This is a genomic window from Dyella sp. EPa41, from assembly GCF_016586165.1.
Taxonomy (GTDB): Bacteria; Pseudomonadota; Gammaproteobacteria; order Xanthomonadales; family Rhodanobacteraceae; genus Dyella.
In genome coordinates this window covers 1-96,561 of sequence record NZ_BCPR01000007.1, presented here as the reverse complement: position 1 = coordinate 96,561, position 96,561 = coordinate 1, and the positions used below count along the sequence as shown (strand labels likewise).

Annotated in this window: 89 protein-coding genes and 1 pseudogene; 37 read left to right on the top strand and 53 right to left on the bottom strand. The window is 66.3% G+C overall.

What is annotated here, in order from left to right; genetic code table 11:
• The 4 genes and pseudogenes from JMF82_RS04300 to JMF82_RS04285 all read left to right on the top strand — a co-directional run.
• Window positions 1-513: pseudogene (locus JMF82_RS04300) on the top strand (hypothetical protein); the annotation flags it as partial.
• 94 nt (window positions 514-607) lie between these two features.
• Window positions 608-1,699, top strand: a complete 1,092-nt coding sequence (locus JMF82_RS04295; protein WP_236585288.1) for a histidine kinase — start codon at window positions 608-610, stop codon at window positions 1,697-1,699.
• Window positions 1,696-2,454, top strand: coding sequence for a response regulator (locus JMF82_RS04290; protein WP_201313302.1), 759 nt, complete (start codon window positions 1,696-1,698; stop codon window positions 2,452-2,454). Before JMF82_RS04295 ends, JMF82_RS04290 begins: the two co-directional genes overlap by 4 nt.
• 126 nt (window positions 2,455-2,580) lie before the next feature.
• The gene (locus JMF82_RS04285; RefSeq protein ID WP_201313301.1) at window positions 2,581-3,561 is read left to right on the top strand and encodes a PD40 domain-containing protein; all 981 of its coding nucleotides are present in this window, start codon (window positions 2,581-2,583) and stop codon (window positions 3,559-3,561) included.
• Between the two features lie 11 nt (window positions 3,562-3,572).
• Here JMF82_RS04285 and JMF82_RS04280 read toward each other — a convergent pair whose 3' ends face one another.
• The 13 genes from JMF82_RS04280 to JMF82_RS04220 all read right to left on the bottom strand — a co-directional run bounded on the left by JMF82_RS04280 (window position 3,573) and on the right by JMF82_RS04220 (window position 12,465).
• A complete protein-coding gene (locus JMF82_RS04280) occupies window positions 3,573-4,520 on the bottom strand; it encodes a prolyl oligopeptidase family serine peptidase (RefSeq protein WP_201313300.1) in 948 nt (315 codons plus the stop codon).
• 32 nt (window positions 4,521-4,552) lie between these two features.
• Window positions 4,553-5,011, bottom strand: coding sequence for a GNAT family N-acetyltransferase (locus JMF82_RS04275; RefSeq protein ID WP_201313299.1), 459 nt, complete (start codon window positions 5,009-5,011; stop codon window positions 4,553-4,555).
• Window positions 5,011-6,105, bottom strand: a complete 1,095-nt coding sequence (locus JMF82_RS04270) for an AI-2E family transporter (RefSeq protein ID WP_236585289.1) — start codon at window positions 6,103-6,105, stop codon at window positions 5,011-5,013. The genes JMF82_RS04275 and JMF82_RS04270 overlap by 1 nt, the downstream gene beginning before the upstream one ends.
• 68 nt (window positions 6,106-6,173) lie before the next feature.
• Window positions 6,174-6,464, bottom strand: coding sequence for a hypothetical protein (locus tag JMF82_RS04265; RefSeq protein WP_201313297.1), 291 nt, complete (start codon window positions 6,462-6,464; stop codon window positions 6,174-6,176).
• Entirely contained in the window at window positions 6,461-6,928 is a 468-nt protein-coding gene (locus JMF82_RS04260; RefSeq protein ID WP_201313296.1) for an ABC transporter ATP-binding protein, read from the bottom strand. The genes JMF82_RS04265 and JMF82_RS04260 overlap by 4 nt, the downstream gene beginning before the upstream one ends.
• 17 nt (window positions 6,929-6,945) lie before the next feature.
• Window positions 6,946-7,317, bottom strand: coding sequence for a DUF883 family protein (locus JMF82_RS04255; RefSeq protein WP_201313295.1), 372 nt, complete (start codon window positions 7,315-7,317; stop codon window positions 6,946-6,948).
• Window positions 7,318-7,399: 82 nt separating this feature from the next.
• Window positions 7,400-7,555 carry a DUF1328 domain-containing protein gene (locus tag JMF82_RS04250; protein WP_114240942.1) on the bottom strand — a complete coding sequence of 52 codons (156 nt, stop codon included), beginning with the start codon at window positions 7,553-7,555 and terminating at the stop codon, window positions 7,400-7,402.
• A 116-nt stretch (window positions 7,556-7,671) separates the two neighbouring features.
• Window positions 7,672-8,292: a YbhB/YbcL family Raf kinase inhibitor-like protein gene (locus JMF82_RS04245; protein WP_201313294.1), complete on the bottom strand. Its 621-nt coding sequence runs from the start codon at window positions 8,290-8,292 to the stop codon at window positions 7,672-7,674.
• A gap of 61 nt (window positions 8,293-8,353) precedes the next feature.
• Window positions 8,354-9,445 carry a PQQ-dependent sugar dehydrogenase gene (locus tag JMF82_RS04240; protein WP_201313293.1) on the bottom strand — a complete coding sequence of 364 codons (1,092 nt, stop codon included), beginning with the start codon at window positions 9,443-9,445 and terminating at the stop codon, window positions 8,354-8,356.
• A 141-nt stretch (window positions 9,446-9,586) separates the two neighbouring features.
• Window positions 9,587-9,991, bottom strand: coding sequence for a DUF3224 domain-containing protein (locus JMF82_RS04235; RefSeq protein ID WP_201313292.1), 405 nt, complete (start codon window positions 9,989-9,991; stop codon window positions 9,587-9,589).
• Between the two features lie 126 nt (window positions 9,992-10,117).
• Complete coding sequence (locus JMF82_RS04230) at window positions 10,118-11,119, bottom strand: alpha/beta fold hydrolase (protein WP_201313291.1); 1,002 nt, start codon at window positions 11,117-11,119, stop codon at window positions 10,118-10,120.
• Window positions 11,116-11,934 (bottom strand): lysophospholipid acyltransferase family protein, encoded by an 819-nt coding sequence (locus JMF82_RS04225; protein WP_201313290.1) that lies wholly within the window; start codon window positions 11,932-11,934, stop codon window positions 11,116-11,118. Before JMF82_RS04225 ends, JMF82_RS04230 begins: the two co-directional genes overlap by 4 nt.
• Before the next feature lie 54 nt (window positions 11,935-11,988).
• A complete protein-coding gene (locus JMF82_RS04220; RefSeq protein ID WP_201313289.1) occupies window positions 11,989-12,465 on the bottom strand; it encodes an Lrp/AsnC family transcriptional regulator in 477 nt (158 codons plus the stop codon).
• A gap of 145 nt (window positions 12,466-12,610) precedes the next feature.
• Between JMF82_RS04220 and phhA the strand changes: the two genes are divergently transcribed.
• On the top strand, window positions 12,611-13,501 hold the full coding sequence (gene phhA / locus JMF82_RS04215) for a phenylalanine 4-monooxygenase (protein WP_201313288.1): 891 nt from the start codon (window positions 12,611-12,613) through the stop codon (window positions 13,499-13,501).
• Window positions 13,502-13,671: 170 nt separating this feature from the next.
• The gene (locus JMF82_RS04210; protein WP_201313287.1) at window positions 13,672-14,289 is read left to right on the top strand and encodes an OmpW family outer membrane protein; all 618 of its coding nucleotides are present in this window, start codon (window positions 13,672-13,674) and stop codon (window positions 14,287-14,289) included.
• A gap of 76 nt (window positions 14,290-14,365) precedes the next feature.
• On the opposite strand, the gene JMF82_RS04205 is transcribed toward JMF82_RS04210, so the two are convergent.
• Window positions 14,366-15,049 carry an RES family NAD+ phosphorylase gene (locus JMF82_RS04205; RefSeq protein ID WP_201313286.1) on the bottom strand — a complete coding sequence of 228 codons (684 nt, stop codon included), beginning with the start codon at window positions 15,047-15,049 and terminating at the stop codon, window positions 14,366-14,368.
• Between the two features lie 173 nt (window positions 15,050-15,222).
• Window positions 15,223-15,615, bottom strand: a complete 393-nt coding sequence (locus JMF82_RS04200; RefSeq protein WP_201313285.1) for an MbcA/ParS/Xre antitoxin family protein — start codon at window positions 15,613-15,615, stop codon at window positions 15,223-15,225.
• Window positions 15,616-15,800: 185 nt separating this feature from the next.
• On the opposite strand from JMF82_RS04200, the gene JMF82_RS04195 reads away from it, so the two are divergent.
• A complete protein-coding gene (locus JMF82_RS04195) occupies window positions 15,801-16,340 on the top strand; it encodes an SRPBCC domain-containing protein (protein WP_201313284.1) in 540 nt (179 codons plus the stop codon).
• A gap of 132 nt (window positions 16,341-16,472) precedes the next feature.
• Here JMF82_RS04195 and JMF82_RS04190 read toward each other — a convergent pair whose 3' ends face one another.
• The 7 genes from JMF82_RS04190 to JMF82_RS04160 form a co-directional block, all read right to left on the bottom strand.
• Window positions 16,473-18,236, bottom strand: coding sequence for a DUF885 family protein (locus JMF82_RS04190; RefSeq protein WP_201313304.1), 1,764 nt, complete (start codon window positions 18,234-18,236; stop codon window positions 16,473-16,475).
• Window positions 18,237-18,253: 17 nt separating this feature from the next.
• Window positions 18,254-19,912 (bottom strand): SulP family inorganic anion transporter, encoded by a 1,659-nt coding sequence (locus tag JMF82_RS04185; protein WP_201313283.1) that lies wholly within the window; start codon window positions 19,910-19,912, stop codon window positions 18,254-18,256.
• 1,360 nt (window positions 19,913-21,272) lie between these two features.
• Entirely contained in the window at window positions 21,273-21,980 is a 708-nt protein-coding gene (locus JMF82_RS04180; protein ID WP_201313282.1) for a YafY family protein, read from the bottom strand.
• Window positions 21,981-22,192: 212 nt separating this feature from the next.
• Window positions 22,193-22,822 (bottom strand): glutathione S-transferase family protein, encoded by a 630-nt coding sequence (locus tag JMF82_RS04175; RefSeq protein ID WP_201313281.1) that lies wholly within the window; start codon window positions 22,820-22,822, stop codon window positions 22,193-22,195.
• Window positions 22,823-22,843: 21 nt separating this feature from the next.
• Window positions 22,844-23,248: a GFA family protein gene (locus JMF82_RS04170; RefSeq protein WP_201313280.1), complete on the bottom strand. Its 405-nt coding sequence runs from the start codon at window positions 23,246-23,248 to the stop codon at window positions 22,844-22,846.
• A complete protein-coding gene (locus JMF82_RS04165) occupies window positions 23,245-23,448 on the bottom strand; it encodes a hypothetical protein (RefSeq protein ID WP_201313279.1) in 204 nt (67 codons plus the stop codon). The genes JMF82_RS04170 and JMF82_RS04165 overlap by 4 nt, the downstream gene beginning before the upstream one ends.
• A gap of 15 nt (window positions 23,449-23,463) precedes the next feature.
• Window positions 23,464-24,081 (bottom strand): DJ-1/PfpI family protein, encoded by a 618-nt coding sequence (locus tag JMF82_RS04160; RefSeq protein WP_201313278.1) that lies wholly within the window; start codon window positions 24,079-24,081, stop codon window positions 23,464-23,466.
• A gap of 334 nt (window positions 24,082-24,415) precedes the next feature.
• On the opposite strand from JMF82_RS04160, the gene JMF82_RS04155 reads away from it, so the two are divergent.
• The 3 genes from JMF82_RS04155 to JMF82_RS04145 all read left to right on the top strand — a co-directional run bounded on the left by JMF82_RS04155 (window position 24,416) and on the right by JMF82_RS04145 (window position 28,705).
• Window positions 24,416-25,429, top strand: coding sequence for a class 1 fructose-bisphosphatase (locus JMF82_RS04155; protein WP_201313277.1), 1,014 nt, complete (start codon window positions 24,416-24,418; stop codon window positions 25,427-25,429).
• Between the two features lie 166 nt (window positions 25,430-25,595).
• A complete protein-coding gene (locus JMF82_RS04150) occupies window positions 25,596-26,522 on the top strand; it encodes a patatin-like phospholipase family protein (protein WP_201313276.1) in 927 nt (308 codons plus the stop codon).
• 152 nt (window positions 26,523-26,674) lie between these two features.
• A complete protein-coding gene (locus JMF82_RS04145; protein ID WP_201313275.1) occupies window positions 26,675-28,705 on the top strand; it encodes a S9 family peptidase in 2,031 nt (676 codons plus the stop codon).
• Between the two features lie 68 nt (window positions 28,706-28,773).
• Here the strand turns inward: JMF82_RS04145 and JMF82_RS04140 are convergent, their stop codons facing one another.
• From JMF82_RS04140 to JMF82_RS04115, 6 genes are all read right to left on the bottom strand, one after another.
• Window positions 28,774-29,433, bottom strand: a complete 660-nt coding sequence (locus tag JMF82_RS04140; protein ID WP_201313274.1) for a winged helix DNA-binding protein — start codon at window positions 29,431-29,433, stop codon at window positions 28,774-28,776.
• Between the two features lie 2 nt (window positions 29,434-29,435).
• Complete coding sequence (locus JMF82_RS04135) at window positions 29,436-30,098, bottom strand: hypothetical protein (RefSeq protein ID WP_201313273.1); 663 nt, start codon at window positions 30,096-30,098, stop codon at window positions 29,436-29,438.
• A 112-nt stretch (window positions 30,099-30,210) separates the two neighbouring features.
• The gene (locus tag JMF82_RS04130) at window positions 30,211-31,302 is read right to left on the bottom strand and encodes a PA0069 family radical SAM protein (RefSeq protein ID WP_201313272.1); all 1,092 of its coding nucleotides are present in this window, start codon (window positions 31,300-31,302) and stop codon (window positions 30,211-30,213) included.
• A 45-nt stretch (window positions 31,303-31,347) separates the two neighbouring features.
• Window positions 31,348-33,507: a hypothetical protein gene (locus tag JMF82_RS04125; protein ID WP_201313271.1), complete on the bottom strand. Its 2,160-nt coding sequence runs from the start codon at window positions 33,505-33,507 to the stop codon at window positions 31,348-31,350.
• Window positions 33,508-33,817: 310 nt separating this feature from the next.
• Window positions 33,818-35,476 (bottom strand): MFS transporter, encoded by a 1,659-nt coding sequence (locus tag JMF82_RS04120; RefSeq protein ID WP_201313270.1) that lies wholly within the window; start codon window positions 35,474-35,476, stop codon window positions 33,818-33,820.
• A 172-nt stretch (window positions 35,477-35,648) separates the two neighbouring features.
• Window positions 35,649-37,145 carry a bZIP transcription factor gene (locus JMF82_RS04115; RefSeq protein WP_201313269.1) on the bottom strand — a complete coding sequence of 499 codons (1,497 nt, stop codon included), beginning with the start codon at window positions 37,143-37,145 and terminating at the stop codon, window positions 35,649-35,651.
• A gap of 217 nt (window positions 37,146-37,362) precedes the next feature.
• Here JMF82_RS04115 and acs point away from each other — a divergent pair, with 217 nt between their 5' ends.
• Window positions 37,363-39,303: an acetate--CoA ligase gene (gene acs, locus JMF82_RS04110; RefSeq protein ID WP_201313268.1), complete on the top strand. Its 1,941-nt coding sequence runs from the start codon at window positions 37,363-37,365 to the stop codon at window positions 39,301-39,303.
• A 163-nt stretch (window positions 39,304-39,466) separates the two neighbouring features.
• Window positions 39,467-40,138: a response regulator transcription factor gene (locus JMF82_RS04105; RefSeq protein ID WP_201313267.1), complete on the top strand. Its 672-nt coding sequence runs from the start codon at window positions 39,467-39,469 to the stop codon at window positions 40,136-40,138.
• 45 nt (window positions 40,139-40,183) lie between these two features.
• On the opposite strand, the gene JMF82_RS04100 is transcribed toward JMF82_RS04105, so the two are convergent.
• Window positions 40,184-43,651 carry a PAS domain-containing hybrid sensor histidine kinase/response regulator gene (locus JMF82_RS04100; RefSeq protein ID WP_201313266.1) on the bottom strand — a complete coding sequence of 1,156 codons (3,468 nt, stop codon included), beginning with the start codon at window positions 43,649-43,651 and terminating at the stop codon, window positions 40,184-40,186.
• Window positions 43,652-43,760: 109 nt separating this feature from the next.
• Here JMF82_RS04100 and JMF82_RS04095 point away from each other — a divergent pair, with 109 nt between their 5' ends.
• Together JMF82_RS04095 and JMF82_RS04090 are read left to right on the top strand one after the other, a co-directional pair.
• On the top strand, window positions 43,761-44,405 hold the full coding sequence (locus JMF82_RS04095) for a 4'-phosphopantetheinyl transferase superfamily protein (RefSeq protein WP_201313265.1): 645 nt from the start codon (window positions 43,761-43,763) through the stop codon (window positions 44,403-44,405).
• A gap of 72 nt (window positions 44,406-44,477) precedes the next feature.
• Window positions 44,478-45,221 carry a pyridoxine 5'-phosphate synthase gene (locus JMF82_RS04090; protein ID WP_201313264.1) on the top strand — a complete coding sequence of 248 codons (744 nt, stop codon included), beginning with the start codon at window positions 44,478-44,480 and terminating at the stop codon, window positions 45,219-45,221.
• Window positions 45,222-45,428: 207 nt separating this feature from the next.
• On the opposite strand, the gene JMF82_RS04085 is transcribed toward JMF82_RS04090, so the two are convergent.
• The 9 genes from JMF82_RS04085 to dnaA all read right to left on the bottom strand — a co-directional run bounded on the left by JMF82_RS04085 (window position 45,429) and on the right by dnaA (window position 55,911).
• A complete protein-coding gene (locus tag JMF82_RS04085; RefSeq protein WP_038622740.1) occupies window positions 45,429-45,845 on the bottom strand; it encodes a biopolymer transporter ExbD in 417 nt (138 codons plus the stop codon).
• Window positions 45,846-45,850: 5 nt separating this feature from the next.
• Window positions 45,851-46,264, bottom strand: coding sequence for a biopolymer transporter ExbD (locus tag JMF82_RS04080; RefSeq protein WP_201313263.1), 414 nt, complete (start codon window positions 46,262-46,264; stop codon window positions 45,851-45,853).
• Between the two features lie 11 nt (window positions 46,265-46,275).
• Window positions 46,276-47,022 (bottom strand): MotA/TolQ/ExbB proton channel family protein, encoded by a 747-nt coding sequence (locus JMF82_RS04075; protein WP_074549498.1) that lies wholly within the window; start codon window positions 47,020-47,022, stop codon window positions 46,276-46,278.
• Window positions 47,023-47,071: 49 nt separating this feature from the next.
• Window positions 47,072-47,731: an energy transducer TonB gene (locus JMF82_RS04070; protein WP_201313262.1), complete on the bottom strand. Its 660-nt coding sequence runs from the start codon at window positions 47,729-47,731 to the stop codon at window positions 47,072-47,074.
• Window positions 47,732-47,932: 201 nt separating this feature from the next.
• Window positions 47,933-49,222, bottom strand: a complete 1,290-nt coding sequence (locus JMF82_RS04065) for a tetratricopeptide repeat protein (RefSeq protein WP_201313261.1) — start codon at window positions 49,220-49,222, stop codon at window positions 47,933-47,935.
• 314 nt (window positions 49,223-49,536) lie between these two features.
• Window positions 49,537-51,951 (bottom strand): DNA topoisomerase (ATP-hydrolyzing) subunit B, encoded by a 2,415-nt coding sequence (gene gyrB, locus JMF82_RS04060; protein WP_201313260.1) that lies wholly within the window; start codon window positions 51,949-51,951, stop codon window positions 49,537-49,539.
• 79 nt (window positions 51,952-52,030) lie between these two features.
• Window positions 52,031-53,110, bottom strand: a complete 1,080-nt coding sequence (gene recF / locus JMF82_RS04055) for a DNA replication/repair protein RecF (RefSeq protein ID WP_201313259.1) — start codon at window positions 53,108-53,110, stop codon at window positions 52,031-52,033.
• A 94-nt stretch (window positions 53,111-53,204) separates the two neighbouring features.
• Complete coding sequence (gene dnaN, locus JMF82_RS04050) at window positions 53,205-54,305, bottom strand: DNA polymerase III subunit beta (RefSeq protein WP_201313258.1); 1,101 nt, start codon at window positions 54,303-54,305, stop codon at window positions 53,205-53,207.
• A 250-nt stretch (window positions 54,306-54,555) separates the two neighbouring features.
• Complete coding sequence (dnaA, locus tag JMF82_RS04045; RefSeq protein WP_201313257.1) at window positions 54,556-55,911, bottom strand: chromosomal replication initiator protein DnaA; 1,356 nt, start codon at window positions 55,909-55,911, stop codon at window positions 54,556-54,558.
• A gap of 213 nt (window positions 55,912-56,124) precedes the next feature.
• Between dnaA and rpmH the strand changes: the two genes are divergently transcribed.
• The 6 genes from rpmH to JMF82_RS22185 all read left to right on the top strand — a co-directional run bounded on the left by rpmH (window position 56,125) and on the right by JMF82_RS22185 (window position 63,966).
• On the top strand, window positions 56,125-56,262 hold the full coding sequence (rpmH, locus tag JMF82_RS04040) for a 50S ribosomal protein L34 (RefSeq protein ID WP_038622724.1): 138 nt from the start codon (window positions 56,125-56,127) through the stop codon (window positions 56,260-56,262).
• A gap of 14 nt (window positions 56,263-56,276) precedes the next feature.
• Complete coding sequence (gene rnpA / locus JMF82_RS04035) at window positions 56,277-56,675, top strand: ribonuclease P protein component (protein WP_201313256.1); 399 nt, start codon at window positions 56,277-56,279, stop codon at window positions 56,673-56,675.
• A 58-nt stretch (window positions 56,676-56,733) separates the two neighbouring features.
• Window positions 56,734-58,437 (top strand): membrane protein insertase YidC, encoded by a 1,704-nt coding sequence (yidC, locus tag JMF82_RS04030; protein ID WP_201313255.1) that lies wholly within the window; start codon window positions 56,734-56,736, stop codon window positions 58,435-58,437.
• 669 nt (window positions 58,438-59,106) lie between these two features.
• A complete protein-coding gene (mnmE, locus tag JMF82_RS04025; RefSeq protein WP_201313254.1) occupies window positions 59,107-60,447 on the top strand; it encodes a tRNA uridine-5-carboxymethylaminomethyl(34) synthesis GTPase MnmE in 1,341 nt (446 codons plus the stop codon).
• 197 nt (window positions 60,448-60,644) lie between these two features.
• Window positions 60,645-61,145, top strand: coding sequence for a hypothetical protein (locus tag JMF82_RS04020; protein ID WP_201313253.1), 501 nt, complete (start codon window positions 60,645-60,647; stop codon window positions 61,143-61,145).
• A 280-nt stretch (window positions 61,146-61,425) separates the two neighbouring features.
• Entirely contained in the window at window positions 61,426-63,966 is a 2,541-nt protein-coding gene (locus tag JMF82_RS22185) for a DNA translocase FtsK 4TM domain-containing protein (protein ID WP_201313252.1), read from the top strand.
• A 131-nt stretch (window positions 63,967-64,097) separates the two neighbouring features.
• Here the strand turns inward: JMF82_RS22185 and rbsK are convergent, their stop codons facing one another.
• Both rbsK and JMF82_RS04005 read right to left on the bottom strand, forming a co-directional pair.
• On the bottom strand, window positions 64,098-65,000 hold the full coding sequence (gene rbsK, locus JMF82_RS04010; protein ID WP_201313251.1) for a ribokinase: 903 nt from the start codon (window positions 64,998-65,000) through the stop codon (window positions 64,098-64,100).
• Between the two features lie 95 nt (window positions 65,001-65,095).
• On the bottom strand, window positions 65,096-65,530 hold the full coding sequence (locus JMF82_RS04005; protein WP_201313250.1) for a hypothetical protein: 435 nt from the start codon (window positions 65,528-65,530) through the stop codon (window positions 65,096-65,098).
• Window positions 65,531-65,671: 141 nt separating this feature from the next.
• Here JMF82_RS04005 and JMF82_RS04000 point away from each other — a divergent pair, with 141 nt between their 5' ends.
• Both JMF82_RS04000 and JMF82_RS03995 read left to right on the top strand, forming a co-directional pair.
• Window positions 65,672-66,370, top strand: coding sequence for a glutathione binding-like protein (locus JMF82_RS04000; protein WP_201313249.1), 699 nt, complete (start codon window positions 65,672-65,674; stop codon window positions 66,368-66,370).
• A 123-nt stretch (window positions 66,371-66,493) separates the two neighbouring features.
• Window positions 66,494-68,767, top strand: a complete 2,274-nt coding sequence (locus JMF82_RS03995; protein WP_201313248.1) for a S9 family peptidase — start codon at window positions 66,494-66,496, stop codon at window positions 68,765-68,767.
• A gap of 187 nt (window positions 68,768-68,954) precedes the next feature.
• On the opposite strand, the gene JMF82_RS03990 is transcribed toward JMF82_RS03995, so the two are convergent.
• The 7 genes from JMF82_RS03990 to JMF82_RS21915 all read right to left on the bottom strand — a co-directional run bounded on the left by JMF82_RS03990 (window position 68,955) and on the right by JMF82_RS21915 (window position 74,693).
• The gene (locus JMF82_RS03990; protein ID WP_201313247.1) at window positions 68,955-69,569 is read right to left on the bottom strand and encodes a hypothetical protein; all 615 of its coding nucleotides are present in this window, start codon (window positions 69,567-69,569) and stop codon (window positions 68,955-68,957) included.
• 35 nt (window positions 69,570-69,604) lie between these two features.
• The gene (hslU, locus tag JMF82_RS03985) at window positions 69,605-70,945 is read right to left on the bottom strand and encodes an ATP-dependent protease ATPase subunit HslU (RefSeq protein ID WP_201313246.1); all 1,341 of its coding nucleotides are present in this window, start codon (window positions 70,943-70,945) and stop codon (window positions 69,605-69,607) included.
• A 130-nt stretch (window positions 70,946-71,075) separates the two neighbouring features.
• Window positions 71,076-71,609, bottom strand: a complete 534-nt coding sequence (hslV, locus tag JMF82_RS03980) for an ATP-dependent protease subunit HslV (protein WP_111984978.1) — start codon at window positions 71,607-71,609, stop codon at window positions 71,076-71,078.
• A 233-nt stretch (window positions 71,610-71,842) separates the two neighbouring features.
• The gene (gene xerC / locus JMF82_RS03975) at window positions 71,843-72,727 is read right to left on the bottom strand and encodes a tyrosine recombinase XerC (RefSeq protein WP_201313245.1); all 885 of its coding nucleotides are present in this window, start codon (window positions 72,725-72,727) and stop codon (window positions 71,843-71,845) included.
• A 7-nt stretch (window positions 72,728-72,734) separates the two neighbouring features.
• Window positions 72,735-73,418: a DUF484 family protein gene (locus JMF82_RS03970; RefSeq protein WP_201313244.1), complete on the bottom strand. Its 684-nt coding sequence runs from the start codon at window positions 73,416-73,418 to the stop codon at window positions 72,735-72,737.
• 64 nt (window positions 73,419-73,482) lie between these two features.
• A complete protein-coding gene (dapF, locus tag JMF82_RS03965; protein ID WP_343214152.1) occupies window positions 73,483-74,331 on the bottom strand; it encodes a diaminopimelate epimerase in 849 nt (282 codons plus the stop codon).
• Window positions 74,331-74,693 (bottom strand): lipoprotein, encoded by a 363-nt coding sequence (locus tag JMF82_RS21915; protein ID WP_236585287.1) that lies wholly within the window; start codon window positions 74,691-74,693, stop codon window positions 74,331-74,333. Before JMF82_RS21915 ends, dapF begins: the two co-directional genes overlap by 1 nt.
• 160 nt (window positions 74,694-74,853) lie before the next feature.
• Here JMF82_RS21915 and JMF82_RS03955 point away from each other — a divergent pair, with 160 nt between their 5' ends.
• Window positions 74,854-75,537 carry a hypothetical protein gene (locus JMF82_RS03955; RefSeq protein ID WP_201313243.1) on the top strand — a complete coding sequence of 228 codons (684 nt, stop codon included), beginning with the start codon at window positions 74,854-74,856 and terminating at the stop codon, window positions 75,535-75,537.
• Between the two features lie 585 nt (window positions 75,538-76,122).
• Here the strand turns inward: JMF82_RS03955 and JMF82_RS03950 are convergent.
• The gene (locus JMF82_RS03950) at window positions 76,123-76,596 is read right to left on the bottom strand and encodes a GNAT family N-acetyltransferase (RefSeq protein ID WP_201313242.1); all 474 of its coding nucleotides are present in this window, start codon (window positions 76,594-76,596) and stop codon (window positions 76,123-76,125) included.
• A gap of 193 nt (window positions 76,597-76,789) precedes the next feature.
• On the opposite strand from JMF82_RS03950, the gene JMF82_RS03945 reads away from it, so the two are divergent.
• Complete coding sequence (locus JMF82_RS03945) at window positions 76,790-78,274, top strand: RimK family protein (protein WP_201313241.1); 1,485 nt, start codon at window positions 76,790-76,792, stop codon at window positions 78,272-78,274.
• Between the two features lie 293 nt (window positions 78,275-78,567).
• Here the strand turns inward: JMF82_RS03945 and JMF82_RS03940 are convergent, their stop codons facing one another.
• Window positions 78,568-78,822 (bottom strand): hypothetical protein, encoded by a 255-nt coding sequence (locus JMF82_RS03940; RefSeq protein ID WP_201313240.1) that lies wholly within the window; start codon window positions 78,820-78,822, stop codon window positions 78,568-78,570.
• Window positions 78,823-78,988: 166 nt separating this feature from the next.
• Between JMF82_RS03940 and aroE the strand changes: the two genes are divergently transcribed.
• Window positions 78,989-79,819, top strand: coding sequence for a shikimate dehydrogenase (gene aroE, locus JMF82_RS03935; RefSeq protein WP_201313239.1), 831 nt, complete (start codon window positions 78,989-78,991; stop codon window positions 79,817-79,819).
• A 39-nt stretch (window positions 79,820-79,858) separates the two neighbouring features.
• Here the strand turns inward: aroE and JMF82_RS03930 are convergent, their stop codons facing one another.
• Window positions 79,859-80,788 (bottom strand): hypothetical protein, encoded by a 930-nt coding sequence (locus tag JMF82_RS03930; protein WP_201313238.1) that lies wholly within the window; start codon window positions 80,786-80,788, stop codon window positions 79,859-79,861.
• 422 nt (window positions 80,789-81,210) lie between these two features.
• On the opposite strand from JMF82_RS03930, the gene JMF82_RS03925 reads away from it, so the two are divergent.
• From JMF82_RS03925 to JMF82_RS03910, 4 genes are all read left to right on the top strand, one after another.
• Window positions 81,211-82,977, top strand: coding sequence for a peptide-N4-asparagine amidase (locus tag JMF82_RS03925; RefSeq protein WP_201313237.1), 1,767 nt, complete (start codon window positions 81,211-81,213; stop codon window positions 82,975-82,977).
• Window positions 82,978-83,132: 155 nt separating this feature from the next.
• Window positions 83,133-84,140, top strand: coding sequence for an energy transducer TonB (locus JMF82_RS03920; protein ID WP_201313236.1), 1,008 nt, complete (start codon window positions 83,133-83,135; stop codon window positions 84,138-84,140).
• 47 nt (window positions 84,141-84,187) lie between these two features.
• Window positions 84,188-84,478 carry a hypothetical protein gene (locus tag JMF82_RS03915; RefSeq protein WP_201313235.1) on the top strand — a complete coding sequence of 97 codons (291 nt, stop codon included), beginning with the start codon at window positions 84,188-84,190 and terminating at the stop codon, window positions 84,476-84,478.
• Between the two features lie 124 nt (window positions 84,479-84,602).
• Window positions 84,603-85,139 carry a hypothetical protein gene (locus tag JMF82_RS03910; RefSeq protein WP_201313234.1) on the top strand — a complete coding sequence of 179 codons (537 nt, stop codon included), beginning with the start codon at window positions 84,603-84,605 and terminating at the stop codon, window positions 85,137-85,139.
• Between the two features lie 6 nt (window positions 85,140-85,145).
• Here the strand turns inward: JMF82_RS03910 and JMF82_RS03905 are convergent, their stop codons facing one another.
• From JMF82_RS03905 to JMF82_RS03895, 3 genes are all read right to left on the bottom strand, one after another.
• Window positions 85,146-85,475 carry a low molecular weight protein tyrosine phosphatase family protein gene (locus tag JMF82_RS03905; RefSeq protein WP_201313233.1) on the bottom strand — a complete coding sequence of 110 codons (330 nt, stop codon included), beginning with the start codon at window positions 85,473-85,475 and terminating at the stop codon, window positions 85,146-85,148.
• On the bottom strand, window positions 85,472-86,008 hold the full coding sequence (locus JMF82_RS03900; protein ID WP_201313232.1) for a gamma carbonic anhydrase family protein: 537 nt from the start codon (window positions 86,006-86,008) through the stop codon (window positions 85,472-85,474). The genes JMF82_RS03905 and JMF82_RS03900 overlap by 4 nt, the downstream gene beginning before the upstream one ends.
• A gap of 159 nt (window positions 86,009-86,167) precedes the next feature.
• Window positions 86,168-87,886: a patatin-like phospholipase family protein gene (locus tag JMF82_RS03895; protein ID WP_236585286.1), complete on the bottom strand. Its 1,719-nt coding sequence runs from the start codon at window positions 87,884-87,886 to the stop codon at window positions 86,168-86,170.
• A 120-nt stretch (window positions 87,887-88,006) separates the two neighbouring features.
• Between JMF82_RS03895 and JMF82_RS03890 the strand changes: the two genes are divergently transcribed.
• From JMF82_RS03890 to JMF82_RS03855, 8 genes are all read left to right on the top strand, one after another.
• A complete protein-coding gene (locus tag JMF82_RS03890; protein WP_201313230.1) occupies window positions 88,007-90,049 on the top strand; it encodes a M3 family metallopeptidase in 2,043 nt (680 codons plus the stop codon).
• Window positions 90,050-90,109: 60 nt separating this feature from the next.
• Window positions 90,110-90,889, top strand: coding sequence for an exodeoxyribonuclease III (gene xth / locus JMF82_RS03885; RefSeq protein WP_201313229.1), 780 nt, complete (start codon window positions 90,110-90,112; stop codon window positions 90,887-90,889).
• Between the two features lie 21 nt (window positions 90,890-90,910).
• The gene (locus JMF82_RS03880; protein WP_201313228.1) at window positions 90,911-91,585 is read left to right on the top strand and encodes a YecA family protein; all 675 of its coding nucleotides are present in this window, start codon (window positions 90,911-90,913) and stop codon (window positions 91,583-91,585) included.
• 134 nt (window positions 91,586-91,719) lie between these two features.
• A complete protein-coding gene (locus tag JMF82_RS03875) occupies window positions 91,720-92,553 on the top strand; it encodes a pirin family protein (protein WP_201313227.1) in 834 nt (277 codons plus the stop codon).
• 358 nt (window positions 92,554-92,911) lie between these two features.
• On the top strand, window positions 92,912-93,370 hold the full coding sequence (locus tag JMF82_RS03870) for an SPFH domain-containing protein (protein ID WP_201313226.1): 459 nt from the start codon (window positions 92,912-92,914) through the stop codon (window positions 93,368-93,370).
• Between the two features lie 162 nt (window positions 93,371-93,532).
• The gene (rsmG, locus tag JMF82_RS03865; RefSeq protein WP_201313225.1) at window positions 93,533-94,168 is read left to right on the top strand and encodes a 16S rRNA (guanine(527)-N(7))-methyltransferase RsmG; all 636 of its coding nucleotides are present in this window, start codon (window positions 93,533-93,535) and stop codon (window positions 94,166-94,168) included.
• Window positions 94,169-94,207: 39 nt separating this feature from the next.
• Entirely contained in the window at window positions 94,208-95,068 is an 861-nt protein-coding gene (locus JMF82_RS03860) for a ParA family protein (protein ID WP_201313224.1), read from the top strand.
• A 2-nt stretch (window positions 95,069-95,070) separates the two neighbouring features.
• Window positions 95,071-95,943: a ParB/RepB/Spo0J family partition protein gene (locus JMF82_RS03855; RefSeq protein ID WP_201313223.1), complete on the top strand. Its 873-nt coding sequence runs from the start codon at window positions 95,071-95,073 to the stop codon at window positions 95,941-95,943.
• Window positions 95,944-96,561 lie beyond the last annotated feature (618 nt).

Genomic DNA, 96,561 nt, shown 5'->3' with positions numbered 1-96,561 from the left:
GATGTGGTGAACACCTGCAACAGCACGTTCGCGCCGAGCATCGCGCAGGACGGCAGCCTCTATTACATCGGCTGTGCACCCGACGGCGAGCTGCGTCCGTTGCGTGCCTCCTATGAAAATGGCAGCTACCAGGCCCCCTATGTGGTAGCCGTCGGCGACAGGCAGGCGCAGATCCGCGACGTCGCCATCGCGCCGGATCGCTCCTTCATGGTCTTCAGCATCAAGGTCGATCCCAGGCAGCCTTACCGGCTCGCCATCGCCTTCCACACCGAGCAGAACTGGACCGCGCCGGAAGACCTCGGCGACGCGGTGAACGGCGGCACGCACAGCATGGGTTCGCAGCTGGGCTGCGACCACCGCACGCTGTATTACTCCAGCGACCGAAGCCTGCCGTCGAAGGACACGAAAGGCGCCGCCGGGGACGATCACATCTGGCGCATCTCGCTGGCGCCGTGGCTGGACGCGCATGGCCAGGCCACGCCCGCCGCGCCCGCGCACTGCACGGCCGGATGAGCCGGCAGGCACGCCTTCAGGCACTGTCATCGCGCTGGCCGCCACTCCACACTGCAGCGGTTCGTCGTAGCGACCTGCGCCGGGAGGGCTCCACGTGTCCAAGTTGATGACCTTGCCACGCTTGAAGACCCAGGGACTGGTCCTGGCCTTCTGGACCCTGCTCGCCGGCTCCTACACCGTCAGCGCGATCCTCTCTTCGATCAGCGAGGGCATGCCGGTGGTGTGGTATCGCCCGCTGGCGTGGAACTTCACCAACTTCTACCTGTGGATGCTGCTGACGCCACTGGTGTCGTGGCTGGGCCGGCGCACCGCCAGCCACGGCTGGGGTCGCTTCTTCGCGATCCACCTGCCGGCAAGCATGCTGCTGGCGACCTTGCAGGTGCTGGTGATGCAGGCGATCTACTGGCAGCTGTGCGGGCCGCCCCAATCGGAGCCGCAGCTGACGCTCGGCGCCTTCATGCGCATGCAGTTTGCCTACAACTTCCACCTCGCCTGGGTGACCTATGGCGTGCTGCTGGTGGTGCTGCGCGCGATCGACTCGCAGCGCCGCCTGCGCGACGAGCGCCTGCGCAGCTCGCAGCTGGAGACGCAGCTGGTGCAGTCGCAGCTGCAGACGCTGCGCGTGCAATTGCAGCCGCACTTCCTGTTCAACACGCTCAACGCGATCTCGGCCCTGGCGCTGGCCGATCCCATGCAGGCGCGGCTGATGATCGCCCGGCTCAGCGACTTCCTGCGGCTTACGCTCGAGGAGCGCCACGCGCAACAGGTACCGCTGTCACGCGAGATGGAATTCCTCCAGTGCTATCTCGGCATCCAGCAGGTGCGCTTCCAGGATCGCCTGACCACGCACCTGGACGTGGCGACCGACACGGTGCGCGCATTGGTGCCCAACATGATCCTGCAGCCGCTGGTGGAGAACGCGCTGCGTCACGGCCTGCTCGACAAGACCGAGCGCGGCACGCTGCACATCGTCACCCGTCGCGACGGCGATTCGCTGTTGCTGCGCGTCGACGACGACGGCATCGGGTTGCCGCCCGAGGGCCCGCGCGACGGCCTGGGCCTGGGCAATACGCGCACGCGGCTCGACATGCTGTTCGGCAACGCCGCGACATTGGAACTGCTGCCGCGCACCCACGGCGGAACGCGCGTGGAGATGCGCTTCCCCTACCGCGAGTGCGCGGCATGAACGCGCCGCCGATCCGCACGCTGCTGGTCGACGATGAAGTGCTCGCGCGCCTCGCCATCCGGCAGGCCCTCGCCTCGCATCCGGACGTGGCGATCGTGGGCGAATGCGGCAACGCCATCGAAGCGCAGCAGGCGATACGCGCGCTGGATCCGGACCTGTTGTTCCTCGACATCCGCATGCCCGGCATGGACGGCTTCAAGCTGCTGCATGGCCTCAAGCGGGACACCACGCCGATGGTGGTGTTCGCGACCGCGTTCGGCCAGCACGCCTTGCGGGCCTTCGATGCCGATGCGCTGGACTATGTGCTCAAGCCGATCGACCAGGAGCGCTTCGACCAGGCCATGGCGCGCGTGCGCCGGCATTGGCAGGGCTTGCACGCTACGCCCACGACGGCGCGGGCGGCGGCGCCGCCCCCCAGTCCCTACCTGCAGCGCCTGAGCGTGCAGCACGGCGAGCATATCCGGGTGATCCCGGTGGACGACATCGACTGGCTGCGCGCCGACGGCAACTACGTGCACATCCGCGCGGGCGCGGCGAGTTATTTGCACCGCGAGTCGCTGCGGCAGCTGCTCGCCGCGCTCGACCCCTTGCGCTTCCTGCGCATCCATCGTGGCATCGTGGTGAACGTGGAACGCATCCGCGAGGTCCACCCCCTCTTCCAGGGCAGCGCCGAAGTGGTGCTGCGCGACGGCACGCGGCTCAACCTCAGCCGCCGTTTCCGCATGCAGGCCCGCCGCGCACTCGGCATGGCGTGACGCCGCCGGTGGCGCGCAGGCCACCGCTCGTCACCGACTGCCGACCGCCTGGCACGGAAGCGCTGCGCGGGACGCGCCTGGCGGACATGCTGGCGACAACCTCCACGCAAGCAAAGGATGTCATCCATGCCGCGCAAGCCGTTTGTCCTCGCGTTCTCGATCGCCGCCGCCATGTCCGCCCATGCCGAGGCCCATGCGGGCGAACTGGTCGGGCCGGGCGTGATTTCCACGGGCCTGCAGGAAACCTCCGCGGCGCTCACGCCGGACGGCGACACGCTCTACTTCATGCGCTCGGATTTCGCGGAGAAGGACGACACCATCCTGGTTTCGCACCGTCGCGGCGGACAATGGTCCACCCCCGAGGTGGTGCCGTTCTCCGGCCAGTGGCACGATTCCGAACCCACCTTGTCACCCGATGGCAAGCGCCTCTATTTCGTCTCCAATCGCCCGCCCCACCCCGGTGACGCACCTGTCACGGCTGAAATGAACGGGCGGCATTTCACCGGAAGCCACCTCTGGTACGCCGAGCGGCAGGCCGACGGCGGTTGGGGCCGGCCCGTGCACGTGGATGGCGCGCACAACGATGGCGCGATGATCTACAACCCTTCGGTGGCGGCCAACGGCGACATCTATTTCTCCGCGCACCGCGAAGACTCGGGCAAGCTCTACCAGATCTATGTCATCCGGCGCACAGGCAGCGGTTACGCCGCGCCGGAACGCGTCGACCTGGGTGACCTCGAGCACAACCGCATGGACCCGAGCGTGGACCCGCAACAACGCTTCCTGGTCTACGCCGGCAACGAGGGCGATTCGTTGGGCAGCGCGGACCTCTACATCGCCTTTCGCGATGCCGGCGGCCATTGGGGCAAGCCCGTGCACCTGGACGGTGACGTCAACAGCCCTTCGTTGGAGAACGCGCCCTCATTGGGGCCACGTTTCGGCGAGCTTTACGTATCCAGCAGCCGCGAGGAGGAAGTGCGCTTTCCCAAAAAGCCCGACAGCATCGCCTCGCTGCAGAACCGGCTGCAGGGCCCGCTCAATGGCTCACGCAATCTGTGGCGGTTCGATATCGGCAACGTGCTGAAGGCGCACGGCATCGACCACTGACCCACGCACGGTCAATGGGCGATGAACCACCTCGCCACGGCCAGGCGCACGCTGGCGAGGCCTTGTGGATCGGATGCCCATTGATGCGAAACGCCCGGCAAGCGGGTGAACTGCAATCGCTGCGCATGAGCGCGATACAGCGGCCTCAAGCGTGCGCCGAGATCGTCCAGTGCGTGCGCGTCGATGACCGGATCGTCGGCTCCCCGCAGGAACAGCAGCGCGGGTGGCGGCGTGCCTCCCGCGATCTGGTCGACATGGTCGACGGCGTCCGTCTGCTTGGCCAGCTCGCGTGAAGCCGGTGACCACGCGTAGGTGTGTCCGGTGGCCTGTTCGAACGCCTGCACCGATGCCGTCAGCCCCATGGATGGATTGATGAACACGGCCGTGTTCACGGCCACCGCATGCCGTGACATCGCATAGAGCGCCGCTGCACCGCCGGCGGAGAAGCCGACCAGACCGATCGCTTCCCGTGGCCGCAGGCAGCCTTGCTCTTCCAGTGCATGGACCACGCCCGGAAGTTCGTCGCCCGCGCCCGCCACCACCGGCTTGAAGACCTGCAGCCCGACGTCCTTTCCCTGTCGCTGCGCCAGCTCTTTCATGCCGCCGGGCAAGGCGCGGTCGCCGAACAACGGCAAGCCGAGATACACCTTCACCGCGTCCACGTCATCCAGCGGCAGCGCCTCCATCATCGCCGCCTCGCTCGCCGGTGGTCCGAAACCATGCCAGAGGACGATCGGCGGCCGGCTTACACGCTTGGGTACGCGCACGATCGCGGGAACACCGGCGAGCGTCGTTCGATGCACTTCGACACCGGCGGTGGGTAGTGCCGCGGCGCAGAGCTGCGTTTCAACGCTGGCCTGGGCCGGATGGGGGACGGCGAGCGACAGGCCCAGCAGCAACAACGGAAGCGTGGCGAATCGTGTGATCCAGGGAGTAGTGGGCACGGGCACGTCACGCATCGGAAGGTCCTGTCGTCCGCCAGGCGGTCACGCTACAGCAGCTTGCGATACACCACAAAGCCCGACTTGTCCGCGACCTTGTCGTACAGCCGCATCGCGGTGGCATTGGTTTCGTGCGTCTGCCAATACACGCGTGGCGCGCCTGCCTGTCGCGCGCGTTCGTACACCGCCTCGATCAATGCGCGCCCCACGCCCATGCCACGTGCCGCTTCCACGGTGAACAGGTCCTGCAGGTAGCAGCTGTGGCCGATGCTGGTCGTGCTGCGATGGAACAGGTAATGCGCCAGGCCGAGCAACTGTCCGTCACGTTCGGCAACCAGCGCGTGCACGGGTTCCCCGGCATCGAAGAAACGCGCCCAGCTGCAACGCGTGATCGCTTCCGGCAGGGCCGTCTCGCCGCTGCGCCCGTAGAAGGCGTTGTAGCCATCCCACAACGGCTTCCAGGCGTCGAAATCGCTGGCGGCAATGTCCCGCACCACCAGCGCGGCCATCAGCGCTGCACCATCCGCGCGAACCATGCCCAGCCGCGCACGCGCTCGGCCACCAGCTTGGCGCTGGTCAGCATCGGCACGGCCAGCAGCGCGCCCGGAATGCCCCACAGCCAGCCCCAGATCAGCAGCCACAGCAGGATCGCGATCGGGCTCAGCCGCATGCGGTGGCCCTGGATCAGCGGCGTGACCACGTTGCCTTCCAGCGCCGTGATACCGGCGAAGGTCAGCGCGGGCAACAGCGCGGCGCCGGCATCGTTGAAGTTGAGCAGGCCCACGATGGCCAGCACCGTGGTCGTGGTGATGGCGCCCACGTAGGGAATGTAGTTGGCCAGCATCGCCACCGTGCCCCACAGCAGCGGATCGGGCATGTGGTACAGCCACAGCATGCCGGCGGTGATGGCGCCCAGGCCCATGTTGATCAGCGTCGCCGTGAGGATGTAGCGCGATACCTCGTACTGGATGCTGCGCACGATGGCCACCGCGTGCCGCTTGTAACCGAAGCTCGGCGACGCCTCGACCAGCCGCCGCAGCATCACGTCGCCATAGACGAGGAAGAAGAACACCAGCAGCACCACGGTCAGCACGCCCGCCAGCACTTTCGGCGTGGTGGCCACCACATCCCAGGCGCTGATGGACAGCGGCGGCGGTTGCTGCACCACCTGGCTGCGCACCTGGCCCGACAGGCTCTGCGTCGCCCGGTTCGCCGCTTCGAACGGCTGCGTGAAGGTGCGCAGCTTGGGCACGAAGTTGCGGATGGCGGTGGGTGCCTCGTGGAACCATCCCATGGCGGGCTGCGCCAGCATGCCCACGCCCGCGCCGATGCCGGTGATCAGCCCGATCATCAAGACGCTGGCGCCCAGCCAGCGCGGGATGTGCCACTGCGCGCCGCGCGCCACGATGGGGTTGAGCGCAAGCCCGATGAACGAGGCCAGCACCAGCGGTATCAGCAGTTGCTTGGTCAGCGTGACGGTGTAGAGCAGCGCCAGCATGACGAAGATGTTGAGCACGATGCGGATGCCGCGGAGGTGGCGCCGCGCGCTCTGCGTACGCATCACGCGCATGACGTCATGGCGCGGCTGGCGCGCGGGCACCATGGTCTCCACCGCGACGGTCCGCACCTCTCCCTCGGCCGGGGGAGGCGTTGAGGTAGGGTCGACGGCTTTCATGAAGGATCGAAACTGTCCTGCGCGAATTCGGCCAGCAATCGCGCGCCCTGCCCGACCAGCTCGGCGGCCGTGCCGCTGAGCAATGCGCCCAGGCCCGGCACGCGCAGCGGATGCACGTTGAGCTGGCCCAGCACGAAGCCCGCGCCCGCGGCAGCGCCCACCGTGGTCAGCGGATAGCGCTGGCCGCGTGACAGCAGGGCATGGGTCGGCACCGCCAGTTCGTGGCGGGCGTCCTGCGCGCGCGCCTGCGCGCTACGTACGGCCTGCAGTTGCTTGAAGAGGCTCATGGCGCATCCTCGGGGCGGGTATCGCCCTGCGAATCGGGACGATGCAGGACCTCGCGCATCATCGCATTCCATTCGCCACGCGTCGCGGGCAGCGTCATCCAGTGCATGCAACGCCGGAACAGCACGATGGCGCCGAACAGGACACCCAGCTCCAGCAGCGCCAGCACCGCGAGTGCCCAGGTCCACGAGCCGAACCACTGCGCCAGCAGCCACCCCGCCAGCCCCAGCAGGGTCAGGCCCAGCCCTACCGCCGCCACCATGGCGACCAGCGCGGCGGCGAGCAGCCAATGCACGGCGCTGCGTGCCAGGCCGAGCTCCGCCGCCAGCAGTCGCAGCTGGGCGCCGAACAACCGGTGGAGGGCACGGCCGAACCGCCCCAGATCGTCGAGCAGACCGGGCGGTGGGGCTGGAGCCGGTATTTCATCGGGTGCCCCCGCGTTGCTGCCGCTGTCGGTCTGATCCATCCGTTGCCCTCGTCGCGTCAGCGACGAAGTATGCGACCAAGCAGCCAGCCTGCGCCAAGCGCGATCGCCACGGACTGCACGGGCTTCTCGCGAACGTACTCGCGTGCGCGATCCAGCCATTCGTCGGCGCGATCGACGGCATCGTCGTAGGCTTCGCGTCCACGCTGGCGATATTCGTCGGCCTTCTCGGTGGCACGCGTGGCGGCGTCGGCGGCCTTGTCGGTGGCGCGATGCAGGCTTTCCTCGACATGGTCGGCAGCGCGCTCGACGGCTTCCTTGGTGTTCGTCACCGCGCTGGAGGTGGCCTGCTTGATGCGTTCGGCGCGATCTTCAATACGCTCGGCGGCCGTATTGCCGACGTCTCCTGGCGCCTGGACCTGCTTGTTCATGACATTCTCCGGTGAGCGTTATGCGATAGAGCCGCACTGGCCTGTGCGTATCGGGGCCCGCGAGCCCCGATACGTCCCTGGATCAGCTAGCGCGGCGAAAGAAGGCGATCACGGCGAGGATCAAAAAGATGATGAACAGGATCTTGGCAATGCCGGCTGCCGTGCCGGCGATACCTGTGAAACCAAACAGGGCCGCGATGATGGCGATGACCAGAAATACCAAGGCGTAATGCAGCATGGGGCTTTCCTCTTGACGGGGCAGTGCTTCGCCCCGTGTCATTCATCCACAGCGCATGCCTTGCGGGCGTGAAAATCCAGGCTCGTCCGCGCCATGTTGGGTTTCGTTCACGCTGTTCAGGCGAGCGCGGGATTGAGCGTATACGTGCCCATCAATTCCGCTTCCGCCAGCACATGGCCGTCCATCGCGGACCTCAGCTCGGCGATGGTGAAGCCATCGGCGAGCTTCAGGTGTTCCACGTCCAGCGCGTACAGGCGGAAGTGGTAGTGGTGCACCAGCGAGTCGTTCCACGGCGGGCACGGGCCGTCGTAGCCCAGGTATTCGCCCTTCATGTCCGCATCGCCGGCGAACCAGCCGGTGTAATCGTTGAGGCCTTGCACGCTGCCCGGCGGACCGTACGGCGCGCGCTTGCCATGCGCCACGATGCCGTCGCTGCAGGCGCCCTCCGCCAGTTCGCCGCATTCGACAGGGATGTTGGCCATCAGCCAGTGCACGAATTCCACGCGCGGCAGGTCCACCGGCACGGTGCGGCCTTCCTGGTTGACGTCGTCGGGCTTGCTCGGCACGTCGAAGTCGATGCACATCAGCACGAACGAGCGCGTCGCCAGCGGTGCGTCTTTCCACGCCAGGTTCGGGCTCAGGTTGTCCGAGAGCGCCACCGGCTGCCCGATCTTGCAGAACGCGTTGGCTGGCGGGATCGGTTGCCCATGGCGGAAGTTGTCGCTGCGCAATTGCACGGTGGTTCTCCTGCGAAGTCTCGAAAGGTGTCCTGCCGATCGTAGCGGACGCGACCCTGCGTCAGGGCTGGTACGTCACGCGATAGACCGCGCCGGCAAGGTCGTCGCTCACCAACACGCTGCCATCGGGCAGCGGCTGCACGTCGGCGGGCCGGCCCCAGGCCGTCTCGTTCTGCTCGAAGCCTTCGATCAGCGGTTCGTAGGCAACGACCTTGTCGCCATGGAGGCGCACCGTCATCACGCGATAGCCGGATTTCCTGGTGCGATTCCACGAACCGTGCTCGGCAATGATGATCGCGCCCTTGTAGCCGGCCGGAAACTGCTTGCCTTCGTAAAAGCGCAGCCCCAGCGACGCGACGTGCGCGCCCAGCTTCAGCACCGGCGGCGCATAGTCCTTGCAGTTCTTGCCCTTGCCGAACTCGGGATCGAGGATGTCGCCCTGGTGGCAATACGGATAACCGAAGTGCTCGCCGGTGCGCGACAGGCGGTTGAGCTCGTCGCTGGGCACCTCGTCGCCCAGCAGGTCGCGCCCGTTGTCGGTGAACCACATCTGCCTGGTGCCGGGCTGCCAATCGAAGCCGACCGTGTTGCGGACGCCGTAGGCGACATCTTCCAGGCCGCTGCCATCGGCATTCATGCGGGTGATCTTGGCGTAGTCCTTGCCCTTGTCGCAGATGTTGCACGGCGCGCCGACCGGCACGTAGAGCTTGCCGTCGGGGCCAAACGCGATGAACTTCCAGCCGTGGTGCGTTTCGGTCGGAAACTTGTCGTACACCACTTGCGGCTTCGGCGGATCATCCAGGTGGTTCTCGATGTCGCGCAGCACGAGGATCTTGCTGACCGCGGAAATGTAGAGATCGCCATTGCGAAACGCGACGCCCACCGGCAACTGGAGGCCGCTGGCCACCACGCGCACCTTGTCGGCATGGCCGCTGCCGGTGCTGTCGGTCAGCGCATAGACCTTGCCGGCATCGTTGGAGCCGACGAAGACGGTACCCTTCGCGCCCAGCGCGATCTCGCGCGCGTTCGCCACATCGTCCGCGTAGATGGCGACGTGGAAACCCTTGGGCAGCGTGAGCTTGTCCAGCTGCGGCGCCGCATTGGCCGTGTGGACGGCCAGGAGGCCAAGCAGTGCGAACATCCAGCGACGCATGAGCAAGCTTCCCGCTGACGGAAAGGCTGAAGCGTAGCGCGCCGGCCGCCTGCCTTCCACGACCGAATGATGGCCGTGCCTGGCGGATGCCTGCTGCCGATCGCACGGAGCGCGGAAAACGACCGCCACGCAACCACTTGGCTACGCGACGTCAGGCAGCGAGTACGCCAGCTCGTAGTGATGCACGCCATCGGCGATGCGGATGGTCAGTACGCCGGCGATGCCGCTCAGTCCGTCGGTACCCGAATCGGGCACGATGGTGATCGACAGCTGCGGCGCGCCGCGGTTCATGACGCCGCTGTGTTGCAGCGCAAAGCTGCCCTCGCGGCCATGCAGCACGGCCTGGACACGCTCCATCGCCACGTAGCCGGCGGAACCGTCGACGGCCGTGCCCACGGCAAGCATCTGTCCGCGACCGACGCCCTCCAGGTCGCCCTTGAACTGCTTCTCGATCGCCATGCGGCCGACGCTGGGATCGCCCACGCCCTCCGCAAAGGATTGCGGCGTGATCTTCACCTCGAAGGTGCCCTTGGCATGCATGGCCATCTCCATTCTCCCTCATGGCATAGTCGCTCGCGCGGCGGGCGCTGCGCGGATGCAGCGCCATCGCGAGGCCGCGCGCAACGGCACGACCACGGCGGCCTGCCAAAGGCCACCGCCGGCGGGGCCATACTACGATGCGACCGCGTTGAATCGCGCGGCGATGTACTCGTCCGTGAAGCTGGTCATGTCCCAGCCGCGAATGAAGCCGCAATGGCCGCCATAGGTGGAGATATCCAGCTCCACATTGGCCGGCAGGTCCAGCTTGTCGAAGGCGTCAACCGGAATCACGGGGTCGTCACGCGCGGTGAGGATCGTCGCCGGCACATGCAGGTCGGCGAGCGCGCGACCGGCCACCGAATAGCCGTCCAGATAGGCTTCCAGCGAAACGAAATCCGTATGGCGCGCCACCAGCGACGCGGTAAGGCCGCGCAGGTTCTGCCTGAGCTCGGACAACTCGAAGTATTGCTGCTGCGGAAACGCGGCCTGCTTGGCCTGCAGCGAACGGCGCCACTTGTGCATGAAGTACGCCTGGTAGAACCAGGGCGCGGTAGCCTCCAGCGAAAACAGGCCCTCGCTGGGGTCGATGATCGGGCACACCGCCAGCGCATAGCTCAACGACAAGCCTGCCGCCGGTGCCCGCAGGGCGGCGCGCAAGGCGAAGTTGCCGCCCAGCGAGAAACCCGCCAGCGCCATCGGCCGGCTCGGATAGCGCTGCGCGATATCGCACAGCGCATGCACTACTTCATCGATGCGGCACGAGTGGAACAGCGCTTCGTTGAGGTGATGGCTGTCGCCGTGGTCGCGGAAATTGAGGCGGAAGATGTCCCAGCCGTCGGCAAGCAGGCGGCTGCCGGTCTGCAGCACATAGGTCGAATCGACGCTGCCCTCCCAGCCGTGGAACAGCACGGCCAGGCCGCGCGACTGCGGCTTGGCCTTCTGCGCCGTGTAGGCGCCAGTGAGGCGCACGCCGTCGCCGCCGTCCACCATCACCGGCTCGGCGCCATCCATCACCGTCTGCGCCGCCTTGGGCAACAGCACGCGCCGCACGCCGCTGGAGGACAACATGGTCTGGATGTGGCCGCTGCGCAGCGGCCATGGCGGCAGGAAATCCTTTCCCTTCGGCAGAGTCATGCGCGGGTGTCGTTGGTCGGCTGGTCTTCCAGCGCCAGGGCAATGCGTTCGCGCGACAGCTCCGCCATGCGGCGGCGCGCGTCCGGCGTGGCCGGCACGGGCTCGAGGAAATGCACCTCCGCGTCCAGCGGCGCTTCACCGAGCAGGCGCAGGAAGTTCTGCATGAAGTTCTCGTGCTCGCGGAAGCCCGCGTCGACCACGCGGCGCCCGTCGCGCGCAAAGCGCAGCGCGACCGGCTGCACCGGCACCCCGGCGTCCAGCGCGGCCTGGAAGATGCGCGCATGGAACACGCGCAGCACGCCGTTGTGGCCGGTACCGCCCTCGGGGAACACCGCCACCGAGCGTCCGCCGCGCAAGCGCTCCACCATCACCTGCATCACCGCCGCCAGCGAATGGTTGCTGCCGCGACGATGGAAGATCGTGCCGCCGGCCGACGCCAGCCAGCCCACCAGCGGCCAGCTGGCGATCTCCGCCTTGGCCACGAAACAGGCCGCGCGCTGGCTGTGCAGCAACTCGATGTCGATCCACGAGGTGTGGTTGGCCACGAACAGCGCCGGGTCCGCCAGCGGCGTGCCCACGCGCACGGAGCGCAGGCCGAAGATGCGCAGCAGCGCGGTGGACCACCAGCGGATCATGCGATGCGGGAACGGCTCGCGGCCGTTCCGCATCACCGCGTCGCGATTCCAGGTAAGGACGCATCCGCACAGCAGGATGCCCAGCACCACGTGCAGCAGCAGGAGCGGTACGCGCCAGGCGTAACGCAGGGGTCGCATGGGGTCTCGGCGGGCCGGAGCGGAAACGGTGTGGGTACTCATCAGTCCAGTTAGTTTAGCGTTAGTCGGGGCGATCCTGTGCCCCACTTCCGTGCCTCAGCGTTCCACAGGATTCAGCGGTAAAGCAGCCGATCGCTTCACTGTACGCAGGACAAAGCTGGAATTGACGTCAGCCACGCCTGCCGCGTTCAACAGCCGGTCAAGCAGGAATCTCGAAAAATCCTGCAGGTCCGCCACGAAGACGTGCAGCAGGTAGTCCATGTCGCCGGTGAGCGCATAGCAGGCCACCACTTCGTCCCAGCCGTTGACCAGCTCCACGAAGCGCTCCACCGCTGCGCTTTCATGCTTGGTGAGCTGGACGCGCACGAAGGCCTGCAGGCCCAGGCCCACGGCCTGCGGGTCCACCTGGGCGCTGTAGCCGGTGAGGATGCCCTCCGACTCCAGCCGCTGCACGCGCCTGAGGCAGGCCGAGGGCGACAGGCTGACCTTCTCGGCCAGTTCGGCATTGGTGATGCGACCATCGCTCTGAAGCACCGCAAGAATACGCAGGTCAGTACGGTCCAGGTTCGGCATGGCAATAAATGCTCAGGTTAGCGACCCATCGCACAATATTATTGCTCATTTGACCCGGCAGAGAGCAATAAAACAATCTTCGTGCGCGGGTTCGGCCCTATGCTGACGCCACAGCCTTCATCCGGCCTCCCGCCAGGAACCCGCCATGAACACCCCCCCTCGCCGCGTCGAACACCACCAGACCGACCGTGGCTACGTGCCGGTATATGCCACCGGCGTGGTCGAGCAGCCGTGGGCGGATTACACGGCCACGGACCACGACGTGTGGGACACCCTGTACAAACGCCAGCGCGAGCTGTTGCCCGGGCGGGCCTGCCAGGAGTTCCTCGATGGCGTGGAGCGCTTTGGCCTGGGCGACGGCGGCATCCCGAAGTTCGCCGACCTCAACAAGGTGCTGGGCGAGACCACCGGCTGGGAACTGGTCGCCGTGGAAGGTCTGTTGCCCGATGAAGTCTTCTTCGACCACCTGGCTCATCGCCGCTTTCCGGTGAGCTGGTGGATCCGCAAGCCCGACCAGCTGGACTACCTCAGCGAACCCGACCTGTTCCACGACCTGTTCGGCCACGTGCCGCTGCTGCTCAACCCGGTCTTCGCCGACTACATGCAGGCCTACGGCCGCGGTGGCATGAAGGCGTTCGCGATCGGCCCCGAAGCACTGATGAACCTCACGCGCTTGTATTGGTACACGGTGGAGTTCGGCCTGATCAACACCAAGGACGGCATGCGCATCTACGGCGCGGGCATCGTCAGCTCCAAGGGCGAATCGATCTACTCGCTCGACTCGCCCTCGCCCAACCGCATCGGCTTCGGCCTCGAACGCGTGATGAGCACGCGCTACCGCATCGACACGTACCAGCAGACCTACTTCGTGATCGACAGCTTCGAGCAGCTGTTCGACGCCACGCGCCCCGACTTCACGCCGATCTACGCCAAGCTTCGCGAGGAGACCCCGCATGCTGCCGGCGACGTGCTCGACGGCGACCGCGTGTTCACGCGCGGCAACCGCGAGGGCTGGGCGACCAACGCCGACACCTGAGCGCGTATCACGCGGTTCAACACGAAAAGCCCGCTGTCCGGCGGGCTTTTTCTTTTCTGCATGCTGCTCGGCATGCGTCGGTATGCCCTAGTCGCGCTTGATTCAAGTCAAAACCGCACAACGAAATTCTCACGAGCATGGACTCGTTCGATACAACACGGATGAGCCCCATGAAAGTTCTGCTTCCCCTCGTCATCGCCGCGGCCCTTGGCACCGTTGCCGCTCCCGCCGCCCATGCCGACAGCAACGACAACTGGGTCGTACGCTTCGGCGCGCACGCCGTCGATCCCAAGAGCCACAACGGCACCCTTGCCGGCGCCCGCTCGTCGGTCAGCACCAGCGTGCGTCCCACCGGCAGCATCGAATACATGATCACGCCCAATCTCGGCGTGGACCTGCTGGCCGCCTGGCCTTTCCAGCACGACGTGAAGCTCTCGGGCGTCGGCAAGGTGGCACAGACCAAGGAACTGCCGCCGACGCTGGGCCTCAACTACCACTTCATCCCTGACAGCCAGGTGTCACCCTTCATCGGCGTTGGCGTCAACTACACCAATTTCTTCGACACCAAGGGCGCCGGTGCGCTCAAGGGCGCCAGCGTCAGCATCGACAACAGCTGGGGCGTGGCCGCGCATGCCGGCATCGACGTGAAGATCAACCCCAAGTGGATCTTCACCGCCGACCTGCGCTGGGTCGACATCGAGAGCGATGTGCACGTCAACGGCGCCAAGGTCGGCACCGCCAAGATCAATCCCATCGTGTACGGCGTGAGCCTCGGCTACCGCTTCTGATTTCCTTGGAAAGGACTTCCGGCAAGGATGCCGGGTGGGCCTCCCGTCATGGGAGGCCCTTTCTTTTGTGTGCGCGTCAACCGCGCTTCCATTCGTCGACGGTGAGCACCTGGGCGATGCGCTTGCCGTCCCAGCGATACATCAGGTGCTGCGCCTGCACGCAAGGCGCGACGCGGTCGGGATAGAACACCGCGACGCATTCACCACCTCGATGGCGCACGCTGTCGTAGACGAGTCCATCGGAGCCTTCTTTGCGCAGCCGCCGCGCCAGGGCGACACCCGCGCCGTAGTCGTCGGGATCGTGCTCGGCCTTCCAATGACCGCGCAGGTCATGCAGCTTGCCGTGGATGCTGGTGCGATAGCAGCGCATCTCGATGTCGCACGGCGGTTCCGCGGTGGCCGCGAGAAAGCGTTCGCGGTGGTAGACGGTTTCCTCCACCGCGGTCGCAACGCTGTGGCCGGCGTAGAACACGCCCCAGCTGCCGTCGGAAAACCGGCTGCCTTCGGGATTGAGATGGGTAAACGCGGCCATTACCGGTGTCGTACCGGGACCACTGATGCGGCGCTCCTTCGGCACCAGGTTCAGTTGCCCCAGCTCGGTGCGCAGGCGTGGGTTGGTCAACGCTTCGATGGCAAACAGCGCGTCCAGGTCACCTGGTTCGGCAATGCGGTCGAATACGCCGACAGGCGGAAAACGACTGGGAACGATGCGATAGGCCTGGTTCCAGCGGATGCGCTTCAGCGGTGGATTGTCTGCCATGACGAGTGCTTCTCACGCGGTCTGCCAGAAGAAGAGAGTATGGCTGGCCGGCGTATCGAGGGTTGCGACGTGGGCCGCAGCGTCTTTCGCCGTAAGCGAAGACTGATCGCGTCGCCTGTGCGACGACGTTCCCAATGACCGGCGATGCATGCGTCAAGGAAGGACGAGCCGCCTCAGCCGCGTTGGGCATCCAGGTACTGGCGGACCACATAGAGGTCGGCCACGTTGCCGGACAGCATGCGCTGCAATGCCGACTGTCCTGCGAACAACGGCGCCTGGTTGGCGCGGTGCACCCAGCCATCGGCCTGCTGCGCGTCGGGGAACAGGATCTGCAGGTCCTTCCAGATGCCCAGCAGATAACTGATGCGTTCGAGCGTGTCGCGACCCAGCGTGCCTTCCTGCAGGCGCTTCCACTTGTAGAAGGTGGATTCCGGCGGGTCGCCCAGGAGGCGCCGCTGGTCGGCAATGCGCAGGTTCCAGCGTTCGGCCAGGTTGAAGAAGGCGCGCAAGGCGGGACCGCTCAGGTCGGTCGCCGGGATGGTGTCGGACTGGAGATGTGCAGCCATGGCAAACTCTCCGTATAAAGCTTGATGTCAATATACTGTATTGGTGAAGTTTTCGCCAGCACCCCTAAGAACCAACCTCGCCCGGCAAGCGGGTAACCCGCCCTGGAACCGGTACGCCGACCAGCCTATGTCTGGCGTCGCGCGTCCCGCGCATACTCCGGCCGCCTTTCCTGCGGGAGAACACCATGCGCGCCCTGTTTCTGCTCGCCGTCGCCAGCCTCGTGCCCGCCCTGGGCGGTCATGCCGAGGTAAAGGATTCCGGCGCGGATCACCTGCTGATCGTCAACACGCGCACGATCCACGCATCACCCGACAAGGTCTACGCGGCGCTGACCGATATCGGTCACTGGTGGGACAGCGAACACACCTATTCGGGCGATGCCGCCAACCTCAGCATGCAGCCGTCGGCGGGCGGTTGCTTCTGCGAACGCTGGGGCGCGCAGAGCGTGGCGCATGGCCGGGTGATCTGGGCGAATCCGGGGCATCTGCTGCGGCTGGAGTCGGCGCTCGGGCCGCTGCAAGGCATGGCCGTGCAGGGGGTGATGACGTTTGCCCTCAAGCCGGCGGGCGATGGCACCACGCTGCAGTTCGAGTATCGCGTGAATGGCTCGGGCAGCAGTGCGCTGGACCAGCTCGCGCCGAACGTCGATGGCGTGCTGATGGCGCAACTGGGGCGGCTGCAGCAGTTTGTGGAAACCGGCAAAGCGGCGGCGCTGAAGCCCTGACGGAAAGGCACGAGGGGAAGCCCAGCCGCGAGTACCCGCTCCCCACCCCGGACCTCTCCTCGCTCCTCAAAGCCGCGGCCATCCATGGCCGCTCCCCGCGTGCGTCGGCGGGGAGAGGAAGACGTGCCGTGACTACGGGGCCTTCGGCTTGGCGCAATCGCAACCGAAGTCCGGCTCGGGGCCGCCGTCGGCGATGAAGCGGTCGATGCGCTTTTCCAACACCGGCAATGGCACGGAGCCGAGCTGCAGGATGGTGTCGTGGAAGTGGCGTACGTCGAACCTGGTGCCCAGCGCCTGTTCGGCTTTCTGGCGCAACTCCAACATCTTCAGGTAGCCCAGCTCATAGGACAGTGCCTGGCCCGGCCAGCTGATGTAGCGATCGACTTCGTTGGCGATCTCGCGGTCGGACAGCGCGGTGTTCTGCGTCATGAAGTCGATCGCCTGCTGGCGCGTCCAGCCGAGGTGATGGATGCCGGTGTCGACGACGAGGCGGCACGCGCGCCACATCTGGTAGGTCAGATAGCCGAAGCGGTCGTAGGGCGTCTTGTAGATGCCCATTTCGTTGCCGAGGTATTCGGAATACAGGCCCCAGCCTTCGCCGAACGCGGAGATGTAGCCCTCGCGGCGGAACGCCGGCTGGCCCTTCTGCTCCGCCGCCAGCGCCAGCTGCAGCGAGTGGCCGGGCGCGGATTCGTGCAGGGTCAACGCGGGCATGTTGTAGAGCGGGCGCGACGGCAGGTCGTAGGTGTTGACCAGATAGCTGCCGGCACCGCCGCGGCCCGAGGTGTAGTACGGCGCGATGTCCGCCGGCACCGGCACGATGGCGAAGCGCTGGCGCGGCAACCGGCCGAACTGCTTGCCCAGCTGCGCGTCCACCTGCTTGGCCACCCAGGCGGTGCGCATCAGCAGTTCGTCGGGCGTCTTGGCGTAGAACTGCGGGTCGGTGCGCAGGAAGTGCAGGAATTCCGGGAAGCTTCCCTTGAAGCCGGTCTCCTGCATGGTCTTCACCATCTCGGCGTGGATCTTCGCCACCTGGTCCATGCCCACCTTGTGGATGGTGTCGGGATCGAGATCGAGCGTGGTGTATTCGATGATCTGCTGGCGGTACCACGCCTTGCCGTCGGGCATGGCCTCGGCGGCCAGCGTGGTGCGCGCCTTGGGCACGTATTCGTTGCGGAAAAAGGTGAGCAGGGTGCCGTAGGCCGGGATCACCTTGCCGCCGATCGCCTGCTTCGCCTCGTCCTGCAGCTTCGCCGCCTCGGCGGGCGCGATCGAGGTGGGCATCTTCTCGAACGGCTTGTAGAAGCTGCTCTTGGTCGGATCCTTGAGTTCGGCCACCGAGGCGATCGACACGTCACGGCCGTTGAGCACTTCGCGCGGCACGCTGAAGCCGCGCGCGAGGCCGTCGCGCATGTTGTCGATCTGCTGGCTGAAGTAAGACGGCACCTGGCCCAGGCGCTCGATGTAATGGTGGTAGTCCTGCGCGGTACGCAGGTTGTCGCCTTCGAGCACGTAGCCGAGGTCGCTCCAGAACGCCGAGTCGCTGTTGAACGGCATCTGCCACTGCTTGAACGTCTGCACGGCGAGCAGGTTCTGGATCTGCGCGCGGTAGATCGCGTAGTTGACCTGGTCTTCCGGCGACAGCTGCTTCACGTCGACGCCGTCGAGATCCTTCAGCACCTTCTGCCAGTAGTCCTGCCGCTTCTGCTGGCTGGCGGCATCCACATTGTCCAACCGCCCGCCGTTGGGCTGCGCCTCGCCGGAGGATGCGATGCCGGACTGGCCGTTGCGCCACGCCCATTCGGCGTCATAGATCTGCTTGAAGCGGGCGGCGGCGTCCTGTGCGGCGAAGGCGGGCGCGACGACGGCGAGGGCGGCCGCGGCCAGCCAGGTCATGCGGATGGATGGCGTCACTACGAATTTCCCTTGTCCGGAGTAGAAGTGGGCGATGGTGCCAACACGGCATCCTCTACGCTCCAGTCGTCCAGCGCCTGTGGCGGAAGCTGGGGTAGCGCCATGCGCATCAGCGCATCGCGGGCATCGTCCTTCAATCGTGCCACGCGCAACTCGATGCCGCGAGCGGCCAGCCAGCTGACGAAATCGCCCAGCGATTCGAGCACGGTGCCGTCGAGGTCCGGCGATTCCTCCAGGCTCAGGATCACCCGGTGCAGGCCCTGCTGCGCCTCGACACGATGGCGCGCCTGCACGAATACGGCTTCAGCGTTGGCGAAGAACAAGGGTTCCTCGGGACGGACGATGAGCATGCCCGGCGGCGGCACCGCCTCGGGACGCAGGGCGATATCCACGAAGTCGTGGCCCTCGGCGAGGCGGCCCAGCACGCATAGCCGCGGCGTTGCCAACTGCCGCAACAGCATCACCAGGCTGAAGGCGATGGCGAACAGCAGGCCGTTGAGGATGCCCAGCGACAGCACCGCCAACACGGCCGCCAGCGCCACCAGCCGATCGCGATGCCAGCGCAGATACGGCGCGAAGGTCGACAGGCGCAACGACTTGCTCACCGCGTGGATCACGATTGCCGCCAGCACCGGCTGCGGGATGCGCTCGATCCAGCGCAACGCGAACACCACCAGCAACAGCACCGTGGCCGCCGCGATAAGGCCGGACCAACGCGATTGCGCGCCCGCCGCTTCGTTGGCCGATGTGGCGGAATAGCCTGCGCCAACCGGCATGCCATGCAATGCGCCTGAAACCACGTTGGCGATGCCCAGCACGAGCAGGTCGCGATTGGGCTCGACCTTGTCGCCGTGCTTGAGCGCAAAGCCACGGATGGAGCTGTACGACTCCGCGTAGAGGATCAGCAGCAGCGCCGCCGCCAGTTCCACGCTGGGCAGCCATTGCCCGCTTTGCGGCCAGCTCGGCCAGCCCAACGCCTGGGCCAGGTCGATACGCCCGGTCAGCGTCACGCCCTGCCCTTGGAGCCACCCCGCAGCCACCACGCCCAGCACGATCACCGCCAGGCTGCCCGGCAATCGCCGCCATCGCTCGCCAACGAACAGCAACGCCAGCGCGAGCACGCCGGTGCCGACCGAGGCCAGCTTCATCTGCGTAGACACGCCGGCCAGGTCCACCAGCAGCTTGGGCACGAAATCGCCATGCACGTCCGCCACGCCGAACAAGTGGGGCAGCTGCTTCAGCGCGATCACGCAGGCGAGGCCGAAGGTGTAACCGCGCAGCACCGGCCGCGCGATCAGGTGCGAGAGACCGCCCAGCCGCGCGGCGCCGGCAATCAGGAAACACACGCCCGCCAGCAGCACCAGCGTGGCGCCGATCGCGGCGCGCGAGACGTTGTCACCGCCCGCCAACGCCAAGGTGCCCGCCGCCAGCACGGCAGCCGACGATGAAGTAGCGGAAACGATCGCATAGCGGCTGCGTCCCAGCAGGCCATAGCTGACCAGGCCCACGAAGAGCGCGATCACGCCCGCCTGCGGCGGCAGGTTGGCGATGCCGGAGTACGCCACTGCCTCTGGAAGCAGGAGGCCGGCGATGGACAGGCCGGAGACGAGGTCCAGATGCCAGGCGGGGGCAACGTTGGGGTTCTCGGTCGCGGGCATCGGTGGCTCCGGCGCAAATGGCGGAGTGAGGGTAACTGAAGCGGTTGGAGCGGGTCTCTTTTCTGTTTGGGGGATGCGTGGCCGCGTCGTGCCCCACTGTAGGAGCGCACCCTGTGCGCGATGGCCTTTCGGGCCGGTTTGCATGGTTGTGGTTCTTTTGAGAGCGCGGGTGTTGCCTTCGGTTGCCATGCTGTCGCCAGGGTGCCGCCTACGCGGCGGGCGTTTGATCCCCTGCCCTTGTAGGAGCGCACCCTGTGCGCGACAGCCTTTCGCGATGGGCTGCATGGTTGTGGTTCTTGTGAGAGCGGGGTGTTGCCTTCGGTTGCCATGCTGTCGCCAGGGTGCCGCCTACGCGGCGGGCGTTTCGATCCCCTGCCGGCGCTCGAGTCACTTTTCTTTTGCTGGCCCAAAAGAAAAGTAACCCAAAGAAAATGGCCTTGAGAGCCAAGGCTCATAGCAGTACGAGGAACAGAAGCGTCGGCCGACCGAGGTCAATCAGGATGGGCTCGTTACTACCTCGAACGGAGCCGCTACACCGCAATGCGTCGTAGCGAAGAGGACTCAAGGCAACGTCGTTGAGCCGTGAGGGAATCTATTCGCGCCGCATCGCCGTTTTTCTCCCTCTCCCCTGCGGGGCACGCGGGGAGCGGCCATGGATGGTCGCGGCGTTGAGGAGCGAGGAGAGGGCTGGGGTGAGGGGTGGGGCTCGCGAAGTTCCTTCCTACCTCTGTAGGAGCGCACCCAGTGCGCGACCGCCACGTTGCAACGCACCTTGGCCTTGCGTCGTCGCGACCATCGCAAATCGAGGCAACCCTGTCAGTCCGCGGTCGCGCACAGGGTGCGCTCCCACAACGAACCGCAGCCACCGGCATCGCGACGCGATGTGTCGCGCAGCGGCACGAGCCTTCAACCAACCCCTGTGGGGCGGTGAGGGGTGGACGATCAGGCCCCGCAGGGGTGCCCGACACGGATGTCGGGCACTTTTCGTCCGGGCAGGAGCCCGGTCGAAAAGCCCGGCCGCCCCTCACGCACTGGCTGGGCAACGCCCAGACAGCGCCACGCGGGGGGCCCTTCTCGTTGGTTACTTTCTCTTGGGCAAGCAAGAGAAAGTGACCCGGCCTCCGGCAGGAGGGCGGAAGCCCGCCGCAGGCGAGCCCGGTCGCAGAAGCCCGGCAACGACAGCATCGGAAATCTTCATGCATCGAAACGACGAAGGTGCAGACCGGCGCGAAAGGCTGTCGCGCACAGGGTGCGCTCCTACAGGGAGGGCGATGCGAGCAGCTTGCCAGTGGATGGCGAGGTGACATGCGGGAAGAGGAATCGACCCTGTGTCCACACGCCGCCCCTGCAGGCGCTGTCCTCAGCTTTCCATCCCCTCGTAATACCCGCGCATCGCCTGCAGATAGGCGTCGAGGTTTCGCCCCTCCTCGCTGCCATACCGCTCGCCGGTAATCGTGCAACCGCGAATGCGATCCGGCCGGAAGTTGCGGAAGCCCACGCGCAACCGGCACCAGGTGCCGAGCGTCCACGCGCCGCCCCAGAAGGCGAGGCACAACGGTTCCACCTCGCGCGTGCTTTCGCGACCGGCTTCGTCGGCGTATTCCAGGCGCAGCACCTGGCTGTCGGTGATGGCGGCGTTGAGGCGGTCGATGAGGGCGGCGAAATCCGTCTTGGTCTGGTCGCGCCAGATCGGCGCATAGATGCGTGTGCGCGTGGCGCGATCGCGCAACTCGGCGGGCAACACGGCCTCGATCTTCAGCAGCGCGGCCTGCGCGCTTTCGGCCAGCTTCTGCCCGGCGAATGCACGCACGAAGCGTGTGCCGACCACCAGCGATTCGAGTTCGTCGGCGGTGAACATCAGCGGCGGGATATCCGAACCCTTGCGCAGCAGGTAGCCGACGCCGGCTTCGCCTTCGATGGGGACGCCCGAAAGCTGCAGGTCGGCCACGTCGCGGTAGACGGTGCGCAGCGAGACGCCGAGCGTGCCGGCGAGCTGGCGCGCCTGCAGCGCCGTGCGGCGCCCGCGCAGGGCGTGGATGATGAGGAAGAGTCGGTCGGCACGACGCATCGGTGCATGATGGCCGACCGACTGGGCCACGGCCAGCGCCGGGAGTCACGGATGCGGGAAATCATGCGGACGAACCCTCGACCGTCACCGTGGCCGTCATCCCTGCGCAAGGAAGAGCCCGCCGGCCTCGGCGCCACCTGCGGGGACGACAGGCGCCGGGCTCCCGCTCGCGTGGGGATGGCGGCCGGAAACGTACGCGTCAACCATGAGGCTCACGCCGCCTGTGCCGCCGCCAGCTCGGCATCGAGCGCCGTGGCGCGCTGGATCGCCGGACGGGACGCGATGCGCTGGACGTACGACGTGATCACCGGCAGTTCCGGCACCAGCTTGAACATCGTGGTCCAGCGCAGCGCGCTTCCCCACAACACGTCGAGGGCACTGAAGCGTTCGCCCAGCATGTACGGCCCGCGTTCCAGCTGCGCTACCAGCGTGTTGAACATGGTGTCCCAGTCGCCGTACGGACAGGTCGACGGCTGCACCGGTTCGCGCTTCATCGCACGGTCCACCAGCGCGGGCTCGAAACTCGAACCGTAGAACACCATCCAGCGCAAGTACGGCCCGCGCAGTGGATCGCCCGTGGCTGGCGCGAGTCCCTTTTCCGGATACAGATCCGCCAGGTACAGGTACACCGCCGGCTGCTCGGTGACGAGGCCGCCGTTGTGCCAGATGGCCGGCACCTTGCCCATCGGATTCACGTCCGTGTACGGCGGCTGGCGCTGCTCGTTGTGCCTGAAGTTGAGCACGTGCATGTCGTACTCGACACCAAGCTCCTCGAGCAGCGCGCGGGTGCCGCCGGAGCGGCTGTTGGGTGCGTGATAGAAGGTGACGCGTGGCGTGGTCATGACGGCCATCCTCGTGGTGGATCACAGGTAGCTTGTCACCGCTGGCGTTTCGCGCCAGTGGTTGTCGCGGCCATCGGCATAACGCACCGGCGCCGCTGCCCATTCCTCATCACTCACATCGTCGAGGCAGGCCACGTTGACCGACACGTAGGCGCCGCCGATCTGCTCCACGTAACCGCGATGGAACGCGTGCACGCCGCAATGGCGGCAGAACAGGTTGTGCGCGCTCCTGGTGTTGAACTGGTAGTCGGTGAGCGCATCTTCGCCGCTGAGCAGGCGGAACGTTTCGGGCTTGGCCATGGCGCCCCAGAAGCGCAGCTTGCGGCAGATGGAGCAGTTGCAGCGCCCCGTGCCCGACGCCAGGTCCAACTCGGCTTCGTAGCGCACGGCGCCGCAGTGGCAACTGCCGTGGTAGACGCGGCTCATGGCATGGCTCCGTGCAACGGCTTGCCGGCGATGACCTTGGGCATGCGCTCGGTCTTCACCTCGGTGCTGGGCGTCTTCCCGCGCTTGCCGGCAGCCGGTTGCCGCGTCGTGGCGGGCAGCGTGTACTGGCCATCCATCAACAGGCCGCGCATATAGAGCGGACGGTAGGCCATCAGGATCTTTCCGATCGGGAACGGCATGACATCCTCCTTTCGTCAGGCCGCCACGGCGGTGGCGGCGTCGCCTGCGCACCACGGCGGCGGCAGGGCGTGCTTGAACAGGCGGTACCAGTGCTCGCGGTCACTGGGGTTGTAGAGATCGAGCGTGCGGATGACCTCGCGGGCGAACTCCACGCTGCCGAGCTGGCTCGCGGTGATCGTGCCGCCGTCGCTGACGGCCAACACGGTCGGATCGAATTGATCGGCGCCCGCATAACCCGGCACGTGGGCGCCGATGTGCCCGGGCCAGCTGCCGGTATGACGGCAGGCATCCAGCAAGCCGGCCCGGGCCAGCACCAGCACCCCGCTGTCGACGGCGGCCACCGGCGCGCCGGCGGCATGCACGCGGCGCACCGCGTCCACCGCTTCTTCGCCATGCCCGTGTTCCCACAGATAGCCGCCGGGCACGATCAGCATCGCCGCCCGCTGCAGGTCCAGCCGATCCAGGGTCAACTCGGGCACCACGCGCAGCCCGCCCATCGAGAGCACCGGCTGCAGGGAAAAGCCCACCGTCTTCAACTGCCATTCGCCCGGGCGGCGGATCTCGCAGAGCGCATGCGCCGCATGCCAGTCCGCAAAGCCATCGAACGCCAGGAAATACACCGTATCGCGCATAAGACTCCCTCCTCTGACGGCCGTCAGTGTGGGGACCCCCTGCTGCCAACGTGTTGTCAGCAGGGGCTGACACCGCCCCCTGCAGGAGCGCAGCCAGTGCGCGATCGGCCTGCACCCTGCCGCCCCTCCGTTACTGCCGACAGCTTGCGGGCGAGGTACAGCGGGGCTCCCATCGCGCACGGGGTGCGCTCCTACAAAAGAGAGCTCGTGACGGGTGACTGGTTCGACCGAAAAGGTTTTCACGACATGGAGATGAATGCACTGGTCATCTTTTGAGCTGACAAGCGGGCGGTTCTCCCCGGACAATGGGCGCCCCTACGCTTGCGGGTACGTCATGAAGTCCATCTCGCTGATCCAGTTCCTGATCGAGGAACGTCGCGCCGGCCATATCAATGCCGAGCTTTCCCTGCTGATCGAGGTCGTCGCGCGCGCCTGCAAGCGCATCGCCGTGGCCACCAACAAGGGTGCCCTGGGCGGCGTGCTGGGCGAGGCCGGCACCGGCAACATCCAGGGCGAGGCGCAGAAAAAGCTGGACGTGATCTCCAACGAGATCCTGCTCGAAGCGAACGCCTGGGGCGGCCAGCTCGCCGCGTGCGCGTCGGAGGAGATGGAAGATCCGCAGCCGATTCCCGACATGTATCCCAAGGGCAACCACCTGCTGCTGTTCGATCCGCTGGACGGCAGCTCCAACATCGACGTGAACATCTCGGTCGGCACGATCTTTTCGGTCCTGCGCTGCCCGGATGGCATCACCGAGCCCAAGGCCGAGCACTTCCTGCAGGCGGGCACCACCCAGCTGGCGGCCGGCTACGTGGTGTACGGCCCGGCCACCGTGCTGGTGCTGACCTTCGGTCATGGCACGCACGAGTTCACGCTGGATCGCGAAGTGGGCAGCTTCATCCTCAGCCGCCGCGACATCCGCATCCCGGAAGAGACCGCCGAATTCGCCATCAACATGTCGAACCAGCGCCACTGGGAAGTGCCGATGCAGCGTTACATCGGCGAGCTGCTGGCCGGCAAGGACGGCCCGCGCGCGAAGGATTTCAACATGCGCTGGGTGGCCTCGATGGTGGCCGACGTGCATCGCATCATCACCCGCGGCGGCGTGTTCTTCTACCCGCTGGATGCCAAGATCAAGTCCAAGGGCGGCAAGCTGCGCCTCATGTACGAGGCCAACCCGATGGCCTTCATCGTCGAACAGGCGGGCGGCGCGGCCACCACCGGTCGCGAGCGCATCATGGACATCCAGCCGAGCGGCCTGCACCAGCGCGTGCCGGTGTTCCTCGGTTCGAAGAACGAAGTGGACGTGGCCACGCACTACCACGTCGAGGCCGACGCGGCCGCGTGACCCCAGGCGGGGAGGCGACCGGGTCGTCTCCCCGCCGGCGCATTTCTGAGCCGCGCCCAACAAGCGCCCTGCGCCGACAGCGCGCCGCCCTTCGGCGGCCTTACACTCGCGCGCCAGTGACCACCTCGTACAAGGCGGTCGCATTCCACCCACCGCGCCATGAGCCATGTCCGCCATCCGCCGCTACCGCCCGCTCCTGCCCCTGCTCGCCAGCCTCGTGCTGTGCGCCTGCTTCGGCACCACCAAGCCCACGCCGCCGCCCGCACCGCTGGTGCCGCCGCCGGTGGTGAAGCTGCGCATCGGCCTGGCCCTCGGCGGCGGTGCGGCCAAGGGTTTCGCGCACATCGGCGTGATCAAGATGCTGGAGGCCAACGGCATCCGCCCTGATGTGGTGGCGGGCACCAGCGCGGGCAGCGTGGTGGGTTCGCTCTATGCCAGCGGCATGGATCCGTTCCGGCTGCAGGAGACGGCCTACGCGCTCGACCAGAGCAACCTGCGCGACGTGCGGCTGTTCTCCGGCGGCGTGGTGCAAGGCCAGAAGCTGCAGGACTACGTGAACCAGCAGGTGAAGAACCGCCCGCTCGACAAGCTCGCCGTGCCGTTCGCGGCGGTGGCGACCCAGTTGGAAACCGGGCAGCGCACGGTGTTCGTGCGCGGCAATACCGGCCAGGCGGTGCGCGCCTCCAGCAGCGTGCCGGGCGTGTTCGAACCGGTGGAGATCAACGGCAAGCACTACATCGACGGCGGCGTGGTGAGCCCGGTGCCGGTGGATGCCGCGCGCCAGCTCGGCGCGGACGTGGTGATCGCCGTGGACATCTCCAGCAAGGCCGATGGCACCAATCCGCAGGGCGTGTTCAACATCGTCGGGCAGTCCATCAGCATCATGGGCCAGAAGCTCGGCGAGCAGGAACTGGCGCGCGCGGACATCGTGATCCGTCCCAAGGTGAACCAGATCGGCGCGGCGGATTTCGAGCAGCGGAACCAGGCGATCCTCGAAGGCGAGCGCGCCGCATTGGCGGCCATGCCGGCCATCAAGGCCAAGATCGCGGCCGTGCAGGTCGCGCACCAGCAGCAGGCGATCGCCGCGCACTGAGTTTGCGGGAGCGCAGCGCGGGGTACGCCCGCCACCGAAAAATCCTGCGCCTGGTGATGTGCCGGCGCGCCCGCCAGGCATGCACTCCTGCACATACACCCGGGTGCCACGGCCTGTTAGCGTTTACGCTTTCCACCGCTACAGGCACATCCATGCCCCAGCCCGCGCGTCTACTCCTGCCGGTGCTCATCGCCACACTGGCGCCTTCCGCCTTCGGCGCCCCCGCCCCGGTCGATCCACGCATCGAACAAGTGCTGACCGAGCTCGGCAAGGTTCATCCGATCAGCGCCGTGCAGCTCTCGCCGGATGGCACGCAGCTCGCCTGGGTGGTTCGCACCGAAGGCAAGGACGGCATCGAGGTCGCCAGGATCGACGGCAGCGACGTGCATCGCATCAGCGACAGCAAGCCGGGCAGCTGCACCTCCAGCAATATGGCGTGGGCGCCCGATTCGCATCACCTCGCCTTCGTTTCCAACTGCGCCAGCGGCGGCAAGCAGAAGGACCTGATGGTGGTCGACGTGACGGCCAAGAGCGCCCCCAGGCGCCTGGCCGGGTTGCCCGGCATGAGCGACGACCTGGCGTGGTCGCCCGATGGCAAGTCGCTCGGCTTCCTCTACGTGCCCAACGGTACGCGTCGCGCCAGCGCCGTCTATGCGGCCAAACCGGCCTCGGGCGAAATCGGCGTGGACGGGCTGGAGGTGCAGCGCGTGGCGGCGGTGGATGCCGCCGGCGGTGCCGTGCGCCTGCTCACCGACGCCAACACCTACGCCTACGAATTCAGCTGGTCACCGGACGGCAAGCGCATCGCCTACGTGGGCGCGCCGCCGCCGGGCGACAACAACTGGTGGGTCGCCAAGCTCTACGTGCAAGACGCCCAGGTCGATGGCAAGGCGACCATGGTGCTCGATCCCGCCACCGCGAAGGGCTCGCTGCACGGCCTGCAGATGGCGCTGCCGCGCTTCTCGCCGGACGGCCAGCGCATCGCCTTCATCGGCGGCCTGATGAGCGACCAGGGTTCCACCGGCGGCGACATCTACGCGGTGCCTTCGTGCGGCGGCGAACCGGTCAACCTGACGCCCGACACCAAGGTGACGCCGGTGTGGTTCACCTGGAGCACCAGCGGGAACATGCTGGTATCGCAAGTGCGCAACGGCCAAAGCGAAGTGGCCGAGTACGGCGTCAGCGGCAACAAGGCGGAGCAGAGTGTCACGCTGTTCACGCTGCCGGCGAGCATCCACGACGGCTCGGACTCGATGGCTTTGTCGCTCTCGGCCAACCAGACTCGCGTCGCCTTCATCCAGAGTTCCTTCGACACCGCGCCGGAAGTGCATGCCGGCGAACTCGGCAAGACGCCACCGCCAGCCGTCACCCATCTCAACGCCGGCCTCAAGCCCGCGTGGGGCAGGACCGAGTCGGTGGAGTGGGACAACGAAGGCCACCATGTGCAGGGCTGGCTGCTGTATCCGGCCCACTACGATCCGAAGAAGTCCTACCCGATGATCGTCACCGTGCACGGTGGTCCGTCGGCCGCGGTGATCCCGCGCTGGCCGGGCGTGGGCTTCGGCGGCGTGCCGTTCTCGGCGCTGGGCTACTTCGTGTTCATGCCCAACCCGCGCGGCAGCTTCGGCCAGGGCGAAGCTTACGTGCAGGCCAACCGCAAGGACTTCGGCCACGGCGACCTGCGCGACATCCTCGCCGGCATCGACACCATCGAGAAGAAACTGCCGGTGGACGACAAGCGCCTTGGCCTCACCGGCTGGAGCTACGGCGGCTTCATGAGCATGTTCGTGCCGACGCAGACGCAGCGTTTCCGCGCGGTCGTGGCCGGCGCCGGCATCAGCAACTGGCAGAGCTACTACGGCCAGAACCTGATCGACCAGTGGATGCTGCCGTTCTTCGGCGCCTCGGTGTACGACGACCCGGCCGTGTACGCGAAGAGCTCGGCGATCAATTTCATCAAGCAGGTGAAGACGCCGACGCTGGTGGTGGTGGGCGACCGCGACGCGGAATGCCCGGCGCCGCAGTCGTTCGAGTACTGGCATGCGCTGCGCGCCCAAGGCGTGCCGACCTCGCTGGTGGTGTATCCGAACGAGGGCCATCACTTCGTCGATCCGGACCACCAGCGCGACGTGCTGCAGCGCGCACTGATGTGGTTCGACACGTACCTGCCGGCGAAGGGCTGAGCCTTACCCGCGCATGGTGAACCACGAGCCGCCGATGGAAACATCGGCGGCTTTTTGCTGGCCGCTACTCAACGCTTCGCCGTGGTTTCGTCCGGCAGCACCACGCCCAGACGGAAGCGACACACATGGCCGCCACGCACGATGCACTCCATGTGATGCACGCGCCGCCCGGTGGCAGCCTCCATGTACGACAGGTCGAACTTGCATACCTGCGGGTGCCGCTGCGCCAACGCGTGGAACACGCAATTGAACGCCTCGACCTGCCACTCCTCGCCATGCCTGGCGGCAACGGCTTCATAACCGAGCGCATCGAGCTTGTGCGCGAGCGCCCGCACCACCTCCTCCGCCGGCGTGTCCGCGGGTGGCGTCACTTCCTGGTTGCCCAGGCCGCGGCCGAGATCGCGCAGCATCTGTTCCATGCCCGCGTCGCCGAGGCGATCCTGCAACTGCGTGAGCAAGGCCGTGGCGATGGTGCCGTAGTTGCGCGGAAACAGTGCACGGCCTGCGTCAGTGAGGCGATAGCAGGCCACCGGCCTGCCACCGCTCGGCCGCGACTGCGCGCGTTCCACCACATCGCGGGCGATCAGGGCGCTCAGGTGCTGGCGCACGGCGTTGTGGCTGATGCGCAGTTGCCCGCACAACGATTCCACCGTCGCGCCTTCGCTGGCCATCAGCAACTGTCGTAGCAGTCGCTGCTGGGTGCCACCGAGTTGCCTGAGCGCCGTCATCGTCAGCTCGCCTTGTCCGGGAATTGCTTGGCGATGCCGCCCGCCAGCGCATCGGCAATCGCGTTCATGTGCGCCTGCATCTGCGTCCAGGTCGCCTGTTCGCCCTTGGTGTCGCCGCTCATGATCTGGCTGATCTGCGAGGCATGATGCGCCACGTGCGCGGCAAACAGGCTCTGCACCGCGTTCTCCGGCAGGTTGGGATTGGCACCGGAGAAGAACGTGGCGATGGCCGTGACGTTGGTATTGAGATCGGCCATGGCCTTCTGTTCGGCCGCCGTGTCCTTCGCCGCCGTCGCATCGGTGAGCGCCTTCACGCCGCCCCAGTGGCCGGCCAGCAATTGCAGCGTCTGCTCACCCGCCGCCTTGCCATAGAAACCGGCGACGGCGTCGGCGATCTGCTTGGCGTTGGCCACCACGGCATCGTCGGCGGCCCTGGCCTTGGCGGTGTCGTGCGCATGCACGGCCATCGCGTATTCGCGCGTGTGCGCCACATGGCCGTGCCACAACGAGCGCATCGCGGCCTGCAGCTTGGGCGCGGCCACGGGCACGGCGGCGGGTGCCGCCTGGGCCATCGCGGCCATGTCATGCGAGGCCTGGGCCGTCGCGGCGATGCCAGCGGTCGCGCAGGCGCCGGCGAGTGCAAGGAACCACATCCTGGTCTTCATCGAGGTATCTCCGGTAAGTCGCACAAGCGACGCCGGACAGTCTGGACGCCCCCTATTTTGGCGCAATACACCTATGTGTAAAGCGCTTCGAATAAGGCTTAATAGACCCCTCTCAGAACAGCTGGCCTTGCGGCGAGCGCTCGCGCGGCGGCACGAACCTCGAGGTATCCAGCCGCAGCTCGCGGGTGCGGCCGAAGCCGTGCTTGCGGCAGGCCACGTCGAAACGACGGCGGATGAGCTCGGCAAACACGCCCTGCCCGTGCATGCGCGTGGCGAAGTTGCTGTCGTAGTCGCGGCCGCCGTGCATCTGCTGCACCAGGCTCATCACGTGGGCCGCGCGCTGCGGCACATGCAGCGCCAGCCATTCGCGGAACAGCGCCTTCAACTCGTAAGGCAGGCGCAACGTGGTGAAACCCGCGCAGCTCGCGCCGGCATCGGCGGCCTGCTCGAGCACCGCTTCCATGTCACGGTCGTTGAGCGCGGGAATGATCGGCGCCACCAGCACGCCCACCGGAACGCCGGCATCGACCAGCGTACGGATCGCTTTGATGCGCCGGTGCGGCGCACTCGCGCGTGGTTCCAGCTTCGAGGCGAGATGGTTGTCGAGCGAATTCACCGAGACGAGCACCTGCACCAGGTTCTCGCGCGCCATCAGCGCCAGGATGTCCAGGTCGCGCTCGACCATCGCGTTCTTGGTGACGATGGTGCACGGATGGTGGCATTCGGCCAGCACTTCCAACGCCGCGCGCGTCAGCTTCCAACGGCGCTCGATCGGCTGGTAGGGATCGGTATTGCTGCCGATGTTGATCGGGCTGGCCACGTAGCTGCGACGGGAAAGCTCATGCCGCAGCACTTCGGCCAGGTTGCTCTTGGCGCGCAGCTTGGTTTCGAAATCCAGCCCGGGCGACAGGTTGAGATAGCTGTGCGACGGGCGCGCAAAACAATAGATGCAACCGTGCTCGCAACCACGGTAGGGGTTGAGCGCCTGGCTGAAATGGATGTCCGGCGAATCGTTGTGCGTGATGACGCTGCGTGCGCGCTCCTCGGTGACTTCGGTGCGCGGTCGCGGTGCCGCTTCGTCCAGCAGCAGGCTTTGCCAGCCATCATCCTCGGCGTGGTGGCGGATCGTCTCGAAGCGCCCCTCCGGATTGGAGGCGGCACCCCTGCCCTTGTGGGCCTGTGGTGGAAGAAAGGATTCGGCCATGGCCCAGTGTGCGCCGCCGATGTCTCAACCCGCGCGACACCTCGCTCATGGCGCGTCGGGCGCCAGTTGCGCCTGGAGTGCCTGGATCATCGCGTGCAGCGGATAGTGCTGGTCGAGCTGCCGGTCCAGCTCCGCGAACACCGGCGTGGAGATCGTCCATCCGAGCGGGATGGGATAGTTGCCGCGACACAACCGGAAGTGCCACAGCATGTCGCCCTGCGCCGGGTCGGCGTCATCGGGCTTGAGCGCATTCAGCAATTGCACGCGCGCGTACTCGCCACGCGCCGCGCGCGTATCGAGCAGTGCATCGAGCGGAGCGATAGCCTCGCCTCGCACGCTGCTGCGCACGGGCCCGGGCAGCGGCGGACAGGCGCTGGAATACAACGGCAACGGATGCGACGGATCGTGCCGGTCGATGAAGTCGGTCATCTGCGGATCGTTGCTGATATGGATGATGATGAAGCGCAACGTGAGATGGCGTTGGTGCGCACGCGCGCGAACAAGGCGCATCACTTCGAGCAAGGTGGTGGTTCCCGAATTTTCGAAATAGCCGCCATCGACGAGCTGCAGGCGATCGGGCACGGGCGGATTGGACTGCGCCGTCTCCAGCGTGCCGGCCGGGCTCACATAGGTGAAGCGCGCGCTGTTGAGCACCACTTCGCTCAGCGGAACGCGTGGATCCAGCCAGCTCGATCCATCGAAACCCGCCGTCCACGGTTGCCGCTGCGGCGTGGCGATGGGTTGGAAGGGATGCTGGATGAACCGGCGCCCTTCGTTCACCGTGGTGCTGTTGAGGAACAAGGCGGGTAGCGTGGGTGCGGTGCTGGCGACGGGTTGTGCATAAAGCGCGGCAAAGGGTTCGGCGAACGCGTTGACGCCCTGCTTGCGTGCCGCCGATTCCCACGCCCGGGTGAGTGCGCGCGAACGGTCGTTCAACCACGCACCCGGCAGCCAGCGCTGGGTGAAGTCGGCGAAGAACGCATTGGCCAGGGTCGGCGCGAGGAAGTCATGGCTCAGCATGTCCTGCGCGCGGCCTTCAAGCGTCGCCGCATGGGTCGGCGATGGCTGCGCGAGCATGCCCGCGTAGGTCGCCAACCCCAGGCTGCCACCCGATACGCCACTGGCCGCGAACAGGTAGCGCGGAAACAGCGGTTCGCCCTGGACGCGTTGTTGCGCGTCGAGCATGGCCGTAAGGCGGCTCAGGACCACCGCCGTCCACGCCGCGCCGCGGATGCCGCCGCCTTCCGCGGCGACGAGGATCACCGGGCAACGCGCATGCCCCGCGCAGCGATCGCCTAGCCAGGCATCGGTGTACGCATCGAAGCTGGGCCGCGATTCCGCCGGCGGTTTCATCGGATGCTCGTGCGTGCTCATGCCGGGGTACTGCCGCACCTTGTGGTTGTCGTTGAGGTGCAGCCAATGCAGCGACGCGCTCACCAGCAACATCGCACTGAGCAAGGGGACACCACGCCGATCGCCGATCATGCACACCAGACTGCCGCTGAAACACAGGAAGGCGGCGGAGATCAGCAGCTGGGCCAACGGCCCGATGCCGTCCAGCGCCTCCGGCCGCAGCACGATCAGGATGGTGGCCAGGATGTTCAGCACCACTGCCACCGCGTAGCACACGCACGGTATGACGCCGAGCTCGCGCACGCGCCACACGCGCGCTTCGGCCGACGGACGCAACGCCGGTGGCGCCAGCGATGGTGCGTGTTGCGACAACGCACGCCATAGCCGGCGGCGCGAAACGAAGAAGAGGATCAGCACGGCCGAGACCAGCAACAGCCCCATCGCGCGCCAGCTGCGTTGCGCGCATTCGACGACGGCTCCGCAGGTGCCGTGCGGCAGGCTGGCCAGTGCGAACACGTAGCCCAGGCAGACCAGCAACGGCACCGCGGCGCCCAACAGGCGAGGCAGCCAATCACGCAACGAGGCGGCACGTTCGTCCTGCAGGGCAGGCCAGCGCGGATAGCGCAACCGATACGCGTTGCGCGCCGCGTACCACATCGAAAGACCGGCCAGCACGCTCGTGGCGAGCAGGGTGAGGTAGCGCCACGGATTGGGATCGGTCCACAACGCGATCAGGAAGAGTTCCGCCGCCTGGTCCACGCCGATCGCCACGAACACGGCCACCGCCAGCACCAGCAGCGAGATGCGCACCGGCTTGAGGTGATCCAGCAGCAGCGCCGTCCAGCCGAGCATGCGGCGCCAGCGGCGAAGTCTACGGCGAGGTTGCCTGACGGTGGGGCGATCGACTGTCGACATGCGGAACCCGGAAGTCGCAGGGGCGCCGTCATCTTAGTGATCCACCATGCCACCGTTTTGTGTAGGAGCGCACCCAGTGCGCGATCGGCGTGGCGGCGTGCCTATGTGAATGGTGGCGACAAGCGTTGACCGAGGTTGTGGGGAGAGGGTGCGGTCGCGCACTGGGTGCGCTCCTACGGTTGGGGGTGTTCCAGAAGAAAGGGCGCGGCCATGGCTGCCGCGCCCTTGTCGTCATCGCACCGCGCGATCAGTGGCGGATATCGACATCCTTGGTTTCGCGCAGGAACAACAGGCCGATGAAGAACGTCGCGATGGCGACGATGATCGGATACCACAGGCCGTAGTAGATATCGCCCTTCCATGCCACCAGCATGAAGCCGATGGTGGGCACGAAGCCGCCGAACCAGCCGTTGCCGATGTGATACGGCAGGCTCATCGAGGTGTAGCGGATGCGCGTGGGGAACATCTCCACCAGCCACGCGGCGATCGGGCCGTAGACCATGGTCACGTAGATCACCAGGATGGCCAGCAGCACGACCAGCATCACGTTGTTGGTCTGTTCGGGATTGGCCTTCTCGGGATAGCCCGCGGTCTTCAGCGCGGCGCCGAGTTGCGTGCCGAACGCCTTGCTCTGGTCGGCGAATGCCTTGCCGTCGAGCGAGCCGCCTTCGAAGGAGCTGACCACGGCGTCACCGACCTTCACCTCGGCGATGGCACCGCGTTCGGCTGTCACGTTCGAGTACGGGATGCCCTTCTTCGCCAGCGCGCTCTTGGCGACGTCGCAGGAGCTGGTGAACTTGCTCTTGCCCACCGGATCGAACTGGAAGCTGCACGCGCCCGGATCGGCCACCACCTTCACCGGCGCGGTCGCCGCCGCCTGCTCGATCGCGGGATTGCCGTAATGCGTCAGGCCCTTGAAGATCGGGAAATAGGTGAGCGCCGCCAGCAGGCAACCCGCCAGCACGATGGGCTTGCGACCCACCCGATCGGACAGCCAGCCGAAGAACACGAAGAACGGCGTGCCGATGGCGAGCGCCGCGGCGATCAGCAGGTTCGCCGTGGTGCCGTCGATCTTCAGGCTCTGCGTGAGGAAGTACAGCGCATAGAACTGGCCCGTGTACCACACCACGGCCTGGCCGGCGGTGGCGCCAAGCAGCGCGAGGATGACCAGCTTGAGGTTCTTCCACTGGCCGAACGCCTCGGTAAGCGGTGCCTTGGAGTGCTTGCCCTCGGCCTTCATCTGCTGGAATACGGGCGACTCGGACAGCTGCAGGCGGATGTACACCGACACGATCAGCAGCAAGGACGAGATCAGGAACGGAATGCGCCAGCCCCAGGCCTCGAAGCCTTCGGTGCCCATGCCAAGGCGCGTACCCAGGATCACCAGCAGCGACAGGAACAGGCCGAACGTCGCCGTGATCTGGATGAAGCTGGTGTACAGGCCGCGCTTGCCCTGCGGCGCATGCTCGGCCACATAGGTCGCGGCACCGCCATATTCGCCGCCCAGCGCCAGGCCCTGCAGCAGGCGCAGCGCGATCAGGATGGTGGGTGCGGCAACGCCGATGCTGGCGTAGCCGGGCAGCACGCCGACCAGGAACGTCGACAGGCCCATGATCACGATGGTGATGAGGAAGGTGTACTTGCGGCCGATCATGTCGCCCAGGCGGCCAAACACGATGGCGCCGAACGGACGCACCGCGAAGCCGGCGGCGAACGCGAGCAGCGCGAAGATGAACTGGCTGGTCTCGTTGAGGCCGCTGAAGAAATGCTTGCCGATGAGTGCGGCGAGCGAACCGTAAAGATAGAAGTCATACCACTCGAACACCGTGCCCAGGCTGGACGCCAGGATGACGCGGCGATGGTTGGTGTCGAGCGACCCGCGCATGTCGACTGCGGTCGTTGCCATGATGATGCCCTCGATGAAGTGCTGTCGGAGTGGGATGTGAAGTTCAGGGTGCAAGCCACCGGAGCGGCGACTGCCGCCCTTCTCTTTCTCTCCGCTGTCGGGTCGAGGCGCTTCCCTTAGCCCGTTCCCGGCTGACCAGCGGCGACGCCTCCCGCGTCGCCGCCGTAAAGCCTCAGAACTTGTACAGGCCGTTCAAGCTGACCTGGTTGCCATTGATGTTGCGCTCCTCACCATGGAGACCGGTCTGGTACTTCAGCTTGTCGTACATCCATTCCACGCCCAGTTCATAGGCGCCGGAGGCGTACTGCAGGCTGAGCGCGGCCTGCTGGGTCCTGAGCAGCCCGTTGGCGGTGGTGCTGCTGCCGATGACCCAACGCTTCACGTCGCTCTTGCTCGGGTTGGCCTGCGAGTAGAAGGCATTGACGCTCCATTTCGGCGTGAAGTTGTAGCCCGCCTGCAGGAAGCCGCCGCCCTCGCTGATATCGCCGAACTGCGACATCGCACCGAAGATCTGGCCCAGCGCATTGCCCGAATAGATCAGGCCCTTGAAGGTCCACGGGCCGGGCTTCCACTGGCCGCCCAGCTCGTAGCCGTAGCTGTCGATCTTGTCCTTGATGGGCGTGGCGAACGAGCCGTTCACGCCCTTGAGGTTGAGCGAGGAATAGTGGCCCACGAAATAGGCGAGCCAGTCCTTGTCGGCCACGCGCAGGCGCGCTTCGACCTGCGGACGGAAGTTCGCGTTGCCCGCGGTCAGGTAGTTGATGGTGTTGGTACCGCCGGTGGGGTTGGGACCGTTCCAGTTGCCCGAGAACGCGGCGACATCCAGCCGCCACTTCGGGCCGTCCGCACCATGGTTGAGGTCCTGCATCCACACCACGCCCGGGTAACGCCAACCGACGAAGCCCGCCCCGAAACCCAGCGGGAAGGCGATGTGCGAGAGCGAGGTGGGCGTGTTCTCCAGCGGGAACATCAGGTCCCACTGCTGGCCGATGCGGATGGTGCTGCCCGTACTCGGGTTGCTGATATCCATGTATGCCTGGCGCAGGCGTGGTGTCGGCTGCTGCTGCGCATACGCGCCGGTGCCGTTGAAGCCGCCGAAGAAGTCCATCTCGATGCGGCCGCCGCCGCCCCAGTTCTCGTTGAACTTGGCGCCGGTGAAGTCCAGCCAGAAGCGCGTGTTGCGCACATCGACGCCGCTGAGCGAACCCTTGTTGGCGGCCGCCGGCACGGCCGGGATTTCCGCGTTCTGGCCATTGCCGTAGGTGAAGGTCTTGTCCTGGCCGAACGCACTGGCGCTGATAAATCCGTGCAAGGCCACCGACATGCCTGGCGCCGTGGAGAACGTCGGCTTGCCGTTCGGCGCCGCCGCTTCCACCTTGGTGGAAGTGGCCTGCGCCGTGGTCGCGGCCTGCGTGGCCGTGGCCTGCGCCTGCTGCGCCGTCTGCGCGGCCTGCGTGGTCGCCTGCTTCTGTTCCTGGATCATGGCCTTCAGCTCGGCCAGTTCCTGTTCCAGCTGGTTCACGCGTTGCTCAAGCTGTTGTTCGCGCGCGTTGCCCTTTCCCGAACTCTTTGTCGTGCTCTGTGCATGCACCCCGAGCGGCAGGGCCAGCGCGCAGGCGATACTGATCGCCAGCAGCCGGCTGCCTCGGGTGGTGGTAGGAAATGTCATGGCAGGCCTCCCCAGGTCGATGACCGGCCCGAGCATGTCCATGCTGCAACGCGAGCGCCTATTCCCCATTGGTCGAACCTCGACCAAAGTCGAAAGCGCGGCGAAACGTCTCAATCACTGGCTAACCGCTACACTCGGGCGCTACCGCCGGCCATGGTGCGCTGCGGCGGCATTCAACGCATGAGGAGGCCGGACCACCGGCCGCAGGAGCCCCACGATGACCAAGCTCTACCCCGTCAAGCCCGAATTCGCCGCCAAGGCCCGCATCCGCAAGGACGATTACGAGCGGCTCTACGCCGAATCGGTGAAAGACCCGGAGGGCTTCTGGGGCAAGGTGGGCCAGCGCCTGGATTGGTCGAAGGCACCGGGCAAGGTCAAGAACGTCTCCTACGATCCCAACAACCTGCACATCCGTTGGTACGAGGATGGCGAGCTCAACGTGTCGGCGAACTGCCTGGACCGCCACCTCGCCACCCGTGGCGACAAGACCGCCATCATCTTCGAAGGCGACGACCCGAACGAGTCGCGCCACATCACCTACAGGGAGCTGCACGCGGAAGTGTGCAAGTTCGCCAACACGCTCAAGCACCTTGGCGTCAGCAAGGGCGATCGCGTGGCCATCTACATGCCGATGATCCCGGAAGCCGCGGTGGCCATGCTGGCCTGCGCGCGCATCGGCGCCGTGCACTCGGTGGTGTTCGGTGGCTTCTCGCCCGATTCGCTGGCCGGCCGTATCGCCGACTCCACCTGCAAGGTGGTGGTGACCGCCGACGAAGGCGTGCGCGGCGGCAAGAAGATTCCGCTGAAGGCCAACGTGGACGCCGCACTGGAACGCCCGGGCACCAACAGCGTGGAGACCGTGATCGTGGTGCGCCGTACCGGCAGCGCCGTGCCGATGCAGTCGCCGCGCGATCGCTACTACCACACGCTGATGGACGGCCAATCGACCGATTGCCCGCCGACCCCGGTCGACGCGGAGCATCCGCTGTTCATCCTCTACACCTCCGGCTCCACCGGCAAGCCGAAGGGCGTGCTGCACACCTCGGGGGGTTATCTCGTCTACGCGAGCTACACGCATGAGCTGGTGTTCGACCTGCGCGAGGACGACGTGTACTGGTGCACCGCCGACGTGGGCTGGGTCACCGGACACAGCTACGTGGTGTACGGACCGCTCGCCAACGGCGCCACCACGGTGATGTTCGACGGCGTGCCCAACTATCCCGACACCAGCCGCTTCTGGAACGTGGTGGACAAGCACAAGGTCACGCTGTTCTACACCGCGCCCACCGCCATCCGCGCGCTGATGCGCGAAGGCGAGGGTCCGGTGAAGAAGGCCTCGCGCGCATCGCTGCGCCTGCTGGGCTCGGTGGGCGAGCCGATCAACCCCGAAGCGTGGGAGTGGTACTACCGCGTGGTGGGCGACGAGCGCTGCCCGATCGTGGATACCTGGTGGCAGACCGAAACCGGCGGCATCCTGATCACGCCGCTCGCCGGCGCCATCGACGAGAAGCCCGGCTCGGCGACCAAGCCGTTCTTCGGCATCGTGCCCGCCGTGGTCGACGCCACCGGCAACGTGCTGGAAGGTGCCACCGAGGGCAACCTGGTCATCGCCGATTCCTGGCCGGGCCAGATGCGCACGGTGTACGGCGACCACCAGCGCTTCATCGATACCTATTTCACGGCGTATCCTGGCAACTACTTCACCGGCGACGGCGTGCGCCGCGACGAGGACGGCTACTACTGGATCACCGGCCGCGTCGACGACGTGATCAACGTGAGCGGCCACCGCATCGGCACCGCGGAAGTGGAAAGCGCGCTGGTCTCGCACCCGAAGGTGGCCGAGGCCGCCGTGGTGGGTTGCCCGCACGAGATCAAGGGCCAGGGCATCTACGCGTATGTCACGCTCATCGCCGGCGAAAGCGGCAGCGATGAACTGCGCAAGGAGCTGGTGGCGTGGGTGCGCAAGGAAATCGGCCCCATCGCCACGCCCGATTACCTGCAATGGGCGCCAGGCCTGCCGAAGACGCGTTCGGGCAAGATCATGCGCCGTATCCTGCGCAAGATAGGCGAGAACCAGCCCGAAGCGCTGGGCGACATTTCCACGCTGGCCGACCCGAGCGTGGTGAAGAGCCTGGTGGACGAGCGCCTGATCAAGTAATGAGGGAATAGAGAATGGGGAATAGAGGACAGGTCGTTTCGATGCACACTCTTTGTGCCCCAAGTTTCCGCACTCATGAAGGCATCCATGAAGAAGCCCGGAAGAGCACGCTGGGCGCGCGGCTTTCGCTATTCCCTATTCTCCATTCCCGATTCGCTACCACATGCCTGATGTCCTGATCGCCGACGACCATCCGCTCTTTCGCGACGCGCTCCAGCGTGCCGTGGTGGCTGCCGTGCCTCATGCCAGCGTGCATTGCGCCGACAGCGTGTATTCCCTGCTCGGCCTGATCGAGCAGTATCCCGACGCGGAACTGCTGCTGCTCGACCTGCACATGCCGGGCGCACGCGGCTACTCGGCATTGGCGCACATCCGCGGCCAGTTCCCCGGCCTGCCGACCATCGTGGTCTCGGGCCATGAAGACGTGCAGGTCGCCCGCCGCGCGCTCGCGCACGGCGCATCGGCGTACATTCCGAAATCCACGCCGGGTGAAGACATCATCACCGCCATCCGCAAGGTGCTCGATGGCGATGTGTGGCTGCCGCACCAGTTCGTCGGCGGCGGCATGGAGCTGAAACCCGATGAGGCGGCCGTGGCCGATCGCATCGCCACGCTCACGCCGCAGCAGTTCCGCGTGCTCACCATGATCGCCGAAGGCCTGCTCAACAAGCAGATCGCCTATGACCTTGGCGTCTCCGAAGCGACGGTGAAGGCGCACATGACGGCCATCATGCGCAAGCTCGGCGTGAACAACCGCACCCAGGTCGCGCTGGCCGCCAGCCACCTCGCCATCGACCAGGAAGCGCTGCCGCCGCTACCGGATGACGACGAATAACCGCTGCCGTTTGCGCACCCGGCGCTCGATCGCCCCACCTCTCGCCTAAGCCGGCGTCTGCCTCCGCACCAACGCCGTCAACAACGCCCGCAACGCCGCCGGCCGCACCGGCTTGTGCAGGATCGGATAACCCAGGGCGCGCGCCCGCTGCTTCAGCTCGCTGCTGCCGTCGGCGGTGATCATCGCCACGGGCGGCAACTCCTCGACGCTGCCGCGCAACTGCTCCAGCGCCTGCAGGCCATCCGTGTCATCGCTCAGGTGGTAGTCGGCGAGGATGAGGTCGATGCGCCCGCGCCGCAGTTCCTGCTGCGCCTGCGCCGCGTCGAGCGCGGTGCGGCAATCCACGCCCCAGCGCTGCAGCAAGGCGCGCATGCCGTCGAGAATCGATGGATCGTTGTCGAGGCACAACACGGTCAACGGCAACTGCTCGTTGGGCAGCGGATGCACCGAGGTACGGCGGCGCGACACGGCGCTTTCCGCGCGCGGCACACGCACGGCGAAGCGGCTTCCCTTGCCTTCGCGCGATTCCAGTTCCAGCGTGTGGTGCAGGATGCCGGCAATACGCTCGCAGATCGACAGGCCAAGGCCAAGACCCTTCTCGCCCCACGGTGACGGGCGATCAAGGCGCTGGAACTCGCCGAAGATGCGTGCGCGTTGCTCTGCCGCAATGCCCGGCCCGGTGTCCCATACCTCGATGCGCACGTCGCCTCCCACGCGCCGCGCGCCCACGAGGATGCTGCCCGTGGGGGTATAGCGCAGCGCATTGGAGATGAAGTTCTGCAGGATGCGGCGCAACAGTTGCGGGTCGCTGCGCACGGCGAGTTTCGTCGGCACCACGCGCAGGCGCAGGCCGCGTTGCTCGGACAGCACCGCGAACTGCGCCTTCAGCGAATCGAACAGGTCGGACAACGCGATGTTGCTGATGTCCGCGCGATAGCTGCCGGCATCGAGCCGGGACGTATCAAGCAGCGCATCGAGCAGATCCTCCGCTGCCCGGAACGAGGCATCGATGCGTTCGGCAAGCTGCCCTGCTTCGGCGTCCAGGCCGGGATGCTGCCGCAACGCCGCCGTGAAGAGTCGCGCCGCGTTCAACGGCTGCAGCAGGTCGTGGCTTGCCGCGGCGAGAAAGCGCGTTTTCGATGCGTTGGCCATCTCCGCGTCGCGTCGCGCGTTGGCGGTGGCACTGAGCGCTTCGCTCAATTCGGCCGTGCGTTGATCGACGCGCTGCTCCAGGTTTTCGTTCGCCTCGATCAAGGCCTGCTCGGCATGCTTGTACGCGGTGACATCCGTATAGGTGGTGACATAGCCACCGCCCGGCAGCGCGCGGCCACGCATCTCGATCACCGTGCCATCGGGACGAATGCGCTGGAACAGGTGCGGCGAACCGGCACGCATGTGCCCGATGCGCTTGGCCACGTGCGCTTCCACCTCGCCCGGACCGCATTCGCCGTGCTCCGCATTCCAACGGATCAGGTCAGCCACCGGCACGCCGACGTAGACCATGCCATCGGGATAATCGAACAACTCGAGGTAGCGGCGGTTCCACGCCACCAGCCGCATGTTCGCATCGACCACGCTGATGCCCTGGGAAACATTTTCCAACGTGGTGGAGAGCAGCTCGCGATTGAAGCGAAGCTCCTGCGAAGCTTCGTCCATCAGCGCCATCGCTTCGGCGATATCCAGGCCCGAGCCGGACAATGCCCCCATCAGGATGCGACGTGCACTCGCCGCGCCTACCGCCGAGGCGAGCAGGCGCTCGGTGTACTGGATGAGCGCGCGATCGGCGGCTTCGCCCGATTGCAGGGGTTTGCCGCGGCGATCGGCGTAATCGTCGAAAGCGCGCTGGCTGGTGCGCTCGCCCACGATGCGCTCGGCAATCGTACGCAGGTCGGCAACGGCGACGCGACCGCGCCAGTCGCCTGCGCCACGACTGTCGATCGCATAGGGATCGATGAACATCGCCGCGTGCAGTCGTTCTTCGAGATTCGGCCGGAAACGCAGCGAAACGAAGATCAGGCACGCCACGTTCACCAGCAGCGACCAGAACGTGCCATGCATCACCGGATCCCAGCCGCTCAAGTGGAACAGCGCCTGCGGCTGCAGCCAGCTGAGTCCCATGGGGCCGGTTTCCAGCCATGTGGCCGGCCGGCTCATGGCGGGAACCAGCAACGTATAGGCCCACACCAAAAAGCCCGCGGCCAGGCCGACCGCCACGCCCTTGCGGCTGGCACTGCGCCAGTACAGCGCCGCCACGATGCCGGGTGCGAACTGCGCGACCGCGGCAAAGGCGAGCAGGCCCGTGTCGGCGAGGCTCGTGGTATCGGCGACGAGGCGGTAGTAGAGATACGCCATGGCCGCCAGCGCGATGATCGCAATGCGGCGCACCAGCAACACCAGCTGCGACAGGTCGGCGCGTTCGTCGAGCCGGAAGCGCCGCACGCGCAGCAGCATCGGCATCACCAGGTCGTTGCTGATCATGGTCGACAAGGCCACCGACGCCACGATCACCATGCCGGTGGCTGCCGAGAAACCACCGAGGAAGGCGAGCAACGCCATGCCGCGATCGCCGTAGCTCATCGGCAGCGTGAGTACCCAGGCATCCTTGTTGCCGCCGAGTACCTGGGGAAGCTGCAAGCCTGCGGCGACGATCGGCAATACCGCCACGCTGATCAGCACCATGTAGGCCGGAAACAGCCAGCGCGCGCGGGAAAGGTCGGAGGGGTCCTCGCACTCGACCACGCCGATCTGGAACTGCCGCGGCAGGCAGAACATCGCGCAGAACGCCAGCAGGGTCTGCGCGAGGAAGCCTGGCGATACGCCCTCGGAAATCTGCTGCAGGGGGAGCTGCGCCGTGGCCTCCAGTCCCGGGCCACGCCACAGCGCGTAGCCTGCAAGCGCGACGAAGGTCATCAGCTTGATCAGCGATTCCACCGCAATCGCGAGCATCATGCCGTGGTGATGTTCGGTGGCGTCGATCGTGCGCGTGCCGAACAGGATGGCGAAGGTCGCCAGCAGGATCGCGCACCACAACGCGCTGTCACCGAACTGCGTGGCGCCCGGCGCGCCCATGCCGCCAAGCACCGAGTAGGACATCGCCACGGCCTTGAACTGCAGGGCGAGGTAAGGCACCACCGCGATGACCGCGATGATCGCGACAAGCGCGGCCAGTCCATGCGACTTGCCGAAGCGGGCGCCGATGAAGTCGGCGATCGAGGTGATGTTGCGCTGGCGCGCGAGCAGCACCAGGCGACGCAGCAAGCCGAAGCCAAACACGAACAACACGACCGGGCCGAGGTAGATCGGCAGGTAGCTCAGCCCTTCGCGCGCCGCCGTGCCCACCGCGCCGTAGAACGTCCAGGACGAGCAATACACGGCGAGCGCAAGGCTGTACACCAGCGGGCGCAGTCGGGGCTGGCGCGGATACAGCGGGCGCCGGTCGCCGGCATAGGCCACCACGAACAGCAGGCCCACGTAGAGCAGTGACACCAGCAGCAGCAGCCATCCGGCGATCAAGCGGCGGTACTCCGTAACAGGGCTTCCGTGCCGTGGCTAGACCAGGCGGCGCGCATGACGGAAACCGTCATGCTTGTAAGTATCGCCATACACCCGGCAACATGAGGGGATGATGACGACGGACGGCCAGACGCCAGCGAAAGTAGCAGAGCGGCTGGGCGATGACGAGATACACGTGTGGCGGCTGGCCTACGACCATCACCGGGGTCGCGAACCGCTGATCCGCATGCTGGCCGCCTATCTCGGGCAACCGGTGGAAGCCGTGCAGCTCGAGGATTCACCGCACGGCCGGCCGGCGCTGGCGGGCGCGCACCGCGATGCCTTCGCGTTCAACTGGACGCACAGCCACGACGAAGCCTTGATCGCCATTGCCCGCGGAATCTCCCCGGGCGTGGACCTGGAACGGATGCGCCCGCATCCCAAGGCGCTGCCGATTGCGCGCCGCTATTTCAGTCCCGACGAGACGGCCTCGCTGGAAGCGCTGCCCGTGGAGCTGCGTGACCGCGCCTTCCTCGAACTGTGGACCGCCAAGGAAGCCGTGCTCAAGGCGCTCGGGCGTGGTCTCGCTTTCGGCCTGCATCGCTTGAGCATCAGCGGCTCTTCCGAGTGGCCCGTGCTCGGTCGCCTCGAAGGCCACGAAGCCGGGCAGTGGCAGCTGCATCGACTGGCACTCGATGGTGATCACGTCGGTGCATTGGCCTGGCAGGGCGAGCCACGACGCGTACGCCTGTGGACACTTGCCGGCGCCGATTGATCGGCGCACTGTTTCCAACCCGCCGCCGCTATGGCGCCTCACACCGCTACGCCTGCGAGTACTGTTCCTCTCATGACCCTGCTCAGCGTCAATCTCAACAAGATCGCCGTGCTGCGCAATTCGCGCGGCGGCACCGAACCCGACATGCTGCGCGCCGCGCATACCTGCATCGATGCCGGTTGCGGCGGCATCACCGTGCATCCGCGTCCCGACCAGCGGCACGTGCGGCCCGATGATGTCCGCGCCCTCGCGGCAATGCTGCGCGGGCGCGTCGAGTACAACATCGAAGGCAATCCGTTCGCGCCGGCACGCGGCTCCTATCCAGGCCTCATTGCCCTGGCGCGCGAAGTGCGGCCCACGCAGGTGACGCTGGTTCCGGACAGCGACGGCCAGATCACCTCCGACCACGGCTTCGACCTTGAACGCGACATCGACACGCTGCGTCCCATCGTGGCGCAACTGTCGGAGATCGGCTGCCGCGTCAGCCTGTTCGTCGATGCAGGTGCGACCGGCTTCGACGCGGCCGCCGCCATCGGCGTGCAGCGCATCGAGATCTACACCGGTCCCTACGCCCATGCGTTCGCCAGCGGCGATGTGCAGGAAGCACTCGAGCGTTGCGCGGATACGGCGCGCCGCGCGCAGCACGCGGGTCTGGCCGTGAATGCCGGCCACGATCTCAGCCAGGCGAACCTGGGCACCTTCAAGGCCGCCATTCCGGGCCTTGCCGAAGTGTCGATCGGCCACGCGCTGATTGGCGAGGCGCTGTACGAAGGCCTCGCGACGACCGTGCGCAATTACCTGCAGATACTGCGCTGAGTCTTTTCTCCGGCCATGGCATGCCGATCGCGCACTGGGTGCGCTCCCACATGGGCACCGCCACCCTGTAGGAGCGCACCCAGTGCGCGACCGGCCCGCCCACGTTTGGCCATCCAAACGTCCAGCGCAAACTTTCAGCGCGCCAAAAAAGAAACCCCCGCACGAGGCGGGGGCTCTAAGGGTAGTGTTACTGCGTTTACAGCGAAATCACTGACCTTCGGTGAAGCCGATCTTGGTCAGGCCGTAGCTCTTCGCATCGGCCAGAACGCGGGCGACGTGCTCGTAGGCAACGCCATCGTCCGCATTGATCTGCACTTCCGGCTGCTTGGCCGGATCGCCCAGACCACCAATCACCGCCAGCTGCGCCTTCAGGCCCAGCTCGTCCACCGGCGTATCGTTCCAGTACAGCGCACCGGACTGGTCGATCTTCAGGCGAACGGGTTCCGGCGGATTTTCCGGCTGGACCACATTCGGGTTCGGCTGCGGAAGATCGATCTTCACCTTGTGGGTAAGCATCGGTGCCGTGATCATGAAGATGATCAGCAGCACCAGCATCACGTCGACCAGCGGCGTGACGTTGATGTCAGCCATCGGCCCCTTGCCACTTCCAGAACTAAATGCCATGACTGTTACTCCTTGCCGGTCGTAATGAAACCGACATGGACCATGCCCTGTTCCTTGGCGCTGGCCAGGATCTTCTTCACGACCTTGTATTCCGTGGTCTTGTCCGCGCGGATCTGCAGCTCGGGCTGCGGCGCCTTCGACGCCGCAACCGCAAACTGTGCCTTCAGCTCTGCCTCGGTGACTTCGATGTCGTTGAGGTAAAGCGTGCCATCCGGCTTCACGGCCAAGTCCATCGGCTCCACCGGCTCGTTATCCGAAACCTTCGGATTGGCGGTCGGCAGATCCACCGTGATTCGGTGAGACATCAGCGGTGCCGTGATCATGAAGATGATCAGGAGCACCAGCATCACGTCGACGAGCGGCGTGACGTTGATTTCCGACATCGGGCCGCCGGAATTATCTCCAGTGCTCATCGCCATGGGTCAGATCCTCACTTGCCTTCGACGCGAGCGCCGGTGGCGAAGAAGTCGTGCAGGTCGTGCGCGAACTCGTCGAACTGAGCGTAGGTCAGGCGATTCGAACGGTTGAAGAAGTTGTAGGCAAGCACGGCCGGGATGGCGGTGAACAGACCGAAGGCGGTCATGATCAGAGCTTCACCCACCGGACCGGCCACGGCTTCCATCGAAGCGTTGCCCGACGCGGAGATCTTGATCAGCGCGTGGTAGATGCCCCACACGGTACCAAGCAGACCGATGAACGGTGCCGACGAACCGACCGTGGCGAGCAGGGTCAGGCCGCCTTCCAGGCGCAGGCTCTCGCGAGCGACGGCCTGGCGCAGGGCGCGATCGATGAACTCGGAGCGGCTCAGCGACTCGGCGAGGCGACCACCGCCGGCCGAAGCCTGCTGATGGTGGGCGACGGCCGAAGCGGCGTCGAGAGCGATCTTCGAGAACGGTTCACCCTTGGGCTGGGCTTCCAGCTCACGGATGGCGTCCTGGGTCGAACCATTCGACCAGAAACCGTTGATGACCTTGTCGGCGCGACCGCGAACCATCGAGTTGCGGATCGCGTTGGCGACGATGAAGTACCAGGAGGAGAAGGACATCACCACCAGCACCACGAACACGATCCAACCGAGGAAATCGAAGTTGTGGATGAGGTGGTCGAAGCCCATCGACTTCATGGCTTCGGCGTTGGTGGTACCGCCCGCGGGGGCCGGAGAAGTTTGCAGGAACATAACGCTACCCTTGGAAAGTCAAGCGTGAACTGATTGACCGTAACCGGAGTTACAGCTGATTGAGATTAAAGTTAACCGGGACGCGGACATAGCCTTCCGTCTTCTGTCCGTTCCTGATGTTCGGATTGAAGCGCCACTTGCGCGCCGTTTCAATCGCGGCCTGATCCAGCTCGCGGTAACCGCTGGACGTTTCCACCTTGATGTCCTTGGGCGAACCGTCCACGCCGACCAAGATCATCAACGTAACCGTGCCCTCGTGACGCTGGCGAATCGCCTGCGGCGGATACTTGGGCTGAATACGGCTGTTGTAGCTGATGTCCTGACTGGCGGTGATGTCCGCTGGCGGAGCCGGGGGAGCAGGCGGAGCCGGCGGCGGTGCCGGGATGGCGTTGGTCGACGCTTCCTCGACAGCCGGCGGCGGAGCCGGCGGCGGCGGTGTCGGCGGCGGCTTGACCTGCTGGATGATCTTCGGCGGCGGCTGCTTCGGCGGCTCCGGCGGCGGCGGCGGCGGGGGCGGCGGCGGCGGCGGTGGCTCGATGAAGTTCACCTGGACGGTGCGTTCCTTTTCCTTCTGCACCTGCTTCGGCGGTGCCATAGGCGCCACCAGCAACAGGAACGCGAACGCATGCAGCGCAATGGCTACGGCCAGCGCCCAGGTACGCCTCCAATTGAACGGCCCTTGGCCGGTTGCTTCGTTACTTGAGGCCATCTGTCACTATCTGGAGCTAATCAATCGGTGAGCCGTGGTCACAGCATCCGGTGGCAATATCGATCCAATAAAGGGATGACATTTGCCACTGGACGAGAGCACGGAAAGGTTTCAACGGTACAACAGCACATGGCATTTGTATAGCACTTGTGAGGCGGGCAAATGGACGTCTATCCGCCTCTCAATGGCTATGCGTATGCCTTACTTACTCACTGTCGGCGACTTCAGCCAAGCCTTGGCTTTTGCTGAGGTTTCTGGATCCTGTGCCGCTTTCTCCATGGCTGCGATCGTGCCCGGCTTGTCCTTCAAGCCACGGCACGCTTCGGCCAGCAACATATAAGCAGTGCCCTTGTGCTGCACGCCCTTGTCGATGCCCTGTTGGATGAGGCTCTTGGCCTCGCTGTACTTGTTGTCCTGGATGAGCAGCTGGCCGGCGCGGATGTTCGCCTCGCCGTCCTTCGCCAGCGGGATCGCCTTCTGGTAGGCGGCCAGCGCGCCCGAGGTGTTGTCGGACATATAGGAGGCGGCGCCCAGCAGCTCGTAGTTCTCGGCGGTCTGGGTCACCACGCCCTTGCTCAGGCCTTCCTGCAGGGTGGCGGCGGCCTTGGCTGCCGGACCCTTCTGGTCATCGCCGTTCTGGCCCGTGATCAGGTAGAGCTTGGCGAGGTTGACGTAGTCCTTCTCGCTCTTGAGCTGGCCGTTGGCCTTGGCCTTCTCCATCAGCGTGATCGCTTCGGGATACTTCTGGGCCTGCATCAGCACGGCCACCGCGTTGTTCAGCGCGTTGGGATCGTTCGGGTTGGCGGACAGCTGCTGCTGCGCCACCTGGGCGGCCTGGTCGCCCTGGCCGGATTCCGAGTAGCTGGCCATCAGGATCTGGTTCCAGCTGTCGTTCGGCTTGTCGGTCATCGACTGCGCCTTCTTGATGGCGGCAATCGCTTCGGGGTACTTCTCGAGGCGGTAGTAGGCATTGCCTTCCAGCGCATACGAGTCGGCGGTTTCCTTCTTGCCCTCGGCGCGCCACTTGGCGATCGTGTCGAGCGCCGGCTGGTACTGCTCATCGGCCAGGTAGAACTGGGCGAGCATGTACTCGAGCTGGAAATAGGTGTCGTTCGGCATGACGCCGTTGTCGAGCGCACGCTTCAGCAGGTCGATGGCGCCCTTCACGTCGCCGTCGTTGTAATGGATGCTGGCCAAGCCCTGCAGGGCGAGCGCCTGGGCGTACTTGCTCTTGCTGCCATCGGCGATCGGCTGGAGGATCTGCGTCGCCTTTTCCTTGTCCTGGTTGTTGACTGCGTCGAGGCCTTCGTTGATGGCCTTCTGGTCCTTCTCGCTGGTCAGGTCCAGCTTGGGTTCCGCGCGGGTGGCGTTGGGATACAGCGCTTCCTTCTTTTCCTTGGAAGAGCTGCTGCCCGCAATGACCGGGGTGCTCACCACGGCCAGGGCCAGCGCCGTACCGGCAAGCAACTTGATCAGGGGAACACGCTTCATGGCAGTCCTCGGTGTAAGGTTTTCACGCGCCAACGACGCGGGGGATCGCTGAGCGTAACCTGACTCGGCGGCAGATAACAAGTCGCAATGCCACAACAAAGATTGTTAAGAATCAATAAGTTGAACCATACGGTAGCGACTGGTTCTGATTTTCAAGCCGGCAGACCCTGTAAGCCGTGACTTTTTGCCCTGGAAAACCGTCGGTTAGTCCGTATGGCGGCGTACGTTAACGTGCTAATGCGCTAATACAAAACGGCAAAAGGAAACCGGTGTGACAGCCATCGCATGACGGCTGCCAACACCGGCGCGGTCGATCAGATATCCAGGTTCGCCACCTTCAGCGCGTTCGCCTCGATGAAGTCGCGACGCGGCTCCACCGCCTCGCCCATCAACATGGAGAACATCTGGTCGGCGGCGAAGGCGTCCTCGATGCCCACCTGCAGCATGCGGCGCGTCTCCGGGTTCACCGTGGTTTCCCACAGCTGTTCCGGGTTCATTTCGCCCAGACCCTTGAAGCGCTGGATCATGCGGCCCTTCTTGCCCTCGTCCAGCAGCCAGTTGCGGGCTTCGGCGAAGTTGAGTACGCCGCGCGAACCGTTGCCGCGGCGGACCACGCCGCCTTCCTGCACCAGGCCGGAAAGCTGCTGGCTGGCCTGCAGGATGGCGCGGAACTCGGTGCCTGCAAAGAACGGCTGCGGCAGCAACCAGGTATGGCTGAGGCCGTGCTGGTCGCGCACCACCTCGATGGCAGCCGGCTGGTCCTCGGTGGCCTTGCGCAGGCCAAGGCGATAGCGCGGCTTGCCCAGGCCGCTGGCCGCCAGGCGCTGCTCGACACCGGCGAGCCAGCCGAGCATGGCGGGCTCTTCCGTCCACAGCGCGTTGTCGATCGGCGGGTGCTCCAGCAGCGCCGTGAGCACGTTGGCGTCGAAGCGATGGCCCAGGCGTTCGATCTGGTCGAGCGCAGCCTGGTAGTCGCGCAGCAGCTTCTCGAGCGCCTCGCCGGTGATCGGCGGCGCATCGGCCGAATACTGCAGCTCGGCGCCATCCACGGCGGTGGAGACCAGGTACGCGTTGAGCGCCGAGTCGTCCTTCAGGTACATCTCGTTCTTGCCCTGCTTGATCTTGTACAGCGGCGGCAGGCCGATATAGACGTGGCCGCGCTCGATCAGCTCGGGCATCTGGCGGTAGAAGAACGTCAGCAGCAGGGTGCGGATGTGCGAGCCGTCCACGTCCGCGTCGGTCATGATGACGATGCGGTGGTAGCGCAGCTTGTCCGGGTTGTACTCCTCCTTGCCGATGCCGGTGCCGAGCGCGGTGATCAGCGTGCCGACTTCGGCGGAGGACAGCATCTTGTCGAAGCGGGCCTTCTCCACGTTGAGGATCTTGCCCTTCAGCGGCAGCACGGCCTGGGTCTTGCGGTTGCGGCCCTGCTTGGCCGAGCCGCCTGCGGAGTCACCCTCGACCAGGAACAGTTCGCACAACGCGGGATCCTTCTCCTGGCAGTCGGCCAGCTTGCCCGGCAGGCCGGCGATGTCCAGCGCGCCCTTGCGGCGGGTCATCTCGCGGGCCTTGCGGGCCGCTTCGCGGGCACGGGCCGCATCCACCACCTTGGAGGCGATGGCCTTGGCTTCGTTGGGGTGCTCCAGCAGGAACTCGCCCAGCTTCTCGTTGACGGCCTGCTCCACCGCGGTCTTCACCTCGGAGGACACCAGCTTGTCCTTGGTCTGCGAGGAGAACTTCGGGTCGGGCACCTTCACCGACAGCACGGCGATCAGGCCTTCGCGCATGTCGTCGCCCGACAGCGCGACCTTGGCGTTCTTGGCCAGGCCTTCCTTCTCGATGTAGCCCTGCAGCGAGCGCGTCAGCGCCGCGCGGAAGCCGGTGAGATGGGTGCCGCCGTCGCGCTGCGGGATGTTGTTGGTGAAGCAGTACATCGTTTCCTGGTAGGCATCCGTCCACTGCATCGCCAGTTCAACCGAAATGCCCTCCTGCATGGCGCTCAGGCTGATCACGTTGGGATGCAACGCGGTCTTCAGCTGGGCCAGGTGCTGCACGAAGGACTTGATGCCGCCCTCGTAGGCGAAGCGGTCGCTACGCCCTTCCCCGCGCTCGTCCTTCAGGTCGATGGTGACGCCCGAATTGAGGAACGCCAGCTCGCGCAGGCGCTTGGCCAGGATGTCGTAGTGGAATTCGATGTTCGAGAACGTGTCCGTGCTGGGCAGGAAGCGCACGGTGGTGCCGCGCTTGCTGGAAGGGCCCACTTCCTTGACCGGGTACTTGGGTTCGCCCAGCGAGTATTCCTGCTGGTATTCCTTGCCCTCGCGGCAGATGGTCAGCCACAGGTGGGAGCTCAGCGCGTTCACCACCGACACGCCCACGCCATGCAGGCCGCCGGAGACCTTGTAGGAGTTGGCGTCGAACTTGCCGCCGGCATGCAGCACCGTCATCACCACTTCGGCGGTGGAGCGGCCCTCTTCCGGGTGCATGTCGACCGGGATGCCGCGGCCGTTGTCGGTGACGCTGACCGAGCCGTCTTCCAGGATGGTGACGGTGACGTGGTCGCAATAGCCAGCGAGGGCTTCGTCGATGGAGTTGTCGACGACTTCGAACACCATGTGGTGAAGGCCGGTACCGTCATCGGTGTCGCCGATGTACATGCCCGGGCGCTTGCGCACCGCTTCCAGACCTTTCAGAACCTTGATGTTGCTCGAATCGTAGGATGCGTTCATTCGTCGACCGTTTCCTGGGCGCCAGTTCCCGCCCGGTTCGGCGCCGTGTAAAGGCCGGGCGGAATACACAATTCGTTGATTATAGCAGGGGGTTGAGGGTGCCTTGTTCCACGTGGAACACGCGCGTCGTGGCGTCCTGCAGGGCTTCAGGGACATCAGTGCCTGTCACCAGTACCTGGGCCCCGACGCCCTTGAGCCGGTGCACGAGCGCCGCCTGGTGAGCCTTGTCGAGCTCGGAAGCCAGGTCGTCCAGGCAGACCACAGGCCACTCGGACTTCCGCTCGGCATAAAGCGCGGCCTGGGACAGCACGCAGCCCAGCGCCGTCAATTTCTCCTGTCCACGCGACAAGTGCTCCCGCTGGGGGGCGTGCTCAAAAACCACGGACCAATCGGCCCGATGAGAACCCAGGGTCGTGTGCCCCCGGGCGAGATCCCTGCCCCGCTGCGCGGCCAGCAGTTCACCCAGATCGGCGTCATCCGACCAACCGCGCTTGTAGCGAAGTTCGACGCCACCCAGCTCAGGGAGCAAGGCTTCCATCGCCTCTCCTATATGGGGGCGAAGAGCGTCCAGATAAACCCGCCGTTGCCTGTCGATGATCTCCGCCGCGGAAGCCAGCTCGGCCTCCCAGGGCAGAAACAGGGCATCCGCGACGGGTCCTGGGGCCCGCAGAAGACTGTTCCGCTGCTTGAGCGCGCGCTGGTACCGTCGCCACGCCAGGAAAAACTCATGTTCCACGTGGAACACGCCCCAGTCGAGGTATCGCCGCCGCTCTTCCGCGCCTCCTGCAATGAGCGCGTGAGATCCCGGCTCGAAGCAGACGACGGCGCACTCGCCCACCAGCTCGCTCAGCGTGACCACCTGGCCATCCATGCGGGCTTCCCAGCGAACGCCCTGGCGGCCCAGGCCAAGCCGCCGGGCCTGCCCGTCCTCGTGGCGCAACTGGGCAAATATCGAAAGCTGATCAGCACCCCGCTGAAGCAAGGCGTCCTTGGCGCCGGCCCGGAAGGATCGCGCATGGGAAAGCAGGAAGGCCGCTTCCAACAGGCTGGTCTTCCCTGCTCCGTTGGGGCCGGCAAACACGGTGACGCCGCCGGACAGCGGCACGGTGACATCCGCCAGGCAGCGCAAGCCCTGGATGCGCAGGCTTTCCAACCGCATTACCGGGCCCTCGAAGCAAGAACGCCGGAGCGTCTTGCGACGACCCCGGCGTTCCCATGCAGCGTGCCCTGTTCCGGCAAACGCTTGCCCAGCATCAGAGGCGCAGCGGCATGATCACGTGGCGCGCCTGATCGCTGTCGTCTTCCTGCACCAGGCAGCTCGACTGGGCGTCGCGCAGGTTCAGGCGAGCGCGTTCACCCCGCAGGGCGCCCAGCGCGTCGAGCAGATAACCCACGTTGAAGCCCACGGCGAGATCGGACACCACCGTCTCCGCCTCGACCTCTTCCACGGCTTCTTCCTGCTCCGGATTGTGCGCCACGATGCGCAGCTTGCCCGGCGAAAGCTCCAGCTTCACCCCGCGATACTTCTCGTTGGACAGAATCGCCGCGCGCTGAAGCGCGCCACGCAGGACTTCGCGATCGAGCGAAGCATGCTTGTCGGCACCAAGCGGGATGACCGCCTCGTAATCCGGGAAACGACCGTCGATCAGCTTGGAGGTGAACACGACGTCGCCACGGCGCACGCGCAGGTGATTTCGGCCAAATTCCAGCTCGACCTGGCCATCGCCCGTCTCGAACAGACCGATCAACTCGTTCACGCCCTTGCGCGGAATGATGATCTGGCGTCGTGCGGCCACCTTGCTGTCCAGCTTGGTTTCCTTGAGCGCCAGCCGGTGACCGTCGGTGGCGACGCAGCGCAGCGTGTGTTCCTGCAGGTCCAGCAGCATGCCGTTCAAGTAGTAGCGCACGTCCTGGTTCGCCATCGCGAACGCGGTGCGCTCCATCAGGTCGCGCAGGACTTCTTCAGGCAGCGATACGCGCTCGACCAGTTCGATCTCATCGATGGTCGGGAACTCGGTGGCGGGCAGCGTGGCCAAGGTGAAACGGCTGCGGCCTGCATTCAGCGCCACGCGATCGCCATTGAGCTTCAGGTCGATCTGGGCGCCATCGGGCAGTGCGCGCACGATGTCGAACAGCTTGCGCGCCGGAATGGTGATCTCGCCGTCCGCCAGCTTGTCGGCCCCGGTGGTGGCGACCATTTCGACTTCCAGGTCGGTGCCCGTCATCGACACTTTGCCGTCGGCGACCTTCACCAGCAGGTTGGCGAGCACCGGCAGGGTCTGGCGGCGTTCGACGACGCCGACGACCTGCTGCAAGGGCTTAAGCAGAGCTTCTCGTTGAATGCTGAATTGCATGTATGCGCTTCCCCTAAACCTGCTTTTCTGTTTTTAAAAGAAGTTCTGTGGTGGTGGTAGGCGGCGTGGATAACTTTGAAAACCGTAAAAATCCTTGAGAATCAAATAATTGCGTGATTCTCGGGTTGTGTTCCAAAGCGTTGGATGATTGTGGGCCAGATGTGGATAACTTTGCTGGCCAAATCGTCCACCTATTATCCACAGGTTGCCACGCCACTTTTCAAGCCATTAGTGCACAACCGCCGCCTTCTCAGCCGGTAAGGATGCGGATCAATTGTTCCCAATCCTGCCGCATCCGCGTGTCTGTCTCGCAAAGCTTCTTGATGGTGCGGCAGGCGTGCAGCACCGTCGTGTGGTCACGGCCGCCGAACGCCTCGCCGATTTCCGGCAGGCTGTGCTCGGTCAACTCCTTGGACAGCGCCATCGCGATCTGCCGCGGGCGTGCCAGCGAGCGCACGCGGCGCTTGGACAGCAGGTCCTGCAGGCGCACCTGGTAATAGTCGGCCACCGTCTTCTGGATGTTCGGCACCGTCACCGCCTGCGCGTGCGTGGCGAGCAGGTCGCGCAGCGTTTCTTCCGCGAAATCGATGGTGATCGGCTTGCCGTAGAAGTTGGCGCGCGCCGCCAGCGTGTTCAACGCGCCCTCGAGGTCGCGCACGTTGGAGCGGATGCGCTTGGCCAGCAGCATCGCCACGTTCTCCCCCACCGCGACGCCCTTGTCGTGCGCCTTGGACAGCAGGATGGCCGCGCGCGTCTCGAAGTCCGGCGGCTCGATGGCCACCGACAGGCCCCAGCCCAGGCGCGACTTCAGGCGTGGTTCGAGCTTGTCGACTTCCTTCGGGTAACGGTCGCAGGTGAGGATGATCTGCTGCTTGGATTCGAACAGCGCATTGAAGGTGTGGAAGAACTCCTCCTGCGTGGTGTCCTTGCCGGCGAAGAACTGGATGTCGTCGATCAGCAGCGCGTCCACCGAGCGGAAGCGGCGCTTGAACTCATCCATGCTCTTGGTGCGCAACGCCTCGATCATCGAGCCCACGAACTGCTCCGAGCGCAGGTACAGCACCTTGAAATCCGGGTTGCGCTCGCGCATCAGGTTGCCGGTGGCGTGCATCAAGTGCGTCTTGCCCAGGCCGGTGCCGCCGTACAGCAGCAGCGGGTTGTAGGCGCGGCCCGGGTTCATCGCCACCTGCATCGCGGCGGCCTTGCCCAGCTGGTTCGACTTGCCCTCGACGAAGGTTTCGAAGGTGTAGTGGGGGTCCAGGTTGTGGGTAAAGCTGGGCGCGACCGGTTCGGCCACCACCGGGGCGGGCGCCGGCGCGGCCTTGGGCTGGGCGGTGGCCGCCTTGCCGCTGGCGGTGGCCCGGGGCGAGCTGGAGCCCACCTCCAGCCTCACGGTCAGCTCATGGCCGGTCAGCTGGCTGATCACCGTCTCGATGCGTGCCAGGTAGCGGTCGCGCACCGTATCCAGGGTGTACGGGTTGGGAGCAAACAGCTGAAGGCCATGGGTGTCGTCGCGTGCCTGCAGCGGCATCAGCCAGGTGTGCAGGTCTTCGGCGTTCAATTCGCCCTCGAGACGCTCGAGACAGCGCCGCCACAGGTCACTCATGGATACTTTTCAACCACTGGAAGGAGCGCTTTCGCGCGGGGTGGACCGGCAAGTCTAGCAGCACGAACCCTCCGTCATGGCATGGATATCCACATGGATATCCACAGGAAGCGAACAGGCCCCTGTCAACCCTTTTGAGCAGGGATTTGACAGCGCCCGTCGCAAGCCCGCATAATTTCCAACCTTTTTATCACTTTAACTTCGGACAGAGCCATGTCGAAGCGTACCTTCCAACCCAGCAAGCTCAAGCGCGCCCGTACCCACGGCTTCCGCGCCCGCATGGCGACCGCCGATGGCCGCAAGGTCCTGAACGCACGTCGCGCCAAGGGCCGCAAGCGCCTGATCCCGTAAGCGGCGCGCTCACCATGCGTGCCGCCGGCCTGCCGCGCGAGGCGCGGCTTCGCCGCGCCGGTGATTTCGCTGCTCTGCGTCATGCCAGCGGCCGCTTCGGCGGCCGCTGTTTTTCTGTGCGCTATCGTCCGAACGATCTGGACCACCCGCGCCTGGGCCTGGCCATTTCCAAGCGCGTGTCCAAGCGCGCGGTCGATCGCAACCGCATCAAGCGCCTGGTGCGCGAATCGTTCCGGCGCCACCGCCTTGAGCTTCCGCCCATCGACCTCATGGTGATGGCGCGCGAGCAGGCCGTGAGCCTGCCGGGCCCGGAGCTGCTCGACGAATTGCAACTGCTCTGGAAGAAGCTGCGCTCCGTGAGGCTCGAGGCCACATTGAAGCCGGGCGATGCGGCCGGCACAATCGTGCGTTGACCTTTATCCACCCTCTTCCGCGGCCCGTTGTCGCGGCATGCACCGGATCTGCTCCGCGATGAATCAAACGCGCACGTTCCTCATCTTCGCCCTGCTGGCCGTGGCCTATCTGCTGTTCATGGCCTGGGAGAAGGACTACAGCCCGCAGCCGCCCGCCGTCGCCGCCGCCCCGTCGTCCACCGCCGCGACGCCGAGCGATGGCAGCGTACCGGGTGCAACCGCAGGCACGTCCGCCTCCCCCGCGGCCGTGCCGGGCACCACCACCGAGGCGTCCGCGCAACTCATCACCATCAGCACCGACGTGCTGCGCCTCACCGTGGACACCCGCGGCGGCACCGTGGTGCGTTCGGAATTGCTCCACTATCCGGCGGTGCCGCGCACGAAGAAGGATCCGGACCCCGCGCCGGTGCGCCTGCTCGATGACGAGCGCTCGCAGTACTTCGTCGCGCAGAGCGGCCTGGTGAGCAACCAGGGCACCGCGCCCGACCATCGCGCCGTGTTCCAGGCCGCGCAGGCCAGCTATGCGCTGGCGCAGGGCCAGGACGAGCTCAAGGTCGACCTCACCTGGTCCGATGCCTCGGGCCTGAAGGTCACCAAGACCTATGCGCTGAAGCGCGGCAGCTATGTCGTCAGCCTCGACCAGAAGATCGAGAACGGCGGTTCCGCCGCATGGCAGGGCAATGCGTACGAGCAGCTGCAGCGCGTGGCGCCGGCGCAGCAGAAGAGCTGGTGGCAGAACTTCAGCGATCCGGCGTCGCACAGCTTCTATGGCGCGGCGTGGTACAGCCCCGAAGAGAAGATGTCCACGCTGCCCTTCGCCGACTTCGCGAAGAAGCCCGTGAACCATGCGATCACCGGCGGCTGGGCCTCGATGCTGCAGCACTACTTCTTCGTCGCCTGGATTCCGGCGGCGCAGGACGCCAACAGCTACAGCACCAGCGTGATCAATGCGGACACCGCCCAGCCGGTGTACCTGATCCGCGCGGTGGGTCCGTCGTTGAGCGTGGCGCCGGGCCAGAGCGTGGCCACCGCCTCGCGCCTCTACGTGGGTCCGAAGCTGCAGGGTACCCTGGACACCGTGGCGCCGGGGCTCGACCTCACCACCAACTATGGCTGGCTGACCGTCGTGGCGCAGCCGCTGCACTGGCTGCTGTCGCAGCTGCACGCGATCAGCGGCAACTGGGGCGTGGCCATCATCCTGCTGGTGCTGCTGCTGAAGGCCGCGCTGTGGAAGCTGACCGCCGCGCAGTTCCGTTCCGGCGCCAAGATGCGCAAGCTGCAGCCGCGCGTGACCGCTCTCAAGGAGCGTTACGGCGACGACAAGATGAAGATGCAGCAGGCCATGATGGAGCTGTACAAGAAGGAGAAGGTGAACCCGATGTCGGGTTGCCTGCCGGTGCTCATCACGATGCCGGTGTTCTTCGGCCTGTACCGCGTGCTGATGGAGAGCGTGGAGCTTCGTCACTCGCCGTTCTTCGGCTGGATCCACGATCTTTCCGCGCCCGATCCGTTCTTCGTGCTGCCGGTGATCTACATCCTGGTGATGCTGGCAACGCAGTGGCTGTCGCCGTCGGCCGCGGGCATGGACCCGGCCCAGCAGAAGATGATGAAGGTGATGCCGGTGGTGTTCGGCTTCATGTTCCTGTTCTTCCCGGCGGGTCTGGTGCTGTATTGGGTGGTCAACGGCATCACCAGCCTGGCGCAGCAGTGGTTGATCACGCGCAGCGTGGAGCGCGCGGACGAGAAGGCCAAGGAGGCCTGATCGGCTGCCAGCGTTCGGAAAAAAAGGCCGCTGATGCGGCCTTTTTTTTTTCGTCGAGGTATGACTGCAAACAGTCATCCTCCCCCTTTGTAGGAGCGCACCCTGTGCGCGACAGCCTTTCGCGATGGGCTGCATGGTTTTCCTCTTGAGAGCGGGTTATCGCCTCCGGTAGCCCCGCTTCCGCAAGAGTGCCGCTTACGCAGCGGGCGTTTCGACGTCCTGCCGGCCGCCGAGTCACTTTTCTTTTGCTGGCCCAAAAGAAAAGTAACCCAAAGAAAATGGCCTTCAAAGCCAGGGCTCATGGCAGTACGTGGGATAGAAGCGTCGGTCCACTGAAGCCAGCCGGGACGGGCTCGTTGCTACCTCGAACGGAGCGGCTACACCGCAACGCGTCGATGCGAAGAGGACTCAAGGCAACGTCGTTGAGCCGTGAGGGAATCTATTCGCGCCGCACCGCCGTTTTTCTCCCTCTCCCCTCCGGGGCACGCGGGGAGCGGCCATGGATGGTCGCGGCGTTGAGGAGCGAGGAGAGGGCTGGGGTGAGGGGTGGGTGCTCGCGACAACGCTGCTCATCTCCGTGGGAGCGCACCCAGTGCACGACAGCTTGCCGCGGTCCTTCATTCATGGAGGGCTGACCACGCGATGCAGGCTGCCTGCATAATTCCACCCATGACCTCCACCGACACCATTGCCGCCATTGCCAGCGCACCCGGCGCCGCCGGTGTCGGCGTGCTTCGTGTTTCCGGTCCTGCGGTGCCACGCATGGCGGCGGAGTTGCTCGGTCGCGACCCCGATCCTCGCCGCGCACACTTCACGGCGTTTCGCGATCGCGATGGCGAGCTGATCGATCGGGGGCTGCTGCTCTACTTCCCCGCGCCAGCTTCGTACACCGGCGAACATGTGCTGGAACTGCAGGGGCATGGCAGCCCGGTGCTGCTCGATGCTTTGCTGCGCCGCGTGTGCGCCATGGGCGCGCGCCTCGCACGGCCGGGCGAGTTCACCGAGCGCGCGTTCTTGAACGGCAAGCTTGATCTTGCGCAGGCCGAAGCGGTCGCCGACCTGATCGCCGCGCGTTCGCAGGCTGGCGCGCGAGCGGCCTTGCGTTCGATGGAAGGCGTGTTCTCGCACAAGGTGCATGATCTCCTGCAGTCGCTGATCGGATTGCGCGTGCATATCGAAGCGGCCATCGATTTTCCCGAGGAGGAGATCGACTTCCTCGCCGATCCGGCGATCATGCGGAAGCTCGACGCCCTGCGGGCGCAATCGGCTGAGCTGCTGCGCGAAGCGCAGCGGGGTGTGCGGCTCAATGACGGTTTGCGCGTGGCGATCATTGGACGTCCAAACGCGGGCAAGTCCAGCCTGCTCAATGCGCTGTCCGGCAGCGATCGCGCCATCGTCACCGACATCGCGGGAACCACGCGCGACGTGCTGCGCGAGCATCTCAGCCTCGACGGCATCGCACTGGAACTCGCCGATACCGCGGGCCTGCGCGAAACCGACGATCCGGTGGAACAGGAAGGCGTGCGCCGCGCGCACGGTGAACTTGCACGCGCCGATGTCGCGTTGCTGGTCACGGATGCGCAGCATGCCGAGCATGATCTCTCGCTGCTGGCGGATCTGCCTTCCAGCGTCGAACGCCTGGTGCTGGTCAACAAGATCGACATCGACCATACGGGCGCGGGCTACGAAGAACGCGACGAAGCGGTCTGGGTCCGGGCCTCGGCCAAAACCGGCGAAGGCCTCGATGCCCTGCGCGACCACCTCAAGCAACTGGCCGGCGCCGGCAGCGGCGAAGGCGCCTTCAGCGCCCGCCGGCGCCACGTGCTGGCGCTGGAACAGGTGGAATACCGCCTCGACCGCGCCGACGAAGTCCTGCGCGTGACCCAGGCCGGCGAGCTTGCCGCCGAGGAGCTGCGCCAGGCCCAGCACGCCCTGGGCGAAATCACCGGTACCTACTCGAGCGACGATCTGCTCGGGGCCATCTTCAGTTCGTTCTGCATCGGGAAATAGGACTTGACCGAGTCCTGCCTGGCCCTTGGGCCGAGGCTTCCCAAGCGGATGAAGATCCTCCAAGCTGGTGTCGCCCGCGCCGGCTCGCAATCGAGCTCCCTCGGCAAGGCGCATCCGCATCGTCGTCGATTTACGTCAGCAAGGTTGGCCGGGTTTTTCTGGCCGGTGGATTTCTCTCATAGGATGGAGTGTCCGCGATGTCTCTCGCTCCTCGAGTGTTGTTCCTTTTCGCCGGCGTTGTGCTTTCGGCGTGCGCCGGGAAGCCGACCGTCCTGGATCAGGACAAGCTGCAATCGTTGTCACTCTATGACAAGGACAACCATGCACGGTTTACCGTCTACGTTGCCTGCGAGTCCTCGGACGATCTCTCAGAGGGCATCTGCCTGAGGACGAAGTATGCGTTTGCCGATTGGGCCAGCGACCGAAACATCGTTCTCGGTTCCGTCAGCACGAAGGACGCGTTGTTTACGGAGGACCAGCTGGAGGCGCGGCGGCTTTCCGGGCGGTCCGAGGCCAAGCCTTATGTGATGGCCATTTACTTCAACCCCGAAGTGACGCCCAGCTTCGGCGCCATGTTCGACGGCGCAGGTGCCGTTTCCGTTGCGTCGAACTCCAGGTCAGCCCGCATTGGCTACAAGGCACATCCGCATTTTCGACGCCTCGACGGGAAGGCTCGTCGAGCAGGTGCCCTCCCATGAGACGATCCATGTGAAGCCACAGACGAATGGCGCGCCGTATGTACGCGCCGTCGTCGCTGACCTGGTAGCGAACCTCGATCCCTCCTACAACCCGGACCGGCCGGCTATTCCCGGACGATGACGTTCCAGTCGCTGACCCGCGGTGGTGGGGCTTGGGTGTGATGACATGGGATGGGCTTCAGCCAGCGCATACAGCCGCTTACAGAGCAATCTGCTGACTCGGGTGACCACTGGGCGCTAACATGCTGAGTTTGCACGCGGCGGCATCGAACACTCAGGCATGCTCTCTTTTCTCTTTGGCGGCTTCGGGCTGTCCACGCTCTGGTTGATTCCCCTGTTCTGGCGTCTCGGTGGTTCGCTTGCGAAGCGGCGCGGGTTGTCCACGGGCGGGCAGGGAACGATCCGGTTCTGGCTGGGTGCCTTGCTGGTGTTGCTGGCCAGCGCGACCCTGGAAGGGTTGGTCGTCGACCAGTACACCGATGACCCGCGGCTCGGTGGCGCGGCGTGCCGCGCCCTTTCGCACGGCATCGGGGGTGTCTTTGGCGGCGGGTTGACCACGCTCATCATGCTGGCGGTCATCGCCGCGGCGCTGCCGTGGTATCTCGGCGTGGGTTGGCGGGCGATCTTCCAGCGCTTGTCGGCGGGTGTCGATCGCTTGGCGGCCCTGCTTCAACGCGTTTTCGACGCGCTGGCGAGCCGGCGCGGGCGGACGAACGGTGTTCGCCGCGCAGGCGGTGCGGTGCGTCGCCAGGAACGTACCTCGGCGAAGTCGCGTCGCACGCCTGCGGCCGAACAACGCCGAACCCAGGCTCCGGCGCCATCGCTGCCGCCACGGGCTACGCCGGGCGTCGAATCCGCGCCGTCCGCGGCGCCCATGTCGCCACCCCGCGTGCGTCACGCCGCGCGGCAGGAAAAAATCATCCGCGAACCGTGGCTGGTGCCCAAGCACGGGCCGGCTGCCTCCGCGCCGGCGACGTTGTCGCGCCGTGGCGCTGCCGTGGCCAGTGCGAGCCCGCAGCCGCCGAGCACATCGGCCATCGTGTCGCGAGCTACGGAAACCGCGGTGCGCGCCATGGAACCATCCGCGGCCATGGCCGCCGCGGCACCTGTCGAAGCTGCGCCTGCGGTGGCAGCGGCCATCCCACCGGCGATCGACATCGCGATGGAACCGGCATCGACGCCGATGGAAGCAACGGTCGAATGGGAGGCCACGCCACTCGCGCCGGCCGCGGCCCCCATGCCCATGCCAGGACGCGGCATCGCCGCCAACGACAGCGATCTGGTGGCGGCACCGGTGAGCGTCACGCCGTTGCGCCCTGGCACTCCGCCACGCCAGCGATCGAATGCGATGCTGCCACCGCTTTCCCTTCTGGCTGCGCCGCGCGCCGAAATGGCCGCCATCGACGACGCGCAGTTGGCGGAAACCGGTGAGCTGATCGAACAGCGGCTGCGTGAGTTCAAGGTGCCTGTTTCGGTTGTCGGGGCCTCGGCCGGGCCGGTGATCACGCGCTTTGAGGTGGAACCGGCCGTGGGCGTGCGCGGCAACCAGATCGTCGCGCTGATGAAGGATCTGGCGCGCGGCCTGGGGCGGACGTCCATTCGTGTGGTCGAGACGATACCCGGCAAGACCTGCATGGGCCTGGAGCTGCCGAACGAACAGCGCCAGATGATCGCCCTGTCCGAGATCCTGGATTCCAGCGAATACCGTGGTTCCGACTCGCTGCTCACGCTGGCGATGGGCAAGGGCATCACCGGCGAGCCGGTGGTGGCCGACCTCGCCAAGGCGCCGCATATGCTGGTGGCGGGCACCACGGGTTCGGGCAAGTCGGTCGCGGTGAACGCGATGATCCTGTCGATGCTGTACAAGGCCACGCCCGATGACGTGCGGATGATCATGATCGATCCGAAGATGCTGGAGCTTTCGGTGTACGAAGGCATTCCGCATCTGCTCGCGCCGGTGGTCACCGACATGAAGCTGGCGGCCAATGCGCTGGCATGGTGCGTGGGCGAGATGGAGAACCGCTATCGCCTGATGTCGGACCTGCGCGTACGCAACCTCGCCGGTTACAACCAGAAGGTGCGGGAAGCCAAGGCGTCTGGACGTCCGTTGCTCAACCCCTTCCCCGCGCATCCGGAAGTGCCCGAGACGCTCGATACCTTGCCGATGATCGTGGTGGTGATCGACGAGCTCGCCGACCTGATGATGGTGGCGGGCAAGAAGATCGAGGAACTGATCGCGCGCCTCGCGCAGAAGGCGCGCGCCGCGGGCATCCACCTGATCCTTGCCACGCAGCGTCCTTCCGTTGACGTCATCACCGGCCTGATCAAGGCGAACATTCCCACGCGCGTCGCGTTCCAGGTGTCGAGCAAGATCGACTCGCGCACCATCCTCGACCAGATGGGCGCCGAAAGCCTGCTCGGCCAGGGCGACATGCTGTTCCTGCCGCCGGGCACGGGTTATCCACAGCGCATCCACGGCGCCTTCGTCGCCGACGAGGAAGTGCATCGCGTGGTGGCGCACCTGAAGTTGCATGGCGAGCCCGACTACAAGGACGAGATCCTTGCCGGACCACCCGGCGAAGGTGCGGGCGACCTGTTCGCCGAAGAAGGCGGCGATGCCGAGCTCGATCCCCTCTACGACGAAGCGGCAGCGTTCGTGCTGCGCTCGCGCCGTGCATCGATCTCGTTCGTGCAACGCCAGTTCCGCATTGGCTACAACCGTGCGGCGCGATTGGTCGAGGCGATGGAGGCGGCGGGGTTGGTCTCGTCGATGGGTATCAACGGCCAGCGCGACGTGCTGGCGCCAGGGCCGGTGGACTGACTGCCACCAGCTCGCTCCCTGTAGGAGCGCACCCAGTGCGCGAAAGGCCTACGCAGCGATGACGCCAGAAGGTCGAGTGGCTGCCGCGACAACCGTGCCGGGAGGGCCAGCGAGGCCCCGCGGTCGCGCTCCTACAGGAGGGGAGCGCGGGTAGCCAGGAAGGCCTCGAGTTCCGCGCGTGTGGGCATGCCGCCCTGCGCGCCCAGCCGCGTTACCGACAGTGCCGCGGCAGCACAGGCCTTGCGCACCGCCACGGCCAGTCCTTCGTGGAGGAAGACCGCCAGCGCCGCGTTGAAAGTGTCGCCCGCGCCGGTGGTGTCGACCACGTCGACCTTGAAACCCGATTGATGCAGCGGTTCGCCGTTCTCGCGGAACCAGGCGCCATCGCTGCCGCGAGTGAGCACCAGCGGCGCGGGCGAGCGGTCCATCAGCGAACGGAAATCTTCGCTGGCGTCGGCAGCGAGAAGGATGGCCAGCTCATGCTGGTTGGGCGTGAGGTAGCGCGCGAGCTTGAGCCATTCGAGCGGCAGCGGCTGTGCGGGGGCCGGGTTGAGGATGACCGGCTTGCCGACGCGCTGTCCCAGCCGCAGCGTGGCTTCCACGCTTTCCAGCGGGATCTCCATCTGCACCAGGATCGCATCGGCGCTGGCCAATGCCGCTTGCGCGCGTTCGATCTGGGCTGGCGTGACCCGGGCATTGGCGCCAGGCACCACCACGATGTGGTTGTCGCCTTCGGCCACGGTGATGGAGGCGGTGCCGCTGCTGCAGTTGGCGATGCTGGCGACGTGGTCCAGTCGCACGTTTTCGTGCGCGAGTCCTTCGCGCAGCTGCTCGCCGAACGCGTCGTCGCCCACCGCGCCCACCAGCGTGACCTCGGCACCCAGCCGCGCGGCGGCCACGGCCTGGTTCGCGCCCTTGCCGCCATGCACCGTGAGGAAGCGGTCGCCCAGGATGGTTTCGCCGGGCTCGGGAAAGCGCGGTGCCAACGTCACCAGGTCCATGTTGATGCTGCCGACGACGACGACGTGGGCCATGGGTGCTCCATCACGATGCTGCGGGAAGCGCAGAAGGATACGTGATGGCGAAACTCACGGCATCGCCGCCGGCGGGCGACGATGCCGCCAGGCGCTCAGGGATGCGCGCCGCTGCTGCCCGATGATGCGGGCATGTGCTGTCCGCGTCGTTCTTCCATGCGCTCCATGGCCTTCTCGCGCATGGCCTTTGCCTTCGCGCGTTGCGGCTCGGTGAGCACGGCGTCCACCTGTTGGTTGGTGTCCTGCGCGATGGACATGGCCTTGGCGCGGCGATCGGCAGGCTTGAGGCTGCTGTCGTTGCGCAGCGATTGCAGCTGCTGGTCGCGTTGCTGCAGGAGCGGAAGGATCCTGGCCTGCTGGTCGGACGTCAGCTGCAGCTGCTTGGTGAGGTGGTCGAGCTGCTGCTGCGGATCGATGGCATGCATGTGCTTGGCCGTGGGCGCCGTGGCCGGCGTCCCTTGCTGGGCCCAGGCGGTGCCGGCGAGCGCGAGGCCGAGCGAAAGCAAGACGAGGTGAAACTGACGTGGCATGGTCGTTCTCCTGTCGAATAGGCCAGTGCGGGAACGCGAGTGCGGGCCGGGCGTTGACCCGCCGCCTGCCAGGGCGGCATTGCTTGAATCGGAGCCTATCGCCCCGAACATCAACGAATCGTCCGCCCGAGGTCACCGCCCATGATCGAGCTTCACTACTGGCCCACGCCCAATGGCCACAAGATCACCCTGTTCCTGGAAGAGTCTGGTCTGCCCTACACCATCAAGCCGGTGAACATCGGCAAGGGCGAGCAGTTCCAGCCGGCGTTTCTCGCCATTTCGCCCAACAACCGCATGCCGGCGATCGTCGATACCGCGCCGGCGGATGGCGGCGATCCGGTCAGCGTGTTCGAGTCGGGCGCCATCCTGCAGTACCTCGCCGAGAAGAGCGGCCGCTTCCTGCCCGCCGACGTGCGCGGCAAATACACGGTGCTGGAATGGTTGTACTGGCAGGTAGGCGGGCTTGGACCGATGCTCGGCCAGAACCACCACTTTAATCGCTACGCGCCGGAGAAGATTCCCTACGCGATCGACCGCTACGTCAACGAGACGCGCCGCCTGTATGGCGTGTTGGACAAGCGCCTGGACGGCCGCGCCTTCATCGCCGGCGAGGACTACGGCATCGCCGACATGGCGGCGTATCCGTGGATCGTGCCGCACGAAAACCAGGGCATGACGCTGGAGGATTTCCCGCATCTGCAACGCTGGTTCGAGGCGATTGGAGCGCGACCCGCCACGCAGCGTGCCTATGCGCTGGGCGAGCAGATCAAGGACCGGTTTGACCTCGCCACCGACGAGCAGGCGCGAAAGATCCTGTTCGGCCAAGGCGCGAAAGCCTGAGCCTTGCGCGACGCATCGCTGCCGCTGCGTCGCTTTCCCTGGAAAATCGCTGGCTTCCCCGGGCGCGACGCGTTCTAATCGCCGCTTGTTCTTACGTACGACGCGTCGCCCAAGGACGTTCCCATGCGCGCCCTCCTGTTTGCCGCCCTGACGATGGTGGCCCTGCCGACCATGGCCGAAAAACTTACGATCGAACGCATCTTCGACGGTGGCAGCCTTGCCGGCGCCGCGCCGCGTGGCCTGCAGGTCTCGCCGGATGGCAGCCGCGTGACCTTCCTGCGCGCCAAGCCGGACGACCAGTTCCAGCTGGACCTGTGGGAATACCAGCTCAAGGACAACAAGACCCGCCTGCTGGTGGACTCGAAGAAACTCGAGCCCAACGGCGAGCAGCTCTCCGACGCGGAAAAGGCGCGCCGCGAGCGCGAACGCACCGCGGGCCTGCACGGCATCGTCAGCTACCAGTGGTCGCCCGACGGCAGGCAGCTACTGTTCCCGATCGGCGGCAAGCTCTACGTGTATTCGCTCGCCGCGCCGGATGCGGCGCCCAAGTTGCTGGACACGGGCGACAACGTGATCGATCCGAAGATCTCGCCCAAGGGCCGTTACGTGTCCTACGTGCGCGACCAGAACCTGTGGGTCATCGATCTCGGCACCGGCGAGGCCAGGCAGCTCACCCATGACGGCGGCGGCACCGTGCACAACGGCGAGGCCGAGTTCGTGGCGCAGGAGGAAATGGATCGCAGCACCGGCTACTGGTGGGCGCCGGACGATTCGTCCATCGCATTCGAACGCTACGACGAAGCCCACGTGCAGGTGACCAAGCGCACCGAGCTGTACGCCGACCACACCGACGTGATCGACCAGCGCTATCCCGCGGCCGGCACCCCCAACGTGACGGTGAAGCTTGGCCTGGTGGCGCCCACGGGTGGCCAGCCCCGCTGGATCGACCTGGGCAAGGACGCCGACATCTACCTCACCCGCGTGAACTGGCTGCCGGACGGCAAGCACGTCACCTACCAGCGCATGCCGCGCAGCCAGCAGCGCCTGGAGCTGCGGATCGTCGATGCGAAGACGCTTTCGCAGCGCACCCTGCTCACCGAAACCAGCGACGACTGGATCAACCTCAACAACGACCTCACCTTCCTCAAGGACGGCAAGTCGTTCCTGTGGGGCAGCGAGCGCAGCGGCTATCACCACCTTTACCTGTACGGCATCGACGGCAAGCTCAGGCACGCGGTGAGCGAAGGCGAATGGCCGATCGACGGCCTGCTGGCGGTGAACGAGCACAGCGGCATCGTCTATGTCAGCTCCAACAAGGACGCGGTGCCCGAGCGCCAGGTCTATGCGTTGAAGCTCGATGGCAGCACGGCGAAGGCGCCGGTGCGGATAAGCCAGGGCGCAGGCACGCACCTGGCCGAGTTCGCCCATGATGCGAGCTTCTACGTCGACGACTTCTCCAGCATCGATACGCCCCCGCAGGTCAGCGTGCACAAGAGCGACGGCGCCCTGCTCACCTGGATCGAGCCCAACAAGCTCGACGAGAAGCACCCGTTCTGGCCCTACCGCGACAGCCTGATCAAGCCGGAATTCGGCACGCTGAAGGCCGCCGATGGGCAGACGCTGTACTACCGCGTGTACAAGCCGGCCGGTTTCGATCCGACGAAGAAGTACCCGGTATTCGACACCTACTACGGCGGTCCCAGTGCACAGGTGGTCGCCAACACGTGGGGCGACTACTTCAACCAGTACATGGCGCAGCAGGGCTTCGTGGTGTTCAGCCTGGACAACCGCGGCATGGCGCGTCGTGGCCATGTCTTCGAGGCGCCGATCTACCAGCAGCTGGGCGCGGTCGAGGTGGATGACCAGCTGGTGGGCATCCAGTGGCTGACGTCGCAGCCCTGGGTGGATGGCCGGCATATCGGCGTGTTCGGCTGGAGCTACGGCGGCTTCATGACCACCATGATGCTGGCCAAGGCCTCCGACCAGATCGCCGGCGGCGTGGCCGTGGCGCCGGTGACCAACTGGCGCCTCTACGACACCTTCTACACCGAACGTTACCTCGGCCGTCCGCAGGACAACGACGCCGGCTACACGCGCAGCTCACCGATGGCGTGGCTCGACGGGCTCACCGCCAGGCTGTACCTGGTGCACGGCATGGCGGACGACAACGTGTTGTTCCTCAACTCCACCGAACTGATGGCGGAGCTGCAGAAGCGCGGCACGCAGTTCCAGTTCATGGCCTATCCCGGCGCCAAGCACGGCCTCAACCTGCCGGGACAGCGCGCGCACGTGTACCACCTGATCGAGCATTTCTTCCAGCAACAGGTGAAGGGCGCGGCGTCGGCGGTGCGTGCGGTGAAGGCACCCGACCCGGCACCGGCATCGACCATCCGGTGAAGTCGCCTCTGCTGTAGGAGCGCACCCAGTGCGCGAAAAGCCCACGAAGCGTCGACACCCTCACTCTTGTGTCGCGACGGCCCACCAACGAGGAACTCCAGGGCGCCGCGGTCGCGCACCGGGTGCGCTCCTACAAGGGTGGGCGCACATGAAAAAGGCCGGCTTTTCAGCCGGCCTTTCGTTTTGATTACTGCACGTGTCCCACGCCCGAATCGCCCTGCTCCAGCGGCGGCGGGCTGCCGGCCACGGCGAGCAGCGATGTCGCGTAGCCGTCCTCGATGCTGACGGTGGAGACTTCGTCCCACGAGAAGAACGACGGTTCGCGCAGCCATTCGGCGTCCGGCGAGATCTCCTGCATGTTGAAGCCGTCTTCCTCGACGCCGACCAGGCGGCCGATGTAGCAGACCTCGGCTTCGTCCTCGCTGTCCACGTGCACGCCGATCACCGGTGCCTGCGCGGCGGCGGCCTGGATCACGCTGCGGATGTCGTCCAGCGGAAAGCCCCGCGGCGTGCGCGGCATCAGGTGCTTGAGGGCCAGCGCCTTTTCCATGAAGGGCGCGTGCTTGTCGGGCGCTTCCAGCTCGGAGACGTCGCGATGACGCATCACATACATGCCGTCGTAGGTGATGCCGTCGCCGACCACCCACAACAGGAAGAATTCACGGCCCACGCCGCCCACGTAGCCGCAGAAGCTGCCGTGTTCGAGTTCACCGCGCCACAACCGGACCAGCTGATGCTTCTGCTGCGCCTCGCGCAACTGGGCACGCTGGCCGGTCGTCTTGAGTTCAATCACATTTCCCATGGGGCAATTTTAACAGCCAGGGGACTTCCCCTTGTTTACAGGATGTAACGGCTCAGATCCTCGTCCTTGACGAGCGTTCCGAGGTTTTTATCGACATATTCGTCGTCGATCACGTAGTTTTCGCCGGATTTGTCGGCAGCTTCGTAAGAAATCTTCTCCAGCAGCCGCTCCATCACCGTGTGAAGGCGGCGGGCGCCGATGTTCTCGGTCCGCTCATTCACGTGGAAGGCGACCTCGGCCAGGCGGTCGATGCCGGTTTCGGTGAACTGCACCGAGACGCCCTCGGTGCCCAGCAGCGCGATGTACTGCTTGGTCAAGGCGTTGTTCGGCTCGCGCAGGATGCGCTTGAAGTCGTCCACCGAGAGCGCCGACAGTTCCACGCGGATCGGCAGGCGGCCCTGCAGCTCCGGGATCAGGTCCGACGGCTTGGCCAGCGAGAACGCGCCCGAGGCGATGAACAGCATGTGGTCGGTCTTGATCGGGCCGTACTTGGTCGACACGGTCGAGCCTTCCACCAACGGCAGCAGGTCGCGCTGCACGCCTTCGCGGCTGACGCCCGCACCGCCCCACTCGGAGCGCTGGGCGACCTTGTCGATCTCGTCGATGAAGACGATGCCGTTCTGCTCGGCGGCCTGCATGGCCTGCGAGCGCACCTCTTCCTCGTTGAGCAGCTTGGCCGCTTCTTCCTCCACCAGCAGCGGGCGCGCCGCCTTGATGGCGAGCTTGCGCTGCTGGGTCTTGGCGCCGCCGATGTTCTGGAACATCTGGCGCAGCTGCTGGCCCATCTCCTCCATCCCCGGCGGCGACATGATTTCCACGCCGACGTTCATGGCGAAGTCGAGTTCGATCTCGCGATCGTCCAGGGCGCCTTCGCGCAGCTGCTTGCGCAGCTTCTGGCGTGTGTCGTTCTGCGCGTCATGGGCCGGCGCCGGGTCGTGGGTCCAGTCGGTCGGCTGCTGGCGGCGCGGCAGCAGCGCATCGAGGATGCGGTCCTCGGCGCGGTCTTCGGCCACCGAGCGCACGCGCTTCATGGCCTGCTCGCGGGTGAGCTTGTAAGCGACATCGGCAAGGTCGCGCACGATGGACTCGACGTCCTTGCCGACATAGCCCACCTCGGTGAACTTGGTGGCTTCCACCTTGACGAACGGCGCATTGGCCAGCGTGGCCAGGCGGCGCGCGATCTCGGTCTTGCCCACGCCGGTGGGACCGATCATCAGGATGTTCTTGGGCGTGACTTCGTCGCGCAGGCTCGGTTCGAGCTGCATGCGGCGCCAGCGGTTGCGCAGCGCGATGGCCACGGCGCGCTTGGCGTCGTGCTGGCCGATGATGTAGCGATCGAGTTCGTTGACGATTTCGCGGGGAGTGAGTTCGGACATGGGAGGTCACCGGAAAAAGGGTTTTCGCCGTCATCCCGGCGCAGGCCGGAATCCAGTTGCGATGCGGCCCGGGGCCGCTGGATCCCAGCCTGCGTCGGGATGACGACGGAGCAGCCGTCGCGCCTGGCGCCTACAGCTCTTCGATGGTCGTGTTGTGGTTGGTGTAGATGCAGATGTCACCGGCGATCTTGAGCGCGCGCTCGACAATGGCGCGTGCATCCAGGTCGGTGTTCTCCATCAGCGCCAGCGCGGCGGACTGCGCGTACGGACCGCCCGAACCGATGGCGATCAGGCCATGCTCGGGCTCCAGCACGTCGCCGTTGCCGGAAATCAGCAGCGAGGCGTCCTTGTCGGCCACGGCCAGCATGGCTTCAAGGCGGCCGAGGCGACGGTCGGTACGCCATTCCTTGGCCAGCTCCACCGCCGAGCGGGTGAGATTGCCGCCGTGCTTGTCCAGCTTCTGCTCGAACAGCTCGAACAGGGTGAAGGCGTCCGCCGTGGCGCCGGCGAAGCCCGCCAGCACGTCGCCCTTGCCCAGGCGGCGGATCTTGCGCGCATTGGCCTTCATCACCGTGTTGCCGAGGGTGACCTGGCCGTCGCCGCCGATCACGATGCGGCCGTTGCGGCGCACCGAGACGATGGTGGTGGCGTGAAAGGATTCCATGGGAGCTCCGGAGAATACGAATTCGCGAGAAGTGGGGCTTCCAGCGGGCAAATCCAAGCCGCGCCAACCGACCGCGCCCTGGGAGCGCACCCTGTGCGCGACGGCAGCGTGGCAACCTGCCGCGGTTCACGGTGGTCGCTAAAGCTGGCGGCGGTCGGGCTTGGCAGCGTTTGCGCTCCGTAGGCTGTCGCGCACAGGGTGCGCTCCCACAAAAAGCGCGTTGTGGCGCAAGCCTATTTCCGCTTGGCCCTCGGATGCGCGGCGTCGTACACCTTGGCCAGATGCTGGAAATCCAGGTGCGTATAGATCTGCGTGGTGGCGATGTCGGCGTGGCCGAGCAACTCCTGCACCGCGCGCAGGTCGCCGGAGGACTCCAGCATGTGGCTGGCGAAGGTGTGGCGCAGCAGGTGCGGGTGCACGCGCTTGGGCATGCCCTGCACCAGCGCGATCTGTTTCAGGCGCAGCTGCACGGTGCGCGGGTTGATCGGCGCGCCGCCGCGTCCCTTGAACACCGGCTGCTCGGGCGCCACGCCTTCGGCGTCGCCCAGGGCGCGCAAGGCAGTCACGGCGTGGCGCCCCACCGGCACGATGCGCGTCTTGCCGCCCTTGCCGAGCACGCGTACCTCGCCGGCCTGCAGGTCCAGGTCGATCCAGCGTAGCCCGGTCAGTTCGGAAAGGCGCAGGCCCGAGGAATAGAACAGTTCCATCATCGCCCGGTCGCGCAGGTTCAGCGCGCCCTCGCCCTGCGCTTCCACCAGGGTGGCGGCCTCGTCCACATCCAGCACTTCGGGCAGCTTGCGGTGCACCTTGGGTCCGCGCACGCCGGCCAGCGGGTCATGGCCCAGCGAGCCCTCGCGGCTCAGGTGACGGAACAGGCTGCGACACGAAGACAGCAGGCGCTGCAGGCTCTTGGGCGAGAGGCCGCCGCGATGCTCGCCGGCGACGAAACCGCGCATGCGGTTCGGCTCCAGGCGATCGAAGCTGTCCACGCCCTGCGCGTCCATCCAGCGCAGCAGCTTGGACAGGTCGCGCCGGTAGCCTTCCACCGTGTGCGTCGACGCCTTGCGTTCGTTCGCCAGTCGGGCGAGCCAGGCGTCGACCTGTTCCTGCGGCTTCATCCGCGGCTTACACGCCTTCCTGCGAGCGCCGCAGTGCCGCCGTGACGGTGGCCGCGATCATCTTGAGGAACAGCGTGCCCATGCCCGGCTGGAAGTGGTCCGCGTCGCCGCTGCCGATGGCGAGGATGCCGAATTCGCCCAGCGGCATGATCGCGCTGGAGCGGATCTCGGGTGCGTGGTCGCCGAACAGGCGATACAGGCGCTCGGCCGAGAGCCGGCCGGCGACCGGCTCGTGATTGGCGAGGAAATCGGCGAATTCCGGCATCGAGGCGCGCCCGCCCGGCACATGGACCAGCCAGTCCGCCGGCGGCAGCCCGAAGTTGCCGAACAGCACGAGGCGCACGTGGTCGGTCTGGAAATCCTCGCCCAGGCGCGTCACCACGCTGCGCGCCGCGACCGCCGGCGTGCTGGCGCGCAGCACGGCCACATTGAGGTCATGGATGCGCTGCATCAGGCGCTCGTTGTCGGCAGCGATGCTGATGAGACTGGCGAGCTGGCGCTCCAGCTCGGCGTTCTTCTCGCGCAGGCTCTGCAGCTGGTAGGCGGCCAGCGAGGCCACCGAACCCTGTTCGCGCGGCAGCGTGAGCTGGCCGGCCAGGTCGGGAAAGTCGGTGAGGAACTCCGGGTGCCGGCGCAGGTAGGCCGCCACGTCGCTGGCGCTCATGGTTTCGGCGAGTGCGGTGTCGGACATCGGAATTACCTCGAGCGGATCGATACGTCGCGGCCCCGAGTGTGCGATGTCCGGGTGTCCGCTTTCAATGTGCGGGAGAGCTGCCCAGCCATTCGCCCTCGAACACGAAGGTGGCGGGACCGGTCATCCACAGCGTATGGCCCGGCCCGGCCCATTCGATGGTCAGCGTGCCGCCGGGCAGTTCGACGCGCACGCGCCCATCCACCTCGCCACGCAGGCGCATCACTGCCATGGCGGCGCAGGCACCGGTGCCGCAGGCCATGGTCCAGCCGCTGCCGCGCTCGTGCACGCGCAGGCGCAGCAGGTGGCGCCCCATGACCTGGACGAAGCCCGTGTTGGCGCCCTCGGGAAAGCGCTCGTGCGTGGTGAGCAGCGGGCCGAGGCGGAACAGCGATGGCGCATGCAGGTCGGGCACGACCACCACCGCGTGCGGGTTGCCCATCGAAAGCGCGCCGATCTCCAGCACTTCGTCCCCGACGTCGATGCCGTAGCGGTCCGCTTCGGCGTTCGCCGTAAAGGGAATGGTCGCCGGATCGAACGAGGGCACGCCCATGTCCACCGTGACTTCGTTGGCGCCGTTGAGACGCACCGTCACCGGGCCCGAGGGACTTTCCACGCGCACCGTGTCGCCGATCGCCAGCTCACCCGCGCGATGCAGCCAGGCCGCCACGCAGCGCACGCCGTTGCCGCACTGGCCCGAGGGCGAGCCGTCGGCGTTCCAGATGCCGTAGTAGAACGCGCAGGAAGGGTCGCGCGGCGGCTCGATGCTGATCAGCTGGTCAAAACCCACGCCGGTGTGGCGATCGGCGATGTCGCGGATCTGCGCGTCGCTCAACGCAAACGGTTGCCGGCGGCAATCGACCATGACGAAGTCGTTGCCGATGCCATGCATCTTGGAGAACGGCAGCTTCATCACATGAACTTGCCGCCGGTGATGCGGCCGTCCTTGTCCAGCTCGGCGAAATAGCGGCTGTTGTTGGTGCGGAATTCGCGCGTCGCCACCGTACCCGGCAACACCAGCAAGACATCGGGATACATCGCGTGGAACTGGTCGGGCGTCGGATGCGTGGCGATGAAGGTGTCGAAGGCCGGCATGTCGCTGACGAACCCGTGGACCGCGCCCGGTGCCGCCGCGACCGGCTTGGCCGCGGGAGTGACCGGCGCGGCGGCGGGCGCAGGCGTGGGCTTGGGCATGTACAGCGGTCCCTTGTTGCCGCAACCGGCCAGCAGGGCCAGCACGGAGCACAACGGCAGCAGCAGGTGAAGTCGGCGCATCGCGGGGTTTCCGTAGGGAACGGACGGAGTATAGGGAAGCCTCAAAACAGTGGCGAGCCAATCATCTCCAAAGCGCATTCACGCCACGTTCCACCCCGTGCTGCCGTTATCATGACCCCCGTCGCCGCCTCGTGCGGTACGGAAGTCCGAACTTACGACGATGGATTGGACCGCGCTGCTGCGTCTGCCCACGACGATCCTGCTGATCCTCGCAGCGATCGCGTTGCTCTTTACCCTGGTTCAGCTCGTGATCCTGCGCCACCGCCTGAACCACCGGCGCCGCTGGGCGGCAGCCGGGCGCACCGCGCTGGTGCTGGTCGGCATCGCGCTTACCCTGGTACTGACGGGCCTGGGCCTCACCCTGCGTGGCTACCGCCTGCTGGCGGACGAAACGCCGGTGGTGGAGATCGATGCCCGCATCCTCTCGCCGCAGCGCTGGGAGCTCATCCTGCACTGGCCCGACGGCAGCATTCGCCAGGTGCCGGTGGCGGGCGATGCGTGGCGGGTGGAGGCCGTGGTGCTGAAGTGGAAGTTGCCCGCCATGCTGTCGGGCGTGCCGCCGCTGTATCGCCTGGACCGCGTTTCGGGCCGCTATGACGATCCCAATGAAGAGGCCCACGGGCCGCGCACGGTGACGGATTTCCGCGAAGCGGGCGCGTTCGATCTGCTCAACCTGCACAAGCAGTATCCCCGCTGGGTACCCAACGTCGACGTGTTGTTCGGCAGTGGCGCGTACTTGCCCTTGGTCGACCAGGGGCATTACACGGTGAGCCTGATGCGCACGGGGGCGCTGGTGGCGCGGCCGGACGAGGCGACGGAGCAGCGCATCGCGCAGCCGTTCTGATGTTTTCGTTGTGACGGTCCGTCCTGGCGGTCTTGTTGCCGCCCCGTGTTTGGTTCAGGCCAAGCCGCTTCACTTGGTTCAGGCCATGCCGCCTCACTTGTGGGAGCGCACCCTGTGCGCGACAGCCTTTCGCGCCTGTCTGCACGTTTATTGCTCTTGTGATGACAGGTTGCCTTTGGTAGCTCCGCTTCCGCGAGCATGCCGCCTACGCGGCGGGCGTTTCGACGTCCTGCCGGCCGCCGAGTCACTTTCTTTTGCTGGCCCAAAAGAAAAGTAACCCAAAGAAAATGGCCTTCAGAGCCAAGGCTCTTAGCGACATGCTGGATAGGAGCGTCGGACGACTGAGGCCAGCCGGAATGGGCTCGTTGCTACCTCGAACGGAGCGGCTACACCGCAACGCGCCGAGGCGAAGAGGACTTAAAGCAAGTTCGTTTTTTGCCTCGGTCCATCACTTCTCCCTCTCCCCTTCGGGGCACGCGGGGAGCGGCCATGGATGGCCGCGGCTTTGAGGAGCGAGGAGAGGGCTGGGGTGGGGGGCGGTCTTGCCTCGGTCCTGCTGGTCATGCCGGGCGGACTCGCGTTGCCTCACCCCACCTTCTTCTCATACCGCCACGCATCCGCTCCATCGCCGTAATACCGCGCATAACGCCCGATGCGGACATAACCCAGTCGCTCGTACAGGCGGATCGCCACGTCATTGTCGGTGCGCACTTCCAACCGCAGCACCTGGCAGCCGCGTCGCCTGGCCAACTGCTCGGACGCCTCCAGCAAGGCCGAGCCCACGCCCTTGCCGCGCGCTTCCGCGTGCGTGGCAATGGAGTACAGCCGCGCGACCTTCGTGCCCTTGCGGAAAAACACCACGGCGGTGCCAAGGAAGCGGCGGCGGTTGGCGCTGGCGACCAGCACCTGGGCGGTTTCGCTGTCGAGGTGGCGGCGATATTGCTCGCGGCTCAGGCGGTCGGTGGCGAAGCTGGTCTCTTCCAGCGCCACCAGGTCATCGAGATCGGAAAGTTCGGCACGGCGCACGCGTACGGCGGCGGTCGCGGGCATGGGGGTCATCAGGGGCGGATCCCGTCGAGCGCAGAGTGGACCAAGCGGCGCACTCTAGTCCCCGGGGGGCCGTGCGGCAATCGTGACCTTCGGCGCATTTAGGGCGGCTTCATAGCCCCGCCGATTCCTGTGCCACACTGCGGCCCTTGCGCCGTGCCGCCTCGTTCCCCACGCGACGACACTTCCAACCGCCTGAGGTGTCATGACTCGTCTCGTCATCGTCGTCGAGAAAGCTTCCGACTGGAGTTCCTACTACCCCTCCGTCGACGTCGTCACCGCCATGGACTACCTGCGCGAGCCGGTGGGCGCGGACGAGGAGCGCACGCACGTCATCAACCTGTGCCGCAGCTACAAATACCTGGGCACCGGCTACTACGTCTCGCTGCTCGCGGAGGCGCGCGGCCACCGCGTGATGCCCACCGTGCGCACGGTGAACGACCTGCGGCGGCGCTCGCTGTATGGCCTGGACATCGAGGACCTGAGCACCAAGCTCACGCACTTTCTTCCGGCCGGCGGCCGCGACACCACCGACTTCGGCATCCTGGTCTATTTCGGCCAGACCGCGTATCCGGCGCTGCAGGATCTTGCGCGCCAGGTGTTCGAAATGTTCCCGTGCCCGCTCCTGCGCATCGAGTTCGAGCGCGACCGCGTGTGGCAGGTGAGCGCGATCAAGCCGGTGGGCCTGCACACGCTGGTGGACCAGCAGGAAGACGCGTTTGCCGAAGAGCTCGATCGCTTCAGCAAGAAGCTGTGGCGCAAGCCGAAGGCGCGCAAGCAGTTCCGCTACGACATCGCCATGCTGGTCGACCCGGCCGAGGCGATGCCGCCGTCGAACAAGAAGGCGCTGAAGTCCTTCATTGCCGCGGGCAAGGAGCTGGGCATCGAGGTCGATCCCATCAACAAGAACGACTACCAGCGCCTGGCCGAGTACGACGGGCTGTTCATCCGCGAGACCACGGCCAGCGACAACCATACCTACCGCTTCGCGCATCGCGCCGAACGCGAAGGCATGGTGGTGATCGACGATCCCGCGTCCATCCTCCGTTGCACCAACAAGATCTTCCTCAACGACCTGATGGTCTCGCGCAAGCTGGCGGTGCCGCGTACCGAGATCCTCTATCGCGACGATGCGAAGGGCCTGAAGGATGTCGCTGCCCGCCTCGGTTATCCGCTGGTGCTGAAGATTCCCGACGGCTCGTTCTCGCGCGGCGTGGTGAAGGTGGAAAACGAGCAGGCGCTTGGCAAGGCCACGGCCGAACTGTTCCAGCACAGCGCGCTGCTGCTGGCGCAGGAGTTCGTCTATACCGAATTCGACTGGCGCATCGGCGTGCTCAACAACGAGGCGTTGTACGCCTGCAAGTACTACATGTCGCGCGGCCACTGGCAGATCTACAACCACGGCGCGAAGGGCACGGCCAAGTCCGGCGGCTTCGAAACCATTCCCGTCAATCAAGCACCGCCCGAGGTGGTGAAGCTCGCGCTCAAGGCCACGCAGGCCGTGGGCGACGGTCTCTACGGCGTGGACCTCAAGCAGGTCGGCGACAAGCCGGTGGTGATCGAGGTGAACGACAATCCGTCGATCGACGCCGGCGTGGAAGACGCGTATCTGGGCGAGGAACTGTACGGCCGCATCATGCAGGAGTTCCTGCGGCGCATGGAGCGCAAGCGGCTGGGCATCGTCGACTAGCGAGGCGACTTCCCCTTTAGGAGCGCACCCCTTGCGCGAAAAGCCTGCAGGGCGATGACGCGATGGCCGAATGAAGAGGCAACGGCGCGACGCCGCGGTCGCGCACTGGGTGCGCTCCTACGCAGAGCCGTGGATGCATACCCGCGGGGGTTATTCCGGCAGCCCGTCCATGGACTGCCGTCATGCGGCGCATTCCGTTGCGCCGTTCCCGCGAAGGTGCCCGCTGTCCCAAGCCATCGCAGGAGTTCCCACGTCGCGGCATTCCGCGCCGCGGCATCCACTGCCAAGTGAATTCAGTTCCAGATCAATGATGCGTTGCGGCGGCGGCGCGGACGCAGGGCGCGCCGCAGTTGCAGCGGCAAGGCCGGATCGAGCGTCAGCAACAGCACCAGGGGCGCGCCCAGCAGCCAGAATGCCGGTGTCCAGCCCAGCGCCTCGGTGTGGGCCGGCACCAGGGTGGTGACCAGCAACAGGGCGCCGGCCAGCAGCCATAGCAGGGCCGCGCCGAGCAGGCGTTCATGGCGGGTCGTGGAGGCATTCGGGCGCATGGGCTTGGGTCCGTGGTGTCGATGGACCAAGCCTGCCCGGTGCCCATCTCAAAACCTGCGATGGCAACCGCGGCCACGCTCCGCAGGCACCCAGACAGGCCGGTATCGCTAAAATGGGCGACCGGCTCCGCCATCGGGCGGGGCGTCGAAGCCATCAGGAGTTCGCATGAGTGCAGGACAGTTCGCGGTGTTTGGCCACCCCATCAGCCATTCGCTGTCGCCGCAGATCCACCAGGCCTTCGCGCGCCAGTTCGGCCTGGAGCTGGAATACCGCACCATCGATGCCGCGCCTGCGGACTTTGCTTCGGCCGTTCGCCAGTTCTTCGCCGCCGGCGGCCGCGGCGCCAACGTGACCCTGCCGCACAAGGCGGCTGCCTTCGCGTTGGCGGATGAAAGCAGCGAAGCCGCCCGCCGCGCCGGCAGCGCCAATGTGCTGACCCTGCTTCCCGATGGTCGTCTCGCCGCGCACAACACCGACGGCGACGGCATGGTGCGCGATATCGCCGAGCGCCATCAGGTCGACCTGCGTGGGCACACGGCGTTGCTGCTCGGCGCGGGTGGCGCGGCGCATGGTGTTGCGTGGGCCTTGCTCGATGCCGGTATCGAAACGCTCACCATCGTCAACCGCACGCCGGAAACGGCCGACGCGCTGGCCGATGCCATCGGCGATCCGGCCCGCGCGCACACGCGCTACTGGGAAGACCTGGCCGAACTCGGCGCCTTTGACCTCATCGTCAACGCCACGTCGGCAGGCGTGCTCGGCCGATCGCTCGACCTGCCCTTTGCCATCGTCGGCAATCGCGCCCTCTGCTACGACCTTTCCTACGGCAAGGCCGCCACCGACTTCCTCGCCTGGGCGCGCACGGCGGGCGCGCGCTATGCGTTCGATGGCCTCGGCATGCTGGTGGAAACCGCCGCCGACGCCTTCGAGTTGTGGCACGGCAAGCGGCCGGACACCGATCCGGTGTACGGCGAACTGCGCCAACGCTTCGGTTGATCGATCCGCCGGGATTCACGCGGAGCTGCCGCGCGGCATCTACAGGTGCAGCGTGGCCGAGAGCAGCATGGGCTGGTCGGTGTGTCCGTTCGGCGAGCGGAACTCGTAGATCCATCGATACTGGAACTCGATGCCGCTGCCCAACCAGCGGCTGCTCCAGCTGATCTGCGGGCCGACACCCATGGCAAGCCCCGTGTTCACGTCCGTCCCCGGTGGCTTTCCCGCCGCCGGGTTGAAGTCCATGTAAGGCTGCTCGATCAGGGCCGCCACGCCACCATAGCCCCAACCGCTGGCATTGCGGCGCATCACCAGCGCCTCGATGCGGCCGACCGCGCAATTCTGATAGCCGGCCACCGCCGTTCGCGAAAAACTGCCCAGCGCGACCACGGTCGATGCATCGGTTTCCGACGACGGCACCACCTTGGTATAGGCGACCTTGGGCGTCAGCGTCCAGATGTTCGCGCTGGCGGCAATGAGGCGCGCGGTGCGTGACTGGCGATTGCTCATGCTCATCTGCATGGACACCGCGATGCGATCCGTCGCGCTGATGCGATAGCTCGCCGCGAAAGGCGTGAAATCGACGACGGTGGGATCGTCGACATCCGACCATCGCGGCATGTCCCATGCGGCGGGCGCCGCCATGCTTGCCGGCGACGGCGCGGTATCCGGCATGGCCATGGCCGACGCGAAGGTCCAGCGGCCGAACGTCCTTGACGACACCTGCAGGTAGCCTGTGTTCGGGAACATGCGCGCGTCCGCAACGCCCATGGCGGCCAGGGTTGCCTGGGTCGACGCGCTCGCCGACGAAAGCGAAGCCGGCGCATAGCTGGTCACGGTGAAGCGAACCGGCGATTCGCGCGACGGCGGGGCACTCGAATAACGCAAAAACGCCCCGCTCGCGCCGACGCCGTCGGCGTCCTGATCGGTGGCGCGCACAGGCATCGTGGCGGCCAAAGCCAGCAACGACACCGCAACCACTCCACGTACGTTCGATGACATCGTGCGGCCCCCGAAAGGAGCGATCGTCAACCAACGCATTCGCGGCAACCGCCGGATGGCTCCAACGGCCACGACGAACCACGCAAGACCCGACACCGGGACTTGCCCAACCAGCGGGCGAAACAGTCAGAACGCCGCGTATTTAGACACGGCGACCGTCAATCTCACGTGCATTGGGCGTGCCTGGGCCAGCCACCCGCCGCTTTCGTGTGTCCTCGGGGCGATCGGAAAGGTTGCCGTCCAGGCAAATGACGACTCCTTCACGACCGTCGAAATCCGGGCCGCTATCACGATTCGACACGCCCGATGCTGGAATCCCGTTTGGACGTCCACACCAACATCGCGCTGTGCTAGCGTGCGCGCCGCAGGGGGCACGTCGTGGGGAGAACGTCATGGTGCCTTGGGGGTTTTTCCGCCATCGTCTTGCGATGGCTGCGTTGCTGGTCCTGCTGGGCGGCGTGTCCGCGCAGGCCAGTGCGGATCCGGTCATTGGTTCGAGCAACGTGGTGGTGGCGGATCCTTCGGTGCCGCGGCCGCCGGGCCAGCCGTGCGTGGTCACGCTGTTCACCGACGTAAGTTTCGACGACTTCAACGCAAGGCCCTACAGCTACGCGCCGCCGGCTTCGTGCAGCGGCGCCTGGGCCAAGGTGGTGCTCGAAGCGGATTTCTCGGTTACGGCCGGCCGCCAGTACGACCGCACGGCGACGCTTTGGCTCGCGGGCGTGAACCTCTACTTCGGCACCACGCAGGAGCCCTCGGCGGCGGTGTCGCCGGCATGGCATGTGGAGCGTGACCTCACCGACTACTCGGCCCTGTTGCGCAACGCCGGGCAAGGCCAGGCGGTCATCGGCAACCTGGTCAACAGCACCTACACCGGCGTGATCCATGGCAGCGCACGCTTGCTGTTCTACCCGGCCTCGCCGGTGGCGCGCGCGGCGGACGCGCCGGATGCGGTCTATCCATTGGGCGCCGACCCGGTGGGAGGCACGGCTGCGCTCAACACGCCGAGCGACAAGCTCGCCAGGACGCTTGCATTGCCGACCAACGTGGAGCGCGCCTACCTCGACGTGTTCACCCAAAGCCAGGGCGGCGATGAGTTCTGGTACACCTGCGTGCCCGATGCCTACGCCGCGCAGGCCGAGGAATGCGGCGGCGGCAACTTCCGCGAAGCGGAGATCAGCATCGACGGCCAGCCGGCCGGTGTCGCGCCGGTCTATCCGTGGATCTATACCGGCGGCATCGACCCTTACCTGTGGCGCCCGACGCCCGGCGTACAGGCATTGAACTTCATGCCCTATCGCGTGGACCTCACGCCCTTCGCCGGCCAGCTCAGCGATGGCAACCCGCATGAAGTGGCCTTGCAGGTCGCGGGCGCGCACGGTTACTTCTCCGCCACGGCGACCCTGCTGGTCTATCGCGATGCCCATGCCACGCAGGTCACCGGCAAGATCACGCGCAACACCCTGGCGGGCCAGGCGGCGACGCCAACCATCGGCAGCACGCTCGCCACGGACAGCAGCGGCAATGTCTCCGGCGACATCACCACCGCGCTGGACCGCCGCTTCGTGATCGAGGGCTACGCCAATACCTCGCATGGCCGCGTGACCAGCACGGTGACCCAGCAGGTGGGCTTCGACGACCGCCAGACGTTCACCATCAACCCCAGCACCTATCGCCAGCAGACCTGGCAGCGCACGTGGTCCAACAGCGTGAGTGAGAGCCGGCTCGGCAAGCTGCTGACGGCGCAGCAAAGCCAACGCTTCAGCTATCCCTTCACGCTCGACTACAACCAGCAGAACGGCAGCGATGGCAGCATCAGCGCGGCGTCCACGGTGCACCAGGGCTATACGCAACACACCGTCAAGCGGCTGCTGGGCGTCAAGCTTTACGACGCGAAGGTGCAGAACAACGTCGACAGCGCCGACACGCTGGTGTTCGACGCAAGCGGTGCCCTGGCCAGCCACAGCGGCCAGCAGAGCGCGCAGGCGTTCGACTTCCGTGATTCGCTGGGCGGCTGCTATCGCGCGTCGCTGACCACCAGGGCCGGCGCCTTGGCGAGCTATGACACGGGCAAGGGCTGCATGGGCGGCAACAACCATGTGTCGTGGTTCGCGCATCCCGACGGCTCGCCGGACAGCAGCCTGCTGCCGGGTCACTGAGCATGGGCAGCGCACTCGCGGCGAGCGATCACTGCGTGTGCGCTGCGTCGCAGCCGGTGAAGGCGGGCAACATCTTCGCAACATGGCTTCACTAAAGTGGCGCGCCCGTCGGCGCGCTGGTGCGTCGGTATCCCCTTTCCCCGTTGCGTGCCGCCATGTCTCCCGTTTCATCGCCCCGTCGTCATCATGGCGTCGTCCGCCATGGATTCCTGATCGTCGTCGTCCTCATCGTCGCCGCGGCCGCGGCGATCTTCTGGGAGCTCAAGTACCGCGCCGACGCCGATGAACCCTCGGAGCAGGTCGTGGCCGCGACGGGCCCGATCGTGCGCGAAGGCGCCGGCACCGACGAGTTGCTGCAGCACGCACGCCAGGCGATGGCCGACCAGCGCCTGCTGGCGCCAGCTGGCAACAATGCCTTCGAGCTCTATCTGGCCGTGCTGAAGCGCGAGCCCGGCAACCGCGTGGCGCAGGATGCCTTGCGCGAGATCTTCCCGTTCGCGGCGCGCGCTGCCGAGCAGACCATCGACGAGGGGAGCGACGCCGAAGCGCAACGCCAGATCGCGCTGCTCGCCAAGGCCGACCCGCAGAACTACACGCTGACCCTGCTGCAATCGAAGCTGCAGACGCATCGCGACGCGATCGCGCAGGAGGCGCAACACGCCGAGCAACAGGCCAAACGCGAGGCGTCGGTGTCGGCAAGCAAGACCGTGGCGCCCACGGCGGCGGCGCCTGCGCCTGTGCTGCCCGCCGCGCCAGCCGCACCCGCGACCCAGCCGTCGACGGGGCTTACGCCGGCCGAAAAAAACCTGGCGCAGCTGCGCGTTGAGTCCACCACGGTGGAAGCGGCGCCACGCCAGGTCGCACGCCCACGCATGGCGCCGAACGATGCGACCGGCTCCGCGGCGCCCGTGCTTACCCGCCGCGTGGAACCGGCCTACCCGGCCGAAGCCCGGCGCACGCGACGGCAGGGTTGGGTCGACGTGATCTTTACCGTGCAGCCGGATGGTTCGGTCGCCGGCGCCTCGGTGGCCGATGCCGATCCGCGCTATGTGTTCGATCGCGCCGCGCTGGCCGCGGTAGGACGATGGCAGTTCACGCCGGGTACGCAGGACGGCAAGCCGGTGGCGTCGCAGGTGCGCCAGCGCATCGAGTTTCGTCTCTGAGCCGCCGCGGCGCATAATCGACCGCAGGCCCGTCACCGAGACACGCCATGCGTCGTTCGCTGCTCATCGCCACCGTCGTTGCCGCCTTTGCCCTGGGCGGTTGCCACGACATGGCGCAGCCTGCACCGGTCGTCGTGCACGGCTATGTCACCGACATGAAGGCCTTCGATGCGTTCATCGCGACGCATCCCACGCCCGACCAGTTCCGCTCGCGCTACCCCGACGTGCAGCTGTTGCTGCCCGGCAGCATCTCCACCATGGAGATGCGCTACAACAACAGCCGCTACTACCCGGAACTGGACAAGGACGGCCGCATCACCGGCGGCCACTTCAGTTGAGCGGCAGTCGTTTGGACGTCCAGACAAGTCACATCGCTGACATGTGGCGCCGCTAATGTGACAGTTCCGCCGGGGAACTGAGAACCAGTCGACCCTGCGTGCGGCACTCCACTGCAGCGGTGTCATGTCCAGTACTGTGTCTTCGGCGCCCAACCGGCGCGTGCTTGTCGTTGCTTCCTTGATCGCGGCGATCGTCGCCGCGGGTGGCCTGGTCTGGTGGCTGCATGGGAGCAAGGCGTCCACGTCCGCTGCCACGGGCAGCCAGGCGTCGGACAGCAAGGACGACAACGGCGTGTCCATCCTGCTCGACCTCGCGCAGACCGCGGTGAAGGAAAAGCGCCTGGTGGCGCCGGCAGGCAGCAACGCCTACGAGTTCTATCTCTCGGTCCTGCAGCTCGATCCGCAGAACAAGACGGCGCAGGACGAGTTGCACGAGTCGTTTCCCGCCGCGTCGGCCGACGTCGAGCGCGCCATCAACGACAACAGCCTGGACGAAGCGCAACGCGAGCTTTCGCTGCTGCGCGAGTTCGACAGCACCAACTACATCCTCTCGCTGCTGGGCGGCAAGCTCGATGCGCAGCGGCAGATCCAGATCCGCCAGGATGAAGCCCGCGCGGCCGTCATCCAGGCGCAGCAGTCCGCGGGCGGTCCGGCGCAGTAAGCGCGCTCAGCGCAGCAGCGGCCCGGCCTTGCGCAGCAGCAGCTCGACCAGCTCGGGCTGCATGTAGCCGTAGCGGTCGGGAATGTCCAGGCAGGCCACGCGCTTGCCTTGCAGCCGTACCCCGTGGCGCGACTGCAGGCGTCGCCGCTGGGCGGCCTCCATCACCACGATGAGTTCGGCCCAGTCGAGCTGTTCGGACGACAGCACCGTCTCCGCGTCGTCGGCCAGCCCGGCCGAATCCACCTCCACGCCGGGCCAGTCCGCGAACACCGCCGCGGCCGTCGGGCTACGCAACCGATGCCGGCTGCACAGGAACAACACGCGGCGTGGCTTCATTGCGCGGCGAGGTACTCGTCCTTCAGCCGCACGTAGTGGTCGGCCGAATAATGCAGCTGCTCGATCTGCGTGTCGGTCAGCAGGCGCACGCGCTTGGCCGGGTTGCCCAGCCACAGCTCGCCCTCGCCCACCACCTTGCCCGGCGGGATCACGCTGCCCGCGCCGACGAAGCCGTGCTTCTTCACCACCGCGCCGTCGAGCACGACCGCGTGCATGCCGATCAGGCAATAGTCCTCGATGGTGCAGGCATGCAGCACGGCCGCGTGGCCCACGGTGACGCCCTCGCCCACGATGGTCGGCGTGCCGCCCGGCGTGTATGGGCCATCGTGGGTGACGTGCACGATCGCGCCGTCCTGGATGCTGGTGCGCGCGCCGATGCGGATGAAGTTGACGTCGCCGCGCAGCACCGCGCCGGGCCAGATCGATACGTCATCGGCGAGTTCGACATCGCCGATCACGCTGGCCATCGGGTCGACGTACACGCGTTGATGCAGGGTGGGCCAGATGCCCTTGTATTTGCGTAGTGGGTCCATGCGCCTATGGTAACCCCGCAACGCTGCTCCACTGTTTTTTTGTAGGAGCGCACCCAGTGCGCGACAGGCCTGCGAAGCGATGCCACCGTGATGACCCTGTCGTGACCACCTGAAACGGTGGTGACGACGCTGCGCTGCAGTCGCGCACTGGGTGCGCTCCTACAGTGAGGGGGGATGCTTCTCCAGCACTTTCACGGTGTGCTCGTAACCCGCGTCGATCGCGCGCTGCCAGTCCTTCCAGTCCAGCATGCCGATGTGTTCCAGCGGCGGCGTGATGAGCAGGTCGGCGCGTTCGCGGCGGTGTTCGCTGGGGCCTTCGCTGTTGACCATGGCGGCGCGCACCAGCGTGGATACCAGGCCGGGCCGTCGTACGTCCTGGTAGCGCCACAGCAGCTGCCACCAGGGTGGCGTGGCGAATTCCTCGGCGGTGGTGAGCAGCGAGATCTCCGCGCGGATGTCGATGGCCGTGATGTGCGCGATGCCGTCATCGGCCATGACATCGGTGGGCAGGTTGTCGACCAGCGCGCCATCGACATAGACGCGACCCTGGTTCAACACCGGCGGCAGCACGCCGGGGATCGCACTGGACGCGCGCAGCCACAGCCACAGGGGCCCGCGCCGATGCACCACCATGCCTTCGCCCGACAGGCAGGTGGACACGCAGAAGAACGGCAATGCGAGGTCCTCGATCGCCAGCGCGCCAAAGGAGCGGCGCAGCATGCCGGCGGCGCGCCGGCCGCGGGTGAGGGCTACCACCGGCACGGTCCAGTCCGACAGCGGGCGGCCTTCGACGAAGTGCCGGCGGAAGTCTTCCACCATCTCGTCCAGTTCCCAGCCGGCCGCGACGCCCGCACCGATGATGGCGCCGATGCTGGTGCCGCCCACGGCGTCGAACGCGTGGCCGGCTTCGCGCAGGGCGCGCAGCGCGCCGAAATGCGCCACGCCGCGCGCGCCGCCGCCGGCCAGCACCAGTCCGTGGGCGCGCCCGCCGACCAGGCGCGCGAGCCGCGCGATATCGGCGCGGCCGCCCACATGGTGGTGCTGCAGTTCACCGCTGAACTGGCTGCGCCAGCGTTGCGCGGCACCGAGGCGGGGCTGGCGCCCGGCATGCAGCAGGATGAGGTGTCGCGCACGATGCCCGGCCAGCGCGGGATCGCGCGGCATCGCCTCGGGCCACGGCTGTTCCCGTTGTGCGGCCATCGCCGGCAGCAGCAGCACGTCGGCCTGCCGCAGGCATCGTTGCCGCCAGTGGCTGTCGCCGGTGCTGTCCAGGTAGATCAGGAAGCGCACCTGCGATTCCTTCTCGGCGAACCAGTCGCTGCCCCGCCCGGCGCCGTGCTCGGCGTCGATCACCAGGCAGCTGCCCCACTGCTCCAGCTCCATCGCCAATTGCATGGCGAGCGACCGCGCCGGTACGTCGGCGCTGGCGGGGAGCAGCGCAAAGGTGCGCGGCGCATCGGGAGGCTGGTCGCCGCGCATGCGTTCCTGCAGCCGCGCGATGGCGATGCGCGCCACGCCCAGCATGGCGTGCGGGTGTTCGCGCACCAGGGCCTCGAATGCGTCGCGGCCGAGTCGCAGCAGCTCGGTATCGCGCAGTGCGCGAACCGTGTGCTGGCGGCCTTCGCCGGTGATCAGCCCGACCTCGCCCACGCTGTCGCCGGCCGCCACCAGGCGCACCCGTTCGGTGGGCCCGTCGAACACGCCGAGGCTGCCCCGCACCACCAGGTACAAGGCGTCGGCGGGGTCGTCCCGGTGGAACAGCGTGCGGCCGCCGGGCAGTGAAAACCATTGGAGTTCAGGGGCCAGCGCGGCGAGCGCCTCCTCCCCCAGGTGCCCGAACACGTCGCTTCGACGCAGCAGGGCGGAGAAATCAGGCATGGGCATGGCGAAAGGGTAGGCAGGGGATGTGACAAATCGTGAGCGCAGGCTGGCCAGGCGCCGGAGGCGCGCTTGATTTCACCAGGACGGGTCGCCACGCTGGCACGACTGGAGGAATTCATGGAACAAGACAACCCGCTGCTGGCCGACGACACGCTGCCGGCGTTTTCGCAGATCCGTCCCGAGCACGTCACGCCCGCCATCGACACCATCCTGGCCGACTACCGCGCCGGCATCGATGCGTTGACCGTCCCCGGCGCGCCGCACGACTTCGCCAGCGTGATGCTCACGCAGGAGCGCCTGGAGCAGCGGCTCGCCCGCGCCTGGTCGCCGGTGGGCCACCTGCACTCGGTGGCCGACAGCGAGGCACTGCGCGAGGTCTACGGGCCGGCGGAAGAAAAGCTCACCGAGCATTCGATCGAGCTCGGCCAGAACCGCGCGCTCTACCAGGCCGTGCAGGCGTTGGCCGATGCGCCGGACTTCGCCGGCCTGCCGCGTCCCGAGCGCGCGCTGGTGGAACATGCGCTGCGCGATTTCCGCCTGTCCGGCGTGGCGCTGGAGGAACCGGCACGCACCCGCTTCCGCGAGATCGGCGTGGAGCTGAGCCGGCTCTCGACCGAATTCTCCAACGCCGTGCTGGACGCCACCGACGCGTGGCACGAGCACGTCACCGATGAGCGCGATCTCGCCGGCATTCCCGAATCCGGCCGCGCGGTGCTGCGCCAGTACGCCAAGGAGCAGAACCTCGAGGGCTACCTCGTCACGCTCAAGCAGCCCAGCGTGCAGGCCGTGCTCACCTATGCCGACAACCGCGGCCTGCGCGAGCGCGTGTACTGGGCCTACCAGACGCGCGCGTCCGACCAGGGCCCGCACGCCGGCAAGTTCGACAACAGCGCGCGCATCGACCGCATCATGGCCTTGCGCTTCGAGGCGGCGCAGCTCCTTGGCTTCGCCAACGCGGCGGAAGAGTCACTCGCCACCAAGATGGCGGCATCCCCCGCGCAGGTGCTGGAATTCCTGCGCGACCTTGCCGGGCGCGCCAAGCCGGTGGCGCGCGCCGAGCTCGCCAAGCTGCGCGAGTTCGCCACCACGGAACTCAAGCTCGACAACCTCGAATCGTGGGACGTGGGCTACGCGTCGGAGAAGCTGCGCCAGCAGCAGTACGACCTCGACGAGGAACAGCTGAAGCCTTACTTCCCGCTGCCGGCGGTGATCGACGGGCTGTTCGGCCTCACCCAGCGCCTCTACGGCATTTCGCTGGGCGTGCGCGAGGACGTCGACACCTGGCATCCGGATGTCCGCTACTACGACGTGCGCGATGCGGACGGCCGCGTGTTCGCCGGTGCCTACGTGGATCTCTACGCGCGCAACGGCAAGCGTGGCGGCGCGTGGATGGACGTGTGCCGCGCCCGCTTCCGCGATGGCGGGCATGAACAGCTGCCGGTGGCCTTCCTCACCTGCAACTTCGCGCCGCCGACCGAGGGCCGCCCCGCGCTGCTCACGCACGACGACGTGCTCACACTGTTCCACGAATTCGGCCACGGCCTGCACCACCTGCTCACCGAGATCGCGCTGCCGTCCATCGGTGGCATCGACGGCGTGGAATGGGACGCGGTGGAACTGCCCAGCCAGTTCATGGAGAACTTCGGCTGGAACCGCGAAGCGCTGGATCTGTTCGCACGCCATTACGAAACCGGCGAGCGCCTGCCCGACGAACTGTTCCAGCGCATGCTGGCGGCGCGGCACTTCCATGCCGGCCTGTTCCTGGTGCGCCAGCTGGAATTCGCCATGTTCGATTTCCTGCTGCACCTGGAGTACGACCCGGCCAAGGGTGCCCGCCCGATGGAAGTGCTGGAGGAAGTGCGCCACGACGTGGCCGTGCTGCATCCGCCGGCATGGCAGCGGTTCCCGCATGCGTTCTCGCACATCTTCGCCGGCGGCTACGCGGCCGGCTACTACAGCTACCTGTGGGCCGAGCTGCTGAGCGCCGACGCGTTCGGCGAGTTCGAGGCGCACGGCGTGATCGATCGCGCCACCGGCGACCGTTTCCGCCGGGAAATCCTCGCCGTGGGCGCCAGTCGCCCCGCGATGGAGAGCTTCGTGGCCTTCCGCGGCCGTGCGCCGGAGCCCGAGGCGCTGCTCAAGAGCCACGGCCTGGCCTAATCGTCACCGCGCTCCGCCAGGGACGGCGGAGCGGGCGCGGGCTTCGCTTACAATGCGCGGATGAAAATCGCCTCCTGGAACGTGAACTCGCTGAAGGTGCGCCTGCCGCATCTCACCCAGTGGCTGGCCGATGCGCGGCCGGACGTGGTGGCCTTGCAGGAAACCAAGCTGGAAGACGCGAAGTTTCCGGTCGACGAACTGGCCGCCGCGGGTTACCGCGCGGTGTTCTCCGGCCAGAAGACCTACAACGGCGTGGCGCTGCTCGCGCGCGCCGGCATCGATGGCGAGTTCAAGGACGTCGTCACCGACATTCCGCAGCTGCAGGATCCGCAGCGACGCATCCTCGCCGCCACCATCGGCGGCGTGCGCGTGGTGGACCTGTACGTGGTCAACGGCAAGGCCGTCGGCGATGAAAAATACGCCTACAAGCTGGACTGGCTGGCGAAGATGCGCGAGTTCCTCGCGGGCGAGCTCGAACGTCACCCGAAGCTGGTGGTGCTGGGCGATTTCAACATCGCCCCCGACGATCGCGACGTGTACGACCCGGCGAGCTGGGGCGAGGACATCCTGTGCTCGCCGCCCGAGCGCGAAGCCCTCGGGCGCATCACCGGCCTGGGCCTGCACGACAGCTTCCGCTTGTTCGAACCGGCCGGTGAACACTACAGCTGGTGGGACTATCGCCAGGCTGCGTTCCGGCGCAACATGGGTTTGCGCATCGACCTGATCCTGATCGCAGACGCCCTGAAATCCGCAGCGAAAGCCGCCACGATCGATCGCACGCCGCGGACCTGGGAGCGCCCCTCCGATCACACGCCGGTAACGGTTGATCTGGATATCTAGAAAGAAACACACGGGTAGCTGATGAATACACCCAAGACCGAGTGGCCCAGTTCGCTGGACGACAACGAGCTCGAGGAACTGGACCAATACCTGCGCGCCCATGTCGGCGAAGGCGACCTGCTGCTCGACGGCGTGCACGGGTTGCTGTCGGCGCTGGCGGTGGGGCCGCTGCAGGTGCTGCCCGAAGAGTGGCTGCCCGAAGTGCTGCACGAGCCGTTCGCCGACGAGACCGAAGGCAATCGCGTGCTCGCCCTGCTGGCCAAGCTCAACGATTCGATCAACGCCGAACTCGACGTCGACGCCTATGAGCCCATCCTCGGCGAAGTGGAGACCGAGACGGGGCCGGTGCTGTCCGCGGCCGGCTGGTGCGAAGGCTTCAGCCGCGGCATCGACCTGCGCGCCGGGTTGTGGGAAAAGCGCCTGGCGGACGACCCGCAGCTGATGGAAATGCTTGGCCCGGTGATGGCGCTGGCCGTGGACGAAGGCATCCTCAATGCCGACGCCGAGTTCGAAAAACTCAGCGACGAGGAATACGACGAGTGCCTGTCCCAGGTGCCGACCGTGCTCGGCGCGGTGAACCGGTACTGGCAGGGACATCCGGTCACCGAGGCCGAGGTGGAGGCCGCCGTGCGTACCGCCGAGCAGGAGCCGCACACGCCACCGCCGCGCCAGCGCAGCGGGCACTGGGTGCACTGATCGATCGACGCGTGGAGCGGGAGCATGGCTGCCCGCTTCGCCGCCAGGGAAACAATCCGTTCCCCGCCCGCGTCTTGGGTGCGGGGCAGCGCAGCGCCATCATGGCGGGCAGTCCAAATCCTTGGAGACCAGCCATGACCGAACGCAGCATTCTTCGCCGCATCCGCGGCATCGACACGTCCGACGGCGCGGGCGTGAAACTCAAGCGCGTGATCGGCCAGCCGGGCCTGGACATGCTCGATCCGTTCCTGTTGCTGGACGAGTTCCGTTCCGACCAGGCGGGCGATTACATCGCCGGTTTTCCCGAGCACCCGCATCGCGGTTTCGAGACCGTGACCTACATGCTCGCCGGCCACATGAAGCACCACGACAACCACGGCAACAGCGGCGACCTCGTGCCGGGCAGCGTGCAGTGGATGACCGCGGGCCGCGGCATCCTGCATTCGGAAATGCCCGAGCAGGAGGACGGCCTGATGTGGGGCTTCCAGCTGTGGGTGAACCTGCCGGCGAAGGACAAGATGATCGCGCCGCGCTACCAGGACATCGGGCCTGAGCGCATTCCTGTCGCGCGTCCCGCGGAAGGCGTCGAGGTGAAGGTGATCGCCGGCGAGTTCGGCGGCGTGACCGGTCCCGTGGCGGAAATCGTCACGCAACCGATCTACCTCGATATCGCGGTGCAGCCGGGCGCCTCGGTCACCATCCCGCTGCCCGAAGGCCACGCGGGCTTTGCCTATGTGTTCGACGGCACGGATGCGCAGGTCGCAGGCGAGACGTTGGCGCGCAGCGAGCTGGCCGTGCTCTCGCGCAGCGGCGAGCTGCGCATCGCCGGCCGCGGCACCGCCGCGCGGGTCCTGCTGGTGGCCGGGCATCCGCTGGACGAGGCCGTCACCCGCTACGGGCCTTTCGTGATGAATACGCCCGAGGAGATCCACCAGGCGATCGCGGACTTCCGCGCCGGCAAGTTCTGACCTGCCCCCGAGCGGTCTTTCGAGGCCGCTCCAGCCCGCTTGCACCAGAAGCCACCCCCGCCATGAGAGGGGTGGCTTTTTTCGTGCCCGGCTTAACACTTAAGCCCCTTGTTCCCCGGCCGTTAACCTTTCGTAGGGCGGAGTTGGCGAATAAATCGCCACTTGGCCCGCTCGATGCATGCCCTTCTCGCTTGCCACTTGGTTCACAAAATCAGGCACATAGACCAAAAGTGCAGTTGTGAGAAGGCCTTAGGTTGTCGTTAAATTGAGATTAATCTAAAGGGGCGCAATCGGCTGTATCATCAACCTACAGTCGTTGCAGAAGATCAATACATAACTCGTTGTTTTTACTACTGCCATGAATGCACTCATTATTCTCGTTGTCCTGGCCCTGATCGCGATGTTCGCGACCGCGATCAAGCGCGTGCCGGCCGACCAGGTGCACAGCCTTTACCGGCGCGGCAAGCCCTTTCGACTGTTGCAGCCCGGCGTGCACATGACGCTGCCGCTGGTCGACCACGTGGAACACCACATCAACCTCAGCGGCCAGGTCCTGCGTTTCCAGGAGCCGCTGCCCAATGCCCATGATGTGCGCGGCACGGTCTACTGGCAGGTGCTGGAGCCCGAACGCGCCGATTCGGTCATCGAGCAGGCCGACCAGTTGATCCGCGGCGGGGCCCTCGCCGCCCTGCGCGAAGAGCCGGAAGCGTTCAGCGCCGATCGCCGCGACCTGGGTTCGCGCCTCAAGCAGGTGATGAATACCGCCCTGCGCGAGCGCGGCATGATGGTGACCCGCGTGGAGCTGGAATTCGCCTGACCGGACAGCAAGCCGGCAGGCCGACGGCGAGGTGGCCCAAGAGCGACCCGCCCAGGGGAGACCCTTTAGAACCCGCTTCGGCGGGTTTTTCTTTGCCGGCGTGCTGGCATCGAAGGCGACGCGCCCGGATACTTGCGGGCCCGTTTCCGCAAGGCGCCGCCCATGACCTCCCGCCACGACCTGCAAACCCGGCTGGAACGCGGTATCGCCACACTGGGCCTGCAGCTGCCGGCCGGCGCGGTGGAGCGCCTGCTCGACTACCAGGCGCTGCTGGCGCGCTGGAATGCCACCTACAATCTCACCGCGATCCGCGACCCCGCCGAGATGGTGAGCCGCCACCTGGTCGATTCACTGGCGATCCTGCCCTTCGTGCAGGGCGCCACGCTGGCGGACCTGGGCACCGGTCCGGGCCTGCCGGGCATCCCGATCGCCATCGCCACGCCGGAGCGCCAGGTGTTGCTGGTCGATTCCAACGGCAAGAAAGTCCGCTTCCTGCGCGAGGCCATCCGCTCGCTCAAGCTTGAGAACGTGCGTGCCGTGCAGTCGCGCGTGGAAGACGTGGAAGGCGAGTTCGACTGCGTTACCGCCCGCGCCTTCGCCAGCCTCGCCGACATGCTGGCCTGGGGTGGTCATCTTTTGACCAGGAGCGGCATCTGGCTGGCCATGAAGGGCAAGCATCCCGAGGACGAACTGGCCGGCGTGCCGGATGGCTACGAGGTTCGCGGCATCCATGAGCTCCACGTGCCGGATGTCGGCGGCGAGCGCCATCTCGTCGTGCTTGGCCGAACAGGCTGCTAATCTAGCCCCCTTTTCCATCGTCCACGGTAACGACGACACATGGCTCGGATCATCGCTGTCGCCAACCAGAAGGGCGGCGTGGGCAAGACCACCACCGCCGTCAATCTCGCCGCTGCGCTGGCTGCCGCCAAGCGCAAGGTGCTGCTGGTCGACCTCGACCCGCAGGGCAACGCGACGATGGCGTCCGGCGTGGACAAGCACGAAGCCAAGCCCAATGGCTGCGAAGTGCTGCTGGACGAATCCCCGATCGACAAGGCCATCGTCCGCACCGAAGCGAACTACGACCTGCTGCCCGGCAACGGCGACCTCACCGCCGCCGAGCTCAAGCTGATGGACGCGATCGCGCGCGAGAGCCGGCTCAAGGAGCAGCTCGAGAAGGTCGCCGACCGCTACGACACCATCCTCATCGACTGCCCGCCGTCGCTGCACCTGCTCACGCTCAATGCGCTGGCGGCGGCCAATGGCCTGCTGATTCCGGTGCAGTGCGAATACTTCGCCCTGGAAGGCCTTTCCAGCCTGCTCGACACGGTGAAGGCCGTGCGCCAGCGCCTGAACCCGTCGCTGGAAATCGACGGCCTGCTGCGCACCATGTACGACGTGCGCAACAACCTCGGCAACGAAGTGTCGGCGCAGCTCACCCAGCATTTCGGCGACAAGGTGCTGCGCTCGATCATCCCGCGCAACGTGCGCCTCGCCGAAGCGCCCAGCCACGGCCAGCCGATCCACCTGTACGACCGCAGCTCGCGCGGCGCCATCGCCTATATCGGCCTCGCCGGCGAGATGATCCGCCGCGAGCGCGGATTGAACGCCGCGCAGGACACCGGCGGCGTGGTGACGCCGATGCTGCACGATGACTCAGACGCGACGCTCGACGACGTCGTCGACATCCATCAGGAGTAAGCATGTCCGCTGCGAAAAAACGGGGCCTGGGACGCGGGCTCGACGTCCTGCTGGGTGCCACGGAAGAACCGGGCAAGCCCTCGGTGCTGGAACAGGAAGGCGAGCTGCGCACGCTGCCGATCCAGCAGATCCAGCCCGGCAAGTACCAGCCGCGCCGCCATTGGAACGACGAGGCGCTGGACGAACTGGCCGCCTCCATCCGCGCGCAGGGCCTGATCCAGCCGGTGGTGGTTCGCGCCATCGGCAAGAACCAGTACGAGCTGATCGCCGGCGAGCGCCGCTGGCGGGCCGCGCAGCGCGCGCAGCTGCACGAACTGCCGGTGTTGGTGAAGGACGTGCCGGAAGTGGCCGTGCCGGCCATGGCGCTGATCGAGAACATCCAGCGCCAGGACCTCACGCCGCTGGAAGAAGCCGACGCGCTGAAGCGCCTGATCGACGACTTCGACCTCACGCACCAGCAGGCGGCCGATGCGGTTGGCCGCTCGCGCGCCGCCGTGTCCAACCTGCTGCGCCTCACCGAGCTGCCGGTCTCGATCAAGCGCCTGCTCGACGAAGGCAAGCTGGAAATGGGCCATGCCCGCTGCCTGATCACCTTGCCGGAAAGCATGGCCGAAGGCCTCGCCCTGGAGGCGTCGCGCCATGGCTGGAGCGTGCGCGAACTCGAAGAAGCCGCCCGCCGCGCGCAGACCGCGCCCAAGGGCAAGGCCAAGACCGCCGCGCCGCGTGATCCCAACATCGACGCGCTGGAACGCGAACTCGCCGAACGCTTCGCCACGCGTGTCGAGCTTGCGCATGGCCGCGGTGGCAAGGGCAAGCTGGTGATCCACTATCACAGCAATGACGAGCTGGATGGGATCCTGGGGAAGATTCGCTGAGGGATGGCCGGGCGTTGCCGGGTTGGCGGCGCTGGGGGTTGTCTCGAGGTTCGTCTTTTGAAGTGACAGCGGGGTGCCTCCCCGCACGCGAGCACCGCCTCCCACCCCCGTAGGAGCGCACCCAGTGCGCGACCGCCTTTCGCGCCGGTCTGCATGTTCATCTTTGCGATAGGCGAAGATTTTTGGCGTTGCAATTGTTGTTTTCTCGCGACCGGGCTCGCCTGCCGCGGGCTTCCGGACCGCTGCCGCGGCCCGGGTCACTTTTCTTTACTTGCTCAAAGAAAAGTAACCAAAAGAAAGAGCCCCCCGCGTGGCGCTGTCCGGGCCTGCGGCCCAGCCAGTGCGTGAGGGGCGGCCGGGCTTTTCGACCGGGCTCCTGCCCGGACGAAAAGTGCCCGACATCCGTGTCGGGCACCCCTGCGGGGCCTGCTCGTCCACCCCTCACCGCCCCACAGGGGTTGGTTGAAGGCTCGTGCCGCTGCGCGGCACATCGCGTCGCGACACCGGTGGCTGCGGTTCGTTGTGGGAGCGCACCTTGTGCGCGACCGCGGACCGGCAGGGTTGCCTCGATTCGCGATCGTCGCGACGACGCAAGGCCAAGGTGCGTTGCAACGTGGC

Coding starts and splice junctions, on each gene's coding strand:
- JMF82_RS03910 (WP_201313234.1), top strand. CDS start 84,603: ATGTCCAGTACTGTGTCTTCGGCGCCCAACCGGCGCGTGCTTGTCGTT.
- JMF82_RS04105 (WP_201313267.1), top strand. CDS start 39,467: ATGCCTGATGTCCTGATCGCCGACGACCATCCGCTCTTTCGCGACGCG.
- JMF82_RS04065 (WP_201313261.1), bottom strand. CDS start 49,222: ATGAAGCGTGTTCCCCTGATCAAGTTGCTTGCCGGTACGGCGCTGGCC.
- JMF82_RS03895 (WP_236585286.1), bottom strand. CDS start 87,886: ATGCCTGATTTCTCCGCCCTGCTGCGTCGAAGCGACGTGTTCGGGCAC.
- JMF82_RS04250 (WP_114240942.1), bottom strand. CDS start 7,555: ATGCTGCATTACGCCTTGGTATTTCTGGTCATCGCCATCATCGCGGCC.
- JMF82_RS04135 (WP_201313273.1), bottom strand. CDS start 30,098: ATGAAGACCAGGATGTGGTTCCTTGCACTCGCCGGCGCCTGCGCGACC.
- JMF82_RS04165 (WP_201313279.1), bottom strand. CDS start 23,448: ATGCCGTTCCCGATCGGAAAGATCCTGATGGCCTACCGTCCGCTCTAT.
- JMF82_RS04130 (WP_201313272.1), bottom strand. CDS start 31,302: ATGGCCGAATCCTTTCTTCCACCACAGGCCCACAAGGGCAGGGGTGCC.
- JMF82_RS04150 (WP_201313276.1), top strand. CDS start 25,596: ATGTCCGCCATCCGCCGCTACCGCCCGCTCCTGCCCCTGCTCGCCAGC.
- JMF82_RS04225 (WP_201313290.1), bottom strand. CDS start 11,934: ATGAGTACCCACACCGTTTCCGCTCCGGCCCGCCGAGACCCCATGCGA.
- JMF82_RS04275 (WP_201313299.1), bottom strand. CDS start 5,011: ATGGCCGCGCTGGTGGTGCGGGACATTGCCGCCAGCGATTTCGACGCC.
- JMF82_RS04230 (WP_201313291.1), bottom strand. CDS start 11,119: ATGACTCTGCCGAAGGGAAAGGATTTCCTGCCGCCATGGCCGCTGCGC.
- JMF82_RS03945 (WP_201313241.1), top strand. CDS start 76,790: ATGACTCGTCTCGTCATCGTCGTCGAGAAAGCTTCCGACTGGAGTTCC.
- JMF82_RS04190 (WP_201313304.1), bottom strand. CDS start 18,236: ATGACCTGGCTGGCCGCGGCCGCCCTCGCCGTCGTCGCGCCCGCCTTC.
- hslU (WP_201313246.1), bottom strand. CDS start 70,945: ATGTCCGAACTCACTCCCCGCGAAATCGTCAACGAACTCGATCGCTAC.
- acs (WP_201313268.1), top strand. CDS start 37,363: ATGACCAAGCTCTACCCCGTCAAGCCCGAATTCGCCGCCAAGGCCCGC.
- JMF82_RS04270 (WP_236585289.1), bottom strand. CDS start 6,105: ATGGTGCCCGCGCGCCAGCCGCGCCATGACGTCATGCGCGTGATGCGT.
- JMF82_RS04090 (WP_201313264.1), top strand. CDS start 44,478: ATGACCCTGCTCAGCGTCAATCTCAACAAGATCGCCGTGCTGCGCAAT.
- JMF82_RS04180 (WP_201313282.1), bottom strand. CDS start 21,980: ATGCGTCGTGCCGACCGACTCTTCCTCATCATCCACGCCCTGCGCGGG.
- JMF82_RS03995 (WP_201313248.1), top strand. CDS start 66,494: ATGCGCGCCCTCCTGTTTGCCGCCCTGACGATGGTGGCCCTGCCGACC.
- JMF82_RS04220 (WP_201313289.1), bottom strand. CDS start 12,465: ATGCCGAACCTGGACCGTACTGACCTGCGTATTCTTGCGGTGCTTCAG.
- JMF82_RS03915 (WP_201313235.1), top strand. CDS start 84,188: ATGCGTCGTTCGCTGCTCATCGCCACCGTCGTTGCCGCCTTTGCCCTG.
- JMF82_RS04200 (WP_201313285.1), bottom strand. CDS start 15,615: ATGGCTGCACATCTCCAGTCCGACACCATCCCGGCGACCGACCTGAGC.
- JMF82_RS04085 (WP_038622740.1), bottom strand. CDS start 45,845: ATGGCATTTAGTTCTGGAAGTGGCAAGGGGCCGATGGCTGACATCAAC.
- JMF82_RS03925 (WP_201313237.1), top strand. CDS start 81,211: ATGGTGCCTTGGGGGTTTTTCCGCCATCGTCTTGCGATGGCTGCGTTG.
- xth (WP_201313229.1), top strand. CDS start 90,110: ATGAAAATCGCCTCCTGGAACGTGAACTCGCTGAAGGTGCGCCTGCCG.
- rnpA (WP_201313256.1), top strand. CDS start 56,277: ATGCGTGCCGCCGGCCTGCCGCGCGAGGCGCGGCTTCGCCGCGCCGGT.
- JMF82_RS04000 (WP_201313249.1), top strand. CDS start 65,672: ATGATCGAGCTTCACTACTGGCCCACGCCCAATGGCCACAAGATCACC.
- rbsK (WP_201313251.1), bottom strand. CDS start 65,000: ATGGCCCACGTCGTCGTCGTCGGCAGCATCAACATGGACCTGGTGACG.
- JMF82_RS03940 (WP_201313240.1), bottom strand. CDS start 78,822: ATGCGCCCGAATGCCTCCACGACCCGCCATGAACGCCTGCTCGGCGCG.
- JMF82_RS03855 (WP_201313223.1), top strand. CDS start 95,071: ATGTCCGCTGCGAAAAAACGGGGCCTGGGACGCGGGCTCGACGTCCTG.
- hslV (WP_111984978.1), bottom strand. CDS start 71,609: ATGGAATCCTTTCACGCCACCACCATCGTCTCGGTGCGCCGCAACGGC.
- JMF82_RS03880 (WP_201313228.1), top strand. CDS start 90,911: ATGAATACACCCAAGACCGAGTGGCCCAGTTCGCTGGACGACAACGAG.
- JMF82_RS04240 (WP_201313293.1), bottom strand. CDS start 9,445: ATGCGTCGCTGGATGTTCGCACTGCTTGGCCTCCTGGCCGTCCACACG.
- JMF82_RS04155 (WP_201313277.1), top strand. CDS start 24,416: ATGAAGTCCATCTCGCTGATCCAGTTCCTGATCGAGGAACGTCGCGCC.
- JMF82_RS04195 (WP_201313284.1), top strand. CDS start 15,801: ATGCGCGCCCTGTTTCTGCTCGCCGTCGCCAGCCTCGTGCCCGCCCTG.
- JMF82_RS04175 (WP_201313281.1), bottom strand. CDS start 22,822: ATGACCACGCCACGCGTCACCTTCTATCACGCACCCAACAGCCGCTCC.
- JMF82_RS03890 (WP_201313230.1), top strand. CDS start 88,007: ATGGAACAAGACAACCCGCTGCTGGCCGACGACACGCTGCCGGCGTTT.
- JMF82_RS04120 (WP_201313270.1), bottom strand. CDS start 35,476: ATGGCAACGACCGCAGTCGACATGCGCGGGTCGCTCGACACCAACCAT.
- JMF82_RS04080 (WP_201313263.1), bottom strand. CDS start 46,264: ATGGCGATGAGCACTGGAGATAATTCCGGCGGCCCGATGTCGGAAATC.
- yidC (WP_201313255.1), top strand. CDS start 56,734: ATGAATCAAACGCGCACGTTCCTCATCTTCGCCCTGCTGGCCGTGGCC.
- JMF82_RS04115 (WP_201313269.1), bottom strand. CDS start 37,145: ATGACATTTCCTACCACCACCCGAGGCAGCCGGCTGCTGGCGATCAGT.
- JMF82_RS21915 (WP_236585287.1), bottom strand. CDS start 74,693: ATGCGCCGACTTCACCTGCTGCTGCCGTTGTGCTCCGTGCTGGCCCTG.
- JMF82_RS04095 (WP_201313265.1), top strand. CDS start 43,761: ATGATGACGACGGACGGCCAGACGCCAGCGAAAGTAGCAGAGCGGCTG.
- dapF (WP_343214152.1), bottom strand. CDS start 74,331: ATGAAGCTGCCGTTCTCCAAGATGCATGGCATCGGCAACGACTTCGTC.
- JMF82_RS03870 (WP_201313226.1), top strand. CDS start 92,912: ATGAATGCACTCATTATTCTCGTTGTCCTGGCCCTGATCGCGATGTTC.
- JMF82_RS04280 (WP_201313300.1), bottom strand. CDS start 4,520: ATGCGTGACGTGCCCGTGCCCACTACTCCCTGGATCACACGATTCGCC.
- JMF82_RS04140 (WP_201313274.1), bottom strand. CDS start 29,433: ATGACGGCGCTCAGGCAACTCGGTGGCACCCAGCAGCGACTGCTACGA.
- rpmH (WP_038622724.1), top strand. CDS start 56,125: ATGTCGAAGCGTACCTTCCAACCCAGCAAGCTCAAGCGCGCCCGTACC.
- JMF82_RS04265 (WP_201313297.1), bottom strand. CDS start 6,464: ATGAGCCTCTTCAAGCAACTGCAGGCCGTACGTAGCGCGCAGGCGCGC.
- JMF82_RS03950 (WP_201313242.1), bottom strand. CDS start 76,596: ATGACCCCCATGCCCGCGACCGCCGCCGTACGCGTGCGCCGTGCCGAA.
- gyrB (WP_201313260.1), bottom strand. CDS start 51,951: ATGAACGCATCCTACGATTCGAGCAACATCAAGGTTCTGAAAGGTCTG.
- phhA (WP_201313288.1), top strand. CDS start 12,611: ATGAACACCCCCCCTCGCCGCGTCGAACACCACCAGACCGACCGTGGC.
- recF (WP_201313259.1), bottom strand. CDS start 53,110: ATGCGGTTGGAAAGCCTGCGCATCCAGGGCTTGCGCTGCCTGGCGGAT.
- JMF82_RS04125 (WP_201313271.1), bottom strand. CDS start 33,507: ATGCTCGGCTGGACGGCGCTGCTGCTGGATCACCTCAAGCCGGTGCGC.
- JMF82_RS04255 (WP_201313295.1), bottom strand. CDS start 7,317: ATGAACAAGCAGGTCCAGGCGCCAGGAGACGTCGGCAATACGGCCGCC.
- JMF82_RS03905 (WP_201313233.1), bottom strand. CDS start 85,475: ATGAAGCCACGCCGCGTGTTGTTCCTGTGCAGCCGGCATCGGTTGCGT.
- JMF82_RS03970 (WP_201313244.1), bottom strand. CDS start 73,418: ATGTCCGACACCGCACTCGCCGAAACCATGAGCGCCAGCGACGTGGCG.
- JMF82_RS04075 (WP_074549498.1), bottom strand. CDS start 47,022: ATGTTCCTGCAAACTTCTCCGGCCCCCGCGGGCGGTACCACCAACGCC.
- JMF82_RS04185 (WP_201313283.1), bottom strand. CDS start 19,912: ATGCCCGCGACCGAGAACCCCAACGTTGCCCCCGCCTGGCATCTGGAC.
- JMF82_RS04205 (WP_201313286.1), bottom strand. CDS start 15,049: ATGGCAGACAATCCACCGCTGAAGCGCATCCGCTGGAACCAGGCCTAT.
- JMF82_RS03900 (WP_201313232.1), bottom strand. CDS start 86,008: ATGGACCCACTACGCAAATACAAGGGCATCTGGCCCACCCTGCATCAA.
- JMF82_RS04235 (WP_201313292.1), bottom strand. CDS start 9,991: ATGGCCATGCATGCCAAGGGCACCTTCGAGGTGAAGATCACGCCGCAA.
- aroE (WP_201313239.1), top strand. CDS start 78,989: ATGAGTGCAGGACAGTTCGCGGTGTTTGGCCACCCCATCAGCCATTCG.
- xerC (WP_201313245.1), bottom strand. CDS start 72,727: ATGAAGCCGCAGGAACAGGTCGACGCCTGGCTCGCCCGACTGGCGAAC.
- JMF82_RS03860 (WP_201313224.1), top strand. CDS start 94,208: ATGGCTCGGATCATCGCTGTCGCCAACCAGAAGGGCGGCGTGGGCAAG.
- JMF82_RS03990 (WP_201313247.1), bottom strand. CDS start 69,569: ATGGGAAATGTGATTGAACTCAAGACGACCGGCCAGCGTGCCCAGTTG.
- JMF82_RS03920 (WP_201313236.1), top strand. CDS start 83,133: ATGTCTCCCGTTTCATCGCCCCGTCGTCATCATGGCGTCGTCCGCCAT.
- JMF82_RS03955 (WP_201313243.1), top strand. CDS start 74,854: ATGGATTGGACCGCGCTGCTGCGTCTGCCCACGACGATCCTGCTGATC.
- JMF82_RS04285 (WP_201313301.1), top strand. CDS start 2,581: ATGCCGCGCAAGCCGTTTGTCCTCGCGTTCTCGATCGCCGCCGCCATG.
- JMF82_RS04210 (WP_201313287.1), top strand. CDS start 13,672: ATGAAAGTTCTGCTTCCCCTCGTCATCGCCGCGGCCCTTGGCACCGTT.
- JMF82_RS04160 (WP_201313278.1), bottom strand. CDS start 24,081: ATGCGCGATACGGTGTATTTCCTGGCGTTCGATGGCTTTGCGGACTGG.
- dnaN (WP_201313258.1), bottom strand. CDS start 54,305: ATGCAATTCAGCATTCAACGAGAAGCTCTGCTTAAGCCCTTGCAGCAG.
- JMF82_RS04005 (WP_201313250.1), bottom strand. CDS start 65,530: ATGCCACGTCAGTTTCACCTCGTCTTGCTTTCGCTCGGCCTCGCGCTC.
- JMF82_RS04170 (WP_201313280.1), bottom strand. CDS start 23,248: ATGAGCCGCGTCTACCACGGCAGTTGCCACTGCGGCGCCGTGCGCTAC.
- JMF82_RS04145 (WP_201313275.1), top strand. CDS start 26,675: ATGCCCCAGCCCGCGCGTCTACTCCTGCCGGTGCTCATCGCCACACTG.
- JMF82_RS03875 (WP_201313227.1), top strand. CDS start 91,720: ATGACCGAACGCAGCATTCTTCGCCGCATCCGCGGCATCGACACGTCC.
- mnmE (WP_201313254.1), top strand. CDS start 59,107: ATGACCTCCACCGACACCATTGCCGCCATTGCCAGCGCACCCGGCGCC.
- JMF82_RS04020 (WP_201313253.1), top strand. CDS start 60,645: ATGTCTCTCGCTCCTCGAGTGTTGTTCCTTTTCGCCGGCGTTGTGCTT.
- JMF82_RS04070 (WP_201313262.1), bottom strand. CDS start 47,731: ATGGCCTCAAGTAACGAAGCAACCGGCCAAGGGCCGTTCAATTGGAGG.
- JMF82_RS04290 (WP_201313302.1), top strand. CDS start 1,696: ATGAACGCGCCGCCGATCCGCACGCTGCTGGTCGACGATGAAGTGCTC.
- JMF82_RS22185 (WP_201313252.1), top strand. CDS start 61,426: ATGCTCTCTTTTCTCTTTGGCGGCTTCGGGCTGTCCACGCTCTGGTTG.
- dnaA (WP_201313257.1), bottom strand. CDS start 55,911: ATGAGTGACCTGTGGCGGCGCTGTCTCGAGCGTCTCGAGGGCGAATTG.
- JMF82_RS04260 (WP_201313296.1), bottom strand. CDS start 6,928: ATGGATCAGACCGACAGCGGCAGCAACGCGGGGGCACCCGATGAAATA.
- rsmG (WP_201313225.1), top strand. CDS start 93,533: ATGACCTCCCGCCACGACCTGCAAACCCGGCTGGAACGCGGTATCGCC.